The sequence below is a fragment of the Shewanella sp. UCD-KL12 genome, from assembly GCF_001957125.1.
Taxonomy (GTDB): Bacteria; Pseudomonadota; Gammaproteobacteria; order Enterobacterales; family Shewanellaceae; genus Shewanella.
In genome coordinates, this window is sequence record NZ_MPHJ01000004.1 from 230,687 (window position 1) to 346,029 (window position 115,343).

At 41.9% G+C, this 115,343-nt stretch carries 99 protein-coding genes and 11 tRNA genes; 49 read left to right on the forward strand and 61 right to left on the reverse strand.

What is annotated here, in order from left to right; genetic code table 11:
• Positions 1-225: 225 nt before the first annotated feature.
• Both BM736_RS10210 and BM736_RS10215 read left to right on the forward strand, forming a co-directional pair.
• Positions 226-573: a hypothetical protein gene (locus tag BM736_RS10210; RefSeq protein ID WP_076411803.1), complete on the forward strand. Its 348-nt coding sequence runs from the start codon at positions 226-228 to the stop codon at positions 571-573.
• Between the two features lie 104 nt (positions 574-677).
• Positions 678-1,373: an SDR family oxidoreductase gene (locus tag BM736_RS10215; RefSeq protein WP_076411527.1), complete on the forward strand. Its 696-nt coding sequence runs from the start codon at positions 678-680 to the stop codon at positions 1,371-1,373.
• A gap of 115 nt (positions 1,374-1,488) precedes the next feature.
• On the opposite strand, the gene BM736_RS10220 is transcribed toward BM736_RS10215, so the two are convergent.
• Complete coding sequence (locus BM736_RS10220; RefSeq protein ID WP_076411529.1) at positions 1,489-2,547, reverse strand: hypothetical protein; 1,059 nt, start codon at positions 2,545-2,547, stop codon at positions 1,489-1,491.
• A gap of 257 nt (positions 2,548-2,804) precedes the next feature.
• On the opposite strand from BM736_RS10220, the gene BM736_RS10225 reads away from it, so the two are divergent.
• Positions 2,805-3,359, forward strand: coding sequence for a GNAT family N-acetyltransferase (locus BM736_RS10225; protein WP_076411530.1), 555 nt, complete (start codon positions 2,805-2,807; stop codon positions 3,357-3,359).
• A 48-nt stretch (positions 3,360-3,407) separates the two neighbouring features.
• Positions 3,408-4,766, forward strand: a complete 1,359-nt coding sequence (locus BM736_RS10230) for an FAD-binding oxidoreductase (protein ID WP_076411532.1) — start codon at positions 3,408-3,410, stop codon at positions 4,764-4,766.
• A gap of 3 nt (positions 4,767-4,769) precedes the next feature.
• On the opposite strand, the gene BM736_RS10235 is transcribed toward BM736_RS10230, so the two are convergent.
• Positions 4,770-5,060 (reverse strand): hypothetical protein, encoded by a 291-nt coding sequence (locus BM736_RS10235; RefSeq protein ID WP_372828677.1) that lies wholly within the window; start codon positions 5,058-5,060, stop codon positions 4,770-4,772.
• Between the two features lie 218 nt (positions 5,061-5,278).
• On the opposite strand from BM736_RS10235, the gene BM736_RS10240 reads away from it, so the two are divergent.
• The 3 genes from BM736_RS10240 to BM736_RS10250 all read left to right on the forward strand — a co-directional run bounded on the left by BM736_RS10240 (position 5,279) and on the right by BM736_RS10250 (position 6,813).
• Positions 5,279-5,554 (forward strand): hypothetical protein, encoded by a 276-nt coding sequence (locus BM736_RS10240; RefSeq protein WP_076411534.1) that lies wholly within the window; start codon positions 5,279-5,281, stop codon positions 5,552-5,554.
• A 268-nt stretch (positions 5,555-5,822) separates the two neighbouring features.
• Entirely contained in the window at positions 5,823-6,215 is a 393-nt protein-coding gene (locus tag BM736_RS10245; RefSeq protein WP_076411536.1) for a glycine zipper family protein, read from the forward strand.
• Between the two features lie 229 nt (positions 6,216-6,444).
• On the forward strand, positions 6,445-6,813 hold the full coding sequence (locus tag BM736_RS10250) for a hypothetical protein (protein ID WP_076411537.1): 369 nt from the start codon (positions 6,445-6,447) through the stop codon (positions 6,811-6,813).
• Positions 6,814-6,880: 67 nt separating this feature from the next.
• On the opposite strand, the gene bfr (BM736_RS10255) is transcribed toward BM736_RS10250, so the two are convergent.
• From bfr (BM736_RS10255) to BM736_RS10265, 3 genes are all read right to left on the reverse strand, one after another.
• Positions 6,881-7,363 (reverse strand): bacterioferritin, encoded by a 483-nt coding sequence (bfr, locus tag BM736_RS10255; RefSeq protein WP_076411539.1) that lies wholly within the window; start codon positions 7,361-7,363, stop codon positions 6,881-6,883.
• 1 nt (position 7,364) lies between these two features.
• Positions 7,365-7,835: a bacterioferritin gene (gene bfr, locus BM736_RS10260; RefSeq protein WP_076411540.1), complete on the reverse strand. Its 471-nt coding sequence runs from the start codon at positions 7,833-7,835 to the stop codon at positions 7,365-7,367.
• 311 nt (positions 7,836-8,146) lie between these two features.
• Positions 8,147-8,830, reverse strand: a complete 684-nt coding sequence (locus BM736_RS10265; protein WP_076411542.1) for a tRNA/rRNA methyltransferase — start codon at positions 8,828-8,830, stop codon at positions 8,147-8,149.
• 316 nt (positions 8,831-9,146) lie between these two features.
• On the opposite strand from BM736_RS10265, the gene BM736_RS10270 reads away from it, so the two are divergent.
• A complete protein-coding gene (locus BM736_RS10270) occupies positions 9,147-10,589 on the forward strand; it encodes a diguanylate cyclase (RefSeq protein ID WP_083700038.1) in 1,443 nt (480 codons plus the stop codon).
• Positions 10,590-10,702: 113 nt separating this feature from the next.
• Here the strand turns inward: BM736_RS10270 and gap are convergent, their stop codons facing one another.
• Positions 10,703-11,713, reverse strand: coding sequence for a type I glyceraldehyde-3-phosphate dehydrogenase (gap, locus tag BM736_RS10275; RefSeq protein ID WP_076411543.1), 1,011 nt, complete (start codon positions 11,711-11,713; stop codon positions 10,703-10,705).
• 282 nt (positions 11,714-11,995) lie between these two features.
• The gene (locus BM736_RS10280) at positions 11,996-12,841 is read right to left on the reverse strand and encodes a DUF2989 domain-containing protein (protein WP_076411547.1); all 846 of its coding nucleotides are present in this window, start codon (positions 12,839-12,841) and stop codon (positions 11,996-11,998) included.
• 204 nt (positions 12,842-13,045) lie between these two features.
• Here BM736_RS10280 and BM736_RS10285 point away from each other — a divergent pair, with 204 nt between their 5' ends.
• The 5 genes from BM736_RS10285 (at position 13,046) to BM736_RS10305 (ending at position 16,891) form a co-directional block, all read left to right on the forward strand.
• Positions 13,046-14,485, forward strand: coding sequence for a glyceraldehyde-3-phosphate dehydrogenase (locus BM736_RS10285; protein WP_076411549.1), 1,440 nt, complete (start codon positions 13,046-13,048; stop codon positions 14,483-14,485).
• Between the two features lie 352 nt (positions 14,486-14,837).
• A tRNA-Gly gene (locus tag BM736_RS10290) sits at positions 14,838-14,913 on the forward strand.
• A gap of 15 nt (positions 14,914-14,928) precedes the next feature.
• Positions 14,929-15,002, forward strand: a tRNA-Cys gene (locus BM736_RS10295).
• Between the two features lie 79 nt (positions 15,003-15,081).
• A tRNA-Leu gene (locus tag BM736_RS10300) sits at positions 15,082-15,167 on the forward strand.
• Positions 15,168-15,697: 530 nt separating this feature from the next.
• The gene (locus BM736_RS10305) at positions 15,698-16,891 is read left to right on the forward strand and encodes an amino acid aminotransferase (protein ID WP_076411550.1); all 1,194 of its coding nucleotides are present in this window, start codon (positions 15,698-15,700) and stop codon (positions 16,889-16,891) included.
• Positions 16,892-17,020: 129 nt separating this feature from the next.
• On the opposite strand, the gene yvcK is transcribed toward BM736_RS10305, so the two are convergent.
• On the reverse strand, positions 17,021-17,920 hold the full coding sequence (gene yvcK / locus BM736_RS10310; RefSeq protein ID WP_076411552.1) for a uridine diphosphate-N-acetylglucosamine-binding protein YvcK: 900 nt from the start codon (positions 17,918-17,920) through the stop codon (positions 17,021-17,023).
• A gap of 145 nt (positions 17,921-18,065) precedes the next feature.
• Here yvcK and BM736_RS10315 point away from each other — a divergent pair, with 145 nt between their 5' ends.
• Together BM736_RS10315 and BM736_RS10320 are read left to right on the forward strand one after the other, a co-directional pair.
• Positions 18,066-18,893 (forward strand): glucosaminidase domain-containing protein, encoded by an 828-nt coding sequence (locus BM736_RS10315; RefSeq protein WP_076411554.1) that lies wholly within the window; start codon positions 18,066-18,068, stop codon positions 18,891-18,893.
• Positions 18,871-19,497: a DUF2987 domain-containing protein gene (locus tag BM736_RS10320; RefSeq protein ID WP_076411555.1), complete on the forward strand. Its 627-nt coding sequence runs from the start codon at positions 18,871-18,873 to the stop codon at positions 19,495-19,497. The genes BM736_RS10315 and BM736_RS10320 overlap by 23 nt, the downstream gene beginning before the upstream one ends.
• Before the next feature lie 114 nt (positions 19,498-19,611).
• Here BM736_RS10320 and ttcA read toward each other — a convergent pair whose 3' ends face one another.
• The 11 genes from ttcA to ccoN all read right to left on the reverse strand — a co-directional run bounded on the left by ttcA (position 19,612) and on the right by ccoN (position 29,726).
• Positions 19,612-20,562: a tRNA 2-thiocytidine(32) synthetase TtcA gene (ttcA, locus tag BM736_RS10325; protein ID WP_076411557.1), complete on the reverse strand. Its 951-nt coding sequence runs from the start codon at positions 20,560-20,562 to the stop codon at positions 19,612-19,614.
• Between the two features lie 84 nt (positions 20,563-20,646).
• Positions 20,647-21,579, reverse strand: a complete 933-nt coding sequence (uspE, locus tag BM736_RS10330) for a universal stress protein UspE (RefSeq protein ID WP_076411558.1) — start codon at positions 21,577-21,579, stop codon at positions 20,647-20,649.
• Positions 21,580-21,744: 165 nt separating this feature from the next.
• Positions 21,745-22,494 (reverse strand): electron transport transcriptional regulator EtrA, encoded by a 750-nt coding sequence (etrA, locus tag BM736_RS10335; protein ID WP_076411560.1) that lies wholly within the window; start codon positions 22,492-22,494, stop codon positions 21,745-21,747.
• 55 nt (positions 22,495-22,549) lie between these two features.
• The gene (locus tag BM736_RS10340) at positions 22,550-23,242 is read right to left on the reverse strand and encodes a sulfite exporter TauE/SafE family protein (RefSeq protein ID WP_076411562.1); all 693 of its coding nucleotides are present in this window, start codon (positions 23,240-23,242) and stop codon (positions 22,550-22,552) included.
• The gene (gene ccoS / locus BM736_RS10345) at positions 23,239-23,424 is read right to left on the reverse strand and encodes a cbb3-type cytochrome oxidase assembly protein CcoS (protein ID WP_076411564.1); all 186 of its coding nucleotides are present in this window, start codon (positions 23,422-23,424) and stop codon (positions 23,239-23,241) included. Before ccoS ends, BM736_RS10340 begins: the two co-directional genes overlap by 4 nt.
• Entirely contained in the window at positions 23,421-25,799 is a 2,379-nt protein-coding gene (locus BM736_RS10350; protein ID WP_076411566.1) for a heavy metal translocating P-type ATPase metal-binding domain-containing protein, read from the reverse strand. The genes ccoS and BM736_RS10350 overlap by 4 nt, the downstream gene beginning before the upstream one ends.
• A gap of 144 nt (positions 25,800-25,943) precedes the next feature.
• Positions 25,944-26,423 (reverse strand): FixH family protein, encoded by a 480-nt coding sequence (locus tag BM736_RS10355; RefSeq protein WP_076411568.1) that lies wholly within the window; start codon positions 26,421-26,423, stop codon positions 25,944-25,946.
• Positions 26,424-26,532: 109 nt separating this feature from the next.
• Complete coding sequence (gene ccoP, locus BM736_RS10360) at positions 26,533-27,501, reverse strand: cytochrome-c oxidase, cbb3-type subunit III (RefSeq protein WP_076411570.1); 969 nt, start codon at positions 27,499-27,501, stop codon at positions 26,533-26,535.
• Positions 27,501-27,668: a cbb3-type cytochrome c oxidase subunit 3 gene (locus tag BM736_RS10365; protein WP_076411573.1), complete on the reverse strand. Its 168-nt coding sequence runs from the start codon at positions 27,666-27,668 to the stop codon at positions 27,501-27,503. Before BM736_RS10365 ends, ccoP begins: the two co-directional genes overlap by 1 nt.
• A gap of 14 nt (positions 27,669-27,682) precedes the next feature.
• On the reverse strand, positions 27,683-28,288 hold the full coding sequence (ccoO, locus tag BM736_RS10370; protein WP_076411576.1) for a cytochrome-c oxidase, cbb3-type subunit II: 606 nt from the start codon (positions 28,286-28,288) through the stop codon (positions 27,683-27,685).
• Positions 28,289-28,298: 10 nt separating this feature from the next.
• Positions 28,299-29,726 (reverse strand): cytochrome-c oxidase, cbb3-type subunit I, encoded by a 1,428-nt coding sequence (ccoN, locus tag BM736_RS10375; protein ID WP_076411580.1) that lies wholly within the window; start codon positions 29,724-29,726, stop codon positions 28,299-28,301.
• A gap of 259 nt (positions 29,727-29,985) precedes the next feature.
• On the opposite strand from ccoN, the gene BM736_RS10380 reads away from it, so the two are divergent.
• Positions 29,986-30,459: a hypothetical protein gene (locus BM736_RS10380; protein WP_306170160.1), complete on the forward strand. Its 474-nt coding sequence runs from the start codon at positions 29,986-29,988 to the stop codon at positions 30,457-30,459.
• 12 nt (positions 30,460-30,471) lie between these two features.
• Here the strand turns inward: BM736_RS10380 and BM736_RS10385 are convergent, their stop codons facing one another.
• Positions 30,472-32,040, reverse strand: coding sequence for a DUF3369 domain-containing protein (locus tag BM736_RS10385; RefSeq protein ID WP_076411583.1), 1,569 nt, complete (start codon positions 32,038-32,040; stop codon positions 30,472-30,474).
• Between the two features lie 659 nt (positions 32,041-32,699).
• On the opposite strand from BM736_RS10385, the gene BM736_RS10395 reads away from it, so the two are divergent.
• Positions 32,700-33,992, forward strand: coding sequence for a site-specific integrase (locus BM736_RS10395; RefSeq protein WP_076411587.1), 1,293 nt, complete (start codon positions 32,700-32,702; stop codon positions 33,990-33,992).
• A gap of 1,356 nt (positions 33,993-35,348) precedes the next feature.
• Here BM736_RS10395 and BM736_RS25150 read toward each other — a convergent pair.
• A complete protein-coding gene (locus BM736_RS25150; protein WP_179079038.1) occupies positions 35,349-35,492 on the reverse strand; it encodes a hypothetical protein in 144 nt (47 codons plus the stop codon).
• A 200-nt stretch (positions 35,493-35,692) separates the two neighbouring features.
• Between BM736_RS25150 and BM736_RS10400 the strand changes: the two genes are divergently transcribed.
• A complete protein-coding gene (locus tag BM736_RS10400) occupies positions 35,693-37,375 on the forward strand; it encodes a sensor histidine kinase (protein ID WP_143562377.1) in 1,683 nt (560 codons plus the stop codon).
• 17 nt (positions 37,376-37,392) lie between these two features.
• On the opposite strand, the gene BM736_RS10405 is transcribed toward BM736_RS10400, so the two are convergent.
• The 5 genes from BM736_RS10405 to BM736_RS10425 form a co-directional block, all read right to left on the reverse strand.
• Positions 37,393-38,481 carry an NAD(P)/FAD-dependent oxidoreductase gene (locus tag BM736_RS10405; protein WP_076411590.1) on the reverse strand — a complete coding sequence of 363 codons (1,089 nt, stop codon included), beginning with the start codon at positions 38,479-38,481 and terminating at the stop codon, positions 37,393-37,395.
• Positions 38,482-38,760: 279 nt separating this feature from the next.
• Complete coding sequence (locus BM736_RS10410) at positions 38,761-39,372, reverse strand: protein-disulfide isomerase (RefSeq protein WP_076411593.1); 612 nt, start codon at positions 39,370-39,372, stop codon at positions 38,761-38,763.
• Positions 39,373-39,546: 174 nt separating this feature from the next.
• The gene (locus BM736_RS10415; RefSeq protein ID WP_076411596.1) at positions 39,547-40,713 is read right to left on the reverse strand and encodes an FAD-dependent monooxygenase; all 1,167 of its coding nucleotides are present in this window, start codon (positions 40,711-40,713) and stop codon (positions 39,547-39,549) included.
• Between the two features lie 214 nt (positions 40,714-40,927).
• Positions 40,928-42,373 (reverse strand): aspartate ammonia-lyase, encoded by a 1,446-nt coding sequence (aspA, locus tag BM736_RS10420; protein ID WP_076411599.1) that lies wholly within the window; start codon positions 42,371-42,373, stop codon positions 40,928-40,930.
• A 471-nt stretch (positions 42,374-42,844) separates the two neighbouring features.
• Positions 42,845-43,792 (reverse strand): GGDEF domain-containing protein, encoded by a 948-nt coding sequence (locus BM736_RS10425; RefSeq protein ID WP_256717781.1) that lies wholly within the window; start codon positions 43,790-43,792, stop codon positions 42,845-42,847.
• Between the two features lie 327 nt (positions 43,793-44,119).
• Between BM736_RS10425 and BM736_RS10430 the strand changes: the two genes are divergently transcribed.
• The 5 genes from BM736_RS10430 (at position 44,120) to BM736_RS10450 (ending at position 53,311) form a co-directional block, all read left to right on the forward strand.
• Complete coding sequence (locus tag BM736_RS10430; RefSeq protein ID WP_076411602.1) at positions 44,120-44,482, forward strand: hypothetical protein; 363 nt, start codon at positions 44,120-44,122, stop codon at positions 44,480-44,482.
• A gap of 223 nt (positions 44,483-44,705) precedes the next feature.
• Positions 44,706-46,034 (forward strand): TolC family protein, encoded by a 1,329-nt coding sequence (locus BM736_RS10435; protein WP_083700044.1) that lies wholly within the window; start codon positions 44,706-44,708, stop codon positions 46,032-46,034.
• Entirely contained in the window at positions 46,034-47,335 is a 1,302-nt protein-coding gene (locus BM736_RS10440) for an efflux RND transporter periplasmic adaptor subunit (RefSeq protein ID WP_076411607.1), read from the forward strand. Before BM736_RS10435 ends, BM736_RS10440 begins: the two co-directional genes overlap by 1 nt.
• Positions 47,336-47,343: 8 nt before the next feature.
• On the forward strand, positions 47,344-50,481 hold the full coding sequence (locus BM736_RS10445) for an efflux RND transporter permease subunit (protein ID WP_076411610.1): 3,138 nt from the start codon (positions 47,344-47,346) through the stop codon (positions 50,479-50,481).
• A gap of 373 nt (positions 50,482-50,854) precedes the next feature.
• Positions 50,855-53,311, forward strand: a complete 2,457-nt coding sequence (locus BM736_RS10450; protein WP_076411612.1) for a Lon protease family protein — start codon at positions 50,855-50,857, stop codon at positions 53,309-53,311.
• Between the two features lie 90 nt (positions 53,312-53,401).
• Here BM736_RS10450 and BM736_RS10455 read toward each other — a convergent pair whose 3' ends face one another.
• A complete protein-coding gene (locus BM736_RS10455) occupies positions 53,402-54,322 on the reverse strand; it encodes a manganese-dependent inorganic pyrophosphatase (RefSeq protein ID WP_076411615.1) in 921 nt (306 codons plus the stop codon).
• Positions 54,323-54,564: 242 nt separating this feature from the next.
• Positions 54,565-55,368 (reverse strand): ABC transporter substrate-binding protein, encoded by an 804-nt coding sequence (locus BM736_RS10460; RefSeq protein WP_083700050.1) that lies wholly within the window; start codon positions 55,366-55,368, stop codon positions 54,565-54,567.
• A gap of 297 nt (positions 55,369-55,665) precedes the next feature.
• Between BM736_RS10460 and BM736_RS10465 the strand changes: the two genes are divergently transcribed.
• Entirely contained in the window at positions 55,666-56,082 is a 417-nt protein-coding gene (locus BM736_RS10465; protein ID WP_076411816.1) for a LexA family transcriptional regulator, read from the forward strand.
• Positions 56,083-56,131: 49 nt separating this feature from the next.
• A complete protein-coding gene (locus tag BM736_RS10470; protein ID WP_076411617.1) occupies positions 56,132-57,385 on the forward strand; it encodes a Y-family DNA polymerase in 1,254 nt (417 codons plus the stop codon).
• Between the two features lie 20 nt (positions 57,386-57,405).
• Here BM736_RS10470 and BM736_RS10475 read toward each other — a convergent pair whose 3' ends face one another.
• Positions 57,406-57,780 carry a hypothetical protein gene (locus BM736_RS10475; RefSeq protein WP_076411619.1) on the reverse strand — a complete coding sequence of 125 codons (375 nt, stop codon included), beginning with the start codon at positions 57,778-57,780 and terminating at the stop codon, positions 57,406-57,408.
• A gap of 432 nt (positions 57,781-58,212) precedes the next feature.
• Between BM736_RS10475 and BM736_RS10480 the strand changes: the two genes are divergently transcribed.
• Both BM736_RS10480 and BM736_RS10485 read left to right on the forward strand, forming a co-directional pair.
• The gene (locus BM736_RS10480; RefSeq protein WP_076411623.1) at positions 58,213-59,403 is read left to right on the forward strand and encodes an efflux RND transporter periplasmic adaptor subunit; all 1,191 of its coding nucleotides are present in this window, start codon (positions 58,213-58,215) and stop codon (positions 59,401-59,403) included.
• Positions 59,404-59,406: 3 nt separating this feature from the next.
• A complete protein-coding gene (locus BM736_RS10485; protein ID WP_076411625.1) occupies positions 59,407-62,628 on the forward strand; it encodes an efflux RND transporter permease subunit in 3,222 nt (1,073 codons plus the stop codon).
• 79 nt (positions 62,629-62,707) lie between these two features.
• Here the strand turns inward: BM736_RS10485 and BM736_RS10490 are convergent, their stop codons facing one another.
• The 4 genes from BM736_RS10490 to punC all read right to left on the reverse strand — a co-directional run bounded on the left by BM736_RS10490 (position 62,708) and on the right by punC (position 66,212).
• Entirely contained in the window at positions 62,708-63,562 is an 855-nt protein-coding gene (locus tag BM736_RS10490) for an META domain-containing protein (protein ID WP_076411627.1), read from the reverse strand.
• Positions 63,563-64,238: 676 nt separating this feature from the next.
• Positions 64,239-64,329 (reverse strand) — tRNA-Ser (locus BM736_RS10495).
• A gap of 410 nt (positions 64,330-64,739) precedes the next feature.
• A tRNA-Ser gene (locus BM736_RS10500) sits at positions 64,740-64,830 on the reverse strand.
• Positions 64,831-64,940: 110 nt separating this feature from the next.
• Positions 64,941-66,212 carry a purine nucleoside transporter PunC gene (gene punC, locus BM736_RS10505; protein WP_076411629.1) on the reverse strand — a complete coding sequence of 424 codons (1,272 nt, stop codon included), beginning with the start codon at positions 66,210-66,212 and terminating at the stop codon, positions 64,941-64,943.
• Between the two features lie 132 nt (positions 66,213-66,344).
• Between punC and punR the strand changes: the two genes are divergently transcribed.
• From punR to BM736_RS10535, 6 genes are all read left to right on the forward strand, one after another.
• Positions 66,345-67,247: a DNA-binding transcriptional activator PunR gene (punR, locus tag BM736_RS10510; RefSeq protein WP_076411631.1), complete on the forward strand. Its 903-nt coding sequence runs from the start codon at positions 66,345-66,347 to the stop codon at positions 67,245-67,247.
• A gap of 203 nt (positions 67,248-67,450) precedes the next feature.
• Positions 67,451-68,110 carry a Bax inhibitor-1/YccA family protein gene (locus BM736_RS10515; protein WP_076411633.1) on the forward strand — a complete coding sequence of 220 codons (660 nt, stop codon included), beginning with the start codon at positions 67,451-67,453 and terminating at the stop codon, positions 68,108-68,110.
• A gap of 134 nt (positions 68,111-68,244) precedes the next feature.
• Positions 68,245-68,634: a sulfurtransferase complex subunit TusD gene (gene tusD, locus BM736_RS10520; protein ID WP_076411635.1), complete on the forward strand. Its 390-nt coding sequence runs from the start codon at positions 68,245-68,247 to the stop codon at positions 68,632-68,634.
• Positions 68,634-68,990 (forward strand): sulfurtransferase complex subunit TusC, encoded by a 357-nt coding sequence (gene tusC / locus BM736_RS10525; RefSeq protein WP_076411637.1) that lies wholly within the window; start codon positions 68,634-68,636, stop codon positions 68,988-68,990. The genes tusD and tusC overlap by 1 nt, the downstream gene beginning before the upstream one ends.
• Entirely contained in the window at positions 68,990-69,271 is a 282-nt protein-coding gene (gene tusB / locus BM736_RS10530) for a sulfurtransferase complex subunit TusB (protein ID WP_076411639.1), read from the forward strand. The genes tusC and tusB overlap by 1 nt, the downstream gene beginning before the upstream one ends.
• Positions 69,268-69,603 (forward strand): TusE/DsrC/DsvC family sulfur relay protein, encoded by a 336-nt coding sequence (locus tag BM736_RS10535; RefSeq protein WP_076411641.1) that lies wholly within the window; start codon positions 69,268-69,270, stop codon positions 69,601-69,603. Before tusB ends, BM736_RS10535 begins: the two co-directional genes overlap by 4 nt.
• Positions 69,604-69,642: 39 nt before the next feature.
• On the opposite strand, the gene BM736_RS25415 is transcribed toward BM736_RS10535, so the two are convergent.
• From BM736_RS25415 to lrp, 7 genes are all read right to left on the reverse strand, one after another.
• A complete protein-coding gene (locus BM736_RS25415) occupies positions 69,643-69,765 on the reverse strand; it encodes a hypothetical protein (RefSeq protein ID WP_256717782.1) in 123 nt (40 codons plus the stop codon).
• A 107-nt stretch (positions 69,766-69,872) separates the two neighbouring features.
• Positions 69,873-71,159, reverse strand: a complete 1,287-nt coding sequence (serS, locus tag BM736_RS10540; RefSeq protein WP_076411643.1) for a serine--tRNA ligase — start codon at positions 71,157-71,159, stop codon at positions 69,873-69,875.
• Positions 71,160-71,177: 18 nt separating this feature from the next.
• Positions 71,178-71,552, reverse strand: a complete 375-nt coding sequence (gene crcB, locus BM736_RS10545) for a fluoride efflux transporter CrcB (RefSeq protein WP_076411645.1) — start codon at positions 71,550-71,552, stop codon at positions 71,178-71,180.
• Positions 71,545-72,876, reverse strand: coding sequence for a replication-associated recombination protein A (locus BM736_RS10550; protein ID WP_076411647.1), 1,332 nt, complete (start codon positions 72,874-72,876; stop codon positions 71,545-71,547). The genes crcB and BM736_RS10550 overlap by 8 nt, the downstream gene beginning before the upstream one ends.
• 9 nt (positions 72,877-72,885) lie before the next feature.
• Positions 72,886-73,512, reverse strand: a complete 627-nt coding sequence (gene lolA / locus BM736_RS10555; protein WP_076411650.1) for an outer membrane lipoprotein chaperone LolA — start codon at positions 73,510-73,512, stop codon at positions 72,886-72,888.
• Between the two features lie 49 nt (positions 73,513-73,561).
• Positions 73,562-76,111: a DNA translocase FtsK gene (locus tag BM736_RS10560; RefSeq protein WP_076411652.1), complete on the reverse strand. Its 2,550-nt coding sequence runs from the start codon at positions 76,109-76,111 to the stop codon at positions 73,562-73,564.
• Positions 76,112-76,295: 184 nt separating this feature from the next.
• A complete protein-coding gene (lrp, locus tag BM736_RS10565; protein ID WP_076411655.1) occupies positions 76,296-76,802 on the reverse strand; it encodes a leucine-responsive transcriptional regulator Lrp in 507 nt (168 codons plus the stop codon).
• A gap of 180 nt (positions 76,803-76,982) precedes the next feature.
• On the opposite strand from lrp, the gene ald reads away from it, so the two are divergent.
• On the forward strand, positions 76,983-78,098 hold the full coding sequence (ald, locus tag BM736_RS10570) for an alanine dehydrogenase (protein WP_076411658.1): 1,116 nt from the start codon (positions 76,983-76,985) through the stop codon (positions 78,096-78,098).
• Positions 78,099-78,230: 132 nt separating this feature from the next.
• Positions 78,231-79,181 carry a thioredoxin-disulfide reductase gene (trxB, locus tag BM736_RS10575; protein WP_076411661.1) on the forward strand — a complete coding sequence of 317 codons (951 nt, stop codon included), beginning with the start codon at positions 78,231-78,233 and terminating at the stop codon, positions 79,179-79,181.
• Between the two features lie 494 nt (positions 79,182-79,675).
• Here trxB and rplT read toward each other — a convergent pair whose 3' ends face one another.
• From rplT to thrS, 4 genes are all read right to left on the reverse strand, one after another.
• Positions 79,676-80,035, reverse strand: coding sequence for a 50S ribosomal protein L20 (gene rplT, locus BM736_RS10580; RefSeq protein ID WP_076411664.1), 360 nt, complete (start codon positions 80,033-80,035; stop codon positions 79,676-79,678).
• 18 nt (positions 80,036-80,053) lie between these two features.
• Entirely contained in the window at positions 80,054-80,248 is a 195-nt protein-coding gene (gene rpmI, locus BM736_RS10585) for a 50S ribosomal protein L35 (protein ID WP_011865828.1), read from the reverse strand.
• A gap of 83 nt (positions 80,249-80,331) precedes the next feature.
• Positions 80,332-80,874 (reverse strand): translation initiation factor IF-3, encoded by a 543-nt coding sequence (gene infC, locus BM736_RS10590; RefSeq protein WP_076411666.1) that lies wholly within the window; start codon positions 80,872-80,874, stop codon positions 80,332-80,334.
• A gap of 3 nt (positions 80,875-80,877) precedes the next feature.
• A complete protein-coding gene (gene thrS, locus BM736_RS10595) occupies positions 80,878-82,806 on the reverse strand; it encodes a threonine--tRNA ligase (RefSeq protein ID WP_076411668.1) in 1,929 nt (642 codons plus the stop codon).
• A gap of 283 nt (positions 82,807-83,089) precedes the next feature.
• Between thrS and BM736_RS10600 the strand changes: the two genes are divergently transcribed.
• The 3 genes from BM736_RS10600 to BM736_RS10610 all read left to right on the forward strand — a co-directional run bounded on the left by BM736_RS10600 (position 83,090) and on the right by BM736_RS10610 (position 84,560).
• A complete protein-coding gene (locus BM736_RS10600) occupies positions 83,090-83,431 on the forward strand; it encodes a hypothetical protein (protein ID WP_076411670.1) in 342 nt (113 codons plus the stop codon).
• A gap of 128 nt (positions 83,432-83,559) precedes the next feature.
• Entirely contained in the window at positions 83,560-84,291 is a 732-nt protein-coding gene (locus BM736_RS10605; RefSeq protein ID WP_076411672.1) for an SDR family oxidoreductase, read from the forward strand.
• Between the two features lie 68 nt (positions 84,292-84,359).
• A complete protein-coding gene (locus BM736_RS10610) occupies positions 84,360-84,560 on the forward strand; it encodes a CPXCG motif-containing cysteine-rich protein (protein WP_076411674.1) in 201 nt (66 codons plus the stop codon).
• 63 nt (positions 84,561-84,623) lie between these two features.
• Here BM736_RS10610 and BM736_RS10615 read toward each other — a convergent pair whose 3' ends face one another.
• Complete coding sequence (locus BM736_RS10615; protein WP_076411676.1) at positions 84,624-85,247, reverse strand: riboflavin synthase subunit alpha; 624 nt, start codon at positions 85,245-85,247, stop codon at positions 84,624-84,626.
• A 34-nt stretch (positions 85,248-85,281) separates the two neighbouring features.
• Here BM736_RS10615 and BM736_RS10620 point away from each other — a divergent pair, with 34 nt between their 5' ends.
• The 7 genes from BM736_RS10620 (at position 85,282) to BM736_RS10650 (ending at position 87,482) form a co-directional block, all read left to right on the forward strand.
• The gene (locus tag BM736_RS10620; RefSeq protein WP_076411679.1) at positions 85,282-86,664 is read left to right on the forward strand and encodes an MATE family efflux transporter; all 1,383 of its coding nucleotides are present in this window, start codon (positions 85,282-85,284) and stop codon (positions 86,662-86,664) included.
• Between the two features lie 189 nt (positions 86,665-86,853).
• Positions 86,854-86,930, forward strand: a tRNA-Met gene (locus tag BM736_RS10625).
• 17 nt (positions 86,931-86,947) lie between these two features.
• Positions 86,948-87,024, forward strand: a tRNA-Val gene (locus BM736_RS10630).
• A gap of 58 nt (positions 87,025-87,082) precedes the next feature.
• Positions 87,083-87,159: transfer RNA gene (locus tag BM736_RS10635), tRNA-Met, on the forward strand.
• An 18-nt stretch (positions 87,160-87,177) separates the two neighbouring features.
• Positions 87,178-87,254, forward strand: a tRNA-Val gene (locus BM736_RS10640).
• A gap of 56 nt (positions 87,255-87,310) precedes the next feature.
• Positions 87,311-87,387, forward strand: a tRNA-Met gene (locus BM736_RS10645).
• A gap of 18 nt (positions 87,388-87,405) precedes the next feature.
• Positions 87,406-87,482: transfer RNA gene (locus BM736_RS10650), tRNA-Val, on the forward strand.
• 537 nt (positions 87,483-88,019) lie between these two features.
• On the opposite strand, the gene BM736_RS10655 is transcribed toward BM736_RS10650, so the two are convergent.
• The 15 genes from BM736_RS10655 to mocA form a co-directional block, all read right to left on the reverse strand.
• Positions 88,020-88,817 (reverse strand): outer membrane protein OmpK, encoded by a 798-nt coding sequence (locus tag BM736_RS10655; protein WP_076411681.1) that lies wholly within the window; start codon positions 88,815-88,817, stop codon positions 88,020-88,022.
• Positions 88,818-88,958: 141 nt separating this feature from the next.
• A complete protein-coding gene (locus tag BM736_RS10660; protein WP_076411684.1) occupies positions 88,959-90,335 on the reverse strand; it encodes an NCS2 family permease in 1,377 nt (458 codons plus the stop codon).
• A gap of 248 nt (positions 90,336-90,583) precedes the next feature.
• Complete coding sequence (gene guaD, locus BM736_RS10665; protein WP_076411687.1) at positions 90,584-91,900, reverse strand: guanine deaminase; 1,317 nt, start codon at positions 91,898-91,900, stop codon at positions 90,584-90,586.
• A gap of 147 nt (positions 91,901-92,047) precedes the next feature.
• Positions 92,048-93,454, reverse strand: coding sequence for a nucleobase:cation symporter-2 family protein (locus BM736_RS10670; protein ID WP_076411690.1), 1,407 nt, complete (start codon positions 93,452-93,454; stop codon positions 92,048-92,050).
• Positions 93,455-93,636: 182 nt separating this feature from the next.
• Positions 93,637-96,507, reverse strand: coding sequence for a molybdopterin-dependent oxidoreductase Mo/Fe-S-binding subunit (locus BM736_RS10675; RefSeq protein ID WP_076411693.1), 2,871 nt, complete (start codon positions 96,505-96,507; stop codon positions 93,637-93,639).
• A 2-nt stretch (positions 96,508-96,509) separates the two neighbouring features.
• Complete coding sequence (gene ygfM, locus BM736_RS10680; RefSeq protein WP_076411696.1) at positions 96,510-97,304, reverse strand: molybdopterin-dependent oxidoreductase FAD-binding subunit; 795 nt, start codon at positions 97,302-97,304, stop codon at positions 96,510-96,512.
• A gap of 442 nt (positions 97,305-97,746) precedes the next feature.
• Complete coding sequence (gene pyrI, locus BM736_RS10685; protein ID WP_076411699.1) at positions 97,747-98,205, reverse strand: aspartate carbamoyltransferase regulatory subunit; 459 nt, start codon at positions 98,203-98,205, stop codon at positions 97,747-97,749.
• Positions 98,205-99,137 (reverse strand): aspartate carbamoyltransferase, encoded by a 933-nt coding sequence (pyrB, locus tag BM736_RS10690; RefSeq protein WP_076411702.1) that lies wholly within the window; start codon positions 99,135-99,137, stop codon positions 98,205-98,207. Before pyrB ends, pyrI begins: the two co-directional genes overlap by 1 nt.
• Positions 99,138-99,302: 165 nt before the next feature.
• Positions 99,303-100,181, reverse strand: a complete 879-nt coding sequence (locus BM736_RS10695) for a xanthine dehydrogenase family protein subunit M (protein WP_218638758.1) — start codon at positions 100,179-100,181, stop codon at positions 99,303-99,305.
• Positions 100,175-100,654 carry a (2Fe-2S)-binding protein gene (locus tag BM736_RS10700; protein WP_076411706.1) on the reverse strand — a complete coding sequence of 160 codons (480 nt, stop codon included), beginning with the start codon at positions 100,652-100,654 and terminating at the stop codon, positions 100,175-100,177. Before BM736_RS10700 ends, BM736_RS10695 begins: the two co-directional genes overlap by 7 nt.
• Positions 100,644-100,805, reverse strand: a complete 162-nt coding sequence (locus BM736_RS25155; RefSeq protein ID WP_179079039.1) for a hypothetical protein — start codon at positions 100,803-100,805, stop codon at positions 100,644-100,646. The genes BM736_RS10700 and BM736_RS25155 overlap by 11 nt, the downstream gene beginning before the upstream one ends.
• Positions 100,795-102,960, reverse strand: a complete 2,166-nt coding sequence (locus BM736_RS10705) for a xanthine dehydrogenase family protein molybdopterin-binding subunit (RefSeq protein ID WP_076411709.1) — start codon at positions 102,958-102,960, stop codon at positions 100,795-100,797. Before BM736_RS10705 ends, BM736_RS25155 begins: the two co-directional genes overlap by 11 nt.
• Before the next feature lie 14 nt (positions 102,961-102,974).
• Positions 102,975-104,303 (reverse strand): putative aminohydrolase SsnA, encoded by a 1,329-nt coding sequence (gene ssnA, locus BM736_RS10710; protein ID WP_076411712.1) that lies wholly within the window; start codon positions 104,301-104,303, stop codon positions 102,975-102,977.
• Between the two features lie 9 nt (positions 104,304-104,312).
• Positions 104,313-107,429 (reverse strand): putative selenate reductase subunit YgfK, encoded by a 3,117-nt coding sequence (gene ygfK, locus BM736_RS10715; RefSeq protein WP_076411715.1) that lies wholly within the window; start codon positions 107,427-107,429, stop codon positions 104,313-104,315.
• Between the two features lie 578 nt (positions 107,430-108,007).
• The gene (gene mocA / locus BM736_RS10720; protein WP_076411718.1) at positions 108,008-108,622 is read right to left on the reverse strand and encodes a molybdenum cofactor cytidylyltransferase; all 615 of its coding nucleotides are present in this window, start codon (positions 108,620-108,622) and stop codon (positions 108,008-108,010) included.
• A gap of 51 nt (positions 108,623-108,673) precedes the next feature.
• Between mocA and yqeC the strand changes: the two genes are divergently transcribed.
• The gene (gene yqeC, locus BM736_RS10725) at positions 108,674-109,858 is read left to right on the forward strand and encodes a selenium cofactor biosynthesis protein YqeC (RefSeq protein ID WP_076411720.1); all 1,185 of its coding nucleotides are present in this window, start codon (positions 108,674-108,676) and stop codon (positions 109,856-109,858) included.
• Positions 109,859-109,880: 22 nt separating this feature from the next.
• Positions 109,881-111,473: a selenium-dependent molybdenum cofactor biosynthesis protein YqeB gene (yqeB, locus tag BM736_RS10730; protein ID WP_076411723.1), complete on the forward strand. Its 1,593-nt coding sequence runs from the start codon at positions 109,881-109,883 to the stop codon at positions 111,471-111,473.
• A 180-nt stretch (positions 111,474-111,653) separates the two neighbouring features.
• On the opposite strand, the gene BM736_RS10735 is transcribed toward yqeB, so the two are convergent.
• Positions 111,654-112,049 carry a DUF3465 domain-containing protein gene (locus tag BM736_RS10735; protein ID WP_076411725.1) on the reverse strand — a complete coding sequence of 132 codons (396 nt, stop codon included), beginning with the start codon at positions 112,047-112,049 and terminating at the stop codon, positions 111,654-111,656.
• Between the two features lie 1,819 nt (positions 112,050-113,868).
• Between BM736_RS10735 and BM736_RS10740 the strand changes: the two genes are divergently transcribed.
• Positions 113,869-114,705: a DUF4276 family protein gene (locus BM736_RS10740; protein WP_076411727.1), complete on the forward strand. Its 837-nt coding sequence runs from the start codon at positions 113,869-113,871 to the stop codon at positions 114,703-114,705.
• Between the two features lies 1 nt (position 114,706).
• Entirely contained in the window at positions 114,707-115,339 is a 633-nt protein-coding gene (locus BM736_RS10745; RefSeq protein ID WP_076411730.1) for a hypothetical protein, read from the forward strand.
• Positions 115,340-115,343 lie beyond the last annotated feature (4 nt).

Here is a 115,343-nt window from a genome sequence, read left to right on the forward strand (position 1 = left end):
CTATTATTATCTTTTAGGTATATTGTATACACATTATTGTGTTTGATTTCTAGCCTAATGCCTTAAAGAGTTAAACGTAATAGAGATGTATGATGCAAAGCTGGGGTTATATATAACTAAAAGGTTTAGGTTTTATGGAGATGAAAGCTGATATAATGCTTTAACACAACGTTTTAAATGACAAGCGTTATAATTATTAGATGAATTGTGTTTGGTAAAAAAGTTATGCCCAAATCAACCGCGTTACCAAAAGAGAAGAAGCTTACCGTCTTATGCCGAATAGAACCTGGATGTTTAGGGCCTGACGGTTTAGATCATATTGCTGACTTTTGCCGATTTGCTAATCAAGAATTAAAGCAAGTTGATAGTAACTTTATTATCTGGCTCCCTTTACCACGTTATGATAAATCACTTGCTGAAATGCAATATTCAGTCAATCAAAAACAGTTAAGTCATGACAAAGCTGCACAATATCTTGACCATTTTGGTTGTGATTTAGATGACTTTGAAGAACACTTCCATGAAAAACTCTCAGTGATGATCGATGAGTTCTTGGCTAAGATAAATCATTAGTTTTATTCTTAAATTCCTATAAACGCTTTGCCTTTTTACGGCTTTATCGTACATTATTCATTTATTATCATCTCAATTTAACGATTTTTTTTAAGGAAAAACCAATGGCCAAACATCTGTTAATCACTGGTGCAAATCGCGGGCTTGGGCTTACCATGGTTAAGCATTATCTTAATGATGGTTGGAATGTGACTGCTTGTTGTCGTGAGCCAGAACAAGCGCATGAATTAACTCAGATGCTTAATCAGTATGAAACACTTTCAGTTTTCCAATTAGATGTCACTGATCATGGCGCTGTTCAGCAACTTGCTGATAGCCTTAAGAATGATCCTATCGATCTGCTGATTAATAATGCGGGGTATTATGGCCCTAAAGGTGGTTACCTTGGTCAGACAGATGCCGATGAGTGGCGACGTGTATTTGAAATAAACACTATTTCACCATTAAAAGTACTAGAAGCTTTTCGTCATAACCTTAAGCAAACCCCTTCGTCAATTTTTGCTGTTCTTTCATCAAAGATGGGCAGTATGGGTGATAATAGCAGTGGTGGTGCGTATATATACCGTTCCTCTAAAGCCGCAATCAATGCTGTGGTTAAAAGCTTATCAATTGATCTCAAAGGTGAAGATATCACCGCTGTTGCACTTCATCCCGGCTGGGTTCGAACTGAGATGGGCGGGCCTAATGGACTTATAGACACTGAAGAATCAGTCACAGGTCTAAAGCAGGTTCTCGATCAGTTAAATATTGAAAATACGGGTAAGTTTTTTGATTTCAACGGTCGTGAGATCCCGTGGTAGTGGCGCTCTTTGCTAGATATAAAAAAGCTAACAGGCATTTACTGTTAGCTTTTTCTTTATCTAGGATAAAACCTAGGCAATTGCCTGTTCAGTGTTTATGTTTATTGAACTTGTGTTAAGTCCCTAAATCTTCAGCAGGGAAGGCTGGGGAAATACATTTTTTAACTTCAAAAGAAAAACCAAACTCTTCATTTTTATTTTTCGATATTTCTACTATCTCATAATCATTTAGCTCTACCACATTGGAGCCTGCAGATATTTGACAACGCGAACGGCTATCTGACTCTAATCGATAAGCAAATTGGGCGATTAAAGTTCTAACGGTTTTCTCATAGTTTGCGCGTACATCTTTATAAAGTTCCTCTTGAGCATCCTTCATTTCATCAGAGGTTAAAGATAAGCCAATAGTAATATCTTCTGCTTGGTTTCCTTTGAGATCTTTATCTATGGATTCTAGTTCTTTAGCTAGCTCAGCCTTGGCTGCTTTAGACAGCTCTTCATTAACAATGCCATTAGGATCTTTGAGATCTTCAGATAATTCACTATCTAAACTAGCAATTAAGACTAAGTGATACAGCACGACACTGGATAGCGCTAGTCGGATGATCATAGTGGTATAACGAAAATGGTTGTGATTAATCAGTCTTAACCCTTTAACGCCAAATGGTTTAAGTAGCAATAAGCCAACGAGATAAAAGGGGACTGCAACCTGTAACATCAAAATAGCGAGTGCGGTCATGGCGATAATCCATGCCGGTAAGTAAAGCAATATTGCGAAATTATGAGTGTATGAAAAATGGGTCGTTGCAACACCGACAACTTCATTAACAACTGACGCAGCACCAGCAATAGCAAAATTTGCGATAACAGCATAAAAAAGCAGTAATAGGGCTTTTCCTGACAAAGTATGCCATATCCGATCAAACAGTGGCCAAAACTCTAGTACTAATCCAAAAACAGTAATAATGGCAACTAAGCCAAGCGTATCGGACGAGATCAAAAGAGTAAGGGCAATTAGGTATAGCTTTTGAGCCGCAGTGAGCCTACCAAGCAGGCCACCTATTGCGGTTAGCGTTTTACTGAATAGCTCATAAACAACGACCAGTAATTTTTTAGGTTTATCGATAGCTTTTTTAAAGCGAATGCCTGTTTCTTCCTTCGGCAGTTCATTCATGATGGTTCAGATCCCTGTTATTCAACCCTTCAATTCAAATAGTAACCTCTAGTTAACATTTGCTCCATAGCTTTTACGTTGTTTGTGTTATCTCTTGATAATTATGGTTAAAAACTAGCCGTGTTTTTTTAGGGAGATTAAATTCACTGTGATTATTAGCTATGAGTTGCGTGAATAGACTTATCAAAGCTGTCTATCTATATACATATTGGTTAATTTTGGGTAGCTTAATCATCATAATTTCTCTGGAGATAACTATGATACAAACTCTATGCCCGGAACATTTTGATGATGTTATCTCGCTAGGCAATCAAGTTCATGGGGATGGCTACTTAGATAAATGTTCACTTGAAGCGCTTTATTTAAAAGGCTTTAGCCATGACATAAATGCTAACTTCGTTGCATACCAAGATGATCAGCTAGTTGGTTTTCGTTTGACTTATGCACCAGGTACCTGGCAAGTCGATAAGTGGTGTACCCCTGATGCTTGGGGCATAGAACTTGAACATGTGTGCTACTTTAAATGTAATACTGTCGCAGAGTCTTACCGTGGGGCTGGAATAGGCGGTAAACTACTCGCAGCTTCAATTGCTGCAACCAAGAGACAAGGTGCAAAAGCGGGTATCAGCCACCTATGGAAGCAAAGCCCAAATAATTCAGCCGTTAAGTATTTTACGAAAGCGGGTGGAATGCTTATTAAAGAGCATAAAGATCGGTGGAATGATGCGCTCGAGCATCCTGATTATGTTTGTGTTATTTGTGGTGATGATTGTCATTGTACAGCCTGTGAAATGTTACTTATTTTTAAATAACGTTTTGAACATCTTTTTAAGTATCTTTTTCAATAACAAGGCACGTTCATGACTCACAAATGCAGTGATGAGTTACATTTTGACCCTTTAGTTCATAGTTCTGCTGCAGGGTTAGACTGTCCACAATCATATTGGTCATCAACTGTTGAAGTCGCTAAGTCAGCGACTAGCCCGTTATGCAATGATATAAATACTGATGTTGCTATTATTGGGGCAGGGTATACGGGATTACTCACCGCATATTATTTAGCCTCAGAATTTAATATACGAGCAACTGTGGTTGAGGCCAATCGCGTTGGCTTTGGGGCAAGTGGTCGTAATGCTGGTTTTGTGCTCAAAGGTTCTGGCAGGTTAAGTTATAGTCAGATGGCTTCTCAATGGGGCCTTGAGGTAACACAGGGTATCTATAATGAGTTCACACAAGCTGTTGAGCGCGTAGATAATCTGATCGCAAAGCATCAGATAGCATGTGAGCCTCAAGAGAAGGGGTATTTAAAAGTCGCTCATAACCCTAAGGCGCTTGAACAACTCAAAAACGCCAGTAAGTTTATCTCAACTCATCTCGGTGGGCAGGCTGAGTATATTTCACAAGATAGATTTAAAAGCGAATTTATGCTGCATCATCAATCATTTGGAGCCCTACGCTTAAATGATGGTTTTGGGTTAAACCCGCTTAAATTAGTACTTGGTTACAAGAGTGCGGTAGAGTCACTTGGCGTTGAGATCCATGAAGGCTCTTGCATTAATAAGTGGACGACGGAACATGGGCTGCATAAATTAATTACCTCTAGGGCACAAATTACTGCTAAGAAAGTCGTTACAGCTGGAAATGCCTACACCCCGCAACACTTTCATCAAGCCGTAGACAACCGGTTTTTACCCATTTTGAGTAATATCATAGTCACTAGGCCCTTAACTTCTGATCAACTTGAGCAGGCTGGCTTAAATACCCATCAAGTAACAATGGATACAAGAATTTTAAAGTATTACTATCGGTTACTGCCTGACAATAGGCTACTTTTTGGTGGGCGCGGCGCCATTTATGGTAAAGATGCATCAAACCCTATCTACGCGCAGCGACTGAAGTATGCCTTAAACCAATGTTTTCCATGCTTGTCTAATATTCCAATTGATTATAATTGGACGGGATGGATTGCAGCCGCACTTGATGATATGCCTCATGTATATGAGAACGATGGCGTAAGCTATAGTCTTGGGTATTGTGGTTCAGGGGTTTCTTTTAGTGCACAAGCTGCCTATCGAACAGCACAAAGGATCGCGGGAAAGCAGATCCCTAAATTGCCGCTCTATAATAAACCATTACCCAAATTCCCCTTAGCAAAACTTCGTCGCATAGGACAATGGGGCTATTATCATTATGGCTGGCTTAAAGATAGGTATACTTAGCGATTAATCAACTGTGTTTCCAGCTTGTCTGTTAGCTCTGTCAGTCATCCTTTTCATTAACTCATAAGAGCTATCGTCATAGGGGGGAACAAACATATCTTGTTTAAATATCTGTTCTGCTCCTCCTAGCAACTTATTGATTGGTGCGAGTGATGATGCTGGCACCATAGATAGTTCTTTTGACACATGCGTTTGAACTTCTTTACTAATAAAGTAGTTCGCAAAAATTTCAGCAGCTTCTAATTTCTTGCCACTTAAGCCCTTTACAAAGTTAATGGTATCTAACCAAGCCATATGTCCCTCTTTAAAGTCAATGAGTTGCCAGTTTGCGCCTTGTGTATTTTGAGATGTGATTTAGTGACTTATTCATTTAGACGCATTGTTACTAAGTCGGATTTAAAACCACTCAATAAGCATAGTTGAGCATTTTTAAGTTTGAAATTTTGCACAAAATAGTGCGTAAATTATGTTCCCTTGCTATTATTAATGGCTGTAAAAAAGAGGGGGATAAAATGAAGTCAAAGTTAGATAAGATGCTCACAACTCATGAGAAATTAGTCCACTCTGAGGGAGTAAAAATTATTTCTCATACTCAAAGAGATGTTGAGGAGTGGGTACAACATACCGTCATGATTGAAGGTTGTGATGCGCCATTTAAATTCAGGAGACCTAAGAAGTTCAAATGTTTAAAAGGCAATAGGGTGAACATGACCTATTACCCTGAAACAGAGAAGGTTGCAGGATTTGATATCGAAGTAATGAAAGTGGTTCGGATCAAGCGTTACTAGCTAATAAAATTTACAGTTAATCAGTAGTTATCCAGGTTTCGGCCATAAGCTTAAAATTAAGTAAACCAGTCATTCTCACTAGATTAGCCGCTCACGCAATCAAATTTGTGACATACCAATACTTTTTCAGTACATAAGACATATGCGTCTAACATATTAATTGCTCATTAAGTTCCTATTCAGCTTGAAACCACTAAGATCCGCCTATTTACGGCTCATGCCGATCGTAGTAATCTATTAACAAAATAATTACAATCAAGGTGTTTTGATGAAGAGAGTATTATTAGCAACTGGAATTTTTATTTTTCATGCATCAGTAGCGGCGTCAAATGTTGTTATTGATAAAACCGGTGTAGATGAAAAAGACTATATCTTTGATATGCATGAGTGTACTGAACTCTCCCAGCAGGCTCAAAAGCAACAAGCTGAAGGTGGAGTAGTATCTGGTGCGGCTAAAGGCGCGGCTTTAGGTGCTGCTGCTGGTGCAATTTCTGGTGGTTCAGGCACAGATGGTGCTAAAACAGGTGCAGCTATCGGTGTCGTTGGTGGCGCTTTAGGAAGAAACCGCTCTAGCCGTCAAAATGAAGCTAGCCATGAAGCAGAAAAACAAACGATTGTTAAAAACTGTATGGTAAATCGTGGCTATGTGGTCCTAAACTAATCGCGATGAGCGAGTACATTTTCTCTAAAACCCTTAACTTAATTCGCTAACAGATAAGTTAACCGGTTTTACTTAAAGCCTGCTTTTAGCAGGTTTTTTTGTACTTGAATTTCCTTACTAAGCTCTACCTCATTCGAAAGTTTGAATGGTTAATCGATTAAGCTGAGGTTCAGTTAGCGTTAGACATAATGACTTTAACGGGTTGCCATTCCTTATATAGAGGTCACTAATGGGTGTATACAACAAAGCTAATTCAACCATGTACCAAACTAGATATTCTGATTGTGTTCATGCTCGTGCAAGGGCTGCTAATGCGGTCAGACAGGTAGATTGTGAAAGTATTAAACAGGGTATTAATACTATGCTCACCCTGTCTCTGTCTACCATGATGGATTATCATCAGAATGCAAAAGAGGTGTCAGTAAGTGCATTACTTAAACATAAGGCCGAAACGCTCTCGATGTATCGCAAGGTGATATGTTTAAATTTAGCGCCAAAAGAGGAGGCAATACTACTTGGTTATATACAATATAACATTACGGCCTTAGATGATGCCATTAAGACGAGTGTTACTAAAGCAAATATCTATCAAGTTTGAACAAAATAACAGAGATTAATACACACCTTAGCTATTAATCTCTGCTTAGTGAGTCAGCATGACTTTATCAACTATCCTGACTGCCCATCTGTGATTGAATATAGTTTTGAATCCCTATTTTATCTATCAAACCTAAATGTTGCTCTAGCCAATAAATATGATCCATCTCAGTATCATCAAGCAGATCTTCAAGGATTTCACGGCTAATATAATCTTGCTCTTTTTCACAGATACCTATAATTTCTCTAAGACTCGCAGCAACTGTTCGTTCGGCTTCAAGATCATTTTCTAGCATCTGTTTTACATTATCTCCCACATGGATCGCTTGTCTTGAAGCTGTATCAGGCGTCCCTTCAAGAAAAAGAATGCGCTCAGTGATCCTTTTTGCATGATCTAGCTCTTCTAGATGTTCATGCTCAAGTTTTTCATGAAGTTTATTAATCCCCCAGTCTTCATACATTTTTGCATGCGCTAGGTACTGATCCATAGAGGTCAACTCTAGGGTCAGCTGCTTATTTAAGTTGTTGATAACATTCTGAACACCTTTCATGTTAATCCTCCATCATAGATTGTTGATAATTTTCAATACCTGTTGTATCAATCAAGAATTGTTGCGACTCAATCCAGTCTAAATGGTCCTCTTCACCATTGAGGATCTTTTCGAGTAATTCACGACTAATATAATCCTCTTCGACCTCACAGAGAGCAATTGCATCTCTTAAAGCTGCAATCTGTTCTATCTGCAAGTCCATATCACATTGGATCATCTCTGCAGTATGTTCACCAATGCGGAGCTTATTGAGTTGCTGCAAATTAGGTAGTGCTTCTAGAAATAAGATCCGCTCGATCAGATCATCGGCTTGTTTCATATCAAGTATCGATTTTTCGTATTCCTTTTCGTTTAACTCCTCTAATCCCCAGTTTTTATAGATCCTTGCATGTAAAAAATATTGATTTATAGAGGTGAGTTCTAGCAACAACATCTGATTTAGTACACTCGTGACTTTACTCTTACCTTTCATCAGTCGGCTCCCATTGTTAATCACGCCATTTATTATCTATAGGCTTTTTTATCCATGAAGTAGTTGCTCGATATGAATAAAGGACAGCCAGCATAAAAAATTGATCTACATCAAATAAATAATAGGACAACTAGCGTGAAGAATTAGACTAAATAAGTCTATTAGGGAGGATTATATCTACCTGAAACATAAGCAATTTGTAACACGAAAGAGAGCGATTCGTATTCGCTGTGGGATATGGCGTGTACAGTGAAACAAGCTCATTTAACCTAAACTTCACGAACCTACTTTTTGTACCTAGGCGGCATTATTTAATCGAGTTTCTTACTGATATCATTGAGCAGTTGATGAGCCATTTTACAGTCTCTGTCGCCCAGTAAACTCATCCCATCAAGCAGCCATTGAGCTAACTTAGGATCTTCATTACTGTTTATTTGCATGAGCATATTACGTGTTCTACTTTTAAGTGCTTGTAATTGACCATCTTCAGCCTTAGTACTTATGGAGCGCAGCCTATTGTTAACCTGACTTAATGCATAGCTATATACCATGACTGCTTGTGCCAAATTAAGTGACGGGTAATCAGCATGAAGCGGAACATATGAGTAGAGATCACATATGGCTAATTCACTATTGGTGAGTCCACTGGATTCTCTACCGAAAAGAAGGGCAATTCGATTAACTGATCCAGCTTGATTAACTAAAGTTTCTTGTAAAGATTCTGGTGTTAAAAACTGCCTAGGTGTTCCCCGTTCCCGCGCAGTAGTCGCTATGAGTTGATCGAAGTTATCCCGCAAAGCTTCAACAGAACTCACCACTTTAACATTATCGAGGATATCTGTAGCACCATGGGCTAACCAATGCGCTTCTTTTTCAAGATGAAGCGTTGAATTGACCAGTATGAGCTGGTCAAACCCCATGGTTTTTATCGCACGTGCTGCTGCGCCAACATTAGCTGGGCGAGTAGGTTCTACAAGTACAAAAGATAACGGCATATATTCAGCATAGTAACGAGATATTAAGGCGCAACATTTTTACTTGTAAGGCAGAAAAAGTAAATGAATAACTAAAATAATTTTATTGTAAGAGCCTTTGCCAATACGCTATTGAACAGCTTGATAGCGAAATAAAAACGTTTTGATATATCAACCTAGATGGATAATCAAACAAGCAGTTACATTCATGCAATTTAACATAACAAGCGTGAATTGAACTTGCATTACTTACAGTAATAACCTGTACCTGTTATGATTAGTCATTGGCAAAGAATGCCACGTAGACCACTACGATTTTTACAATTGGATGTAACTCATGCAACTTTCTCTTATTGCTTGTTCTTGGATAAGGCGATACACACCACTTACAACTATTTTCATTGGCTGTGTCATTTCAATATTCCTCCCTGCGAATACTTCAATAGCCAGCGATACTAAATACAAGCAAGATCTATTCAGCCAAGATAAAGAACTTGTCATTGCAAACTCAAAAGCGTGGAAACCGTTTTCATATATAGATAAATATGGCGAACCTCAGGGGATGTTGGTCGACTTTTGGAAAGAATACGGCCGCGTTAACGGGGTAAAGGTTTCCTTCCTGCTCACTGATTGGAATGACTCTTTACAGTTAGTACGGCAAGGAAAGGCTGATCTGCATGCTGGGCTACTTTGGTCAGAGTCGCGGGATGAGTATCTAAACTACTTAGATGGCATAGTTGAAATTGAAACCCAACTGTTTTTTTCTTCATCTTTATTGGGCACTGATGTAGACACTTTTCTTGAGTCTGGCAAACTTGGTGTTGTGGCTGGCGGCTATGAGCAAAGTTATGTCTTTCAACATTTTCCTGAAGCAGAAGTTGTTAGCTATAAGAATAATGAAGAGATGATTCAACGTGCTTTTGCAGGTGATATCAAAGCGTTTGTGGCAGACTTTCAAGTAGCTAACTTTTATCTCTATACATCTGATAGCCCAGTACGTTTTTCTCCTGTGAAGCACCTCTATACAGGCTTAGTAAGGCCTGCTGTACGGGAGGACAGCTATCATTTACAAATGGAATTGCGACAAGGGCTGAAAAACTTATCTCAAGTAGATTTAGATAGAATCACAGCAAAGTGGATACATGCAGAAACTGTCTATCCGAAATACCTTCTTCCTTTAACACTTTTCTGTATTGTAATAGCAGTCATTACGTACATAGTACACTTACGACGTGCCGTATATATGCGTACATTAGCCCTGAGTGCGCTAAATGAAGAACTCAATCGATTAGCGCGTACAGATGAACTAACGGGGATTAATAACCGTCGCAACTTTATGGAGCAGTTACATAAGCGTTGTATTTCTGACTCGTCCGTATTATCACTGATACTTTTTGATATTGACCATTTTAAATCGATAAATGATAACTTTGGTCATCCTGCTGGTGATAAAGTCATTCAAGACATTGTTAAAAGGGTAAGTGATGTTTTACCAAAGCAGAGTATTTTTGCCAGAGTCGGTGGTGAAGAGTTCTGTGTACTCATTACTAACCTAGGTGTCAATGAAGCTGAAATGGTCGCAAAATCGGTGCAAAACATCGTTTCATCTCAATCTATTCTAGTTGATAACACAGATCATGATGTGACGATAAGTCTTGGCGCAGTGCATTGTGGAGCAAAGAGGGTAGACGCGCAAAAGTTAATAAATCTTGCCGATAAATTGATGTATAAAGCCAAATCAATAGGAAGAGACAATTATCAATTTCAAGCGTTAAATTAATTGCTCTATGAGTTTAGAGCGAGACATCATAAGTACAAAAAAGCCAACCGAAAGGTTGGCTTTTAAACGCTTAAGCTTATAAAACTAATATTCTATAAGCTTACATGAGCAGTTTACTTTGCAGTCATTAGTGCTACAGCATTATCGAGCATACGGTTACTGAAACCCCACTCGTTATCGTACCAAGCCATAACTTTAACTAAACGGCCGTTTACACGAGTTTGTGTTGCGTCAAAGTTTGACGAGAACGGGTTGTGGTTAAAGTCGATAGAAACCAAAGGCTCTTTGTTCACTGCCAAAACTTCATTCATTGGCGAAAGTGAAGCTGCACTTTCGATAATTGCGTTAACTTCTTCAACAGTAGTGTCACGCGCAGCGATGAATGATAGATCTACAAGAGAAACGTTCACGGTAGGAACTCGAACCGCTAGGCCGTCAAATTTACCGGCTAATTCTGGAACAACAAGACCCACAGCTGCAGCAGCACCTGTCTTAGTTGGGATCATTGACATTGCAGCGGCACGAGCACGTCTAAGGTCTGTGTGATAAACATCTGATAGACGCTGATCGTTCGTGTAAGCGTGAATAGTCGTCATCAAGCCAGACTCAATACCAATCTCGTCATTTAACGGCTTAGCGAATGGCGCTAAACAGTTAGTAGTACAAGAAGCATTTGAAATAACAGTCATGTCAGCAGTGATTTCATCGTTATTTACACCGTAAACAACAGTAGCATCAACATTCTTACCTGGTGCAGAGATAAGTACTTTTTTAGCACCTGCATCTAGGTGAGGCTGAACAGCTTCTTTAGATGTGAATATACCAGTACATTCAAATACCACATCAACATTGAGCTCTGCCCATGGCAGTTTTGATGGGTCACGCTCAGAGAAAGTTAGAATCTTATCTTGGTTCACATAGATAGCTTCATCATCGTTTTCCACTTTTGCATTGAAACGACCGTGAACGGAATCATACTTAGTTAGGTGTGCATTGATTGATGCATCGCCGAGATCATTGAGTGCAACGATTTGGATTGGGTAATCCTTTTCGCTTTCATAAAGTGCACGTAAAACATTTCGTCCGATACGGCCATAACCGTTAATTGCTACGCGGATAGTCATCTGATATCCCTCTAGTGATTGGAAAATTATCTACTGGTAGTAAAATTACCAAACTGACAGCCACCGTCAAGTAATATCCTGTTTTTAGCGGCTGAATGGTTAACATAATCGCTTTTTCTTTTACATTGGTCATGTTTTTTACAAAAAACGACCATCGCTTTGTAAATATGCACCGTTATGGCATACATATTTCTATGAAAGAAAATGGCACAAATAGCCTCAGATATAAAATATAACCCATATTGGACAAAGCGAAATAAACGGGTAACTTTATAGTCAAAATTAAGGGGAGGGGGCACGTTGTAACTTTGCTTTGATTGAACTATTAGCAAAGCCACCGTCTTCAATCACATCGACAAGCTCTTCAGCTTGGTCATCTAAAAACTGCATTAGTGACTTATCTCCCCCAAGGAGGGCTAACATTTTCTGTTCGGAGACACTTTGCTTGGTCATAATGACATTGGCACGTGACAGTAAATAGGTGAGTTCGAGATCATTGAGTTTGCGATAGTTGTTAGATAAGCCCAACAACCAGTCTGGATTGAAGTTATCCTCATGACTTAAATCCAACACTTCTAGGTAAATGTCATTAGATTGTTTCGGATCAAACTTTTGGTAATAGGAAGCAATTTGAGACAAAAGTTGAATGTCCTTTATTTTGCCGTCCTTTTGCGCTTTTAGCACAACCTTTTGAGCGTTTAAATCATTAAAACGAGTCCAGTGATAAAAGGCTAAGTAAAAATCTTCACTGTTTTTTGTAGAGTCTTGCATCTGCGCAAGATTTTGGGCGCTTAATCCAAAAGCGCGAACACGATCGTTTGTTCTTTCAGGATGCAATATATGCTGTACGCCAGCAGCAAGCTCAATACATTTATTATACTTCTCTAAGTTGAGCAAGTGTTGGTATAACTGTTCACCTGTTGGTGATTCGGTAAATTTTAGTTTAAATCTTTTGCGTATTAGATCGCCTTTCTCATATCTACACCAGCTATCAGCATGAATATCGTTACAAAGTTCAGGATTATTTTTACATATAGTTCCTGTATCTGGTTGTTTTTCGCAGCCCAAAAGGCTCGAAAATGCGACAAAGCTAATAAATGATGTAATTATTACAAAATTTCTAGTCAAAATAGGCTCCAAGCCACTTTTTTGCTAATAAAATTACAGCGTTACAAAAAATATCTTGCTAGCCTGAAAGGCTACTTTTCATTACAATAGCGCCGACCTAAAGGGTATTCCACCCCTTATAATAAACTAAGTATTGGTCTTTTCTTTTTGTTACTCAATCATTTCTGTAAAAAAATACAGGAAAGTGAGATAAAGGATTTGTAAATGAGCGCTGATAAACACCTACAAAGCTGGCAAGAACGTTTCGAAATGGCAGAGGCTATGCAGCCTTTGCTTGGTAAGTTGTATCGTAATCAAGGTGTCGAAGTCGTTCTATACGGTAAGCCGCTACTCAATGCCTCTACCATTGAGATCATTAAATCACACCGTCTGGTTCGTCGTTTTGTCGGCTATAAATTAAGACTACGTGAAAGCTTTCCTTTTGTTGAAGCACTCAGCAAGTTAGCTGTTAAGCAATGCAAAGTCGATATCGGTAAACTTGCGATTAAATACTGGCAAGAAAATGACGATGCTAGCGGCATTGAAGCATATATGAGCCGCGAATTAGCGTCTGCAATCGACCACGAAGATACTCAAGAAGCTAAAGACGTTGTGCTTTATGGCTTTGGTCGTATAGGCCGTTTACTTGCTCGTTTGCTAATAGAAAGAACTGGTGTAAGTAATAAGCTACGCCTTCGCGCTATCGTATTGCGTGGTGGCCGTAAAGGTGATTTAGAGAAGCGCGCAAGTCTCTTACGTCGTGACTCTGTTCATGGGCCGTTTAATGGTTCAGTTGAAGTTGACGAAGAAAATAATGCGATTATTGCCAATGGCACATATATTCAAGTTATTTACGCAAACTCACCAGATGAAATTGATTACACTAAATACGGCATTAAAGATGCGTTAGTTGTAGACAACACTGGGATCTGGAAAGACGAAGATGGGCTTGGTTTGCACCTTAAATCTAAAGGTTCAGCTAAAGTACTGCTTACTGCCCCTGCAAAAGGTCAGATTAAAAACATTGTTTACGGTGTGAATGAAGCGGATATTCTGAGTGAAGATAAGATTGTATCAGCAGCAAGCTGTACAACTAACGCTATCACACCCGTTTTAAAGGCGATGAATGATAAGTATGGTATTACCAATGGCCATGTTGAAACAATTCATTCATATACCAATGATCAGAACTTAATCGATAACTATCATAGCGCTGACCGTCGTGGTCGTAGTGCGCCACTCAATATGGTTATTACTGAAACTGGCGCTGCTAAAGCAGTTTCTAAAGCGTTGCCAGTATTAGCCGGTAAGCTGACTGGTAATGCTATTCGTGTGCCGACGCCAAATGTCTCTATGGCTATCATTACGCTAAACCTTGATAATGAAACCACTAGCAAAGACGCGGTAAACCAATACCTACGTGATATGTCTCTACATTCTGAATTACAAAATCAAATAGACTTCACTGAGTCTACTGAGATTGTTTCATCAGATCTTGTTGGTTCTCGATATGCGGGTGTTGTCGATTCACACGCGACTATCGCAGAGGGCAACCGTGCGATTCTTTATGTATGGTATGACAACGAGTTTGGCTACAGCTGCCAGGTAGTCGGTGTTATGCAAAAGATGCTTGAGCTTAACTATCAGTCTCTACCAAATGGCTAAGAGTCAGTAAGCAATTAAAAAGCCTCGTTTATACGAGGCTTTTTTGTTTCTGCTGTTTAATCGCCCTAAAATGTCTTTTAAATGACCTTAGTTTTATAGCGCATCAATTGACGCACTAATTTATTTTCAGATAAATTAGCTTAATTGAACACTGATTAAACGTAAGTTTGTCTATTTTTGACCACTATGATCGTTTTAGCATCAGTCAGTTAAAAAAGCGCATTTTTAGTAGGTATCTTGATTGACTCTGTGGAGTAAATCGGTAGAATGCCATTCCGCAGTCAAGGGAAAGCTTCTTAAGAAAGAACTTGCTGCAAAGCCTTCTTGTAAAGTTGGCTAGATAGATAAGATTGCGACATTAGCTCAGTTGGTAGAGCGATACCTTGCCAAGGTATAGGTCATCGGTTCGAACCCGATATGTCGCTCCAATCTATTAAAATTGTGGCGCGATGGCAGAATGGCTATGCTGCGGATTGCAAATCCGTCGATCTCGGTTCGACTCCGGGTCGCGCCTCCACGATTTAGAGTTTGGTGAGTATCTTTTAAAGATACAGTACTTACTACCAAGAGTACGTTTCATCAAGGTCAACAGTTTTGCCCGAGTGGTGGAATTGGTAGACACAAGGGATTTAAAATCCCTCGCTTAATAGGCGTGCCGGTTCAAGTCCGGCCTCGGGTACCATCATTTAGGCCCTAACGAAAGTTAGGGCTTTTTTGTATCTAGCGCATAAGCAAGATTTCCCCTCCCACGATACTCTTTATAGGACACGCGCCAGTTAAAGTCTGAAGTTAAGAAGTTAAGAAGTTAAGTACCATTAATCGGTTCTTGGTTTATGTCAGTTTTTTTTGTGCCTGTACATAAAAGCCAGTTACAAAATCCCACACTACTCTTTAAAAACCACATGCCGATTCAAGCTTGGGCTTGAGTGAGTCAGGGGCTTAGTTCACCTCTTATATATCTTAGTTTGCTGAACGCTCTCTTCATTGTTGCATTAAGATTCAGAACCAACCGCTTTAGAATTAACAGATATACAATCTTTTAAATATTGACGGTTTAATTCATTTTTCGTTAAAAATTGTTATTTATTTTGCTTGTTATCCCAATAATAAAGTATTTTCTCTACCAGTATGAAAACTCACTACCAGTGTCTTTGTTTGAATGGTATAAAGAGAGCCTAATAACCCCCTACACACTATTTTAGGAAAGATCTTATGATATTTAGCCAGGTTGAACTTGCTCCAGCAGATCCCATTTTAGGCCTTACTGATGCATTTAAAGCCGATACAAGGAAAGGTAAAGTAAACCTTGGGGTTGGGATCTATAAAGATGAGTCAGGTTTAACCCCAATACTAAGATCGGTAAAACTGGCGGAAGAGAAATTGCTCTCATCAGAGAAGAGTAAAAGCTATCTTGGCATCGAAGGTGTTGAAGCATACAACCGTGTTGTTCAAGAGTTACTTTTTGGTGCGACGCACGATGTAGTAACAGCTAAACGTGCGCTAACAGCTCAAGCGCCTGGCGGTACAGGCTCACTACGAGTAGCTGCAGAGTTTTTAGTCCGTAATACAGAATCTAAAACAATTTGGGTCAGCAACCCAACCTGGGCCAATCACCAAAACATTTTTAAATCTGCAGGGCTTGCCATTAAGCAGTACCGTTACTATCAAGCTGAGACCCACGGAAAAGACTTTGAAGCAATGCTTGAAGATCTTAAGACCGCAAAAGCGGGAGACTTGGTCTTATTACATGGTTGCTGTCATAACCCGACAGGGATTGATCTGACTGAACAAGAGTGGCACACCATTGCAGATCTGTGCTTATCACAAGGTTTGGTGCCATTATTTGATTTTGCTTACCAAGGCTTTGGTGCTGGGGTCGATGAAGATGCTCAAGGGCTAAGAATCGTTGCAGCTAAAGTACCTGAACTGCTTATTGCTAACTCTTTCTCTAAAAACTTTGGCCTTTATAACGAACGCATTGGTGCCGTAACCCTTGTTGGTGATACGACAGAAAGTGTTACTAAAGCTTTTAGTCAAGTTAAAAGCACTATTCGTGGTAATTACTCAAACCCGCCTGCTCACGGTGCATTGATCGTGAGTACTATACTCGGCGATGATGAGTTGAAGCAGTTATGGGAATCTGAGCTTAGCGAGATGCGTGAGCGAATTGCTCAAATGCGTAGCTTGTTTGTAGAGTCATTGAAGCATGAAGGCGTGACACAAGATTTCAGCTTTATCTCAAGTCAAAATGGCATGTTTAGCTTCTCCGGATTGTCTAAAGCGCAAGTGACACAACTAAAAGATGAACATGCGGTTTATATTGTTGGCTCTGGACGCATCAGTGTCGCTGGTATGACAAAAGAAAATATGCCAGTGATCTGCAAAGCGATTGCTGCAGTTTTATAAAAGTTTAAAGGTAGAGTCTGCACTCGGTAATACTCAATAAAAAGGACAGCTTAAGCTGTCCTTTTTATTACTCTTTATAACTTAAGCATAGGGCCAAGAAATAGAACCTAGTGATAAAAAATAGGCTTATTATCTAGGCGATGCCGCGACCATGCTTGCGAGTGCATCTGCAAGTGCCGTTCTGTCGTGTAAACCTCTATGATGTTTACTTACCAGTGGGCGGTAGGAGATTATTCCCTCTTGGTAACTCGTGTCAGCGTGGCAAAGTACTTGCTCAATCACTTTCATGCCTAATACTTGGTGACACCAATCAATCCTTTGTCGCAGCGAAAAATCCGCTGAAGGAGAGGGCTCTCGGGTTAAATTATCAATCAGTATTACTTTAGCTTCTGATTCATTCAGTGCCGCGCAAAACTTTGGTAACAGTAGTGGGGGCATAATACTGGTTAGAAAGCTACCTGGGCCCAATATGACTAAGTCTGCATGCCTAACAGCTTCACAAGCCTCACAGGTCGCAGTAACCATAGGCTCTAAAGACAATGCCATTGGATGCTCGACCATGCCATCAACACTGGTTTCACCAAACACCTTGTTACCACAAGCTTCAATAGCGACTAAGTGTGTCGGCTCTTCCGACATAGGTATGACCTTAGTCTCGATTTTTAAAAGCTGCCTTATAAGATTAACAGCCTCTAACGGTCGGACACAAAGTTGATCTAGGGCTAATAAAATTAGATTGCCTAAGTTGTGGCCTGACAGATCATTTTCACCAGTAAAACGGTATTCAAATAAGAGGGAGCCTATCGATGGGTGATTAGCAAGTTGAGATAAACAGTTTCTCATGTCTCCCCACGCAATACAGTCCTGCTGCTGCCTTAGGCGACCCGTAGAGCCACCATTATCCGTTGTCGCTACAACACCTGTGAGTTTTGGGCCAAGGAAAGATAGCGCGGATAACACACGACCCAGGCCATGACCACCACCAACGGCGACGATGTTGTTAAATTTATTTAATTCATTATCTTGCATTCGGGTTGTTCCTTCCTGAATACCCATTTACTATGCGACTCAATAATTGACGATTATACCCTAGGGCTATGGCTTTGTGTTGGGTTTTGTCAATTTTGATATATGTCATATAATCCCAGTCAATTTTTTATAACAAGAGATAAAGATGAAAGCAGGAAGAGTTGCAAGAGTAACCGTTTCATTGAGCTTAGTGATCGTCACTTTCATTCTTTTAAAAGTTTTGTTCATAGATTCTGTGAAAACAGAGCAGGGTACAGTTGGTAAGTTAATTGAAAATGAACAGGCGATGAGTTTGATCCCAGATTTTGAATCCATTTCTTCAGTATCAGAGAAAAAGCAAACATTTTTTAACTATCTTCGCCCATCAATCAGGCATCAAAATGCAATCATTATGGATGAGCGTGCCTTTCTACAAAGAAGCTTGCAGCACCTAATCGATGGATTAGTGTTAACAGATGCGGAGCTCTATCGCATTGAAGAGATAGCCAATAAATATCAATTCTCTTCTCGCTCCTTTAATGAAAAGACATTGCAGGAGCTACTGGTCAGAACCGATATCATTCCTGAGTCTATGGTATTAATTCAAGCTGCGAACGAAACAGGCTGGGGCAGTTCCCGCTTCGCGAAACAAGGGCTTAATTTTTTTGGTCAGTGGTGTTTTAGAAAAGGTTGTGGTTTAGTGCCGCAGTCAAGAACAAGTGGTAAGTCCCATGAAGTTGCCAAGTTTGACTCAGTTGAAGCGTCAGTCGCTTCATATATGAGAAACCTCAACTCAAATGCCGCTTACTCTTTATTACGATCTATTCGAGCTGATTTACGTGCTCAAGGCAAACTTCCTGCAGCAGATCAGTTAGTATATGGTTTAATTAATTATTCCGAACGACAGGAGGCCTATATCGATGAGCTCCTGGAGATGTTACGACAAAATAAGCGGTATTTGGTGGAGAATCATGAAGAAAGGCCTTCTGTTTAGTTGTTTAATTCTGGCTGCCACGTCTGTACAGGCAGCACCAATCTCTCTTGAATATCAAGGATTTTACCAAAGACTCAAACAGGTCAATAAAGGTAATTACCCCTTGATAGAGATTGCATTTTCAGTCCCTAATAAGGACTTATGTCGTGTTAAAAGTGGAACGATCACAACAGAAAAAGAAACGTTCCCGCTGACCATTACAGCACAGCAAAGAATATTTTTACCCTATGACGGTAAGCTTAAGTCCGATAGGGCACTAGTAAACCTTGAGATTGATGGTTCAGCGGATAATTGCAGTATCGCAATGCAAGTAAGAGCTAAAAATACTAAACAGCACTACAGTCAAACAGAAGTCAGTGAGATCCAAGCTGAGATGAATAGAATGCTGTACGACATGCAAGGGTTTCCTATGCGCTATTTCAGTAATGATATCTCAGGTCTTAACTTCGAGTTTTCAGAAAATGATAAAGTACTGGTTACCATCGATGGTAAAGAACAGGTCGTAAAAGGGAAATTGAGACTTTCAGCTGAGCAGATCGAATCACTTGTTAAACTTGAGTTCGATAGGAAACCCTTAGTTGTAAGCCCTTGGACAAACGGTTAACTGTAAAAGCACAACTCATTAAACCAAAAATCCCGGCATAAGCCGGGATTTTTATTTGCGAAGCATTTAAGTTACTAAATATCTAAACATCTAAACATCTAAATATCTAAGTGCTTATGGCGTGTAAGTATTAACAACCTCAATCAAATTCTCTTGTCTAACCTTGTTTGCAGCATCGAGATCAATATGACCGTTATTCGCCGGATCGAGGAAATCGAACGCTGGTAATTGAGATTCTGCAACATCGCCTTTTAATGGCGCATCAGGATCGCGTTTAAGCGCGGTGAAATCAAATTGCTCGCGATCAACACCTTGAGAGGGGGATGTGTTCTGCATTGCTGTAAAAATGCTCTCAATGCGTCCAGGGAAGTCTCTATCCCAACTATTAAGCATATCTTTTACAGCGACTCGCTTTAAGTTTTCTTGTGAACCACATAAGTTGCAAGGAATAATAGGGAATGATTTTAAATCAGCATATTCAGCAATATCTTTCTCCCTTGAGTATGCCAGAGGTCTGATAACAACATTGGCACCATCATCCGACAAAAGTTTTGGTGGCATTGCCTTTTGCTTCCCAGCAAAGAACATATTGAGAAAGAGTGTTTCGATAATGTCATCTCTATGGTGCCCAAGCGCGATTTTAGTTGCCCCTATATTTTGAGCAAAACCATAAAGTGTGCCACGGCGAAGTCGAGAACATAAGGAACACGTTTTTTGCCCCTCAGGGATTTTGTCTCGGACAATAGAGTAAGTGTCTTTTTCAAGAATATGGTAGGGCACGCCTAATGTATCTAGGTATGCAGGCAAAATTTCTTCAGGGAAACCAGGTTGTTTCTGATCTAAATTTACTGCAACAATTTCAAATTTAATTGGTGCGCGTTGCTGTAGATTGATTAATATGTCCAGCATCGCATAACTATCTTTGCCACCAGATAGGCAGCACATTACACGATCACCTTCCTCTATCATTTGATAGTCAGAAATTGCCTTACCCACTTCACTGCGTAGCTTTTTCTGAAGTTTATTCATTCGGGTGATCTGTTGTTTTGATAGATCGTCGGACATAAAAAACGCGCCTAGTTCACTTAAATTCTGGGCGCGTAGTATATAGCAATCTTTAGCATTTTTGAACAAAGAAGCGTGCGAGTATTACTCCTCCGCTAAAGGAGAGATATAACCATCAGGTTTAATCGCAAGCAGATCACAATTTATACTGTCGATAACATGCTCTGCGGTATTACCAATCAATGCTGCTGAAATCCCCGTCCTGCCAACCGTACCTAAGATAACGAGCTCGGCATCAATTTGACGCGCAATCTCAGGAATAACATCTTCAGGTAATCCCTCTTTGACATGACAAAAATCACTCGAGATCCCATAGCTATTTGCTAAATAACACACCCTTTGTTCATGCTGCATTCTGATAGTTTCACCGTAAGTGTGCGCGTCAAAATCAGGCAGTTCAATGGCTAGGTTAACAGGCGTGCCTGGATAACCATTGACTAAATGAACTTGAGCATCGAACTGTTCAGCAAGACATTTAGCATGATCAATGATTTTTCCATTTAGCGCTTGATGATCATCATCCTCAGAACCAACATTGATAGCACATAGGATTTTACCAGCAACGGGCCAGTCATGATCTTTAACGAGCAACATTGGTACTGGCGACTTTCGCATAAGGTGCCAATCTGTTGGAGTAAAGATAACTGATTTCAATTTATCATGAAGGTGAGTACCTTTCACAATGATGTCGTACTGCCCAGCTATTGCATGTTGAATAATGCTTTCAAATGGGCGGTTATGCCAAATAACTTCACTTTCAATCTGTGTTTTGCCGTTTGAGTAACCCGCTATTAACTCTTCTAGCCAAGCTTGTCGTTGAGCAATAACACCTTGGCGCATCGCTTCACGTTCATGGCCAGACAAAATAGAGGTCATCTCATAAGAGAAATCGAAAATAGATAAGAAAACAGTGATGGAGGCATTATTGGGAGAGGCTAATTCAATGGCACGTGCAAGGGCTGGTTGTACATCGCTAGTAGGATCGATGACGACCAAGAGTTTCTGTAATTGCTTCATAGTCACTCCTTTGTTTAGACAGTAAATTAATAATGAGCTAAAGAGTACAAAAAGCAATGATTTTGATCAACATCAGCATATCTTTATGCCAGTAACGAGATCTAGAAGTGAAAAAAGGTATGACGATTGGGCACTTAGATACAAATTGACTAAATGCCCAAATACTTAACGCGCGATGGCGTTGTTTCCAGCTAACTCAGAGAGCTGTTCAAAGTTAACAATGGTAATGTATTTACCCTTTACTTCGATAAGGTCAGCTTTTTGGAAACGGCCGAGCAAACGACTAATGGTTTCTACTGTTAATCCTAAGTAGTTACCAATATCTCCGCGGGTCATCGTTAATCTGAATTCCTTCGGAGAAAACCCTCGACTACCAAAACGATTTGCTAGATTACTGATGAATGCAGCGAGTCTCTCTTCAGCATTCTTTTTACTCAGTAATAATATCATCTCTTGGTCACTTTGAATTTCATGACTCATTAAGCGCATTACTTGCTGTCTTAATTTCGGCATAGTGCCACTGAGATCATCAAGAGTAGTGTAAGGGATCTCGCAGACCATAGAGGTTTCAAGTGCTTGTGCAAAACTTTGGTGAGATTGGGAATGGATACCATCGAAGCCAATAACATCACCAGCAAGATGAAAGCCTGTGATCTGCTCGTCACCTTGTTCTGTGATCGTAAAGCTTTTAACTGTACCAGAACGTATGGCGAAAAGAGATTTTAGTGGGTCACCAGACTTAAAGATTTGCTCACCTTTTTGAATTGGCTTCTTTCTCTCAATTATCTCATCTAACTGATCGAGTTCGTTGCTATTGAGGGTAAATGGAATACATAAGGTTCCCATACTACAGTCATGACAATGAATGGCACATCCAGGCACTGTCGAGCGACGAGTCTTAATCTTGTCTGTCATAGTGTTTCTCAAATTTCGCGATTACATATATGTTAAACTAATTTAATAAACTGAGCTAGCTAAGCTGCGAAAATGCGATATATAAAGTTTGTAAACCAAACGAAACTAAAATTGCACCACTTATCAGCCTTACCGCTCGATTCTTAACCCATTGCCCCAAAGCATTGGCCGCCATACCAACACTCAAGAGAGCTGGTAAAGTTCCCAGTCCAAATGCCGCCATAATCAAGGCGCCTTGTTGCGCAGAGTTAGACGCTACAGCCCATGTTAATGTGCTATATACCAAACCACAAGGTAACCAGCCCCACAATATTCCCCCGAGGAAAGCTTGTGGTGCGGTCTGAATAGGGAGTACGCGATTAGCGATTGGCGCTACAAAACGCCAGACGAATTTACCTAAGCGTTCTACTTGAACAATACCCGACCAGATATTGGCGATATACAGGCCCGTTGCGATCATCATAACACCTGCGATTATTCGAAGTGTTATCAGATAAATATCAAGATCAAACAATAAGCCTAGAACACTTGCAGAACCGCCCACTAATGCGCCAGCAGTCGCATAACTTAATATTCTGCCAAGGTTGTAGGTCAGTAAAAACTGCAGTCGTGAAACAAACTTATTTTTATTGCCACTTGATGGAAGCTGCGATGAAAACGCACCAATTAGACCACCGCACATACCAATGCAATGTCCTGCGCCCATCAGGCCGACTAAAAAAGCGCCTGTAACGTTATAATCAATCAAACGGGTTTTGAGTCGTCAGACTCTTTACTGGTAACAGAGGGCTGTTCATCATCAAATAGAATAGAAACACTTTGTCTGTCGAGGTCATCAAACTGCTCGGATTTAACGGCCCAGAAGAAAATGCCAATAGCAATCAGTACGAACAGCATAGCAATAGGGATCAAAACGTAAATAATACTCATAAACGAACCTTTAGTAATCTGAGGCTATTGCCAACAACGATAAGTGAACTGGCTGACATGCCGAGTGCTGCAACATAAGGTAATACATGGCCCGTAACGGCTAGAGGGATTATAAACAGGTTATATCCAAGCGCCCAGTATAAATTTTGTTTGATAATTTTTTCAGTTAGCTTTGCAACGTTAACCGCGTCGGTATAACGGCTTAATTGATCCCCTAACAGTATAATGTCTGCACTGCTTTTTGTTATCGCAGCGCCACTCCCCATAGCGATAGATAGGTTTGCCCCCGCTAAGACTGGGGCATCGTTTATCCCATCACCAAACATAGCAACATTCGATGTTTGCTGATACTGCCTAATGAGGGTTAGTTTGCCTTCAGGTGACAGTCCTTTATTCACATCAGAAATACCCACTCTTTGGGCAACTTCATCGACATGAGTTGAGGTGTCACCACTTGCAATCGATACTTTACTTCCCGAAAGAGCTAATGCTTTAACGGTTTGAGATGCATCACTGCGAATGGCATCAACCAAAACAAATTGAGCAATGACAGAGCGTGAATCACTTAGATAAACCGTCTGTTGCTCCTGAGAAGATAAGCCAACAAATTTCGCACTGCCTAAACGATACTCGATATTACCAATAGATCCGCTTACTCCTTTGCCGATATGACTCTGGCACTGTAACACTTCCATGTCGTGTCTACGGTAAGGTTCGAATGCTTTAGCAATAGGGTGTAGCGAACTTTCTTCAAGTGCCGCAGCAATTGAAAGCGCCTCTTTTTCGGGGATAGTGCCTGTTATTGTGACAGATTCTAGCTCTAGATTTCCGCAGGTCAGGGTGCCCGTTTTATCGAAAACAACATGATCAATCAATGGTAACTTTTCAAAGACACCTGGCTTTCTGGCTATCACACCAATACGTGTAAATATCCCTGTGGCACAAGTAACTGCAGTGGGGGTTGCGAGTGCGAGTGCACAGGGGCAGGTTGCAACGAGCACAGAGAGCGTGACCCAAAAGGCATCTTCAGGCCAATAAATTTTCCAAACGATATAAGTTAAAGCTGCGACCGTCAGTATGGTCCAAGTAAAATAATTTGAGATATTATCAACATAGAGTGCAACCTTGGGCTTATTGTTTGAGGCTGACTCTTGTAGACGTATTATCTCTGACACTAATTGGTCTTGGCCAATGGCGGTGACTTGTACTCGAACAGGTTGCTCTACGTTAATCGTTCCTGCATATACTTCTGCAGTGGTTGTTTTGTTAACTGGTTTTTGCTCACCGGTCAGCATAGCTTCGTTAAAGCATGAGCTGCCATAAACGATGTGTCCATCAGCTGCGACGACTTCGCCAGGTTTAACTAAAATTATGTCACCCACAACGAGCCCCTTAGCAGGGACCTCTTCGACACCTGAATCCTTATATAAATGTGCCGTTAATGGGACCAGTTTATGCAGGTTACTTGAGCTTACAGATGCTTTTTGACGGGCATTTTGTTCAAAGTAGCGACCCAGTAATAGGAAAAAGGTAAACATACTAACAGACTCAAAATACACCTCTCCGTTGCCATTTATGGTTGCTATACAGCTCGCTATATATGCACCCAATATGGCAATAGACACGGAGACGTCCATATTAAGCCGACCACTAAACATAGAACGAATCGCACTGAAATAGAAAGGTTGTGCTGAGTAGAAAACCACTGGCGCGGCAAAAATTAAACTGACCCAGCGAAAGTAATCTCGATATTCAACTTCTAAATCAGTGAAGTAACCAGCATAGAGGGCGAGGGCAAACATCATAACTTGCATGGTTGCAAAGCCTGCAAGGCCAAGCCTTAATAAAAACTTGCGACTATTCTTTTTACTTAACACTTCCTGTTCATCGACTTGATAGGGGGCCGCTTGATAACCAATCGCACTGATGTTGTTAAGGATGTCACTCAGCTTTAGTTGCTCTGGCAGCCAAGTCACTAAAGCTCTTTCTGTTGTCGTGTTGACCTGAATATTTACAATTCCAGCAAGATTTTTAAGCTTATGTTCGATTAACCATGCACAAGCTGCACAAGTGATCCCATCGATAGAGAGTGATACGCTCGATGTCTCACTATTTTGATAAACAAAGTCTTGTTGAACTTCTGGTAGGTCGAATGCTGAAAACGTTGAAAGCTCTTCAGGCACGATGGCATTTTGCTTACTGCCTGGCTCAGTTCGATATTTATAATAGTTAGTTAAACCTGCATCAATGATTGCAGCCGATACAGCCTGACAACCAGGACAACACATACATTGTTCTTTGTTGTCGATGAGTGTGGTGAATTGAGAACCCGTTAATACAGGCTCGCCACAGTGGAAACAATCAAGAAGTTGCATAGACAGTTTTAAAGAACCTATTTATAAGCACACGGACTAAGCAATGAATAACTTAAGTCAATAAGTGATTATTTAAAATCGATAACCGATGTAAGCCACGGTTAAGTAACTTGCATCGGTATAAGATGAAAGGGGACTATTTGCTTAGTTTAGCCAATATTGACCATCATCTTTAATCTCTAATCGTTTTTGAATGCGCCATTTACGATCGAAACCATCTAATCTTACTTCCCAAGAACCTGTAATTGGCTCCTCAAGTTCAATTCGATAAACTTGATCACCACCAGCCGGAACCATCTTTGTAAAGTCACGGGCTTGAATCGTCGGGTGAAAAAACTCAACGTTAAGTGCTGCAGTATAGGCTTCACCGCCATGCTGAGTGATAGCCAAAGTATTATGGTCAACTAACATCTCAAACTGCAGGCCAAGTTGTTTAGCGTATTTAATCTTCTTAAGATCCATATTTATACGCTTACCGTCTTTATAGTAATCTTCAGAGACTAATGAGTCTTTGTTTACAACAGCTAGATAGACCAAATTCATACTTGCTACAACAGCACAAAGAGGAAGAATAATTAAGAACCAGGGCCAGAACTGCTTATACCAGGGTGGTTGTACGTTCATCTGTCATACCTATTAGAATAATTACGATTATTTTACCGTTAAAACTGTGATTTAGCACCTAAAAAAAGGGCCTCGATTAGATCGAGGCCCTTATGTTACTTAGATGTAACTACTTGTTTGACAAGCTATAAACATAGGCAGTGATTACGTGAACTTTTTCTTCACCTAATACATCTTTCCATGCTGGCATAACACCACTGCGGCCATACTTAATCGACTGCTCAATAGCACCACGACTTCCGCCGTATAACCAGATGTTGTTAACAAGGTTAGGGGCACCCATCATCTTGTTACCAGTAGCATCCATACCATGACAAGCAAAACAGCCTTTCATGAATGAGCCTTGGCCCTGTGCGGCTAACGCTTCATCATGCTCGCGACCAGAAAGTTTGACTACATACTCAGCCAAGCCTTTGATCTCACTATCTTCGATAGGCAAACCACCTTTAGGCGGCATCATACCGTGACGACCGTTCATGATTGAGGCCTTGATTGTTTCAAGCTCTCCGCCATATAACCAATCGCCGTCAGTAAGGTTAGGGAAACCAGTACTACCACGGGCATCACTACCGTGACACTGTGAACAGTTATGTAAGAATAGACGACCACCAACTTTCAGTGCTTCTTCATTCTTAACTAACTCATCAAGTGGTGTTTCAGCATATGCCTTGAAGATAGGGCCATATTTCTCATCGGCACGCATGACTTCTTGGTCATATTGCACCCAACGTCCTTCGCTAGTCGCTAGGGCAGTGGCTGCTTCTGAATCAGCTTTAATACCATTCTCTGTACCAATACTCTGGTTTGAACTACTCCAGCCAAGGAAACCTTTAAAGTTTCCAAGTCCTGGGTAAAGTGCTAAATAAATAACACCAAACACGATAGTTAGGTAGAACATATAACTCCACCACTTTGGTAGTGGGTTATTAAGCTCTTCAATACCATCGAAGGTATGGCCCATAGATTCGCCTTCTTCAACACCAGTGGTGTTTTTAGAAACCAATCTTAAAAGGATGAAACATCCTGCGATTACCACAATTGTGAGTACGGTAATCCATATACTCCAGAAGCTTGTCATCACTTATCTTCTCCTGAGTTCTTGTTTGGTTCATCATCTGAAAAAACAAGATTAGCCGCTTCGTCGAATTGATCCTTACGTCGCGAACTATAAGCCCAAGCAAATATACCGAGGAAAGTCAGCATCACTACAATCGTAATTAGGCCTTGTATAACTCCGTAATCCATATAATTGCCTCCAATTATTTCAGTGCATGTCCAAGAGACTGCAGATAGGCGATAATGGCTTCCATTTCAGTTTTACCTTCAACGGCTTTTTGAGCACCATCAATATCTGCTTGCGTGTAAGGTACACCGAAGTTTTGGAAAATCTTTATCTTATCAGCAGTTAACTTTCCATCAAGCGTGTTCTCAGCTAACCAAGGGAAACCTGGCATATTAGACTGAGGTACCACAGCACGCGGATCAATAAGGTGAACTTCATGCCACTTGTCGCTATAACGACCACCGACACGTGCTAGATCAGGACCTGTACGCTTAGACCCCCACTGGAATGGGTGATCCCAAACTGATTCACCCGCAACAGAGTAATGACCATAACGCTCGGTTTCTGCACGAAGAGGACGGATCATCTGGCTATGACAGTTATAACAACCTTCACGGATATAGATATCACGACCTTCAAGCTCTAGTGCTGTATAAGGACGTAAACCATCTACAGGTTCAGTCGTGTCCTTTTGAAACAGCAGGGGAGTGATCTGAACCAATCCACCAAAACTGATGGCGATTACGGTAAAGATACCTAGAAGACCGATGTTTTTCTCGACTAACTCATGATTAAATTTCATCGTTCTCCCCCTATGCTTCTGCTAACGCAGGTAAAGATTCTTTAGGTGCTTTAACTGTCTTGATTACGTTATATGCCATTAGCAGCATACCAGTAACGAAGAAACAACCACCGATGAATCTGACGAAGTAGAATGGATATGACGCTTCAATACTTTCAACGAAGCTGTATGTCAAAGTGCCGTCAGAGTTAACTGCACGCCACATAAGACCTTGCATCACACCAGAGATCCACATTGAAACGATATATAGAACCGTACCAATTGTTGCTAACCAAAAATGAACGTTAACTAGGTTAGTGCTATACATACGACCATGTCCGTAAAGTACTGGGATAAGGTGATATAGAGAACCAATAGAAACCATAGCAACCCAGCCTAGTGCACCTGAGTGAACGTGACCGACAGTCCAATCTGTATAGTGCGACAATGCGTTAACCGTCTTAATTGCCATCATTGGGCCTTCAAAGGTAGACATACCGTAGAAAGACAATGAAACAACAAGGAATCGCAATACAGGATCAGTTCTTAGCTTATGCCAAGCACCTGATAGGGTCATAATACCGTTAATCATGCCACCCCAAGATGGAGCAAACAGAATAAGCGACATCACCATACCTAACGACTGAGTCCAATCAGGAAGTGCAGTGTAGTGCAAGTGGTGAGGACCAGCCCAGATATATAGTGCAATCAATGCCCAGAAGTGGACAATTGACAGGCGGTATGAATATACAGGTCGTCCAGCTTGCTTAGGAACGAAGTAGTACATCATACCTAAGAAACCAGCTGTAAGTAAGAAACCTACGGCATTGTGACCATACCACCATTGAACCATCGCATCGACAGCACCAGCATAGATAGAATATGACTTCCACATGCTGACTGGCATCGCCATAGAGTTAACTATGTGAAGAACAGCAACGGTTATAATGAAAGCACCAAAGAACCAGTTAGCCACATAAATATGTGAGGTGGTTCGTTTGACAATGGTACCAAAGAAGACTGCGCCATAAGCCACCCAGACTAGGGTAATAGCGATATCTATTGGCCATTCCAATTCAGCATATTCTTTACCACTAGTAATGCCCAAAGGCAAAGTGATTACTGCTGATAGGATAATTGCTTGCCAACCCCAAAAAGTAAATGCAGCCAATTTTGGTGCAAATAATTTGGTTTGACAGGTGCGTTGAACGATATAGTAGGATGTTGCGAAGAGTGCTGAAGTACCAAACGCGAAAATCACGGCATTGGTGTGTAGTGGTCTTAGACGACTATACGTTAACCATGGAGTATCGAAGTTTAGTTGTGGCCAGATTAACTGCGCCGCGATCAATACACCGACTGACATTCCAACTATTCCCCACAATACGGTTGTGAGTGCAAATTGGCGTACAACGGTGTAATTGTAATCAGCGCCTTGAGGCTGGGAATGATTCATCATATTGCTTCCACTGCTTATTACTTATACTTATTATTAAGTAAATGGTGTCTTTACTCTTAAAATGACACAAAAACCGGTTCCCTACGGAACAAGCTGTTATGTGTCAACGTGTATCCCTGCAATAATTGTATTATTAACAAGGTAAAGCAATGATACTTGAGCCATGTCAAAAAAGATAGGAAATGTGAGGCGTGAAATGTTGATCTAGATCAACCTACGCCATAGAATGTAAACACTTTTAATGTAAAGGTTAATTTTTGTGCTACCAGTTAACTTAGCCAGCTGTAAAGCCAGTATTATTGCGCTATTTCTAATGTTTGCCTGCATAGCTTGCACACCTGAAAAAAAGCAGGAAACTACTCCATTAGTTATAGATAACTCCCTATGTAACTTCCACTATGCAGCATGTACAAAGCAAGTCGATAATATACAATTATCTCTATTAATTACCCCTTTATCCACACCCAGCGAAAAACCATTAACTTTAACAATATCAAGCTCTGAACCGATTTCAAATGTTAAAGTTCATGTTGAAGGTAGAGACATGTTTATGGGCATTATTCCGGTAAATATAACCCAAACCAATGAAACCGAATATAACGGTGAATTTATCTTTGGTTCATGTAGCAGTAATTACATGGTATGGCGAACTTTTGTATCTTTCATAAAAAATGGCGAACAACATGTCGCCATTTTCGATTTCCTTGCCGATAATAATAAAATTAACAAATAGGTATTACGGCCCTTAATCGTCTGTCCATTCATCTTTAACTTTTGAAAATACATCAATGTTATCGATAAATAATTTTAGCAATGCAGGGTCAAAGTGTGACCCTGAGCTTTCTTTCATTACTTTCATTACTTCATCTATCGGCCAAGCAGGCTTGTAGCAACGAGCATGTGACAGTGCATCGAACACGTCAGCAATAGCTACGATTCTAGCAAACACATGAATATCGTCACCTTTTAGGCCAGACGGGTAGCCTGAACCATCATATTTTTCATGATGTTGTAGTGCAATCACACTAGCAGCATTGAGAATAGGTCGCTCAGAGTTAGCTAGTATCTGATGTCCCACCGCAGGGTGTTGGCGCATAATTTCCCATTCTTCATCATTAAGCTTACCTGGCTTAAGTAATACAGCATCAGGCGTGGCAATCTTACCTATGTCGTGCATAGGCGACGCATGCTTGATTAGCTCAGCTTCATGCATCTCTAATCCTGAAAGTAATGCTAAATGATAGCAATACTCTGCCATTCTTTTCACATGGTTGGCCGCTTCCTTAGAGCGACTTTCAACAACATCACCTAAACGTAAAATAAGTTCAGATTGCGTATCCTCTAACTCTTTATTAAGGAGGAGGTTTTCAAAAGCGACGCCAACATTAATAGCAAAAATATCGACAAGCTTTTTATCTAAGTCATCAATTTTGCTTATACCGTCCATATAAAGCAGATTTATCCAACCACTTTTAGCCGGGAAGTAACCCACAAAACAATCATCTTCATATAAGCAACGTTTTTGTTTTAAAGCTTCGTCCAGTAGGAGTTTAATATGCTCAGGAACAGGTTTGTCATGGTGACTAGAAAATTGGCCAGTACCAGCTAGAATGTGCATGCCGTCGGTATTTACGTCCTCACTCATTGCATCCATCGCGTTGCATGAAAGTAGTAAGGTTTCGGTATCTAAGTTCAGTAGATTAGCGACTTGGGTTAAGAGACCATCAGCAAAATTATGTAATGTGCGTAATTCAAACAGCCCTGATGTAGCTTGCAACACACGCTCTAAGCCTTTGCGATGTTTTACTTGGTTAGCGCGAGCATTTTCAATTTCAATGATATCTCTATATGAACGTAGGGCGGAGTAGACACTTGTAACTAACTTGCGTGAGTCCAACTCAGCCTTAGCTTTATAATCATTGATATCGTAATTAACGATGACATCTTCTTCTGGGGCTTGACCTGGTTGGCCTGTACGAAGGATTAATCTGATGGCATTATTTTTGGACTCTTCGCGTATCCATTTTACTAACTCAAGACCTGCGTGATCACTTTCCATTACGACATCGACAAAAGCCATCGCAACATTTTTCTCTTTTAATAAAACTTGTTTTGCTTCTTCACCGCTATAAGCGTTAATAAACTCTAAAGAGCGGCCATCAAGCTTAAACCGTGACAAGGCAAGCTTAGTCACGGTATGGACATCTGGTTCATCATCAACAATCAGGATCCGCCAAGCAGGACCGGAACTCTCTGTTGGTGTCTTCTTCTTACCTGAAAAGAGGGGGCTTTTCTTTGCTATATCGATCAGCATTAGACAACCTCAATAGTGTTTAAAAACTTTCATCCCTATACATTGAGTGTAGAACAATGTTCAGGACAGTGGAAAAATGTACAAAAAAACTCTTAAGGGTCGACATCTACCTCTTAATATTTTTGACATATGATATCAAGTGGATACCTTGTCATTGATAATGATTCGCATTTAGTTGTAGAATTGTTCTCTAAACATCTAAGGAGCTCACAATGAGTACTCAAAGAGTAAACCTTTCAATATCTACCCAAAAACTGACCCAACTTATTCAGTCTGGTGTCCTTTGCGCCGCTGACTTTCGTTGCCTTGATCAGGAATCAAAACAGAAAGTCTGGCAAATGTGCCTTTGGTGCTGTAGCAAAAAAATTAATTGTACTAATGATTGTGCATCAAGCTGCGCCGCTGACTGCCAAGGCACTGCAACTTTTAAGTCAAATACAAGTATTGAACAAGTTGAAGAAATAACAAGTCAATCAAAGACAAATATCACAACTAGTTCCATGAGGCTGCTCTAGCAATACTTGAAGCTGTTTAAACTGGTGCTGGTTTAAAAGAGGGTAATTTCTGATAGAAAACATCAAATGACATTGCTAAGATCAATGTCTTACCTGTAAACCTTATGAAATCCGTCTCTAGAAGATGGAATCGAGTACTCATTCATGCAACTGCCGCCTGTTCTGCCTCTTTTTGAATCAGCGAAATATATAGAACTTGGTAATAGTGTCATCAACCAATATATTACCCAAGTTAGCCTTAGCCACGTTGGTGACGCAGGTTTAATCTATGAACACGCATGTGAATTGCTGTTTGAGCAACAACATAATGAAAACAGTTATAAAGCGTATCGCAGCGAGCTCACGACTTTTTTCCATTGGTGCTTTGATGTAGCGCTTCAATCACCTGCAGCATTAACTCGAAGAGAGATGGGCCGTTACATCAGTTACTGTCAAAACCCACCTAAAGATTTGATTGGTTACTTTAACGTTGCTCAATTTAAGTTGAATAAGGAAGAGGGACAGAGACTCCCTAATCTTGCTTGGCGTCCTTTTATTGGTAAAAAAGAATTAGGGGAGGAGTTACCTTATTCATTAAGTGAAAATGCAATCAAGACTAAGGTCGCTATACTTTCATCTTTTTATAGTTATTTAATGAGTGAAGATTATTGCGAGCGTAACCCAGCTCAAGCATGGATGAATCACAGTCGTTTTTCCTCTAAGAAGAAGTACCGCGTCAATACTGAAGATAGTAACATGCTCGCTTTTACTGAGCTTCAATGGTCATATGTAATTGCAGTCGTTGAGAAGCTAGCTAAAGATCAACCTGAAATACACCAACGTAGTTTATTTATGATCAAACTTATCTACTCCTGTTATTTAAGGGTATCAGAAGTTGGGGCTAGGGCAGGTTACTCTCCAGTGATGAGTCAATTTAAACAAGATATGCAGACTGGGATATGGAGCTTTCACATTCCACTAAGTAAAGGTGGAAAGCGGCGTAGCGTTGCTATATCTAAAGCATTACTATCTGGCTTAGTGGAATATAGGCGCTATCTAAAACTTACTGATTATCCAAGTGCAGGGGAGTCGCAACCTTTGTTTATTCGCCGTAAAGCTGCAGGACGGGGAAGGGAAGCTGGTACCCTTAATGCTAATTTAGGTATACGCCAAATCAGAGAGGAAGTTGAAAAGATCATTGAACATGCTGCTATCTGTGCCGAAAATGATGGGTTCAATGATGATGCAAAGCAGATGAGGGCATTGAGCGTTCATAATATTCGCCATACAGGCATTACCCATGATATTAATTTAAACGGCAGACCTTTATCGCATGTTCAAGCCGATGCCGGTCATGAAAGTATCGATACGACATCACAATACCTACATACATCCCAAATAGAGCGGCATCAGAGTGCTCAAAATAAACCACTCGACCATCTACAAGGCATAGACTAAATGGATAGTCCTTCAGGAAGGACACCAATACTTCTTCATGTTGCGACATAATAATTCTAAACAGTCCAGACTTTACATACATAAGTTCGCATAAGTTAATGCCGATAAGTGTCATTATCGGCAATTGAACAAAAAATCTAAATAGGGCTGTATTTTACACAAATATTTAACTCGACAGATAATTATCCACGTATTTGTTAGATGATTATATTAACGATAAAACCCTGTCTTTTAATGACTTACTTGTACATAAAACCTGTGTTACTCACATCGCTGTGATGTTTTAGGTTAGTACTAAGCACTATGATCACTATTCAAGTCTCATATTTAGGTTACTGATTTGGTTCACTTGTCTTGGACTTTTGCCATATACAATGGCTAGTATCAGGACTTATTTGAACAGCAAACTGACTAAAACAAGTATAAACCTTGCTTCCAGTAGCCAGTAGCCAGTAGCTTGAACTTAAGAAATATGAGCAACTGAAACTTACTTTAACTGAGCATTTATATCCTTAATGATTATTTAGGCCACGAGACCATCATAGAGCTATCGATCATAGCTCTATGGCAACAGCAATGAAAAAACTATATTAAAAATATGACTAGAAGCCATTCCTAAAAACTGCTCCTTAAACTTAGGTCTCAAAACTAAAGCCTCAATGCCTGTGTAGTTTCAACTTACACAATCCAGGTTTGATAAGCGTTAAGCTAGAAAAGTACATAAGATTAAGCGCTTGTACGTGCGTAATTTAAACTTTTGTGGGTCATCAGTGCTTAGATTTTACGTAGCGCAGCGTTATTAAGGGGCAAAATTAAAGATCAGTGCTCAGTGAAGCAGTTAGTATTAAACATTAGTAAATAGCTTCGACTAAATCGCGCTTAGTGAATAGCTCTGTGAACATTCAGGAATAATACACAGCAACAATTTCATCTAACCGACTTTTGCTGCCTAGTTTATTTGTTGTTTAGTTCAGAGCTAAGCAATGCTCAGTAATCTTTAGGGGCTGAGTACTGGAATATTTAAATTAGATTCATTTTAAAAATAGGCTAGGACTTTGAACTCAAGCACTAATGAACGCACTCTAATACAAATGCTTTGTTTATAACTGTGTAATGGTTCGAGCCGAGGTATTGTTTCAAGTAATGAGCAATTATGTACTACAGGCTAGGGACTATGGCGGTTTATAATTACTCTAGAATGCTAACTCATTCGCCATTAACTACATATATGCACACAAACCCAATTTAACATAATATACATTGTGCGCACACCTATGTGAGAGCTTAAAGCTTGGCTTGTTCAATGCAATTGCCTTAAGCGATAAACACCATCTTTATACCTAGTCTCATTAATGGCTATAAAATTGGCTGCATAGTTTTCAGGTTTTTCGAATCGGTTACTCGATTAAAATCCCAAAAACCTTTTACGCCTTCAATCCATTCTGGGTATTTAATACCATCGACTTCGATAGTCATGGGCTCTAGCTGTAACTTACTCATAGAGTACGCCTCCCAAGTGAGTAAGGGTTCTATTAAGCAAACTAAATTGTAGAGCAATATCGTTATTTAGCTTAGAAAGCTCATACAAAATAATGGTAAGCGAACTACACTTCGGCTAAGAACATTCTCAGCTAGTGCATGCTATCCATACAAGTTTGATTGGTTCTTTGTCGTATTTATTAACGCAATTGGTCTTTATCTTGGATAAATCTATAACACAACTCATTATCTGGCTAACCATAGGCCTAAGTCTATTTATTCACATAGCTGCACTTATTGTTAGTAACACAGTTCTTAAATCAAATATTTGGTCTATGCCAGAAGCTCATGCATCAATAGAGATGTTTGGCTCTTCGATCGCACTTTTCCTCGCTCTTTTACTCATCGTTTTTGAGAAAAGTAAACGAGGAACCAGCCATAATATTGAAATAGCTTGTGCAATGATTGCTATGGGAACCCTAGATGGGTTTCACGCTATAGTCCCAGTAGGTCAACAATTTGTTTGGCTACACAGCCTAGCGACATTATTTGGTGGTCTGCTTTTCGCATCATTTTTATTTACTAAATCAGGCCTATCGAATAACTTTATCGCGCCATGTATTGTATTTACAGCCTCAATTTTTGTTGGAGTTATCAGTCTAGCCTACCCAACATTCATACCAGTAATGGTGCGTGATGGCGTGTTTACTCAAACAGCAATGTGGCTCAATATCATCGGCGGAATTGGATTCTTTATCGCTGCATTTAAGCTGATTCAAACCAACAAACAAAACGATAATATTAACGATCTTCTTTTTAGCATGAATTGTTTGCTATTTGGCGCAGCTGCTATCATGTTTGAGCAATCAGCATTATGGGATCTTGCTTGGTGGGGCTGGCATCTTTTAAGGTTAATGGCGTATCTGGTAGCCGTGATTTTCTTAGTCTTAGAAGGACTCGTAATTTTAAAGGAAATTAAGCACTATCAAAGTAACTTAGAACAGACAGTGCAAGATAGAACCCAAGCCCTAGAGAGCGCTAATCATAATCTTAATAACGCTTTGTCTGATCTTACAGCAACTCAAGCACAACTTATTCAAAAAGAAAAAATGGCATCCCTAGGTGAACTCGTTGCAGGTGTCGCTCACGAGATCAATACGCCTATAGGTGTTGGTATAACTTCTAGCACTTTTCTTGAACAAAATATCCAAAGGATTAACCGAGCCTATAAAGACAATACCTTGTCACCTGAAGAACTAGCGTACTTCATCGACACAGCCGAGCAAACATGCGCCCTTCTCACCTCAAATTTGCAACGGGCAGCATTACTTGTCAGTAGCTTCAAGTTGGTGGTTGTGGAACCTTCGGGTGTTAGAATAAGAAAATTCAAGGTTAAAGACTGTTTAGAAGGGATCGTTTTTTCAGTTAATGACTCATTTAAACATGCACGCTATAGAGTGATTTTAAATTGTGATAGTGAATTAACCATAATCAGTCAACCTGAGACCTTATCTAAGATTATAAGTAACCTTATTATTAATTCAGTTAATCACGCATTTGATTTTAGTGGTCAAACAGACGTTAATGACAAGCGATTGGAAAGCCAAAATAAAGAGGCACTAATCAAGATCACTCTTAGCTGCGTTGATGAGCAAGTTCACTTGATTTATGAAGACAATGGTAAAGGGCTAACTGATGAGCAAAAAGATAAAATATTTGACCCTTTTTTTACCACAAGCCGAAACCTCGGCTGTGTTGGTCTTGGCGCTCACATCATCTATAACCAGGTGATACAAGGCTTAAAAGGGTCAATTGAGCTCAAGAGTACAATCAACAAAGGGACGAGGTTCGATATCAAATTTAGTGTTCATGATAATCAAACCTCTTCAGATTACTCAATCTAAGCCTGTTAAAACACTTTTTATGAGTTTACAAGGCATTGCGACTGTTCAAACACACCCTGCTCTTCTTTGTTCTGGCGAATATAGTCCATTAAGTATTCAGCATCTTTCCATACTCCGCCGAGTGTTGCTGAACCTCGGGTATATAACCAAGGCAACCCTATAAAGTACAAGCCGTCCATATCATCGCTGACGCCTCTATAATTACTTGGATAGTTCATCTCATCAAAAGTTATATTATCAATCCAGAAAAAATTTGGTTTAAACCCAGTCGCCCAGACAATGTTTTTAATACTGCTAACACTGCCTTTTTGAAACTTTATACTGTCTCGGTCGGCCGATAGCGTTCTGCCCATATGAATAACATTATCTTTAGCTAGCAGTGACTTCACATCAGTACCAATAACTGGTTGAACGCCTTTACTTAGCCATTTGCCTAATTTGCTAAAACGGCTCACGGATAAAAACCCAAGCTTTGTGAACCACCACCATAAGGTTTTACCCAGAAATGACTGTGGAATAGCTTTGATTTTATCTGTGCCAGAGAAGTGCACTTTACGCCCAGTGTCTGCTATTTCAGATAAGATCTGTACGCCAGAATCCCCTGCGCCCACGACCAAGCAATCTCCATCTTGGAGCTGTTCAGGATTTTTGTAGTGTTCACTGTGCAGTTGGACAACACTTTTACAAATATCAGCATGGCATGGTGGCGTGTACGGTGTATGAAATGGACCGGTTGCTATAATTACCTGCTTAGCTTGGTAATGGCCAGTTTCGCTTGTGATCTCAAAAATACCGTTAACTTTTTTAACTGACGTTATTCTTTGGTTAAACTCAATTGGCATGGAAAACTTTTCAACATAACTTTTCAGATAGTCTGCCACTTCGTATTTATTAGGGTAATAGCCTTGTGGAAACGGAAATGGCATGCCAGGTAAGTGATTGTACTCTGTCGGGGTAAAGAGTTTTAAAGAGTCCCAACGTTTTAACCAAGGCGCTCCGATGTGACCATTTGCGTCTAATATCAGGTAATCTTTATTGTTCAGTGCTAAGTTGTATGCCATAGACAGTCCAGACTGCCCTGCGCCAATGATGATAAAATCTTTCATAAACTCCAAATAGCTAATTATTATAATTATGCGCGGCATTCTAACAGAATAAGGCGACATAACCTGACAATGCAGCTAAAAGGTTTAAACATTAACCGTAAAGCTAGGCATACTCTTTATACAGATAGCGAATTGAGCCTGAACCCCATAAAAAAACCACGGTCATCGCCGTGGTTTTAGTCATTAATATGAGTCACTGAGTTTAAGTGATTTGAACTTAGCTATTTAGTTTAAATCACTAATAAAACTAAGCTTGCATAAAGCCCTATACAGCCTCAGTTACTGATTGAGCGCATCAATATCTTTTGCTACAGCAGCAACAACCGCCTGCGGGTCACTTAGGTACTGAGAGTGATCGATAAATATAGCTTGATCATCTAAGGTCATGATTAAAGCAGGAAAAGCTGTAGTACCAATCATCTGCTGTATTTCTGCAATATCTTCAAGTACATACTCAGCATCACTACTCAATTCGTCTTTAAAGACTTTATTAGATGGAGAGAGTTTAAACTTCTCAATAATGTCGGTGAAATCATGCTTGGTATCTAATGGATTACCTTCGATAAAATGGGCTTTCTGAAGCGCATTAAGTGCCGGTAATAGCTTTTGTGGCTGCTTACTTTGCATCCATCCCATCAAGTTCGCAGTTTTAATTGAACTTTTTGGGCTATTTACATAGCGGATATGATCTCTGCCGAACTTAAGTCCACTGAGCCTTGCGACCTCCTCCATCTGCTCTTCACCAGCACTATCAGTGCCGATAAAGTGCGCGCTGTGTAGTAGGTGCACGCTCATATCAGGATGCGCTTCTAACAGCGCATTCACTAAAGGAGTCGTTGCATAGCTCCAAGGGCAGTGAGAATCATAGATAAAATAAAGCTCAGTGGTCATTAAATTAAGTCTTGTGTGTAATTAGATGGGACGATCCTAATTAGTTTGCTCTCAATATTCAATCCAAGTTTGCAGATTTGATACACACTTGCAAGGGCTGGCATAAAAATTGGCTAAATCTGCTAGACAGTCTGAATAAAACTTCTATCCGCGTGCCTTGAAGGATACGTATCTCTAGTTTTTATCCCATAACAGCAATTTGCGCCATCCGTTGACATTTGCAGGACCCGTGACACGCACAATTATATTTCTAATGACGCGCCCTAACCAGAAACGTCCTTTTGATGCTAAACGGATCACGCGAGTTGACTCATCAACAACCCAAGATACCTGTTTAAGACGCTTAGCTTTAAAGCTGTGTAATATGCTTGCAACGTTTGTCTCTTTCTCTAAAAGATCAGCTAAGCAATGTACATCCTCTAACCCCATCCCTACGCCCTGCTGCAATGAAGGTGGGCAGCCATGAAGTGCATCGCCAATTAAGACCACATTGCCTATATAGACTTCTCTTGATGTCACTGACTTTAATCGACCTTGAATAAGTGCTGTATCACAATCTATCGATGAAATAGCTTGCTGTACCTTTTCATCAAAACTGGAAAAACGGCTCGCTAAAAGTGCTTTCTTACCACTTTGAGTATTAGCTAACGTATTACCAAAGCTATTATCAGTCAGCGACTTGCCCTTAATATCATCTAAAATATGCGCATAACAATATACTTGGTTATTGGGCATCGGATAGCGCATAAAGAAATTATCAGACCCTAGATAGTAGGTTGGTTCAAGATCTGAATCATCTTGATCAATTAAAAAGCGCCAGTTGGTCACTCCCATATCATCGAGTTCAGGTGAGCTGAAAAGCTCGTTTCTAATGTCTGAGTTGATTCCATCAGCGGCAACAACAAGATCAAAATGAGCGGTTAGCTCATTGTCAAAGGTGACTAAACACCCCTGCTCTATTTGTTCAATATTTGCAACTTGAGTATTGAATCTAACTTTCTCATCCATGCCTTGACGCAAAATTTCAAGGAGCTTAAATCTAGGCAACGCCAGAAAAGGCTGTTTGCTTAACGGTTCATCTAACAATGAAGCTGATGAGAGAACTTTACCATTAGGTTTAACATAACTTACTTGCTTTACTTGATGGGATTGAGCAACAACCTGGTCTTTTAAGCCTAAACGTTCCAGCCCAGCGACTGCATTTGCAGGTAAGCAGATCCCGGCCCCATCAGATGACCATCCAGTTGATTTTTCGATCATCACATAATCAATGCAAAGCTCATCAAGGCGGCGAGCTAGAGACAAACCAACAATACCAGCACCAACAATCAATAATTTCATAAATAAGACATTCAATAACAGATACTTGGAGTATGTCACAGTTTACACGTCAAATACAATGTGGCTACATATGGTTAACAGCCTTGTGGTTATGGATATCGCTTTTTAAGATTAAAGTCAAAAAACTCAAAGCCCATAGCTAGGCGGGATAGAAGAGACAAAAAAGGCCTATCAACTGCTTGATAGACCTTTTTAGCGACAATGGATATCTCTGTTATTTGTTGTAACGTTCAGCTTTATATTGAGGGTTCATCAAATTCTCAATTGAGAAGATTTCATTAAGCTTCGCCTCAGTAAGTAGCCCTCTTTCTAATACAACCTCACGAACACTTTTACCTGTTTGAGCACAAATTTTACCCACTATGTCTCCCTCATGGTGACCAATAAATGGGTTTAGATAGGTAATGATGCCTATAGAATTTAAGACAAACTCCTGACACGTTTCGCGGTTAGCTGTAATGCCTTTTATACATTTGTCTTTCAATGAATAACAGGCGTTTTCAAGTAGTGTAAGAGATTCAAATAAACTCTGGCCAATCACTGGCTCCATGACGTTCAGTTGTAACTGGCCAGCTTCAGCCGCCATGGTAATAGTAAGATCATTACCACACACCTTGAAGGCAACTTGATTCACCACTTCTGGGATCACTGGATTAACTTTTGCCGGCATGATTGAAGACCCTGCTTGCATTTCAGGTAAGTTAATCTCATTAAGACCTGTACGAGGTCCTGATGATAGAAGGCGTAAATCATTACAGATTTTTGATAACTTAATCGCAAAGCGTTTAAGTGCACCTGAAAGCATCACATATGCACCGCAATCAGATGTCGCTTCAACTAAATCTTCAGCAGGTACAAAGGCACGCCCTGTTATTTGTGCCAGCTTACTTATTGCCAACTCAGAGTAGCCATCAGGTGTATTTAATCCCGTACCAATCGCCGTTGCGCCTAAGTTAATCTCAAGCAGTAACTCCTGGCAGCGTTTAATGCTTTTGATCTCCTCTTTGAGGGTAATGCCAAAAGCGCGAAACTCCTGTCCTAACGTCATAGGCACGGCATCTTGTAGCTGAGTTCGTCCCATTTTAAGTACGTCATTAAACTCTTCAGACTTGAGCATAAATGTTTCAATAAGCTGTGATAAAGCATCAATGACCGTATCTGTACGTTCAAACAAAGCAACACGAAAACCGGTGGGATAAGCATCATTGGTGCTTTGGCTTTTATTGACATGATCGTTGGGATTAATAAATTGATAAGCTCCTTTTGCCTGGCCATTTTGTTCCAATGCAATGTTTGCTATCACTTCATTAGTATTCATATTAACTGAAGTGCCTGCACCGCCCTGAAATGCATCAACAGGAAACTGTGAGTAGTACTTATCACTCTCAAGCAAAGTATCACATGCTTTAATAATGGACTGTGCTATCTCAACAGGAATCGTACCAAGCTCAGAGTTCGCCATCGCAGCGGCTTTTTTAGTTTTTACCATGCCCCGTACAAACTCGACACAATCACCAATCTTTTCATTGCTAATTTTAAAGTTTTCTATCGCTCTTAAGGTATGAATACCAAAATATGCATCATTAGGGATCTCTTTTGAACCTAATAAATCGTTTTCTGAGCGAGTGCCTTCTGCGAAGCTTGAATTCATTACTGTCATTTTGGGGTCTGCTTTTATTTATTGTCGTTTGAAATGAGGTCGTTAACTAATACCAGTTCCATTAAACATGTGATCAATTCAGAGTTTTCTCAGGGATTTCGATCCAAGGCGCATCGCTGAAGAAATGGTTATTCCCTTTTGAGGTGATGCAACGCAGGAGTGGAAGTCCTGAGAAGCTCACGAAGTGCGGGTTTATAATCACTTTATACCGCGTATGTGGCTTTCGGAATAGAATAACTATTAGCTTCAATCCACTTACTTGCCTACAGCGATTTTAACTCCCGCTGAATGGTCAACTTTTTAATCGAATTGGTATACTATCTAATCTTGCTATCTAGAACAGTGCTGGTGAGGGTAACATGGGACTATCTAAAGGGTAAATCAGTGAAGGGAAAATTGGTTAAGCTATTTTAAGCTTCGTTTAAAACCGCCCTGGGGTAAACGGTTTATTCTCTCTAACCTCTTGGTTAACTAGTAACTGCAGACAGTGTTTCGGTTTCTTCTTTTTGCTTCATAAAGTGCCGTATCCGCTTCATGGATCATGGCACTAAAGCTTTGGTTTCTAAAATAAGATATGCCGATACTTACAGTGAGCGCTAGCGATTTTCCGCAATCGAGTGGCATCGTTTTAGTGGCTAAGGTTTCACGGTATGACTCCGCCAATGCTGTGGCATCATCTTCACCACAACCGGACACTAAAATCATAAACTCTTCACCACCATAACGTATCAGCACATCGGTAACGCGGCTGTGTGACAAGAGCGTTTTGGCGATAAACTTAAGTGCCTGATCACCAACAACATGGCCGTATTGATCGTTCACTTTCTTAAAATAGTCGACATCTAACATAAGTACGGCAAACTGACCTTCTCCTCGGCAGGATATCCTGTAATGGATATCTCCCTGCCTTAAACCCTCCCGGCGATTGTATAAACCCGTCAAATCATCAATGGTCGCTTGCTTTGTTAATACTGCTTCCAGTTTTTTCTGCGCGGTAATATCAAAAATAACACCGATGAGCCCGGCAACATTGCCTTCATCATCTAAAAAGCTGGTCTTATGGAACTTAACAAACAGTTCATCTCCTTGAGTTGAGCGGATCTGTTTTTCATAAACTTGAATACCAGGATGATCGAACAATGCTTGATCGGCTTGTTGATATACTTCCGCCAACTCCTTATCAAACAGTTCAAACACACTGCGGCCAATCATCTGTTGACGAGTTAATTTGATAAAATCTTCAAAAGCATGATTACAACCGAGATAAATACCCGAAACATCCTTATAAAAGATCGGCACAGGTAATGTATCTATCATTAACTGCAATACAGGGCTATTACTTGATAAAAAGGAGAGAAGATCAGGGACCTGAATATCTACAGAGTTACTCTTTACATCATGAGTCATCGTTTTATTCATACACCCTACTGCTACATACTCTTGTAGATTATATCCTATCCTCTATTTTTATTCACACCTTGATAACACTGTGCCATTGGATTTTTGTAAAGCAATGTCAATATCAACAGTACAAGTTGATTACAATATGGTGACCATTACAGCTGTGTAAAAACAAACCACTTAAGCGTTCATGGCATTTAGTCGCAACCATTTCTTGTAGCAAGCTCACGTTAATTGCATCTTTAAGATACGATTTACACCTTTTATTCGTTTCATGCTAGACCTTATCCTGTGACTCTGTTTTAATGCGCATCAGCTAACAATTAGGTTATAAAATTTCGCAATATGAGCCATTCAACACAGATGTTCCAATCTAAGTTGACACTAGTATTATTACTGGTGGTGTTTGTGTCGCAGCTATTCCCTACCTGTATTGCATCTGAGATACATCTCAATGAACAAAGCACTCACTTATCAAGTCTTAATTCAGAACAAACTGAGTCTTGTTGCCATTCTCAAGGGCACCAATGCAAACATGCTAGAAGCATATCGGATCAAGAACATGACAGTGATTTTCACACCTCTTGTCATCCCCCTATTGAGCTCAGTTTCTTTCTAGACTTTAATCAAGTCGATGGTGCTAGCCAGTTTATGGTTTCATATCAAAATCGAAACTACGCACCGCCCATACCTCCTCCACACGCTTAACCTCCATTACATTTTTTCTGTCGTAATTTTTAGCTTGTAACAAATCCAATTTGTTACTTGGCAGCGTATGCCTGTTTAACACGTTATCAATCGAGAACATTGGGTGATATCTGTTGAGTTTGCAACCTGCTATTAGTATATCAATTAATGACTTACAGATATTTTTCGATTAAATGATGCTATTTGCCATCTAATCGTTCTACTTTTATTGGAGTTTATTCTCGTGAAGAGATACCAAGAGATCACGCTTGTGGCCTGCAGACGTTCGCTGGTCACAGTGAGTTTATGCATGCTTGCCCTATTAACTGGTCAAGCATTAGCACAGACCTCGAATATCAATGAGCAGCCAAGTATCAGTTTACCTTGGGTGCTTGAACAAACCTTACTGCATAATGCTCAACTCAAAACTTATCCCTATGAGTTAAGAGCGAATGAAGCAGCAACAATACAAGCTGGCATCACCCCCAATCCAAAGTTTTCAATGTCAGTTGAAAATGTGCTCGGAACTGGCAATATGCAGGGCGTTGAAAATGCTGAAGTGACTTTAGCTTTAAGCCAGCTTATTGAACTTGGAGACAAACGTCAGCGTCGCGTTGATTTCGCACAAGCGCAACAACAACAGCAAATGAGACGGTATGAACAACAACGTTTAGCTATCATGTCTGATGCCACTGAACGTTATTATCAAGTGCTGCGTTTGCAAGCGCTGCAGGCATGGGGCGAAAAGCGTTTAGCACTTGAATCTAAAGCCTTAAACACGATAGAGCTCAGGGCTAAAGCTGGCGCTGTCCCCCAAGCCGATGTGAGTAAACTCGCTTTACGCTTACACCAAACAAAAGCCGCACAACAGCAACTTAACGGTGAAGCGCAGGTAGCCAAATATCGTTTAGCCGCTATGTGGTCTAGTGAACCGACATTTAACCATGTTAGCGGTGAGCTCAGCCAACTTCAGCAATTACCAACCTTAGCCAGCGTACTTAATGCAGTAGAGAGCGCGCCTCAATATTTAGCTCTTTTAAGTGTTGAGCGTTTAATGTACGCCAAACGCCGCATGGAAGAATCAAAAGCGCAATACGATATTACCTTAGGGATGGGCGTAAAAGGGGTTGATGGCTTTGATGATGGCGCCTTAATGTTCAATTTCTCAATGCCCATTCCCCTTTCGAACCCTAACCAAGGCAATATTCTTGCGGCTAAGGCAAAAGAGGATATGGCATTAGAACAACAAAGATTAGCCCGTGGTCAAATCAAACTTACGCTTATGGCAATTCATCAAGCAATGCTAAATAACGCAAAACAAGCGCAAAGATTGAAGCAACAGCTAGTGCCTATGGCCCAGCGTTTATTAAATGATAGCCAATTAGCTTATCAAGCCGGTCAAATCAACGTACTTCAGCTTGTCGATGCACAATCTCAGCTTGTCAGTGTCGAGCGTGAACTCATAGAAGCCAATACCTTGGCTTATATGCAGCTACTCGAACTTGAACGTATTACAGGTCAATCTATGACAGCCACACACATCAGCACATCTGTGGCACTGGAGAATCAATAATGTCTGCTAATTTCACACAAAGCTCAGCTCAAATCCGCTCAATCGTTATATTGCTTGTTGGTTTAATCTTGATATCTGTGTTTACGCTTAACTCTGCATTTGCCAGTGGCGACCATGGTCACGGCCATGAAGAGGAAGAGGAACATATTCCAGAGGGGCCTCATGGTGGCAGGCTGGTGCAAGAGGGAGACTTTTCAATCGAGATAACCATGGCTGAATCTGGGATCCCAGCTGAATTTCGAGTTTATGCCTACCAGAAAGATCAGCCAATTGCGCCAAATGAGGTGCAATTGGAACTGCTACTTAACCGTTTAGGCAATAACACAGATAAAATTACCTTTACCCCTGAAGAAGATTACCTTGTCAGTGAAGTCAGTATTGCCGAACCACACTCCTTTGAAGTTGAAGTTCATGCGAGCTTTAATGGCAAAAACTTTGACTGGCACTACGATAACTTTACTGGTCGCACTGAGATTAATGATCGTTTGCTTAAGCTCTCTGGCGTGCAAACCCAAACTGCAGGTAGCCAAACTTTAGTCTTTATTGATACCCTTTTTGGTATCGTTGCCCCAATAACGGATAAGGAATTTAATGTAAATGCCCCTTATGCAGGAGTCATAGAATCATTAAATGTCACCATTGGAGATAGCGTAACTAAAGGCCAGGTCATAGCAACAGTGCGTAACTCTACAACACTGCAGACCTATCAAGTCATTAGCCCTGCTGATGGCCAAGTTACCGAGCAATTTCTAAGCCTAGGTGATAATACCTTTAATCGTTCACTGCTTCGTATTAGCGATCTCTCTAATGTGTGGATAGACCTATCGGCATTTCCAAAAAATATTGAGAAGCTTAACTTAGGCCAAAAAGTGAGCATTGGCGATGATCACGGTGACAATCACAGCAGTTCTCACAGTCAACATCCCCTTTTTGCACAGAGCACAATCAGTTACATAGCACCAACTATGACTGGCGGACATATCGCCCGAGTACGCGCTGTGATTAATAATAAGCAAGGTCACTGGCGACCAGGTATGCACATTCAAGCCAAGATTGAAACAGGGTCTAAGCCTGTACCACTTGCTGTTCGTGTTGATGCGCTACAGACTTTCAACGATAAGCCAGCTGTCTTTATCAAGCACGGCAATACTTTTGAAGTCAGAACACTCACCTTAGGTGACAGCGATGGCGTCTTTGTCGAAGTATTAGCAGGCTTAAATAGTGATGCTGAATATGTCACTGAAAATAGTTACTTATTAAAAGCTGACATCATGAAAGATGCCGCGAAGCACGTGCATTAGGAGCGATAATTATGAATGCAATCATCTCTTTTGCACTGCAAAGGCGCTTACTCGTGCTTGCAATGACATTGCTCATTGCACTGCTCGGGGTATACAACACCTTTAAGTTACCCATTGATGCTGTGCCGGATATTACCAATGTCCAGGTACAGGTCAATACGGCTATTGCTGGTTATTCACCACTAGAGTCTGAGCAACGTCTGACCTATGTGATTGAAAATGCCATGGCTGGGATCCCAAAGCTTGATCATACTCGTTCAATTTCACGCTACGGTTTATCTCAAGTTACTGTTATTTTTGACGAAGGAACTGATATCTACTGGGCACGGCAGCAGATAGCTGAACGCCTGCAAGGTATTCGAAGTGAGCTACCAGCTGAAGCAGAGCCAGCTCTTGGACCTGTCAGTAGTGGTCTTGGCGAAGTATTCACCTATTCTATCCGTGCCCTCGATGGCGCACTGAAAGAAGATGGCACGGCCTATACTGCCGAAGATCTGCGTACCATTCAGGATTGGATCATTCGACCTCAATTAGTCAAAGTGCCTGGAGTCACTGAGATTAACAGTCTTGGTGGTTACGAGCGTGAATACCAAGTGGCCCCAGACCCAGCAAAACTGCTGGCGTTTAAGATCACTGTTGATGACCTCATAACAGCCCTTGAACGTAACAACCGTAATGCAGGTGCAGGCTATATAGAAAGAAATGGCGAGCAATGGTTAGTCCGCTCACCGGGTCAGCTTAAGGATCTTGAGGAGATCCGCCAAGTCGTGATCACTAAGCGTGATGATGCACCAGTTCGTATTGGTGATGTGGCTGATGTGTTTTATGGTAAACAACTTAGAACTGGCGCGGCCACTCAGAACGGGCAAGAAACTGTTCTGGGTACCGCCTTTATGCTACTAGGTGAAAACAGCCGTGTTGTCGCAAAAGAGGTTGGTGACAGGCTAGAACAGGTTAATAACAGTTTACCTGCTGGCATAATTGCAGAAGCAGTTTATGACAGAACAGGACTTGTCGATAAAGCCATTGCAACAGTACAAAAAAACCTGTTTGAAGGCGCTGTACTGGTAATTGTGGTGCTTTTTGCCTTATTGGGTAATTTCCGTGCCGCCTTAATCGCAGCGCTTGTCATCCCTCTCAGTATGCTATTTGCCATCACAGGTATGACTGCCAACCGAGTCTCAGGTAACTTAATGAGCTTAGGCGCAATTGATTTCGGTATCATCGTTGATGGTGCGGTTATCATAGTGGAAAACGCCCTTCGCAGACTTGGTTTAGCCCAACATCAATATGGCCGTTTACTCACATTAGAGGAGCGTCTCAAAGTGGTCTTTGAGGCAACCCGCGAGGTATTCCGTCCAGCCGTATTTGGTGTGCTAATCATCATGTTGGTGTACCTGCCAATTTTTGCCCTCAGTGGCGTTGAAGGCAAGATGTTCCACCCAATGGCCTTTACGGTTGTTGCTGCGCTTATTGGTGCGCTGATTTTGTCAGTTACCTTTGTGCCTGCTGCCATCGCATTGTTTGTTAAAGGTAAAGTTAGCGAGAAAGAGAACATACTGATGGCTAAAGCCCGTAGCCTCTATGAGCCTGTGCTATTTTTCTCTCTAAAAAGACCTGCTGTTATCCTATTTACGGCAATTGGAATAATGCTAGTCACGGCTTTTCAGATGAGCCGTTTAGGATCTGAGTTTTTACCTAAGCTCGATGAAGGTGATATTGCAATGCATGCTATGCGTATCACTGGTACTGGGCTTGAGCAATCTACTCAAATGCAGAAAAAACTTGAGCTCGTCATCAGTGAGCTTGATGAAGTAGAGCGAGTATTTTCTAAAATTGGTACACCCGAGGTGGCAACCGATCCAATGCCGCCAAGTGTTGCCGATACGATTCTTATCATCAAGCCTCGTGACCAATGGGCCGATCCCTCTAAGAGCAAAGCGCAGTTCATGGATGAACTTAGAGAGCATGTGGAGCAAGTTCCTGGTAATAACTATGAGTTTACTCAACCTATTGAGATGCGTTTCAATGAACTGATCGCAGGCGTACGTGCCGATGTTGCGCTACGTGTTTATGGTGACGATCTTGATACACTTAAGGATGCCGGCGACCGAGCAGTATCTCTTTTCAATAAGATTGTTGGTGCAAAAGATGTACGTGTAGAGCAGATGTCCGGTCTACCGACATTATCCATTGAGCCTAATCGCGATCATTTAGCTTTACTGGGCCTGACTATCATAGATGTACAGCAAGCCCTACAAGCTGCTGTGTCTGGGGTTAATGTTGGGCTGATCTATGAAGGCGATCGCCGCTTTAAGCTCGTTGTTCGTATGGCCGACAATATCAGTCAAGACTTACGCGCCCTTGAGAATCTCCCAATAGCTTTACCTTCTGATCTCAATCCAGATCTGAGTTACGTACCACTTGGAGAAGTGGCCGACATCATGTTTAAAGTCGGTCCAAACCAGATAAACCGTTTAAGCGGTAAGCGTCACGTTGTGGTAACGGCGAATGTAGAAGGCAGAGATCTTGGCTCCTTTATCAAAGATACTAAATTGCTAATGGATAGTGAGCTCAAGCTGCCAAGCGGTTATTGGAGCGAATATGGCGGTACTTTTGAGCAACTTGAATCGGCATCTAATCGTTTAATGGTATTAGTGCCACTCACTCTTCTGCTTATTTTCGGTCTGCTATATAGCGCATTCGGCTCAATTAGAGACTCACTCATTATCTTCAGTGGCGTACCACTGGCGTTAACCGGTGGTGTACTTGCGCTTGTACTGAGAGATATGCCGCTGTCTATCTCTGCAGCCGTTGGCTTTATCGCATTATCTGGTATTGCTGTATTAAATGGTGTGGTGATGTTGAGCTTTATCAAAGAGCTAAAACAGCAAGGTCTTGTACTTATCGATGCGATAAAACAGGGGGCAAGTCAGCGACTTCGCCCAGTACTGATGACAGCATTGGTGGCAAGTTTAGGCTTTATTCCTATGGCGCTAAATGTTGGCACTGGCGCCGAAGTCCAACGGCCGCTTGCGACTGTGGTCATTGGTGGAATAGTGTCATCGACTCTGCTGACGCTAGTGATCTTGCCAGTACTTTATTTACTGGTCTATCGACTAAGCAATAAACAAACGACATCTTAACCTTATGAGCGCTATAAAGGCGTTAATGGTATAGCCAAAAAGCGAGGCGTCACTCAGTGTGATGACCTCGCTTTTTATTGAGTAAAACCACATAAATAGACGGCCAATAGTCACTCTTCTGGCTAACTGTTCAATATGAATGATTGTGTAATCCTCATGCATAAGCTTATCTATACTTACCTCTATCATCAATTTGACTGAGTAAATTCACTCGTTCGCGCTGAGTTTTTGCCTGACTAATCGCCATCCAGTTCATAAATTAAGCACTTGAACGTAATATTAGTGAGAATTTTATAACTATCGAAATTAACTACTGAAATTTCAAATCTTCATGCCTACACTGAATTTATCAAGAGTCATATATGAGGTGCCTATGCCAACATCTTCTTTCCCCCCTCTAAGCAGTGACCAGCTATACCGATATTCACAACTTTCAGACCTGGATGTCGATTGCAAGTCAACTAAACACTTAACACCCCTCGATGAAATAGTCGGACAAGAACGTGCCCAGCAAGCTGTCGAGTTTGCTATGTCTATGCCAGATAAGGGTTACAACATATACGCCATAGGACGTAATGGTTTAGGTAAGCGCACTATGGTCATGCGTTATCTTAATCGTCATGAGCCTAATGGTCGCAATAACAGTCTCCATGACTGGTGTTATGTCATTAATTTCGATGATGCCCGCGTACCTAAAGTACTCAAAATGCCCGCTGGAAAAGGTGGTAAGTTTAAGAAAGATATCGAAAAGTTCATTGTTAAGCTCACTAAGGCTTTGCCATTAGCATTCGACAATGAGATGTATTACTCCAGTGCTGAAAAACTCAAAAGCCAGCTATCAAATAGACAAGAAGCAGCACTTGCAGGCCTAACTAAAGAAGCACAAGAGCGTAGTGTGAGCCTAACCATAACGGCACAAGGCAGTTATGAGCTTGTGGCAATGAACGGTGAAGAGCCCCACACCGATGAATCTTTCAGAGAGTTAACTAAAAAGCAGCAAGATGAACTCGAAGATGGGATTGTCGAGCTTGAATCTAAATTAAGAGGCATCGTTAGGCAGTTTACGGTTTGGGAGGAGGAGTACTCAGATAAGCAGCAGAAACAAGATGAACAGGTCGCCCTAGAGGTACTTGATCACCTCATGAGTAAGGTTAAAGAAAGCTACGCAAGCTTTACAGCTGTGAAAACCTACCTCAATGCTATGCACAAAGATATTCTAGATAACTTAGATCTGTTCCTTGAAAATAATGAGGAACAACTCGCCTTATCTTACGCTTCTTTAGATAAAAAAATGCCTCGCCGTTATCAAGTGAATGTCTTAGTGAGTCAAGCCGATGATAAGATGCCTATCGTTGTTGAAGAAGCGCCAAACTATCACTCTATTTTCGGCTATATCGAAAATGCGACCTTTAAAGGCACCATTTTTTCTGACTTCTCATTGATCCGTTCTGGCAGTCTACACAAAGCCAACGGCGGTGTCTTGATGATTGATGCGGCTAAGGTGCTTGAGCAGCCATACGTATGGGATGGGCTCAAACGTGCCCTACGCTCTCGTAAGCTCAGCCTAAGCTCTTTAGAGCGAGAGGTTACGCTATCAGGGACAATTTCACTCGACCCTGAAGCCATTCCTCTGGATGTGAAGATAATTCTTTTCGGGGATTACCAAACTTACCAGCTACTGCAGCATTATGATCCTGAATTTAGTGAGCTATTTAGAGTAACGGCTGACTTTGAAGATGTCATGCCACGCAACGATAAATCTGAGGCGCTCTATGCCAAATTTATCTCCAGTATCGTGCACGGTAATAAGATGCTGCATTGTGATCGCAATGCCATCAAGCGCATCATTGAGTTTAGCTCTCGCCAAGCGGACGATCAGAATAAGCTGTCACTGCACTCAGCGGATATTGCAAACTTACTACGTGAATCCAACTACGTGGCGCGTTCTTTAAATGCCAACATGATCAGAGCAAGTCACGTTGAGCAAGCATTACAAAACCATGAAGTGAGGATCTGCCGTTTAAAAGATAATGTGATGCAGAGTTATGTGAATGGTACGACCTTAATCAGCACTGACAGTCAGGTTGTCGGCCAAGTTAATGCTTTATCTGTCATATCTACCTCAGATCATCAGTTCGGTGCGCCAAACCGTATTACGGCAACAACGGCTTTTGGTGAAGGCAAGGTCTTTGATATTGAAAGAAAAGTAGATTTAGGCGGTAGCTTACACTCTAAAGGCGTCATGATACTTTCCGCCTATCTTTCCTCTATTTTAGGTAAAACAGCCAAAATCCCTCTAACAACGCATATTACCTTCGAGCAATCTTATGGTGGGGTCGATGGTGACAGTGCTTCAATGGCTGAGCTATGTGCCATTGTCTCAGCCTTTTCTGACAAACCCATTAGGCAAGATATTGCTATCACAGGCTCCATGAACCAGTTTGGCGAAGCTCAGCCTATTGGAGGGGTCAATGAGAAGATTGAAGGCTTCTTTGATGTGTGTCAGATCAAGGGGCGTACAAAGCACCAAGGCGTGATTATTCCTCAGTCTAATGTGCAAAACCTGATGCTTAGACACGATATTGTTGATGCTGTTAAAAAAGGGCAATTTAATATCTGGTCTATCACTCATGTTAGCCAAGCCATTGAGCTGCTTACTGGGGTTGAGTCAGGTATTTTACTCAATAATAAAACCAGGGAGAAAGCCGGCATTAATGGCGATAACACCACAAAGTTAAGTGCTGTGGACCACCCTGCCCACTCAGTGCTCGGTATTGCTCAGTCTCGCTTAAATCTATTAAGGCAAGCAAGTCAGCCGCAGTCATCCTAATCAGGTAACAAGGCATAAAAAAGGCCGAAACAGTCATGTTTCGGCCTTTCTTTTAAACCGCTACCTTGATGGTAGTCAGCGGTAGTAATATTAAGCTAGCGCTTCTTGCAGATTTGGTACAACTTGTTTTTTACGGCTTAGTACACCATCTAACCATACACGGCCATTTTCTGTCGCTTTTCCGTATGCACGCTCTGTTAAGCTTGCATCATCACTGACGATCAACAACTCTGATCCCTCTTTCATGATGTCAGTCAACAGCAACAACATACTGTGACGTTCGCCTTCAGCTTTAAGTGCTGCAATATCGGCTTCAAGCTCAGCTTTGATATCATCAAAAACCGCAAGGTCAATCACTTCTAGTTGACCAATACCGACCAAATGGCCGTTCATGTTGAAATCTTTAAAGTCACGCATGACCAATTCACGTACAGGCGTACCGTCGACGGCAGATTTCACTCTGAACATCTCCATACCTAGCTCTTTAAAGTCTTCAATTCCAGCTATTTCAGCTAGCGCTTCAACACACTTGATATCGGCAGTGGTACAGGTTGGCGATTTAAAAATAACCGTATCACTCAAGATAGCGCACATCATAATTCCTGCGATCTCTTTTGAGATTTCAACATTATGAAAGTCGTACATCATCTTAATAATCGTGTTACTACAGCCTACTGGACGGATCCAACACTCTAGTGGAGTAGAGGTTGTTAAGTCACCAAGTTTATGATGATCAACAATACCGACAATTGTCGCTTCGGCAATATCATCTGGCGCTTGAGTAAGTTCAGAGTGATCAACAATATATACCTCTTCACCGGCATAGCTTGTTTTAAATTCTGGGGCTTCGAAACCAAATTTATCTAGAATAAAAGCTGTTTCAGGCGACAACTCACCTAAACGAGCTGGAATTGATGGCTCACCGATCTGGTTTTTAAGGTGTGCAAGTGCGATTGCACCACAAATTGAATCTGAATCTGGGATCTTATGGCCCACTACATACACTGACATTGATAACTCTCCTTTAATTAGCTCTATTCTACCAAACTCATTCCGTTTGAAAAAGATTTACTGCGAATAAGCCCAGTAAGAGAGGATTATATTCAATGGTTATGATTCCTTAGAGGGACACAGAACAAAGAGTGTGCAAGTCAGCTTAGAATATCTCGCGCAGTACTCATGGAAAATCGTGAGTGAAGAAGTCATTAGCGCAGAAAGGGATTAACGGAGGAAGTCATTAGCGCAGAAAGGGATTAACGGAGGAAGTCATTAACAATTTTTTGCATCTCTCCAGTCCGTCGCATATCGTAAATAATCATATCGAGTTGCTTTTTGAAATTTTCTTTAAAGGGATACTTGCCATCATCCATAGCTGTATAACCAACAAAACCTTGCTCTATACTCACTGTGGCTCCCTCCATCAAAATGGCGTGCTTGCCTCCCTCATCGTACTCTCCAGCTAACTTAAGCTGTTTCAGCTCCCACAGGATAGAGATCCTATCATTTAGATAGCAATCTATTCGCTTGAGCCCTAGTTGTAATAGGTTTTCTCGGTTTCCTTTTGCTTCACTGACTGTGATCTTCTCATCCTTTACTGCCTGCCAGAAAGCTTCGCCACCTAAATGGAAACCTGAATTAATCCCGATAATTAACCCATAATAATCTTCAGGCCAATTGAGCCTTAGCGCCCTGAAAAATAACTCTTCTCGGCACATGACAATCACCCTTTCATCCAAGATGGGCATAGAGTAAGGCCAGATATAGGGTCTTTTTTCAACATGAAAATAGGGGGGGTAAATAGCAAACCCCTCTCCATTTTCTATTAAGCGCAAGCCCCTTTTCCAGGGCACAGCGACAAGATTAACCTTATAGCCCTTCATCCTAGATGTAGCGAGTTTAATAATTTGAGAGTAAATGCCTTTCAGCTCTCCCCTCTCGGTGTAGGAATAAGGCGGATAATTAGAATCAGCGTAGAGAGTCACTTCGATATCTTCAGCAAATGTAGCTATCGAGAAACATGCTAAATACAGCCCTATCAGTAACAGCCTGAGCTTCACATTATCTCTCCCTGAACTTGATGCATATCGCTATTACTCCTTTAAGCCCTATCTTGTGGTGCCGAGTCACTCAAACAGATTTAGAAAAATAAATGAAGGGAAACGTATCCAGGCACGCATTACCTATGCAGCTAAATGTAGTTTAAATCGACAAGTTTTGCTCTTTCACTTCATGAATAACTTGTTATATGTCAAAGATGTGAATCGATGCAGCAAAAAAGATTGCCAGCAATAAGATTACTGCTACACTAATAACTGTATAAACATACAGTCATTAGTGTAGAGTGAAGTAACATGATGAAAGTGATCCCGATATCTGCAAGTGCTGGTATTACTGGCTTTGAGTCACCAGCTGCAGACTATAAGCAGCTCCCCCTTAGCTTAGATGAGCTACTCGTTGAGCACCCGAGCGCCACCTTCATCGGTCAGGCTAGTGGCGGCTCTATGCAAAACGTAGGGATTTTTGATGGTGATATCCTTATCGTAGATAGACATGTTTCAATTCAAAATCAAGACGTTATCGTAGCGAATTACAATGGCAGCTTTGTCTGCAAAATTATTGATACTAACAGGCGATTATTGCTCTCGGCCAATGATGAACATCACCCCGTCACGATACATGAGTATGACCAATTTAGTGTAGAAGGCGTTGTAGTACGCTCTATACGTTGCCATCGACCAAGCCCATTACTATCAAAGCCGCAAATAGGATGAGCCTTCTTGAGGTGAAAATATTTAACAGAAGCGACATAAAAGGGGCAATATGTTTGCCTTAGTCGATGCTAACTCCTTTTATTGCAGCGCTGAACAGGTATTTCGTCCTGAATGGCGCGGACGCCCTATTGTGGTGTTATCTAATAACGATGGGTGTATTGTGGCGGCAAATCGTCAAGCATGCGCTTTGGGAATACCTAAATTTGAACCTTACTTTAAAGTAAAGTCCCAATGTGAGCATTTAGGCGTCATTGCACTTAGCAGTAATTATGAACTTTATGGCTCGTTATCAGCCAACATGATGGAGGTGATTGGCAGGTTTGCTCCCGAACAGCATATCTACAGTATCGATGAATCCTTCTTGTCATTTAAACATTGTTATCCCGCTATTCCCTGCCTGATAAAACACGGGGAAGCACTACGAAAAACGGTATGGAAAGAGACACGTCTCGCCGTTTCTGTAGGCATCGGCGAGACATTAACCTTAGCTAAAATTGCCAACCATGCAGCGAAGAAGCTCCCTGACTATAGAGGGGTCTGCTTGATTGATAATTCAGCCCAACGCAAAGCAATTCTGTCACAAATGCTGCCTAATGATGTATGGGGTATAGGTCGGCGCCTATCAAAAAGACTTGATCTGATGGGAATAAAAACGGCTTATGCACTATCCCAGATGGCACCAGGACTTGCGAGGAAACAATTTAGCATTGAGGTCGAGCGCACAGTACGCGAACTTAATGGGGAAATTTGTAAAGGCTGGGATCAAACTCGAGCCGATAAGCAGCAGATTTTTTCAACCCGCAGTATGGGTGAGCGGATCACAGACTCAGTATCACTGCAGCAGGCTTTGAGTAAACATGTCGGCATAGCAACAAGCAAAGCAAGGGAGCAAGGCTCTCTGTGCTCTGTATTACTTATCTTTGCATCAAACTCCCCTTTCGACGAGCAACCTACAGGGTTCAAGATCACCCATCGTTTTGCCTATCCGACAAACAATACCGCAGAGATAACAAAAATAGTGACAGGTATAGCTCAGCGCCAATTCAGGTCAGGTGTACGCTATTATAAGGTTGGCGTGGGACTTATCGATCTAGTCAATGAAGTACATCACCAGCAAGATCTATTCGCACCGCAAAGAAACTCAGCGTTGATGGAGGTGTATGATAGCCTAAACCATCGATATGGCGCAGATTCAGTGTTTATGGCGGCACAGGGGATCACACCAAAGTGGAGCATGAGAAGACAATACTTGACCCCTCAATACACCACCTGCTGGCAAGATATTCCCCAAGTGTCTTGCTAGGTAGCTTGCCTCAATAGTTGCTACCGCTTACGGCTCCCAGGCAAGGCCTTTGGCAAAGCATTATTAACATGGGGGTCATGTTCGGCATTATCTTTCACGTTTTGATCAACAAACTTATAATAGCCCTCTTTGACACGCGTCCACATTCCGTGTGAAAGATCAGCCCCCTGCTCCTGTATAAGTTGTTGAAATAATTCTAAATCGCAGTGTGTAGCATCATAGGCCATTTTTAACGTTGCTGATGCTTCATCATAAGAGACACTTTCAATTCCTATGACATGATCAATGCGAGCAATAATAGTCGCCTTATTATCTTGTGTTACTCCCTCTAACTTGAGATAGCGAACGACCAGGTTTTCTTCCTTTACTCCTGCACGATATGCTAAGTCACCCATAAGATTCTCCTTATTACTACACAATTACTACAAAGCGCTTTAACTAAAAAGTAATCACTTTAGGTTAGTCTATGACTTTTATGAGAAAAACCTAATAAATGATCTCATTACTCAATACACCTTAACACGCAGTTTTTCTAATTTAGTGATATTGATCAATATTATGTTGGCAAATTCACTAAATGTAAAAAACATTAAAAATTGCAACCTTTATAAGCTCAAAAATCTACCGAGAAAAAATCAATAATTATCATTGATATCAATAGATAAGAAATATTTTAATTTTTCTCAAGTGAGCATATCGAACATACATACATATTTACATAATGGCCATGTAACATTGATGCAGATCATTTAACATGTGGGAGTAAAAAAATCTTTCGCCGATAATGATAAAAACAGAAATTCAGGCTTCAACAAGAGGAAGTGTTCGTGGCTACAAAAAAACAGATTATTTTGCCTATTGTCGTTCTTTCAGTAGGAATTGGGAGCTTCTTAGGGATTTCAGCAATGAAGAAACCACCTGAAGAGAAAGAAGCTGTAGACAATACCCCGCTCGTCGCGTTTAAGCAGGTTGAACTCAATCCGATGACTTTTGCGGTGAGCTCTTATGGTGTTGTTAATGCAAAATATGAAACTGAGTTAGTATCACAGGTAAATGGTGAGATAGTTTTCCTATCCGATACATTCGTGCGTGGCGGTTTCGTCAAGAAAGGGGAAGTGCTCGCTAGAATTGATTCGAGTGATTACGACGCCGATCTTATTGATGCCGAAGCAAGCTTAGCATCGGCCAGAGCAACCTTAGTACAAGAGAAAGCTTACGGTAAGGTTGCCGAGGAGGAGTGGAAACGAATTAAAGACGGCGTGCCAACCGAATTAAGTTTGCGTAAACCTCAGCTTGCACAAGAGATTGCTAGACTCAACTCCTCAGAAGCAGGTCTTAAACGAGCACTACGTAATGTAGAGCGCACAACAATCAAGGCCCCCTATGACGCTCTTATTGAAAGCCGAAATATAGGTTTAGGTTCCTATGTGAGTATGGGAACACCATTAGGTAAGGTGTTGAGCACTCACAAGGCTGAGATCCGTTTGCCTTTGGCAGATAAAGAGATCCAATACCTTATCGATAAGGGTAGAAATTCAGACGTGACGCTTGTTGCTGACTTTAGCGGTGCCAAGCAGGAGTGGTCTGGAAAAATTGTCCGCAGTGAAGGTGTAATTGATAGTCGTAGTCGCATGACCTACCTAGTTGCAGAAGTTATCGACCCCTATGGATTGAACTCAGATAAAAATGCGCTGAGATATGGCACATATGTCACCGCGAATATTGCTGGTACACAAGCAGGTGAAGTCGCTGTAATGCCAAGACACTTGGTCGTCAACGGGAAAATTGCCGTACTTGATGAAGATAACAAGCTTAGCTATAAAAATGTCAATGTTATTCGTCAGTTTGGCGCAGAGGTGGTGATATCTGAAGGTCTAGCACAAGGGATGAAAGTGATCACCTCGGCGTTAGATTACCCAGTAGAAGGCATGCAACTTGCGTTACCAGAGGATAAGTTACTGCAGCAAGATGAAGTCAATGAGACCGAGACTCAGCTTGCTATGGAAGAGAAGGAATAATCCATGACAGTAACCAATGATAACGAGCGCCCTTTAGCTAAACATGAGGATACGCAAACAGGGATAATAGCCTGGTTTGCTCGCAATAGTGTCGCAGCAAACCTGTTAATGATCATTATTATCTTAGGTGGACTATTAACGGCGGATACGATTCGCAAACAGTTCTTCCCACAAGTTGAGATCAACTGGGTTGAGTTTAACGCTTTCTACCCTGGCGCAGCCCCTCAGGAAGTTGAAGAGGGGATCACGATTAAAGTTGAAGAGGCCTTAGAAAGTGTTCAAGGCCTTAAACGTGTCATCACCTATTCAAATAGAAACTCAGCAACTGGCTACTTTAGAATTGAAGATTCCTATGATCCTCAAATCGTTCTCGATGAGATAAAGTCAGAAATAGATTCAATCTCAAGTTTCCCTGATGGTATGGAACGCCCAAAAATAGAGCGCATAAAATTACGTCAAGAAGTGATGTATATGAGCCTCTATGGTGATATGACTCCAAGGCAGCTTAAAGAGCTAGGAGAGAAGATCCATGATGAGCTCATGCAGCTCCCGCGGGTTAATATCACTGAGTTTTACGGTGGTCTTGGTTATGAAATCGCTATTGAAGTCAGCAGAGATAGATTAAGAGAGTTTGGTTTAAGCTTTAATGATGTTGCTGATGCTGTACGCGGTTTTTCAAGAAATATGTCAGCCGGCCAGATCCGTGCTGAAAACGGTTACATCAATCTACGAGTACAAAACCAAGCCTATGTAGGCTATGAATTTGAAAACCTCCCACTCATAACCTTAGAAGATGGAACTAACGTACTACTCGGTGATATCGCCACTGTGGTCGATGGTTTTGAGGAGGGAATACAATACTCTAAATTCAATGGTAAAAATTCAGTCACCTTCTTTATTGGTGCCGCTAACGATCAGAGTATGACTGATGTCGCTGACGTCGTTAAAGAGTACGTGGCAGAAAAGCAGTTAGAACTCCCCGAAGGCCTAAAGTTAGAGACTTGGGTCGACATGACCTACTATCTAGAGGGACGGTTAGACCTTATGTTAGATAGTATGAAAACAGGTGCTGTACTGGTCTTTATGATGCTAGCGCTGTTTCTACGTGTCCGCCTTGCTTTCTGGGTCATGATGGGGTTACCAGTGTGTTTCCTCGGCACCCTACTCTTTATGCCTATGGCAATGATTGATGTCACTGTAAATGTGATCAGCCTTTTTGCCTTCATATTAGTACTCGGTATTGTCGTCGATGACGCCATTGTTATGGGGGAAAGCGCCCATGATGAGTGTGAGCGAAACGGGCAAAACCTTGATAACGTGATCCGTGGCGTAAAGCGTGTTGCTATGCCTGCAACCTTTGGTGTGCTAACAACCATAGCAGCTTTCCTACCGATAACCTTAGATGACGGCCCCTCTTCGGCATTCGGTCAAGCCATTGGTTATGTTGTGATCTTATGTCTCATTTTCTCTCTGGTTGAATCTAAGCTTATTTTACCTGCTCACTTAGCGAGAATGAAACAGAAGACAATCGTAAAACCTGGTTCTCGTAACCCTTTAGACTGGCTTAGAAACGGCGTTAACTTTATTCAAGATAAAGTCGACACTGGACTACAGTCCTTCATAAAGAACATTTATCGCCCTAGCCTAACGAAAGCTGTCGAATACCGTTATGCCATCATTATGTTGTTTATCAGCTTTATCTTAGTTTGTGCAGGTCTTTATGCTGGAGGCATGATCCGCTTCATCGGTCAGCCTAAGATCCCACATGACTTCCCACGTATTAACTTTGAGATGAACGTTGATGCTTCAGAAAAAGCGACCCTTTCAGCTGCACTCGCCATAGAAAAAGCCCTTTATGATGTCGATAAAGAGCTAGAAGAAAAATATGGGCAAGGCATGATCTCAGATATGCAGGTCGACTTAAGGGGACGCACCTCGGCTGAAGTGATGACAAAACTGGTCGATCCAGAGATCAGGCCATTAGATACCTTTGCTTTGGCTGAACTTTGGCGACAGGCCATGCCGCTCATTCCGGGAATGAAGTCGTTTGAAGTGCAAGATAACCTCTTTGGAGGAGGTCGGGATGATGGAGACATAAGCTTCCGCCTTGAGAGTAAGCATGAAGAGCAGCTCGTTGCAGCTTCAAAGGAGCTAAAAGCTAAACTGAATACGCTTAAAGGGGTTGGAGATGTTAACGACAGTCGCCAATCAAGCGCAAAAGAGGTGCAGTTTGAACTTAAACCCCAAGCTTATGGCCTCGGGTTAACCTTAGCCAATATCGCTTCTCAAGTTGGCAATAGCTTCTATGGTCTTGAAGCACAACGTATCTTAAGAAATGGTGAGGAGATTAAAGTGATGCTGCGCTACCCAGAGGAGCAGCGTAACTCAATCGCTCAGGTTTCAGAGGTGATGATTGTGACTCCGCAAGGGGTAGAAGTTCCCCTATCAGAAGTTGCCATCATTCATGTGACCCAAGGTGTTAATGGTATACGCCGCGAAAACGGCAACCGTACCATTAATGTTTGGGCATCGGTTGATGCAGATCAAGCTGAACCTTTTAAGCTTGCAGAGGAGATCCGTGATAACTTTATGCCCGAGTTACTGAAAAAGTATCCTCGTGTTAAAAGTGAAGTATCGGGTAATATACAAGAGCAGATGGATAGCGCTAAAACACAGATGAGGGATTTTATTATATCCTTGCTGATCATATACAGCCTGTTGGCTATCCCACTTAAATCGTACTCACAGCCAATTATGATCATGTCAGTGATCCCATTTGGTGTCATTGGCTCAGTAGTAGGTCATATGATCATGGGCATTGATTTAAGTGCGCTATCACTGTTCGGCATCATTGCAGCAGCTGGTGTCGTAGTAAATGATTCCTTGGTGATGGTTGATTACATTAACAAATCAAGAGAAGCTGGTATTGAAATGAAACGAGCGGTGCTAGAAGCTGGCTGCAGACGTTTTAGAGCGATCATGTTGACATCTCTCACCACTTTTATCGGTTTGATGCCAATCATGACTGAAACCAGCATGCAGGCTAAAATGGTGATCCCAATGGCAACCTCCCTCGCCTTCGGTGTCCTATTCGCAACCGTAGTAACCTTAATGCTTATCCCTTGTTTATATCTCGCTATTGAAGATATCAAGAAGCTGGTTGGTAGTAAGTCTCGCGTGAGCAATGAGCGTCCCCATAATATGGAGCCAGAGCTGATTAAGTAACTGTCAGCCTGTTTTTGTGGATTAAGATACAAATGCCGCTCTGTTTATAGAGCGGCATTTTTATATCAGTCGTACATCACTAGTTCATATAACGTGATTCAAAAGTAGCAAGCAACTCACCTTTATTACTCTTCACAGTAAGTGATTCACCATTAATACTGTAACTCGCAAACTCACCGATAGACTTAAGAAATGCTAGCTCCTGTTCCATGCCTTCCATACACATTTTACGTGTGCCAGCTACGGGACCCATGGTTAATTTACCTTGGTTAGCCTCAAAAGAGCCACTGAAATTATTACAACCAGAAAAACCCTTGATAAGATTTTTGTCTGCAACGAACTGAATAAAAACCTCTTTGTCACCAGCACCTAACTTGGCTGGTTTGTCAGCTAAACTCATCAGTTTCCAATAAGTATTGGTAAACTCAGCATTAGCAGTGTTTTCTGATTGAGTACTCTTTGAACGGGATACACGATCCAGTTTTATCTCAATAGGCTGATTCACCCCCTCTACAAATGGGTCAATATTGGTGGTAGATGTAAACACTAAGCTGTCTGCAACTTTAATCGTCGCGCGTAAGCTATATCTGTGTCTATCAAGTATCTTACTAGCATCGTACTCGATACTTACCGCATAAGGGGGCGTACCGATATCAGTTAAAGAGTAAGCCGAGATAACATCAGCAGCTGCATCAGCCCTAGAGATATCTTCGAGTGTGACTTCAAGTACCGCATTAGCAGGCAACATTCTGCGATCTAAATAGATAACATTAACATCAAGTGACTTCATTGCGGCAATCTCAGTAGCGGCGAGTTCGGGACTTGCTGATGTATCTAGATTTGAAGAGGTAGACTCATGATTGCAAGCTTGTAAGGCAAAGGCTGAAATAAGTATTGAAGAGGCTAAAGCAAGCTTATTGATTTGAAACTGCATAAAATAATTCCTTTTATATACTACATCAGGATGCGTGTTTGTCATCCTGACAAAATGGCACAATGAACTAGCTATACGCTAAATACAAGAGAATACAGCTGCAGTAGACAGAATTTTACAATTGAACTCCCTTTAAAAACCTGTAGTTACATAAGCAGCAACAGATATGATAAACCTACTACATACTGGTAAAATTTAAAGGTTCATATAATTGCCGCATGTAACTTGCTATCTAGTCGGTTTAATCATGCTTACATCACTCAAGGAAGCTAAAGGGTTCATACATCCGGAAATCCCAAGTATTTTTCGATAACGGGCTTCATCTGACTTTCTGCTGCAAAGAATGCTGAGGGATAGCTGACTTTAAACATTAGGAACCCTAGGGGTCATATTCCTATTACAATATTTCTTTTCAGATACGAAAAAGCCCCTAGCATTTCTGCTAGAGGCTTCATCTGACTTTAAACAATAGGAACACTAGGGTTCAAATTCCTATTACAATATTTCCTTTCAGATACGAAAAAGCCCGGTATCTTTCGATAACGGGCTTCATCTGAATGTGGCGGAGGGATAGCTGACTTTAAATAATAGGAACCTTTGGGTTCATCTTCCTATCAAACTATTTTTCCTAAACGAAAAAGCCCCTAGCATTTCTGCTAGGGGCTTCATCTGAATGTGGCGGAGAGATAGGGATTTGAACCCTAGATGGGCTACAAACCCATGCCGGTTTTCAAGACCGGTGCATTCGACCACTCTGCCATCTCTCCGAACGCCGCGAATAATATAGCGACAGATAAAAGATGTAAAGCCCCAAATAGGTTTTTTAACGACATACCGTTTAGTTGCTCAAAAACTGACTAAAAAGTTTAGGTTCTCACCAATAGCATAAATTAAAGGGATAAAAATAGAACAAAAAGCCCCTAGCATTTCTGCTAAGGGATTCATCTAAATACGGCTAAGGGATAGCTGACTTTGAACTTTAGGAGCCTTTGGGTTCTTCTCCCTATTAAACTATGTTTCCTAAACGAAAAAGCCCCTAGCATTTCTGCTAGGGGCTTCGTCTGAATCCGGCTGAGGGATAGATGACTTTAAACATTAGGAACCCTAGGGTTTAAATCCTAGCCTTTTAAAAACGAAAAAAGGCTCATCATTTCTGATGAGCCTTTTGTCTTGAATGTGGCGGAGAGATAGGGATTTGAACCCTAGATGGGCTACAAACCCATGCCGGTTTTCAAGACCGGTGCATTCGACCACTCTGCCATCTCTCCGAACGCCGCGAATAATATAGCGACTGGGAAAAGATGTAAAGCCCCAAAGCAAGTTTGTATGGCGCTTTACTCTTAACTGCTTGAAAATAACGCTAACTGATTAAAATATCTTACTTTTGCTGATCAGCCTGAGACAGTTCATCCGCTTTTAGCGCAATACGTGCAGGATCTGGAGTAATAAATCCATTTTTTACTTCATTCCAACTGCTATTTTTACGTAACCTGAAACCAGCAAAAACACCGACTGCACAGAGAAGTATCCCAGAGCCAATAGCAACCTCGCCTAGGTTTGCCCACATAGCCACTAAACTAGACGCACCAAAAGCGATACTTATCTGCAAGAAGTTCTGTAAGCCTGCTGCCTTAGTCGCATTATCAGTAAACTCTTGTAGTGCACTATTAACCACAATCGGGTAGATAGCGCCGTTCGCTGCCGCTAGGATAGAGAAAGCAATCAAAAGTGGTAGCAGACTGGTAAAACTAAAAACTAAGGTACTTGCAACTATCGCAGCAACACAAACTGCAAATAACACTAATAGTACAGACAATGCCGTTTCAACACCGAATTTACGGATCAATGTCTTACTCGCATAACCACCCACAATAAACATAATGGTTTGTGGGATAAAACTTAGGCCAATCTCTTTAGCGGCATAACCGTGCTGCTCCATGACAATTGGCCATACCGTTAGGTAGGCAAAGAATGCACCAGAACAAGCACCGAAAATGATCACATTCCCTAAATACTTTGGATTATTGAGTAACCCCCAGTAAGAGATAGCGCTTTTACTTTGAGCTGTTGTTTTACACACCTTTTCTTTCGGCACAAAAAGTACTGTGAGAACCATCAATACTGCAGCCAGTACAGTTAATATGATAAATATGGTCTGCCAGCCATTAGATTGCAGCACAAAGGCACCCAGTAAAGGAGCTAAAGCAGGCGATAATGCAACGAGAGGCATAATGTTAGAAAACACACTCTGTGCTTTTACTGCATCATATTTCTCAATAACGATCGCTTGCCATATCACCCCTGCACTACATGCACCTAAGGCTTGAAAGAATCGAGAGATATTAAAAGCGGCTACAGTTTCACTTGATGCGATTGAAAAACTTGCCGCAGCAAAAATAGAAAGTCCAACAAGCAGTGAATTTCTTTTGCCAATTCGTTGAACAAGAGGTCCATACATTAACTGGCCAATCGCTAAACCAGCGAGAAAACTGGTTAATGAACCTGCGACTTGAGAAGGTGTTGCCTGCATTGTATCTTCAATCGCTTTAAATGCTGGAAGATACATATCTGTTGCAATGAAACCTAACATACTGAGTAAAGCTAGGTAGGAGAGGAAAAAGAAGTACTTGGTATTGTTTACTGAATTCATGATAATAATTTACTACTGATACTGATTAAGAATATTTTACGGGATGCGCAGCCTAAACACTTGCTTAATGAATGTGAAGCGTTTAATTTTGATGTCAGCCTTCAAAAAAAATCACAGCAAGGATATGCAAGCATGCTTTCTGAACAATCTCTGCAATTGATCGATATGGTCGCACGGGTCGGGAGCTTCACCGCTGCTGCTAATAAATTACACAAAGTCCCCTCTGCAGTCAGTTATGCAGTCAAACAGGTTGAAGACGAATTAGGCGTCGCATTATTTGAACGACACCATCGCAGTGTGAGTTTGACCCCTGCAGGTGAACATTTTGTTGAACAAACCCGTTCCTTGCTGACAAATATGGCATCGATGAAAGATGATACTAAGCGAGTGGCAAATGGCTGGCAGCCAACATTGTCAATAGCTTTTGATAATATCGTCAGAGCCGACAAAATAAGCGTTCTGATTGCTGATTTTTACCGCAACTTCAATAACATTGAGCTAATTATCCGAATAGAAGTCTTTAATGGCGTTTGGGAGTCGATAGCCAATGGGAGAAGTGATATTGCAATAGGGGCAACCACTGCTATACCTGTAGGTGGAGAATACCAATTTAGGGATATGGGTGAAATAGAGTGGGCATTTGTTGTAAGCAAGAAACACCCACTGGCCGAACTTGATAGACCGCTTTGCGACGAAGAGTTACGTCAATATCCCTCTATTTGTCTTGAAGATACTTCACGTGAAATTCCTAAACGCATGACATGGCTGCTAGATAATCAAAGGCGGCTTGTCGTACCAGACTGGATCCGAGCTATAAATTGCTTTAGAGAGGGGCTTGGTATTGGCTATATGCCACTGCATTTCGCTGAGCCATTTATTCAGGCAGGTGTCCTTATACGTAAAGAGTTAGAAACCGTTAAAGGCCCTAGCCCATGTTGTTTAGCCTGGAATGGCGCGAATATGTCCCCGGCTATGTCTTGGGTGCTTGATTACTTGGGAGATAGTGAAAAGTTACATCAAGATTGGTTTAATTAGAAACTTCGCTAATTTAAGCTAAATTTAAGGCAAAAGTCGCAATATTTATATTGTTACTTTAACCACCTATCAACCTAAGGTATGATTTAGTAACTTGCATGTGATCAAGGGATTTATCTAAGAGCATGGAACTCTTTGTTACCATCTCTATCTAATTACAAGCACTAAGTATATTTGATTAAATTGAGTCACTGGAGAGATTTATGACGCAACAGACGCTGTATTCTACAGGAGCTTCCACACTGGAAGTGAATAAGCTTCTTAAAAACACTTACATGCTACTTTCAATGACATTAGCTTTTTCTGCTGTATGTGCAGGTTTGGCAATGGCACTAGCCATCAGTCCTATGATGTCTTTAGGTCTTTCGATTGGTAGCTTAGTACTCCTCTTCGTGACACTGCGCAAAGCAGAAACTGCAGCGGGCCTATTCTGGGTATTTGCCTTTACTGGCATGCAGGGCGCATCACTTGGTTACATACTTAATCATTATGCAGGTATGGCTAATGGTCCACAGTTAATCATGCAAGCACTCGGATTAACGTCAGTCGTATTTATCACCCTCTCGGGATACGCGATTACCACTAAGAAAGATTTCTCATTTATGAGAGGTTTTTTGTTAGCCGGCCTAATCATTGCGATTGTGGCTGGTATAGCTAATATTTTCATTGGTAGCGGTGTTGTGTTTATGGCACTGAATGCGGGTATAGCACTACTCATGACAGGCTTTATCTTGTATGACACAAGTCGTATCGTCAATGGTGGTGAAACCAACTACATACGTGCAACTATCGCCTTATACCTTGACTTTATTAACCTCTTTATTGCTCTGCTTCATCTTATGGGCATTGGTAATGACGACTAAATAAATACAAGAGATGTGTTAAAAAATAACACGTCTACATTTGTATTAATGCGCTATAATGGCCCCTCTCGAGGGGCTATTTTTTTGCCTGTTCTAATACACTATTTTTAAAAACTGCTAATTAAAGTTATTCCATGAGCAAATTCATCATTCAGGTTAATGGCGCATCTTACTCAAGTTCTGCCAGCTATAACGCCTATAAATTTACCCAATCAGCACTCAAGATGGGCCACGTAATAAACAAGGTCTTTTTCTACCAAGATGGCGTGTATAACTCTAATGCATTAAACAGCCCTGCATCCGATGAGTTTGATTTAACCGCAGCTTGGGTTAGCCTTGCCGTAGAAAATAATATTGAGCTGGTAAACTGTGCCTCAGCAGCATTAAGGCGCGGCGTACTTTCTGAAACTGAAGCACAGGAAGCAGAGCTTTCACATTGGAATTTGCAAGCCCCCTTTACTATGGGAGGCCTGGGCGAATTAGTCACCGGCATAGAAAATTCTGACCGATTAGTGAGTTTTTAATGAAGAAATTAACCATCATTTTTCGCCGACCGCCTCACAGCTCTCCACATGGGAGAGAAGCATTAGATCTCGCCCTTTTAAGCGCCAGCTTTGAGCAAGAAGTCAGTTTAATCTTTGTTGACGAGGGAGTGCTTCACCTCGTTTCATCTCAGTCCCCAGAAACTGCAGGTGCAAAAGATTATATTGCAACCTTTGGGGCGTTAGCCCTCTATGACATTGAAACCGTATTGGCATGCTCCACCTCACTGACTCGGTTCGGCTTAATGGATGAAGCGTTGACGATAGAAGTTAGCAAGGTAGTACCACAATCAATCACTGAGCATCTTAAACTTAGCGATGAGGTCCTAGTATTCTAATGATATTACATCATATACAAAGCTCTCCAAATCAAGATAGCGCACTTGAATGTGCATTACGTTACGCCGATAAGCTTGACACTATCTTACTTTCAGGAAGCTGTGTTAACGCACTCTTAGAGCAAAAATGGAAGACAGCGCTGCTTGGTAGGAAAATTATATTGCTCGAAAGTGATGCCGTTGCACGAGGCTTACGCCAATTATTGAATGAGTATCCCTTAATCAATCATAGCGAATTTGTAGAACAATCCTTAACTCATGAAAAGGTGATCACCTGGTGAATCATATCGTATACCAAGATAAACAGATTGAAACTGACAGTCAGGGCTACCTAAAACATGTCGATGATTGGAATGAAGCAATCGCAGAACTGATCGCTTTGAATGAAAACATTACTCTCACTGAAGCTCACTGGGAAGTCGTTCACTTTGTTCGCGATTTTTATATAGAGTTTAAAACCAGCCCAGCTATACGTATATTAGTTAAAGCGATTGGCAAGAAACTCGGTGAAGACAAGGGGAACTCAAAGTACCTTTATAAACTCTTTCCAACCGGGCCTGCCAAACAGGCGACTAAGATTGCCGGCCTTCCCAAACCTGCCAAATGTATATAAAAAAACCTCTGCAGTAATGCAGAGGTTTTTTTGATTGGATCAGATAATATTCTTGAAAATGAGTATTGCAGCTTCGCCAAATGTCGCGAACATAATGCCACCAAATATACAGATGATCACTACATAGGTAAGCCACTGAAAGTAGCGCCAACCATTATCCATTATCTATGCCTGATTGTTATTATTGTTATTTTATACACTTTGATATTGAGCTAAATGCCCCATAAAATACTCATAACAAAACGTTACGAGTATTTTTATCACGTGTTTTAGCCAATCTTTTCCAAGCCATTCATGTACGAGCGAAGTGCCTCAGGTACCGTAATGCTACCATCTTCATTTTGGTAGTTCTCAAGTACAGCAACTAGCGTACGGCCAACAGCTAAACCAGAACCATTTAGCGTGTGAAGTAAAGCAGGCTTCTTGGCCGCTTTTGATTTATAGCGTGCCTGCATACGGCGTGCCTGGAAATCCTGCATGTTACTACAAGACGAAATCTCTCTGAATGTATTCTGAGCTGGTAACCAGACTTCAATATCAAAAGTCTTGCTAGCACCGAAGCCCATATCGCCAGTACAAAGCACTACGGTACGGTATGGAAGACCAAGCTTTTGCAAAACAGTCTCAGCATGAGCTGTTAGTGTTTCTAATGCTTGCATTGAATCTTCAGGTTTAACAAGCTGAACAAGTTCAACTTTATCAAATTGATGCTGACGAATTAGACCACGAGTATCACGTCCATAAGATCCCGCTTCGCTTCTGAAGCAAGGGGTATGTGCCGTTAGCTTAACCGGTAACTCATCTTCATCAATGATAGTGTCACGAGCAATATTGGTTAAAGGTACTTCAGCAGTTGGTATTAGGCTGAGTCCCTGCCCCTCTTCTGTTGCAGGCTTTGTATGGAAAAGGTCTTCACCGAACTTAGGCAGCTGACCTGTGCCTAAAAGGCTGTCTTCGTTTACAAGAAGAGGAACATAAGCCTCTGTGTAACCATGCTCTTCAGTGTGTAGATCTAACATAAACTGCGCAAGTGCGCGGTGCATGCGGGCAATTTGCCCTTTCATAATAATAAAACGCGACCCAGTTAACTTAACGGCGTTCTTAAAATCAAGTCCACCTAAGGTTTCGCCCAGCTCAACATGATCTTTTACATCAAAACTAAACTCTTTTGGCGTGCCCCAACGACGAACTTCAACATTCTCGCTCTCATCAGCACCAAGAGGCGCAGACTCATCAGGTAAGTTAGGTACGCTCATCGCGATAGCGTTAAGCTCAGTTAACAGATCAGCAAGTTCAGCCTTCTTAGCATCGAGTTCAGCACCTAAGTTACCAACCTGTGCCATGATAGGCGCAACGTCTTCACCTTTTGCTTTAGCTTGTCCGATAGACTTGGAGATAGCATTGCGCGATGCTTGTAGCTCTTCAGTCGCTATCTGCAGTGACTTACGCTTTTCCTCTAATTTACTGAGACGCTCAACATCCAGAATAAAACCGCGGGTTGCAAGACGTTCAGCCGTTGCTTCTAATTCGTTACGCAAAAATTTTGGATCTAACATGTTTTATATTCTTAATAGTTAAATGCGAGAAAAAACCAACTGCTGTCCCAAGTAGACCATGAATATACATAGGCAGAGGTTCAGAGCGATATTTAAAAATGCCTTTAGCCAGTCGCCACCTTGTATGAGTAACAAAGTTTCGTTGGAAAAGGTTGAAAAAGTAGTGAGTGCCCCTAAAAGGCCAACACCAACCAAAGCTTTTATTTCAGGACTGACTTCACTGACCTGACCTAAGGCGTATATAACACCCATTAAAAAGGAGCCAAGGATATTTACTAACAGTGTACCAAAAGGAAATGCAGAGCCAAATACCTGAACCATGAATATTGAGATCAGATACCGAAAAACTGCACCAATTGAACCACCAAGTGCGACAAATAGAATATTATTCATACCGTTTCATCTCGCTTTCCTTGTCGAGTTGCGCTAACTGATCTAATTTTGTTTTTATTCGCTTTTCAAATCCATGCTCAGTTGGATGATAAAATCGACTACCTGCTAATCTTTCGGGAAAATAACACTCGCCACTGGCATAGCTGTTCGGCTCATCATGTGCATATCTGTACCCTTCACCATAGCCAAGATCTTGCATTAACTGTGTGGGCGCATTTCTTAAGTGCTCAGGGACAGCATCGTTACCCGTTTCACGAGCTAGCTGCCTTGCAGCTTTAAAAGCGGTGTAAACAGCATTACTCTTAGGCGCACTCGCGAGATAAACAATGGCTTGAGCGATCGCACGCTCACCTTCTGAAGGTCCAACACGATGAAAGCACTCCCATGCGTTGAGTGCTACAGTCATAGCCACTGGATCGGCATTGCCTATATCCTCAGATGCTATCGCCAACAGTCTGCGGGCAATATAAAGCGGATCACAGCCGCCTTCAAGCATGCGACAAAACCAGTAAAGTGCTGCATCGGGTGCTGAACCACGTATGGACTTATGCACGGCTGAGATAAGATCGTAAAACTGATCGCCATTCTTATCAAAACCAGCAAGTTGTTGACCGGCAACCTCAATGATCATCTCTTCGGTAAACTGCTCACCATCAGCAATCATGTCACTCATCAGCTCAATGAGATTAAGCGCTTTACGGGCATCACCTTCACAGATGTTGGCAAGCTTATTGGCAACAATATCTGTGATGGTCAAGTTTCGTTTACCTAGCCCTCGCTCTTCATCGGCGAGCGCTTGGCGAACGATCTGAATAATCTCATCATTAGTGAGCTTCTTGATGAGATAAACGCGCGCCCTTGATAGCAATGCGTTATTGATCTCAAACGAAGGGTTTTCAGTCGTTGCACCAATAAATATTACAGTGCCATCTTCAATAAAAGGCAAAAAGGCATCTTGCTGACTTTTATTAAATCGATGGACTTCATCGACAAACAGTAAAGTTCTTTGCCCGCGAGATTCAGCGACATTTTTAGCATGTTCAATCGCGGTACGGATCTCTTTAACACCTGAAGTAACAGCAGATATTCTCTCAACATGCGCATTAGCATAATGTGCCACTAACTCAGCGAGTGTTGTTTTCCCTGTACCAGGAGGCCCCCAAAACATCATCGAATGGGCACGACCGGCCTCTAGCGCTTTACGCAGGGGTTTCCCCTCCCCTAATAGGTGCGATTGCCCTATATACTGAGATAACTCTTCTGGGCGCATGCGCGCCGCTAGGGGTCTAAAATCCGGTGCAAAATCAAAGCTAAAACTTGACACAAAAAGCTCTTAGTTAATTGAGTTGAGACGTTGATCATCGATATCAACATCTTCAGGAAGGGTAAATTTAAACAGAGCGCGTTCATCTGCTGTTATCGGCGCTTGGCTTGATAATTCAAATGCACTGACATTGCCCTGTTGATCTTTTAACACCATTTTAGTGAGCTTTGTATCATCGAAGCAAACTTGCACCGACTCGACACCAGCATCGCTGCTCTTAGGCATAATATCAAAACACCCATTTGCAGATGTGACTGAATACTTAGACCAAGTTTGCTCATCGCGGTGTACTAAGAGTGCTATTGGAGACGCTGAAATAGCCTGATTAAGATCCATCACAGACACTTGCTCTGCAAATGGGTTATAGATCCAAACATCTGTACCGTCAGCAACAATCAAAGATTCATCAGGCTCGGTAAGGTGCCAATAAAACTGATTTGGGTAGGCTAAGGCAAATACACCGCTACCCTTCTGGATCTCTTTGTTGTTAATATCTGTTACGACTTGGCTAAAGTTCGCTTTAAGCGTATCGACCTCAGTCAATTTGGCTTTCAATTGTGAAGACTCATCCGCATAGACTGAACTTGACGCCACAATGGGTAATGCTAATGCGAGAACGCTAAAAATGTTTTTCATCATTTTCCTTAAACTAATGCAATCGGTACAGGGAGCTGGTCCCTTACTATTAAAAGGTTTTTGGTGGCGGTGGCGCCAACACTTCTCTGTTACCGTTATGGCCTTGTGAACTCACTACACCTTGGGCTTCCATCTGCTCGATAATTCGAGCGGCGCGATTGTAACCTATCTTAAACTTACGCTGTACACTTGAAATTGACCCACGGCGGGTTTCAGTGACAAATGCGACGGCCTCATCATAGAGCGCATCAGTATCATCATCGGATTCTCCAGTTTCACCAGGCAATAATACCTGCTCGCCTTCAGCTGACCCTTGAAGAATATCAGAGATATATTGCGGTTTTCCGCGACTATGCCAATCAGCAACAACAGCATGTACTTCGTGATCGTCAATAAAGGCACCGTGCACACGAATGGGGACACTGGTTCCTGGAGGCAAATAGAGCATATCCCCCATCCCTAAGAGAGTTTCTGCACCTTGCTGATCTAAAATGGTTCTTGAATCTATTCGGCTAGAAACTTGGAAAGCCATTCGAGTCGGTATATTGGCTTTAATTAAACCAGTGATAACATCTACTGAAGGTCTTTGAGTTGCCAATATCAGGTGAATGCCAGCAGCACGTGCTTTTTGAGCAATACGAGCAATTAGCTCCTCAACCTTTTTACCTACAATCATCATCATGTCAGCAAACTCATCGACAATAACAACGATTGAAGGAAGTTTCTCAAGTTCTGGTGCTTCAGGCTCCATACTATCTGAAGATTTCCAGAGTGGATCAAACAACGGCGAACCAGATTCTTTTGCTTCTTTTATCTTAGCGTTATAGCCCTTAAGGTTTCGAACGCCAAGCGCCGACATCAATTTATAACGGCGCTCCATTTCACCTACACACCAACGCAGCGAGTTCGCAGCCTCTTTCATATCAGTGACGACTTCACACAATAGATGAGGGATCCCCTCGTAAACAGAAAGCTCGAGCATCTTAGGATCAATCATGATGAAACGTACATCATCTGGGCCTGACTTATACAGTAAGCTTGTGATCATCACGTTAACGCCTACCGACTTACCTGAGCCTGTTGTACCGGCAACAAGCAAATGTGGCATCTTACCAAGATCAACGACAACAGGATCACCTGCAATGTCCTGCCCTAATACCATGCTCAAGTGTGATGGGTTTTCAGCAAATGATTGGCTGTCTAACACATCCCGCATAAAGACAGTTTCACGGAATTTGTTTGGTAGCTCTAACCCTACATAGGCTTTGCCTGGAATGACTTCAACAACACGAACACTTTCTGCCAGTAAAGAGCGGGCTAGATCTTTAGACAAGTTTGTGATTTTTGATGCCTTAACACCAGGCGCTAACTCTAATTCAAACCTTGTAACCACAGGCCCTGGGAAGATCCCCATCACTTTGGCAACAATGTTGAAGTCAGCAAGCTTGGCCTCAACCAGTGCCCCAACTTGGTCAAGCTCTTCACGACTAATAGGATTCTTCTTCCGGTTAGGGACATCAAGCAATGAAATGCATGGCAATGGAGTGATAGGTTTTTTAGCCTCTTCGACGCTTTGGCCTGGCAATACGACAATACCATCAACAATTTTTGCCGACTCTTGAACTGCTGCTTTTGAATTAACTGAACTCTGCCGTTGCTGCTGGGTTACAGCGCCTGTCGAAGCCTTCGTCTCAAAATCAATGGTATCGAAATCAATTGCTTCATCGCCATTTGTTTCAGCATCAGACTGGATAGCAGACGATTCAACTCCCCCCATCTCTGGTGCTGAATCTGTTGCTGCAAGTGAAATTGCTGGCTCTACACGCTTTTCAATAGCACCACTATCCACTCTGTCACGTTGATAAGTATCATCTTCAACATCATCATATTCGGAATCTTCTTCAAGTTCACGACGATAAGCACGGCGCTCTTTGAACTTATCAAAAACAGACATAAAGCCCTTGGTGTCTTCAGTTTCTGATGTGTTGCGCTTAAATTTTTCAGGCAATGCACGTAATAAATGGTATACCCATATTACTGATGAGCCAGTAAGATCAATCACAGTCAACCAGCTCAGCCCTGTCAGTAAGGTAAAGCCAGCACCAACGAAGCAAAGCAGTAATAGGGTTGTGCCTAATTGATTAAAATAGGGAAGCATTGCGTCACGAATGACATCACCAGACACACCGCCTGCAGAAAACTCGTAAATGTCCGAAGCATTCATACTGCCAAGCGCAGCGAGACTAAATACAATTAGCAAGAAGCCAATGAGCCTTAACCCCACTGAGAAATAATCAATTTCTAACAGTTTATGGGTTCGTTTAAATAGCAGCCAACCAGTTAACGCTATGATAATAGGAATAATATAAGCGGTATAACCAAAGAAATAAAACAGCACATCGGCTAACCATGCGCCTACAGCACCGGTAAGGTTTTGAATTTCACCTTCAAAGTTAGACTGACTCCAACCGGGGTCTGAAGAATCGAAACTACTTAATGAAAGCAAAATGTAAGTAGCAAGCATACAGCAAAGTATTAAGCCACCTTCTAAAAGTCGCTGCACTCCGCTGAGCGTTTTAACACTATTTCCCTTAGCCAAATGAAAACCCATAAAAAAAGATAAAGACAGGTAAAGCTAAGATATCAAATATGCTCTGTGTTTGCAGCGTTTTAGCTACGATATGGCCATTATCTTTATGATAATTAATACTTGTGTGCAATAAATACACAAAATAAAAAAGGAGCCGTTTATGGCTCCTTTTTGGTACGGTACCTTATGCTGTTTAAATAGATTCAGCGGTAACGTTGATTGCAACTTTATTAGTTTGCTTAACTTCTTCCATCACTACATAGGTACGAGTGTCAGAAACAGATGGCAACTTGAGTAAAGTTTCACCTAACAAGCGACGATAAGCAGACATATCTGATACACGTGTCTTCAATAAATAATCGAAGTCGCCAGATACAAGGTGACATTCTTGAATGTCATCCAATAACTGTACAGCACGATTAAACTTATCAAATACATCAGAATTTTCACGATTCAGTGTAATTTCCACAAACACAAGTAAAGATGCACCCAAGAAATGGGGATTCACTAATGCCGTATATCCGTTGATATAACCCTGCTTCTCAAGTCTTTTAACTCTCTCAAGGCAAGGTGTGGGACTTAAACCTACTCGTTTAGACAATTCCACATTTGAAATGCGACCGTCAGTCTGTAACTCGTTAAGTATGTTTCGATCTATCCGATCTAAGTCTTTTATAGGACTCTTTTTATTATTAAGCATATTTTTAACCTTGCTTTATCACTAAAACAACATTTATCACTACGTATGTCGAAAGTTCAGCATCATATTCTGCTGAACTAATACTATACTAGATTTCCCTGAAACAATCACGTTCAGGACTCTACAAAATAACAATTAAACCCATATAACTTGGGTTTTTATGCAATTTGAGGCTCGAAGATGATAATTGGTGTACCTAAAGAAATCAAAAACCACGAGTATCGTGTTGGAATGGTTCCATCTAGTGTTCGTGAATTGACTAATAAAGGTCATGAAGTATTCATTGAAACTAATGCCGGTAACGGAATTGGTTTTACAGATCAAGACTATATAGACGTTGGGGCGTCAATATTAGCGACTGCAGCAGAAGTATTTGCTCAGTCTGAAATGATAGTCAAAGTAAAGGAGCCACAGGCAGTAGAACGTGCAATGTTACGTGAAGATCAACTGCTATTTACCTACCTTCACCTTGCGCCAGATCTTCCACAAACTGAAGACTTAGTCAAAAGTGGATCAGTTTGTATCGCATACGAAACTGTGACCGATGACCGTGGTGCCCTTCCCTTACTCGCACCTATGTCTGAAGTAGCTGGTCGTATGTCGATTCAAGCAGGTGCTATGGCACTTGAAAAATCTATGGGCGGACGAGGTATGCTACTTGGTGGTGTGCCTGGTGTTGAACCAGCCAAAGTTGTGATTATTGGCGGTGGTATGGTTGGTACTAATGCTGCTCAAATGGCTGTAGGCCTTGGCGCTGATGTAGTCATTTTAGATAGAAGTATCGATGCACTACGTCGTCTAAATGCCCAGTTCGATAATAGAGTTAAAGCTATTTACTCTACTGCTGATGCTATTGAAAAGCATGTATTAGAAGCTGATCTTGTTATCGGTGGTGTATTGGTTCCTGGCGCTGCAGCACCAAAACTTGTCACCAAAGAGCACATTGCCAATATGAAGCCTGGCGCTGCTATTGTTGATGTCGCTATCGACCAAGGTGGTTGTATTGAAACTTCTCATGCTACGACTCACCAAGACCCTACTTACATCGTTGATGATGTTGTACATTACTGTGTAGCAAACATGCCTGGCGCAGTTGCACGTACTTCAACATTTGCACTGAACAATGCAACCTTGCCATATATCATCAAGCTAGCCGATCTAGGCTACCGTGATGCCTTGTTGCAAGACAAGCACTTACTTAATGGCTTAAACGTCATGCATGGTAAAATCACTTGTAAAGAAGTGGCAGAAGCATTGGACTTTGAGTTTGTCGATCCAAAGATCCTATTAAACTAATTTTTGCGGTTTGATATCTAAAGGGAGCCTTGGCTCCCTTTTTTCGATTAAGACAATCTGAAAGATTGCCTTTACCCTCAGAGTGAAATTCCATACAATCGCTGCAATTTGCTAAAATGCACGGAGAAAAAAATGAGTCAAGTTAGACACTGTGATCTTTTGATTTTAGGTTCAGGGCCAGCTGGTTACACTGCAGCTGTTTATGCTGCCCGAGCTAACCTTAAACCAGTTTTAGTAACAGGATTACAGCAAGGTGGTCAATTAACCACTACGACTGAAGTTGAAAACTGGCCAGGCGATGCTGATGACCTTACTGGCCCAGCATTGATGGAACGCATGCAGAAGCATGCTGAAAAGTTCGATACAGAGATTCTTTTTGATCATATTAATGAAGTGAACTTAAACGTTCGCCCATTTGAACTTAAAGGTGACAATGGCAGCTTTACCTGTGATGCACTCATTATCTCTACTGGCGCGTCTGCGATGTATTTAGGCCTAGAGTCTGAAGAAGCCTTTAAAGGTAAAGGTGTTTCAGCCTGTGCTACTTGTGATGGTTTCTTCTACCGTAACCAAAAAGTTGCTGTGATTGGTGGTGGTAACACTGCTGTTGAGGAAGCCCTGTATCTAAGCAATATCGCATCAGAAGTTCATCTTATTCACCGCCGTGATACTTTCCGTAGTGAAAAGATTTTAACTAAACGTCTGATGGATAAAGTTGAAAACGGTAACATCATCTTGCACTTAGACAACACACTCGATGAAGTTGTTGGCGATGAGATGGGTGTTACTGGTCTAAAGATGAAGAGTACTAAAGATGGCACAGTAAGCTCCCTTGAAGTCATGGGCGTATTCGTTGCTATTGGTCACAAGCCAAACACTTCAATGTTTGAAGGTCAGCTTGAGATGAACAATGGCTACATTAAAGTACAAAGTGGCCTTGACGGCAATGCAACTCAGGCAAGCATCGAAGGTGTTTTTGCTGCAGGCGATGTAATGGATCAACATTACCGCCAAGCTATCACCTCTGCGGGTACTGGTTGTATGGCCGCCCTAGATGCAGAGCGTTACTTAGACGCTAAGTAATAGCTAACAGCGTTATCACATAAATAGTAGGCAAATGCCTACTATTTTTTTGCCTAAAATTGAGCATAAATCACTCCCTTAACATTAATACTTATACTAATCAGTAGTAGCAAAGTAATGTAGTACAGTGCTTAGTTTACATCCATCATAATGCTCAACGTGTAAAAAGGCGCCTGACTTTCAGTGTTAGCGGCATGGCTAGCCCCTATTTTAAAGGTTGTTCTACTCAGTTCGCACGTAACAGTTCAACTCTGCTTTAATCAAGAGTCCTGATTGATGAACCAGGTACATGACATGATGCTTTTGCTTCATAGGCTCTGATCTAAATTAGGCTTTTTCTCAAAGATATAAGCGCTGAGAAATAACAGATAACGGCTAGGAATAGGAGTGATAGCTCTTCAATAGATGTAGAGCCCTCTAACTCAATTCGTTTCTGTCAGTCAGAAAACAAAAAAGGGACCCGAAGGTCCCTTTTTTAAAGATGTACTAACTAATTACTTAGCTAATGCTTCTTTTGCTTTTTCAACTAAAGTTGTGAAAACAACTTTATCGAAAACAGCAATATCAGCCAAGATCTTACGATCGATTTCAATAGAGGCTTTTTTCAAACCATTAATGAAACGGCTGTAAGACAGACCATTTTGACGAGCGGCCGCATTGATACGTGCAATCCAAAGTTGACGGAATTGACGTTTCTTCTGACGACGATCACGGTAAGCATATTGACCAGCTTTAGTTACAGCCTGAACTGCAACACGGTAAGTACGAGAGCGAGCTCCGTAATAACCTTTGGCTAATTTAAGTACTTTCTTGTGACGAGCACGAGCGGTTACACCACGCTTAACTCTAGGCATTGTTCATTGCTCCTTTAATTAAGCGTATGGTAGTTGACGTGCAATTGCTGGCACATCAGACTTGGCTACTAAACATTTTGCACGTAAGTGACGTTTACGCTTAGTGCTCTTCTTGGTCAAAATGTGACGTAAATGGGCTTGCTTGCGCTTGAAACCATTGGCGGTTTTCTTAAAACGCTTTTGTACACCCTTGTCTGTTTTCATTTTAGGCATTGCTAAAACTCCGCATTGGGACATTAATAAAACGCAAGGCGAGCAGAGACCTTACAGACCCCTGCTACTTTTAAGTTGCCTTACTATTTCTTTTTCGGCGCGAGTACCATCACAGCTTGACGCCCTTCCATTTTCGGGAAAGACTCAACTACTGCTATCTCAGCCAAATCATCTTTAATACGATTCAAAAGATTCATACCAAGACTTTGGTGAGCCATCTCACGACCACGGAAACGCAGCGTAACTTTCGCTTTGTCGCCGTCAGTTAGAAAACGAGTCAGGTTGCGTAGTTTTACCTGGTAATCGTTTTCATCAGTACCGGGACGGAATTTAACTTCCTTCACCTGTATCTGTTTCTGCTTCTTTTTTTGTTCCTTTTGAGCCTTAGCTTTATCAAAAAGGAACTTACCGTAGTCCATTATACGACAAACAGGCGGCTCAGCGTTAGGACTAATTTCAACCAGGTCAACACCAGCTTCATCAGCTAGTTCCTGTGCTTCCCTAATTGTTAGCAATCCAAGAGGCTCACCTTCTAAACCGTTTAATCGTACTTCTGGTACGCCGGTGATGAGTTCGTTTATTCTATTCGGGGCCGCCTGGCGCCCTGCTGTTTTTTTGATCTTTATGACCTATTCCTCCAACAAATTGAGACTACGGGACGAAATCTGTTCGGTGATTTTAGATGCAAATTCTTCGATTCGCATTTTGCCTAAATCAACCCCATCTCGGGTTCGTACCGCAACTTCCTTATTTTCCATCTCTTGATCGCCGACGACCAATAAATAAGGAACACGCCTTAAGGTGTGCTCGCGTATTTTAAAGCCTATCTTCTCATTCCTCAAGTCTTTAGAGGCGCGAATTCCATTTTCTTTGAATAAATTGACTACTTCATCGACATAATCTGATTGTTTATCAGTAATATTCATGACGACGACTTGTTGAGGTGCCAACCAAGTAGGGAATTTACCCGCATATTCCTCAATAAGAATACCGAGGAAACGTTCTAGTGAACCTAAAATTGCACGGTGAATCATAACAGGCGTTTGACGGCTATTATCTTCAGCAACATAAGTCGCACCTAAACGGCCTGGAAGTGCATAATCTAACTGCACAGTGCCACACTGCCATGCACGATCTAAGCAATCATGTAAGGTGAACTCAATCTTAGGGCCGTAGAAAGCACCTTCACCCGGTAAGATCTCATAAGCAATACCATTAGCAGTTAATGCCTGCTTAAGTGCTTCTTCCGATCTGTCCCACATATCATCATCACCGATACGCTTCTCAGGACGGGTAGACAGCTTAACAACGATATCTTTAAAACCAAATGTTTCATAAGTATCGTAAACCATCTTAATACATGCGCTCACCTCTTGCTGAACTTGATCTTCGGTACAGAACACATGAGCATCATCTTGTGTGAAACCACGTACACGCATCAAGCCGTGTAAAGAACCTGATGGCTCATTACGATGACAACAACCAAACTCAGCCATACGTAGTGGTAAATCACGGTAAGACTTAAGGCCTTGGTTAAAAATCTGTACGTGACCTGGACAGTTCATCGGCTTAATAGCATATTCACGGCTTTCAGAGTTAGTCGTAAACATAGCCTCTGAGTACTTATCCCAGTGACCACTACGTTCCCAAAGAACGCGATCCATCATCAACGGACCTTTTACTTCTTGATAAGTGTATTGACCTAGCTTTTGACGAATGAACTTTTCAAGTTCTAAGAACAAGCTCCAGCCATCGTTATGCCAAAATACCATCCCAGGCGCTTCTTCCTGCATATGATAAAGGTCAAGCTGCTTACCAATTTTACGGTGATCACGTTTAGCAGCTTCTTCAAGGCGATTGAGATGCACTTTAAGTGCTTTCTTATCAGCCCAAGCAGTACCGTACACACGTTGTAGCATCTTGTTGTCTGAGTTACCGCGCCAATATGCACCTGCAACACTCATCAACTTAAAGTTTTGACAGAATTTCATGTTTGGTACATGAGGGCCGCGACACATATCAACATATTCTTCATGGTGATAAAGTGCTGGTGAATCATCTTTACTGACGTTTTCATCCAAGATTTCCATCTTGTATGTTTCACCACGTGCTTCAAATGTATCACGTGCTACCTGCCAGCTTCCGACTCGCTTTTCAACTTTATAATTAGTCTTAGCAAGCTGAGTCATGCGCTTTTGAAGCGCATCAATATCTTCCTGGGTGAGCTTGTGGTCAAGATCGATATCATAGTAAAAACCATTATCGATAACTGGACCGATAGCCATCTTAGCTTCTGGCCAAAGTTGCTTGAATGCATGGCCGAGTAGATGTGCGCACGAGTGACGAAGGATCTCAACACCCTCATCATCTTTAGCGGTAATGATAGAAAGCTCTGAATCGGTATCGATAATGTCGCAAGCATCTTTTAGTTCACCGTTAACTCGACCAGCGATACATGCTTTCGCAAGACCGGGGCCAATATCGGCTGCAACATCTAAAGTTGAAACAGGGTTTGCAAACTCACGTTTGCTTCCATCAGGAAGTGTAATAACAGGCATGAAAATTCCTTATCCAGTGGTGACCCCCACGTAGGGCCACTTGCTAATTAAATAGTAAAAGAGAAGCACCTATGGAGTAAGCCATTACAAGAGTCTTAGTAACCATAGGCACAAGACAGCAATTCTACGAGATCATACACATCTAGTGCAAGCCTCAGACATGCTCAATTGGTGGCTTTCATCACTTAATGTCATGAATTTTAAATTTTAATGTCACCTTAGTTTAATCAAGCATCGATATTGTGAGCCCAGTTCATACTAGCCAAACAAGGAAGAAGGCAAAATGCTCACACTATTAATACTGACAGGCGCACTATTACAAGCTGCATCACCAGATATTGCGAAACAGGAACTACTGGGTAAAACAGTAGAGCAAACAGAAAATGATAGTGCGATAGTTGAAATCAATATCGTTGAGGGTGCATATGTCAAGCACGCCCAAGTTAAAGGCACTGATATAAACACTTCAATACAGTCTTCTTTGGCAATGGAAATACAAGCAAGCTTAGATGACCAATTTGAGGCTATGCTGCAAATGCTCGATAATGATTTAAGCAATGACTCAGTCAATCCCCCTCACCCACTCACCTCTCAAACACAGACAAAGTTCAATACTGGCAGGTAACCCCAACAAGCCAGTAATTATACATTCATTTACTTTTATGAATAATCAATGATAATCATCCTCTTAGATGCCTATAATACCAGTTAGTATAATATGGCGTTAACTCTCTCATTTTGGAGCTAAGAGGAATGACAAACTGGGCACTCGTTACAGGCGCAGCGCAGCGCATCGGCCGCGACATCGCGATAATGCTACACAATCAGGGTTACAATGTACTCATACATTATGCTAATTCACATCATGCCGCACAAGCGTTGTGTGATGAGTTAAATAAGAAAAGAGTGAATTCTAGCGTTATCGTTCAAGCAGAGTTATCGACAGAACAAGGGATTGAACAGCTAGCGAGTTTTGCGGCCAATTATCCTGTATCAATACTGATTAACAATGCATCTTCATTCTATCCCACACCATTGGAGAGTTTAAATTTCGTTGATAGTCAGAAACTCCTTACGGTGAATTTATTAGCACCGTATTTTCTTGCCCAAAAACTGTCAGCTTCGCTACGAGCCCATCATGGTTCAATTATCAACTTACTCGATATTCATGGCGTAAAGCCATTAAAAAATCATGGCCTTTATTCTATTTCAAAAGCCGGATTGCAAATGGCGACATTATCATTATCACAAGAGCTTGGCCCAGATGTTCGGGTAAATGGTATCGCGCCAGGGGCTATTCTATGGCCAGAAAATAGTCAAACTAGTGTACAAGACTCTATAATTAGAGAGATCCCTCTTAATAAGCTCGGCTCTACTGCTGATATCACTAATACAGTTCGTTTTCTTATTGATAGTCACTATATAACTGGGCAAGTAATTACAGTCGACGGAGGGAGAACAGCTGTTGGATACCAAGGCGCATAAGCTAAAGTCGACACTTTGATTCTTTACAGCTTAACTTGTTAGTTACTACTGCTAAAGTGGGAGTCGTTATGAAGTACGCCACTCAAACAATTAGCTGTCCTCATTGCGGTCACCATCAACATATTGATGTTGATGGAACTTGCGGCGATCAAGATTATTATGATGATTGTAGGATCTGTTGTAATCCAATACATCTACGCCTTCACCTCGATGAAGCTAGGCATAGCATTGAGCTTTATATCGACTCAGGCGATGAACAGATCTACTGAGCATACACCTGAGACTCATACATCTATATGACTCTTATATGATTATGACGATAAAAGTGATACTTAAACGCTTGCGTTAATCCCTCTTTGGGCAAGAACACGTTCAACAGTATCGACAATTGCCTGGGTTTGACTATCAATCTCGATATTAAGGTATTCACCAACTTGAGCTTCATCCAAGTTAGTCAATTTCAATGTTTCAGGAATAAGATGAAGGGTAAAACCATTAGTATGGGTCTTTCCAACCGTCAAACTGCAACCATTAACGCCAACAAAGCCTTTGTACAAGATGTAGTTCATCCATTTTTGATCCACCTCAAGCTCAATATCATAGTGAGTGTCGGTGTGGCTGACCTGTTTAACTTTAGCTTGACTATGAATATGCCCAGATAGGATATGTCCACCTATCTCTGTGCCAAATGTCAAAGAGCGCTCAATATTTACCTTAGAACCAAGTTTCAATTCTGAGAGGTTTGTCACACTCAAAGTCTCTTCCATTACATCAAAAAAAACCCTATTATCTTCAATTCGTGTAACCGTTAAACAGACTCCGTTATTAGCAACACTTGCGCCTGTTATGAGCCCTTCACGTAACTCGGACTCCATAGCGATCTCTAGCGTATTTAAGCCATCTTTCTTATTTATCGCAACCACTTCGCATGTGGCTTGAACTATACCTGTAAACATATTTTCTCTCGTTAGTATTTAAAGGCAGTATTTAATGAATCAATTCGGCTTTCAAGCCAAACGTCTAGTACAACTTGCACTCCCTGTACTTATCGCACAAGTAACACAAACCATGATGGGATTTATTGATACCGTCATGGCTGGTAGAGTGAGTGCCGTCGATATGGCTGCCGTTGCTATTGGAACAAGCTTATGGTTGCCCGCTCTATTATTTGTTCAAGGGTTACTTTTAGCCTTTACACCCGTTTTTGCTCATCACCATGGTGCTGATAATCAAAAAGCAATTCAACCCCTAGCATTTCAAGCTGCTTATATTGCCATAATTGGTAGTGTAGGTGTGGTTCTGTTTCTCAGTTTTGCAGATAACATCTTCACTATGATGCAATTAGAGCCCGAGCTTGCGCGATTAAGCAATGGTTATCTAGAAGGGTTTGCCTGGGGTGTCCCCGCGTTTGTTCTATATCAAGTATTAAGAGGCTGTAGTGAAGGTATCTCCTACACCTTACCGACAATGGTGATAGGGTTCGTTGGGCTAGCTGTGAATATCCCTGCGAACTATATCTTTATATATGGGCACTTTGGTATTGAGCCGATGGGAGGTGCTGGTTGTGGTATAGCAACTGCCTTGGTTTTTTGGGCTATGTTAATTGCTATGGTTATCTATATGCAGCTGCATAAAAACTTTAAAGAGCTCGCGCCTTTTAAGTCCTTCCATAAACCCCATTGGCATACCATATGGGATATGACTAAACATGGCTTCCCTATTGCCATGGCACTATTTTTTGAAGTCAGTCTTTTTGCTGTTATTGCACTCCTCCTTGCCCCACTTGGTGCAACGGTCGTTGCAGGACATCAAATAGCACTCAACTTTTCATCAATCGTATTCATGCTGCCGCTATCTATCGGTATTGCAGTTTCAATTCGTGTTGGCTACTATCTAGGCCAAGATCGAAAGGATATCTCTGCATTGGTGACAAAAGTTGGTTTAATCATCTCATTTAGCCTTGCGATGCTCACCGCAATTATCACTGTGATATTTAGGACTGAAATCGCTCACTTGTATAACAATAACCCCGAAGTTGTTTCTTTAGCGGGGACCTTAATGTTCTTTGCAGCCCTCTATCAACTGTCTGATTCTGTACAGGTCGTTGCAGCTGGTGCTTTACGTGGTTATAAAGATACCAGAAGTGCATTCTATATTACCTTAGTATCATACTGGGCTATCGGTATGGTGATCGGTTATCTATTAGCAAGAACCGATCTCATCGTGCCAGCAATGGGCGCGCAAGGATTCTGGATTGGACTCATTGCAGGTTTGACAAGTGCGGCAATATTGTTCGCCTTTAGACTTAGATATATTCAAAAGTCAGGGTATAGCAAAGCAGCATTAGAAGATCACGCCAGTCCACAGTCATAAAAAATCAACCGAAACCTACTTGGAGGCTCCCCTCTGAGTAGGTTTTCGTACCAGAAAAGAGCAAGTTGCACACCAAATCACCGCTTAAACAATAAAACCATCTTTTTGCTTGCAACCAAAGCCCTATCCCCCTTACTATAGCGCTCGTTCTAAGGCATAAGCCAAATGAACGATGTCATGAAATACGGACGCGGGATGGAGCAGTTTGGTAGCTCGTCGGGCTCATAACCCGAAGGTCGTTGGTTCAAATCCAGCTCCCGCAACCACTTTCAAGATAACCGATACAACTGTAGCTCAGTTGGTTAGAGCACTACCTTGACATGGTAGGGGTCGGTGGTTCGAATCCACTCAGTTGTACCAATTCTTTAATTGAAGAATTAAAATTCAATTCACTCATCTAGTGTATAGGTCATCCGGACGCGGGATGGAGCAGTTTGGTAGCTCGTCGGGCTCATAACCCGAAGGTCGTTGGTTCAAATCCAGCTCCCGCAACCAATTTTCAAAATAAGCGATACAACCGTAGCTCAGTTGGTTAGAGCACTACCTTGACATGGTAGGGGTCGGTGGTTCGAATCCACTCGGTTGTACCAATTCTTTTTAAGTAGAATTTAAACAACTTAATGCGTTCTCTTGTAGAAAGTACGGACGCGGGATGGAGCAGTTTGGTAGCTCGTCGGGCTCATAACCCGAAGGTCGTTGGTTCAAATCCAGCTCCCGCAACCAATTTTCAAGATAAACGATACAACCGTAGCTCAGTTGGTTAGAGCACTACCTTGACATGGTAGGGGTCGGTGGTTCGAATCCACTCGGTTGTACCAACTCTCAATTAAATGATTTCATTGAGAAGTAACCAGCAAAAGCTGGTTTTTTTATGCCTAAATTTCACAAACTAACCGCGTGATGGATCCGTTTGGTAGCTCGTTTGGCTCAACTTTTTTTAACAGCCGGGTTATAACAGCTAGCGAAGGTCGTTGCCCTGCCCTTATAGAAAGCAATCCAGCTCCCGCAACCAATTTTCGATTGAGATAACTCATTGAGAAGTAACCAGCGAAAGCTGGTTTTTTTATGCCTAAATTTCACAAACTAACCGCGTGATGGATCAGTTTGGTAGCTCTTTTGGCTCAACTCTTTATAAATGCTGGGTTATAACTGACGAGTTATAACTGCTAGGCGAAGGTCGTTGCCCTGCCCTTATAGAAAGCAATCAAGCTCCCGCAACCAATTTTCAATTGAGATAACTCATTGATAAGTAACTAGCGAAAGCTGGTTTTCTATACCTCTCATCTACTGCAAGCGAAATTTAACCAAAAAAAAGCGAGCTAATCAGCTCGCTTTACTCTATTAATGCTTATTGCTTAGAAGTGATACTTAACAATCACAGAGCCAGTGTTTTGGTCCATGCCTTCGATACCATACTTGTTTTTCCAGTAATCATATTCGATACCCACCATGAAGCCTGAGTTAGGGAACTGATACTTAAGCTGAGGGTTAAAGTGCACCATGTTTTCAGCATGAGCTATGCCACCGAAACCGTTCGTTCTATCAGCATCATCAAGTGCGAAAATCCAGTCAATGAAACCATCAAACACAATACCTGTATCGCCAAAATCAACCCGCCACACTGGCGTTAGCTGCCAACCGTTACTCGCGCCTTTCACTGAGCCCTCAGCAGGGTTCGCTGTCACTTCTGAGCGGTGGTAGACATTTAAATTAAAGTAGCTGAAACCTGGAATTGCCCAATCTGTGCCAACACCGTACAAGAAGGTGCTTGCTGCTGCGCTTCCTTGCTCAAACTGAAGTGCCAAAGACACATCAGTCAAAGGGCCAAAACCGACTTTTGAATCAAACATTTTGCTGGCACTAAAGCGTGCACCGTACTCACCATAGTTAGCAAAGTTATCATCACTGCTACCATCGTTATAATAGATGAAATCTTGGAATGCAAACCAATCACCTTTGGCCCAACCGCCAGCGGTTTCAAGGGTTATCGTCGTTTGATTTGCTTGGCCTTCATAGCCACCAAAATGTTCACCTGGCTCTAAGTAATTTTGTCCATATAGGCCAGTCACACTAAAATCTGACCAATGAATTAAGCTATCAGCCATTGCTGTAGGGCTTGCAAGTAGTGCAACTATTAACAACCTGTTTTTCATGTTACTTCCTTAATTATATTTAATTACTTGCTCTATTTTCATACATGGTACTTTGAGTGCTCTTGAGTTGTTCTAAGAGCACATCATTCATACCTACATCTTTTCGTTATAGTTTTTTCGTTATAGTTTTCAGATATCTATTTAGATAGCCCATCCGCCTGCATAAAAGACCACTAAGACGACTGTTATCAATACGGTTCCAATATTGAGTTTCTTCCAATCACCAGAAATAACGCGGCCAATAACAAGGGTGACAAAGCCTAGCATAATACCAGTCACAATATTACTGGTTAGAACGATGAATACAGCACACATCAAACCTGATAATGCATCAACTGAGTCGGCAAGATCGAGCTTACTCACATTTGACATCATTAACAGACCTACGTACATCAATGCAGGTGCTGTTGCATAAGCTGGCACAAGGTAACTAACAGGTGCTAGGAATAACATACAGATGAAAAGGCCACCTACCACAGTTGCTGTTAAACCAGTTTTACCACCTGCAGCAGTCCCCGCTGCTGACTCAATATATACAGCAGCTGGAGCGCCACCAACGGCACCGGCAAAAATACTACTCACAGAATCTGAAGTGAGTGCCTTACCGCCGTTAATGATATGACCATTTTTATCAAGCAAGTTTGCTTGGCCAGCAACCGCACGGATTGTACCTGTTGCATCAAAAATAGCGGTCATCACTAATGCCAGTACTGTAGGGATTAAAATGGGGTTCATTGCGCCCATAATATCCATAGTGCCAATGAGTGAATTTTCACCACCAAAGTTTGGCATTGCAAAAAGCCCATGGTAGGTAACTTTAGGGTCGAAAATCAGACCAAAGATAGATATGCCAACAATCACCAGTAGAATGCCACCCGGAATGCGGCGCTTTTCAAGGCCTAAGATAGCCGCGAGACCGATAACAGACATGATCACAGACAGTGAATTGAAATCACCTAATGCCACAGGCAAACCATCGTGGGGATTTGCAACCACTAATCCAACGCCGTTTGCTGCAATTAGCAGTAAGAACAGACCAATACCTATCCCAGTACCGTGTGCGATACCATAAGGTAAATTGGTTAATATCCATTGGCGCACGCCAGTTACGGTAATAGCGGTAAACACTACACCCATAAGGAATACTGCGCCAAGTGCGACAGGGATACTGATCCCCTGCCCGAGGACTAAACTAAACGCGGTAAATGCAGTCAAAGAGATTGCACAACCAATAGCCATGGGTAGTTTAGCCCATAGACCCATTACCAATGAACCAAAGGCTGCGACTAGACAAGTTGCGATAAATACCGCCCCTTGATCAAAGCCTGCGACCCCTAGCATACTGGGAACCACGATGACTGAGTAAACCATCGCTAAAAACGTGGTGACACCAGCAATCAACTCTTGCTTAACCGAACTCCCCCTTTCTGTGATACTAAAATAGTCATCTAATTGCCCTTTTGACGCTAAGTCATCTTTTGGTAACTTATCATTTTCAATGGTATTACTATCAGACATTTTATTGTTTCCTTTTATAGCCTCAAAGTAGGGACTGACTGTTCACCCTGCAGGTGTCATTTTTTAGACTTCAAGCAGACTAGTTAGGCCAAACCACTGTAGGTATAAACGTAATTTGACCTAACCTAATGTTCAATAGATAAGCTCAGCTATACTGCCGGTCACTTACCGTAAGCCCGTACTTCTCCATATATCTTGACCCTGGAGCCAAGATATTCCCGTTCAAACTTTCATCCTTCCTATACAGATTAATTACGTGCGTAGACTAAACGTCCATCAACATAAGTACGGTAAATACTGCGATCATCCCCTAAGGTGATGAGTACAAACAACTCATCGGCGAGTGATTTTGAGTTATCAAATCTCAGCTGCTGCAAAGGTGTAGCGCAAGGGTCGATAACAACAAAATCCGCTTCTTTACCAATCTCAAAGTTGCCGATAAGGTGATCCAGTGATAACGACTTAGCGCCTCCTAATGTTGCCAGATAGAAAGCCTCGAAAGCCGATAAACGATATTCTTGAAGTTGCATCACCTTATAAGCTTCATTCAGGGTCTGCATGATGTTGAATGTGGTGCCTGCACCGATATCAGTACCTACGCCCACTTTAACTTTGCGCTTCCACGCCTCTTGGAGTTTAAATAGACCGCTGCCCAAATACAGGTTTGAAGTCGGACAGAAAGAGATTGCAGAATCAGTCTCTTTTAAACAATCCCACTCACAATCTTCTAAATGGATACTATGGGCGAAGACACTCTTTGGCCCGGTTAGGCCATGGTGATGATACACATCTAGGTAACTGGCACGCTCAGGAAATAGCTCTTTAACCCATTTAATCTCATTCTTATTTTCACATAAGTGAGTATGCATATAGGTATCAGGAAACTCAGCTTTTAACTTACCCGCCATATCCAGTTGTTCTGGTGAAGAGGTCGGCGCGAACCTTGGGGTAATCGCATACAGTAAACGTCCCCGTTTATGCCACTTCTCGATGAGTTCTTTGCTTTGGTTATAGCTTATCTCCGGCGTATCAAGGAGGTAATCAGGCGCATTTCTGTCCATCATTACCTTACCGGCAATCATGCGCATATTGATATTTTCAGCCACTTCAAACAGCGAGTTAACTGACTCAGGGTGAACGGTACCAAATACTAGTGCGGTAGTAGTACCATTACGTAAGAGTTGCTTAACAAAGAATTCTGACATCTCTTTGGCATAGTCTTTATCTTTATAACGCACCTCTGTTGGGAAAACATAGTTATCTAGCCATTCAAGTAGCTGTTCGCCATAAGCCCCAACCATTTCAGATTGTGGATAGTGAATATGGGTATCAACAAAACCAGGCATCACAATTTTACCTGGATAGCTGCGGACTCTGACCCCTTCAGGGATCTTATCTTTGCCCTCTTCCCATTCACCAACCCACTCGATACGGCCATTGGTGATCAGTAATAGACCGTCTTCTATATAACGTAAATTTTTCTCAATATCTGCAGGATCGTCAACGACGCAAGCGATATCTAACATGGATGCCCGTATTGCTTTTAAAGTATTATTGTATTCCATCATTACCCCTAATTAGTATTACGATCAGTAGGTTGTACTAATATACGTCTGTTTTTGAAGGCGTTGATATTATTGACATCCAAGTATGCCGCGTCTTAACCAGTTCAACCTTTTGTGACCGATATCCGTTCCAATGTTGACTTATAACTATGTTGTCTCAATTTTTGATTTTTCTGTTTCTTCCTTTTGCAATGCATCGCTATTTGCGTCGCATTCCTTAATGATCTCCTGTAGGGCTTCACGCTTCTCTTCTGTACACTGAGCCTCATCAGACTTGCTCACTCTGAGTACAATATTGAGTACCAAGGCAACTAAAGAACCTGCTGTGATCCCTGAGCCGAAGATCACCTTGATAGAATCTGGGAAGTAATTAAGAATTTCAGGTCTCATGGTCACTGCCATGCCTGTAGCGACACCGACAGCAATGATCAGCATGTTACGTTTAGTGAAGTTAATTTTTGAAAGAATGCCGATCCCTGAAGAGATGATCATTGCGAACATCACAATCCCCGCTCCACCGAGTACTGGAGATGGAATGGTTACAACAAGGGCACCAATTTTAGGAAACAGGCCAGCGAACAACATGATAAGTCCTGTGACTGCCACTACGTGACGACTCGCAACCCCAGTAATAGAAACAATACCCACATTTTGGCTGAAAGAGGAGAAAGGTGTTGTACCTAACGTAGACGCTAATGCGCTACCAAGCCCATCACATAAGATACCTTTAGAGAGCTTATCGCCGGTTAATTTAGTATTAGTCGCGTCGCTGAGTGCAAGAAAATCACCAGTAGACTCCATAATTGTCACTAGATAAGCGATAGACATACCGATAATGCCGCTAATGGTAAACGATATGCCAAATGGAAGAAGTGTCGGCAACGCAAACAGTGGCGCAGCGCCTATTGGACTGAAATCAACAACGCCAAGCATAATAGCCACTAAGTAGCCCGCAAGCATGCCAATGACAATCGCCGCTGCGGCGACAATTCCTTTACCAAACTGGGATAAAACAATGACAATTAACAACACCAGGGAGCCTAAAAGAAGATGGCTTAAGTGACCATACTCTTCATCGCCAACATAGGCGCCTGCTAACCAATCGACCGCAACAGGTAAAATCGTTAATCCAATCAATACCACTACTGTGCCTGAAACAACGGGTGGAAATAACTTTCTGATCTGTGGCATAAACCGACTACCAATGATCATCACTAGTGAGCCAACTAAAGCAGCGCCAAATATGGCTGATACACCTGAATCAATTCCGATAGATATCGCGATAGCGACAAACGTAAAGCTAGTGCCCATAACAACAGGCAACCGGATCCCAACGGGACCTGCACCTTTACATTGAATGATGGTCACAATACCTGAGACCATGAGAGCAGCGTTGACTAAGATAACCATCTCTTCAGTCGCAAGACCGATGGCAGAGCCAACAACTAGAGGAACAGCAACAATCGCGCCCATCGCAGCTAACATATGCTGCAGTGCCAATAAAATACTGGCGCCCATAGGCGGTTTGTCTTCAACCTTGTATAACAGTTTCATCTCGAATCCTTATCCCAACTCTTAACGGCGAGTCATGCAAACTAACGATAACAACACCGCCAGCGGTTTTCGGTAAACTACAGATCAAACAAAAACAGATAACTCGCAAAATGAAGGGGTTAGCAGAATATTTTCTGCCTCCCCCATATGTTTTTTGAAGTGTTTCTTGAACTACAAAGGGTTTAGAACTTGTTCAGGCCAGCAAGCACCTTCTCTGGTGTGAAGTGCCAATCACGGATCCAAACACCACATGCATCATGAATTGCAGAGGCAATGGCAGGTGCTGCACCGTTTACACCAATTTCAGAGATAGACTTAGCCCCATAAGGCCCAACCTTGTCATCACTTGGTACGAGTACAGCTTTGAACTCTTTAGGAATATCACCAATCATAGGTGCGCCGTAGCTCTTTAGATCACGAGTTAAGGGCACACCATGCTCGTCATAGATCAACTCTTCGATCAAGCTATGACCAATTGCGCGCATGCTCGCACCATAGATCTGCCCAAGGGCTAGGTCTGGGTTGATTGGGGTACCACAATCAAGCAGGGCATGGAATTTTTCTAGCTTAATCTCACCAGTACGGACATTGACCGCAACCTCAGTGAAATTAGCGCCATAAGGGAAGGCAAACAAAGGCGTAGTGAAGCAGCCATTAGCAAGGAGTTGCCCCCAACCAGTGCCACTTTCAGCACGGTGGGCGATATCAAAAAAGCTCACCTGCCCTTTTTTACCCTTAACGATGCCTGGGGCAACAATCGTGACATCCTCAACTTTCTCTTCGAGCATATCTGCGCCACAAGTTAAGATTTTCTCACGCATATTTTCTGCAGCAATCTTAGCGGCATTCCCAGAGAAACAGGTACCAGATGATGCATAAGCGCCTTTATCAAATGGCGTGTGGTCTGTATCACCTGAGTGAATAGTGATTTCATCAAGCGGACAACGTAAAACTTCAGCCGTAAGCTTAGCGACAACGGTATCAAGCCCAGTACCAATATCAGCACCACCAGAATGAACAATGAAAGTGCCATCAGAGGCCATCTTAATCGAGCAGTTCGCTTGATCAATATCAGGTATCCCCGACTTTTGCTGAATGATTGAAACGCCGCGACCGATGCGCCAGTCACCATCACGCTTCTTCTCACTGTCCCAATTGATCATCTCACGGCCTTTCTTGAGAATAGGCTCAAGTGCACAACTTAACGCTCTTGGCGCAGTTGCCGGCATTTTACCTTCACCAATCGCAGCTAAAATCTTAAGCTCTTGCCCCTCTTTAACGCGGTTTTTCTCAACCATATCTAAATGATCAATACCGAGCATATCTGCCATTTCTGACATCGCCATAGTTAAGGCAAAGTTCCCTTTAGGTGCGCCATATCCCTGATATGCGCCTGTAGGACAGATATTTGAGTAGTAGGTGGTTACGCGAAAATCGACATTATCACAAGGGTATAACGGCAGAGATAACGCAGGGCCATTACAAGGAACCGTTAGCGCGTGGTTACCATAAGGACCGGTATTAGCAAGGAAATCCATATCAATGGCGGTTAAAGTACCGTCATTTCTAGCACCAATTTTGACATGAACTTTTGCCACATGACGTGTTGAGTTAGCAATAAACTCCTCTTCGCGAGTATGGTGGAAATAGACGCCACGGCCCGTTGTCCAAGTCGCCCATGCACAAACATCTTGCAGTAAGATATCTTGCTTAGAGCCAAAGCCGCCACCCACACGCTCTTTGATAATATGCACTTTATTTTGTTTAACGCCGATGATGTTCGCCACTTGACGACGTACATGCCAAGGCACTTGTGTTGAGTCATGCATGATCAAGCGATCATCATCCATATAGCTATAACAGATATGTGTTTCTGTCGGGAGTTGCTGGACTTGCTTAGACTCATAAGTTCGTTCGATGATGCAATCAGCTTCATCAAACCCCTTCTGTAAATCACCAATATGCCCACGAACGCTCGCAGCGATATTCTTACGAGGGAAACAGCCTATCGGGAAGTTAACAATAAACTTACCCTCTTTAGGATCTGCATTGCGATTCTGCTCCTCTAGATCTTCTGGTGCGGCAACCTTGTACTCTATTGGGCCGTTGTGAATAATCGGTGCATCGGCAGACATGGCATCATCGATAGAGATAACAGCTTTGAGTACGTCATATTCAACTGCTATCAGCTTCAGGGCTTGCTCAGCAATTTCAACTGACTCTGCAACAACTGCCGCCACCCTATCACCAACGTGACGAAGTTTTTGACAGAACATGCGCCTATCAAGTGGCGAAGGCTCTGGCGCGCTCTGGCCGCCAGGCGTGTAAGCAAGATCAGGACAGTTCTTATAGGTAATAACCGAAACAACGCCATCAAGTGCTTCAGCTTTAGACACATCAAGATGCGTTATCCATGCATGAGCATGGGGGCTGCGTAGCATTTTAATCACGCAAGCGTCAGCAGGAATTCTATCTTCTACATAACAAGGTTTAGCTTGCACCATTTTCGCAGCATCTGTTTTGGGGGTGTTTTTACCCACGACAGAAAGGTCATCACGAAACTCTGGCGCAAATTGCTTTTGTATTTCAGGGTTTGCGATACGGGCAACGGCGAGCTCAATCACCTCATAATACTGCTGGTAACCCGCATCACGGCTAAATATCCCTGTTAATGCATCATCTATCTCTGCACGATTAGGGTTAGGATTATGCTTAAGCAACTGAGTTAAAATTAGCGCCATAGCTGGGTCGTTATAACCCGATTGCACCACGCCCACATCAACCATGGCCTGCTGCACAAAACTTAATTCATTCCAGCTACCTAGAGACTCCGCGGTTTCAACTTCACAACCATCAAGCTGAGCTGCAATAAGCAAAGATGCGTTCATCAAGGTGCCGTTAACTAAAATAGTATCTGAACCCGCGAATCCAAAGCCATCATCACTATTTCGTACAGAATTGAAACCAAGTCTTTTTAATAATGTTTGGCAGTTCTCGCCAAGATCGCAATCAACACTTTTCTCACGACCATTGATAGTTAATACAATACCCATAATTAACGCTCCCCTTGAAGGCGCTGGCACTCAGTTAGCAGATCTGAAATCACAATACTGGCGATATAACGTTTGTATTCAGCGCTCCCTTTGATATCAGACTCAGGCAAAATCATTGCACGAACAGCCTCCTCTAACGCTTCACCTTCAAGATCTTGTGCTTCTAAATCACGGAAACGTAATGGTGTCGGGATCCCATGTCTAGATGGTGAAACGCCATCGATGACGATAATTTTTTGGCCTTCATTGTTCAGTGAAACAGCGGCGTGCACTATGCTAAGACCAGCTGCTGAACGTGTGATGTTATAAGAGAGACATGTTAAGTCTGGATCGGGGATCACCACCTCCAGAATCAACTCACGTTGCTCAAGCGCAATGTAATCTTCTACCAAAATTTCACCAGACTCGACCAAAACCACCTTGGCGTTCATTGCGATGAGCGTCGGTAATAGGAGAGACTCTGCCTGGTATGCCGCAATTTCACCGCCTAAAGTGGCTTGATTACGCATATGTTTGGAGTAGATAAATTTAGCCGCATGTTGAAGCGCTGAAGGAACCAGTTCATGTTCAACTAAAGTTTGCACTGGGCACATCGCACCGATATGTAAGCCAGTACTACGGCTTTCAACACGTTTATGGGTGAGTGATGCAAGAGAGATAGCAATGGTTCTATCAGTCTTAGTTGGCATTGCATTAAGTTTCGAACCACCAGCAAACCAAGTCGCATTTTTACTGTGTAGACGCATCATTTGCATCGCTTCAGATGTTGAATCTGGCTTTAAGAATTGCTCAATCATATTTTGACCTTTCCTATATGTTGCTAATTTCTTTATTATCAAAAAAATTCAAATGAACTAGCTATTAATGAATAAAGAGCAATATGTACGCCAAGAGAGGTAGGTCTATTTTTTTTGGAGGTAAAGTGTGATCAAGCGCAAGTGCAGAGATAAAAAGGCAGGTTTACAGTAAGTTAAACACCTAACAAGGTAACAGTTAGTACCTTTGGTTATAGATAGGATGTTTAAAAAAGGTTCTCATCAAATTGTTGTGCTCGAAAAACTATCATATTAATAAAAACTATCAATTTGATAGATATCATCCACTGAAGCCGCGTGTCGATATTGATAGTTACTTATGTAGCTTAAAATTATTTAGCGCCATAGGTTTTGAATGGTTTAAAAAAACGGTACAACCCAAAGGGATGTACCGCTCTATTACTGATTGTCCCTAAGCTTAGGTTTATCCAAGCTCAGTAAAGAGTCCTTTATCAAAGGCCTTCTCACAATAATGACACTTTAACTTAGTGCTATTGGGTCTTATTGTCAGGTTAAAGCGGCTATCGATAGGCTCATTATGACTAATACAGTTACTGTTCGGGCATGAGAACACACCTGCAACTTGCTTAGGCAATTCAACTTTAAACTTGTTAACGACTTCAAAATTTTCAATCACGTTGATTGTGGCATCAGGGGCAAATAATGCTAACTGGTTACCCTGCTCTTTATCGAACCTAAGGTTCTCAATCTTGATCAGGTCTTTATTAGCACCATCGTGACTAGGTAAGTTAATCCCTACCGTGATGCGATGCGAATCACTTGAAAGGTCAAAAAACTTTAAGATTTTAATGCCCTGACCTGCAGAGATATGATCAATAACTGTGCCCGACTGAATCGCTTCAACTTGTAGATGCTTTTTCATTATTGCGCTCCAAATTCATTGGTCATCACTAGGGCTAGCAGTGCTTGTCTGGCATAAACGCCATTTTCAGCCTGCTGGAAGTAGTATGCATAAGGGGTCTTATCGACATCTATAGTAATTTCATCAACACGAGGTAGCGGGTGCAGTACCTTAAGGTTAGATTTAACACCTGTTAGCATTTGAGAATTCAGAATAAAGCTAGATTTCATATGCTGATATTCAGTCTCATCAAAACGCTCTTTTTGAACTCGCGTCATATACACGATATCTAACTGATCAATCACAGCTTCGAGATCTTCATGAATGTGGAACACTACGCCCTTCTCTTTCAATTCATCGAGAATGTAATCAGGCATAGATAACGCTTGAGGAGCGACAAAATGAAACTCACAATCAAACAAAGACAGCGCTTGAGTCAAAGAGTGCACAGTACGGCCATATTTAAGATCGCCAACAAACGCCACTTTTAACTTGTCTAAACTGCCCTGAGTTTCATAGATGCTGAACAGATCAAGCAAGGTTTGTGTCGGGTGCTGATTTGAACCGTCACCGCCATTAATAACAGGTACCGAAGAGAACTCACTCGCTAAACGCGCCGCGCCCTCTTGATGATGACGCATAAAGAACGCATCACAATATGAGGAGATAACCTGCACAGTATCGGCAAGGGTTTCACCTTTTTTACCTGAAGAGGTATTACCGCCATCAGGAAAACCAATAATACTGCCACCTAAACGAAATACAGCAGTCTCAAAGGATAAACGAGTACGTGTTGACGCTTCAAAGAAACAACTCGCCACAACTTTGTTTTTAAGTAATTCAGGACGTGGTGATTGTTTTAAGCTTTGGGCTGTTGAAACAATCAGCTCAAGTTCATTTCGGGAAAGATCAGGTATAGAGATGATATTTTTATTATAAAGAGGGTTGGGCATTGTGTAGGTCCTAATCCGATGAGAAATCGGAAAAGAATTATACCCTTTCCGATCTTGCGAGTATAGATAAAGGCTAGGTAAACTCGCGATAAAACCGCGGCCCAGATCAACTAACTCAATGAAATTGCTCAAAGCGTGAGTGACTGGGCTGACACGGCAAGATTTTTACAGGTCTTTTAGCTCATTTAGCCACTTTTCCAATAGTTTAATTGATGTCCTTAATCTGTATGCAGCCGTAGAGCGCTGATCGCTCAATGGACTCAACTTATCTCGATACGCAGCAATAATAGTATTGATATTTGACTCATTGCTAAGCCAACTAACAGGTTTGCCTATGATGAGAGACTCTATCTCACGGTGACGCACCACAGTCGGGCCAACGGCACCGAATGCCACCCGCCAATCAGTAAATACCCCCTCTCTCACATTCGCAGCCCCCACCATAGAGAGCTTAGTTAATGCATTAGCGCATCGCGTGCCTACTTTTGTGTAGCTAGTATGGGTAAATTCCATCTTAGGGATCTTAACTTGCGTCAGCAGATCACAAGGTGTTAGGTGCGTTGTACCTGGGCCCGTAATAAATTGCTCAATAGGAAAAACAATTTCACCGCTAACAGAATTGACCACCACATGAGTATCAAGAAGATAAAGGATGGGTAAGGTATCTGCTGCAGGTGACGCATTACAGATATTACCGCCCATCGTTGCACAGTTTCTCACACCCGGCGCGGCAACCTGTAAAATACTATCGCGTAGTATTTTGGGTACACGTTTGTTAGTCTCAATCTCAGTTAAACTTAAGCCAGCACCGACAAAGAGTGATTCATGGGTTTCTCTAAATTGCTTAAGCTCATTAATCGCATCAATAAACAGCATCGCACTGGGCTCACCGTTAAAGGAGCGACAGCGAGGTTTATCCCCTACCATAATATCTGTGCCACCAGCAAAAATCGCAACATCTCCGCTGGCCAAGTTATCCAATGCTTGTACGATCGTGTCTGGTCTATATGCATGAACCATATTTTTCACCATAGTAGTCACCATAAATCCCCCCCTTGCTCCACCGCGATTTTAACGGCATCAACAATCATGGCGTAGCCTGTACATCGACACAGATTTCCTGAGATCCCAACACGAATATCTTGCTCAGTGATCGTTTTAACATCAGGACTATTGACTAAAACCTGATAAAGCGCGAGCACCATCCCCGGCGTACAAAAGCCGCACTGGACACCCTTTGCCGTCAAAAGAGCATCGATTAAGCAACGTCCTCTTGGTGTCTCCCTCAGCCCCTCAAGTGTTAACACTTCAGCGCCATCAACTTGAGCGATAGGAAACAGACAAGTGTTAACCAGCTTTCCATTAACTATTGCCGAGCAAGCACCGCATTCACCTTCCCCGCAGCCCTCTTTTGTCGCCTTTAAACCAATGACATCTCGCAAGGTTTTAAGTAATGACTGCATAGGATCGATCGTCAGCGATTGCGCTTTACTGTTCAGTGTAAAATTAATCTGCATGATGCCCTCCGAAACAGTCACTATCACCTTCACCAACATCTTCTTGCTTGGTCTTTAAACCAATCGCATCTCTTAATGTTTTAAGTAATGAATGCATAGGTTCAATCTCTAAGGATTGTGCTTGGTAGTTCAGCGTGAAATTAATCTCCATTTTCGCCTCCATTCTCACTGGCATAAAGCATTTCAGTGACCAGTTCCGGGGTGACTGGAATAGACAATATCTTCAAGTTAGTAGCAGATTCAATTGCAGCAACATAGGCTGCAGCGCCACCATTGTGAGTCAACTCCCCGCCGCCTTTAGCCCCTTGAGGCCCAAAGTCATATGGGTTCTCAACAAAGTCACTGACAATACTTGGCACATCCATCGCCGTAGGCACGATATAATCAGCCATGCTCTGCTGCGCAAAACCGCCTTGATCATTAAGTTCAAGCTTCTCGCAACTGCCGTAACCTATGGCCTGTATCAGCCCGCCATCAATCTGGCCTTTAAACACCTTGGCATCGATTGCGTGGCCGATATCATAAACCGCCCAAAGCCCTAGGATTTCACTTTGACCTGTCACTAGATCCAGCTCAAGTTCCACCACATTCACGCCATAGCTGGTCGCTTGGTAGGCATTACCTTGATAGGTTTCTTGATCCCATTGGTGATAATCTGGTTTTTTGTAAACTTGATCGAAGCGCTGAGCCTCTCCCTCAATCCAATTCGCCTTAAGCGCCTTAGCGGCTTTTTCAAGGAGGTAACCCACGATCAAAATCGATCGTGACGCTGAGGTCGGCCCAGAATCTGGGACAGTATCGGTATCAGGCGTGGCCATATGTACACGTTCAAGTGAGAGTTCCAGCGCTTCAGCCACAATCTTACAAAATGTGAGGCTCAACCCCTGACCCATATCGACGTTAGATGCCAATATTTCAACATTACCTTGCTCATCTTTAATGATGGCCGTTTTAGCTTTAAGTAAGGAGTCTTCTAGATCCCCGGCAAAGCCGCATCCATGCTGAAATATTGAAAGGCCGATACCACGTCGTTTACCAAACTTATCATCGCCAATCTCGCCTTGCTTAGCGTAATGCGCCGCCTTCTCATAATAACCACTGAGTTCATTGGCGCGTGAGACTAACTTATCGAGAACGAGCTCGCCATAGATCTCAGCCCCCGTTAAGGTTCTAGACTCTGTCGTGAGAAAATGAGCCTGTTTAAAGGCCACAGGATCTTGCCCTATCTCTTTAGCCACATGGCTCAAGTGGGTTTCGATAGCAAAACAGGTTTGCGGTGCACCAAAACCTCTAAATGCGCCATTTGGTACCGTGTTGGTTGCCCATGCAGTGCCAGATGCTCTCACATTAGGAATGTCATACACATTGGTACAGGTGGTCAATGAACGCTGCAGTACGATACCTGACAAACTAAAGTAAGCCCCTGAGTTGATATTTAACCTCAAGTCCATCGCCACGATTTTGCCATGTTTATCGACACCCGTTCGATAGTTAAACTCAACGGGGTGGCGCTTAGTGGTAAACGCAATATCTTCAGTACGGTTAAAGGTGATACTGATAGGTTTTTGTAATCGCTCCACAGCAACTGCTAACGGCCCAGCTAACACATTAGGAAAATCCTCTTTCCCCCCAAAGCCGCCGCCAGTAGTACATTGAATAACACGTACATCTTCATGGCCTAAAACATTCGCCACACAGCGATGTACATCCCACGGGCATTGCATTGACCCTTCAATGACAATTTTTCCCGCTTTGGGATAACCAATAAGACCCTGAGTTTCTAAGTAGAGGTGTTCTTGATAACTGGTAGAGCAGCGATCTTCAATAATAGTCACCGCCTGTTCAAAGCCTTTATCGATATCGCCCTTGAGCAGTTCGTGCTGGTCAAATATATTGTCGTCACCATGAATTGCGCCATCTTGGGCGAGTTGGGACTGAGAGATGGTGTAAGCAGGTGTAGAAGGTATATAACTAACTTTTATCTGACTGAGTAGGTCCTCTATAACCTCAGTATCTGGGCCTACTAAGAGATAGATAACTTGGCCTACGTAGTTAACCTCTTTCTCTGCAAACGCTGGCCAATCATCTGTAACAACAGGAAGTGAATTCTCCCCTGGAACATCACTTGCACTGAAGAGATGGTATCCAGAGGGGAATGTGGGGAGCTCTATATCATCAATCACACCACGGGAACATGAGGAGCGGAAAAACCGCCCCTCCAACTGTCCTTCGAAATGGCGATCGGCGACATACTCTGCGACTCCACAAGCTTCAGCTTGTTTGAATTGCGTATTTACCGTAACCATAATCTAGTCTCAATTTAGCTAAGTTTATCCATATTCCGCCAAATTCTAGCGGCAACCTTTTGAGCTTCAGCATAGATAGGTGCTACATCAAATGGGAACGCTCTATCTTCATAGACAAAGTGCCCCTCTACCATCACACTGTTTACATTGCCGGCATTCATGCCAAAGGCAACATGCCCAGGTAGATTGTCAGCCACAAACGGGGTTGGACTCATGTAATCAAGAATTGTCAGATCGGCTTTGTTGCCAGCTTCTAAGCGGCCAAATTTAGCACCGAAGTTCCTTGCTAAGATCTCATTACCGTTCCACATACTTTTCAGGAAGCTATCAGGCCATAATGGACCACCCGCATCTCTATGCTTAAAGTATGCAAACTTCAGCTCTTCAAACATGTCAGCACCAATACCATCGGTTCCTAATGCTACGTTCTTGAAACGCGCCAGTTTATGGTTATAACCCACGTTATTATTCATATTCGATCTTGCGTTATGTGCTAAGAAACCATCTTTAGCATTTAAAATCTCTACATCGCGATCGGAGAGGAACAAGCCATGAGCTAGCAAGGTTTTATTATTGATAAGCCCAAAGCTATCGAGGCGCTCAACAATGTCTTGCCCGTACAGGTGATGGCTATGACTGACATCATAAAGATCTTCAGCAACATGAATATGGATACCACGGCCAGTACACTTAACCGCTTCACTCATCATTGCTAAGCCTTCATTGCTAACGGTGAATGGTGCATGGGCACCAATATGCGCTTCAACAAGGTAGGGTTCATCTCCTGCTTTTTTAGCGGTGTCGATAAGGTTAGCGAAGTTAATATTCTCCTCTACCCCTAAACGCATCTCTTCAAGGCCGCCGTTACGGTCTGTGGTTTCATAACAGGTCATGCCGCGCAAACCTGCTTTCATAAAGCCGTTGCGCAGTGTCTTGAGTGAGCCACCAATAAAGTGTGGTGAAGCATGATGATCAATAACCGATGAACAACCCGTTTTAATCGCTTCTAGCGAACAGATCAGGCCGCTGTAATACACCGCTTCCTCATCGAGGGCTTTATCCATCTTCCACCACAGATTTTTTAAGATGGAGATAAAATCAGGGCTTGGCTTAATATCAGCCATGATGCCGCGAGCAAGTCCCGAGTAAAAGTGATTGTGTGAACACACAATGCCCGGCATGACTAACTTACCTTTCATCTCTTTCACTGTAGCATTAGGGTATTTTTGAGATAGATTCTCACCCACCTCTTTAATCACAGTCCCATCGATAACAATATCGACGCTCTCCTTGATAAAGCCAGGCTCAAATTGAACCGCTGTAGCATTTTTAAGTAAAATCATTTGAAACTCCTAAAGTTCAACTTGACCAAGAAGGTAGCTGTGGTGCTTAACGACAAAGTTAATCATCTTCGCTTCTGCTGCTAGCGACTCAGGCAACTCAACTTCGCCCTTATTGCTTAACGTCGCGCTATAGCTCTCACCCGCTTTTCTGATGGCTACATCGTTACCATCAACATAGAAACCTGAGTTTTTACTGTTTTTAAAGTCATCGGCTAAGTTATAGATAGTGAACTTGTCTTGGTAAGGCTTACCCTGCCATGGACAGAACTGAGCACAGTTACCACATTCATTACAGTAAGCATCGATATGCAGTACCTGGAATTTATCTTTGAAACCAGGAATAGGCAGTGAGATATTGGCGCGGTTTGGACAAACATCAACACACTTACTACACACGTATGAGCACTCTAGGCAACGCTTAGCTTCCTGCTCAACAAAACCATCTTTATCATCAGCACTGGCAATAAGTTGAACTTGGATTTCACCTTTGCGGCTATATAGCTCATCAACATCAACATTAGAGGTAACTGTTAGCTGCTCATCGGCAATGGCCATCTTATTAAGAATTGATGATGCAGCTTTTCTACCACCAGATACGGCAGACACAATCGATGATGGGCCAGTGTGAGCATCACCTATGAGGTAAACGTTCTCAATGCCTGTCTCGCCAGTCTCTTTTTCAACAACTGGCCAACCATCTTCACCCATTGGAATGCCGATACGGCTAAGGACTTCGCAGTTACTCTGCTCACCCACGGCAGTGATCAAGGCATCAACATCAAGCTCAACGGTCTTGTCAGTTGCAACTGGGCGGCGACGACCTTTAGCATCAACCTCACCGAGCTCCATAACACGGGCAGTTAACTTGCCATTGCTATCGAACGCTTCAGGATTGGTAAGGAACATAAACTCAACGCCATCTTCTACGGCTTCTTCATACTCCTCTTTATAGGCAGGCATCTCAGCAATCGTACGACGGTAAAGTACGGTCACCTTGTCTACGCCATCAACTTTCAGTGCAGCGCGCGCACTGTCCATTGCAGTATTACCCGCACCAACAACTGCCACATGCTTACCTAGCGGCGCATCTGAGTGCTTGTACTCACCTTTGTTAAACTGAGAAAGGAACTCCAGCGACTTATAGATGTTAGTGTTGTCACCATCAAGTTTGATAGGGTTGCCTTTATCGGCGCCTATCCCAAGGCAGATATACTTAAAGCCACTGGCATTTAGCACATCTATGGTTAGGTTTTCATCACAACCGTACTCGATATTGACCCCATGTGAAGTGACAAACTCAATATCATGCTCAATCGCTTCTGCAGGAATTCTGAAATGTGGAATGATGTTCTTAACCACACCACCCGCATTCGCTTCTTTCTCGAAAATAGTGACGGGATGACCGGCTTTGGCCATAAAGAAAGCTGCAGAAAGGCCTGCAGGGCCTGCACCTAACACAGCAACTGGGTGCTTATTGGTATCAAGCTTAGGTTGATGCCACTTGGCTTTGTAATCATCCCAGCCTTTTTCCAGTGCCACTTTCTTCATCTCACGGATGTTCAGGGCGCCTTCATAATCACGGCGAGTACAGTTGTACTGACACTGATGATCACAGATATGGCCAGTGATTGATGGCAAAGCATTACGTGCATAGATAAGCTCTAGGGCTTCGGTATACTTTTTCTCACCCATTAAGCGGATATATTCAGGGATATCCTGACTAATTGGACAAGCCGTCACACAAGGTGCAACTGAACAATCTGAGATAGGTAGCGCCTTCTCTACTGTGATCTCTTCAGGTCCGCGCCACTCTTTTTGGGTGTAATCTGCAACTAGCGACTTTTCAGCAAGCGCTTCAAGCTTAACTAAGTCAACCTTGTTCATCTCCCAAGCTGGGCTATTTTCAAGGGCTTCGGCACAATCTGCCAATCTAAGGTAACCACCAGGCTTGAGCAGATCGGTTGCCATGGTAATTGGGCGAATACCCGTCTCAAAGATCTCTTGAATGTTGAACTTACTCGCGCCACCTGAATATGAGATAGGTAACTCACCATCAAACTCACGAGATAGCTCTAATGCCACATTGATTGATAATGGGAACAGCGCTCGACCAGACATATACATCTCTTTATCTGGCAAACGACCTTTCTTGTTCAATGTGCCTAATGTATTCGTTAGCTTAACGCCAAAGCCGATACCTTTCTCTGCGCCGAGTGCTCTTAGACGATGCAACATAGCTTTTGCGTCAGGTAACTGCAGATCATGGCTAAATGACTCTTCACTGAGTGCAACATGGGTGAAGCCCGCATTATCTAAAATCTCACGTACTCGCTTAAACCCTAATAGTGTTGGGTTGAGCTTGACGAAGGTATTGATATTTTTGTCTTCAATCATGTACTGACAGATTTTTTCAATCTCTTTTGGTGGACAGCCATGCATGGTTGAGAGTGTCACACCTTGAGTCAGTTGTGGTGAAACTTTTTCACACAAATGCTTCATACGCATCACTGGAATTTCGATGCCAAACTTATTAGTGAACTCAGATTGTGAGATAAATGATTCTAGTTCAGACAGATAGCGTTTAAAATCTTGATGCTTACTGCTGTCTAACATGTCATGAATATATTTCTGCATAGGTTCAGTTTGAATACCGGCTAGGTCATAGCCAACACTCATGTTGAACACAAATGAGCGGTCTCCGCCATTGGTTACTGGCTGGAACACCTCCTCAAGTAGATGCAGAGCAATCCAGGCTTTTAGATACTCATCATAGGCTTTAATGAGGGTAAATTCTGTGGACCACTCAGTATTAAAACACTCATCTTCGGCATCAATACAGGGCTTAGCGATCTCTAACGTATCAAGCTTCTGGACTGTTTTTAGCTCCATAAAGCGACCGCCTGCCAACCAAGAACAGATGATGTTTTGTGCTAGCTGTGTATGTGGGCCTGCAGCAGGTCCCACTGGGGTTTCACAGTTTTCACCCCAAACGTCGAGGTTTTTATTCGCTTGCTTTTTATAAAATTGTTTTGCTGGAATACCGAAGATTGAACCACTCTCTTTGTACTCGCTAAACATGCGAGTTAGTAGCTCTGTAAATGGAACAGGACGCATGATATCACTCATTAAAAAACTCCTTGATGCTCTATTTTTGTTATTAAGAGACCAAACATTTCGTCAAGCAATGTAGACGGCTCTAACTGTTGTAAAGATGGAATCAAACATATTCGTTACCGCTATAAGGGCAACTAATGAGCCAAGCTTTGAAAAGTGACTTACCATTGGAGAAATACGTGATCTAGCTCAAATTAATGGTTCAAACGAGCCAATCTGCCTGTGTGCAAACCGATAAAATGCTGGGAATAGGAATCACTCTCAAATGGTTTTTTAGTGGTTTATCAATATCCTTCTATCAATATAAGAATCTTTATCAAATTGATAAAAAGTGACTATTAGAACGAGAATAAGTGTAAAAACTAAAGCCAGCGCTAAACACTTTGCCCTAAGCATGAGCCCTATATACACGCTCAAAATATTAGTCACTCAAACAAGAGAGGAACTTGGAATAAGAAAATGTGATGGATAAATTGAAGCTATGGATCGATTGAAGGAGTTTTCAGTACTCAGCACGCTAAGCGGCTAACGCACAAATGGTCAGAGCTAGTAGCCAGTAGACAGTAGCCTGCACGGGGGAACGCGCGTGGCTAATTAGAACTTTGTAATAAAAGTTGCTGATACGCCTCTGGTGTATCGACATCTAAAAGCAGGGATTCATCTTCAAGGTGCAAGTACTTAACCTGAGATTGCATTAATATCTTACGTAAGCTGCCTGTTTGTTCACTATTAACAATCGATGGGATCAGTGTTTTTGGCAGTAACACAGGGTGACCTGTCTGTTCTTGGTTGCCAGGAAACAAGCTATAGTCACCACGTTGTTGCCAACAAGCGCGATAAATTTCGGTTTTGATACACGGCATATCACCATGAGCGATAAAAAAATGCTCACTCTTAACTGACGCTAGCCCAACTTTTATCGAGCTAAGCATGCCATCTTCAAAATTTGAGTTAACGACCACTGTGACATTTGGGTGTCCCTGAAAGCCCTTAACAAGCTCATCGGCGCGAAAGCCGGCCACTAAAATCACCCTAGAGCAAAACTTAAGTGCATTTTCAATACTTTGAGCCAATATGGTTTGATTGTTAAATGGTAGCATCATCTTCCACTGCCCCATACGTGAAGACAGACCCGCGGCAGGCATAATGCAATCAATCTCTTTAACTTGAGCTTTATCCTGTATCAACTCAGCAGTTGGCATCATTCTTGTTCCTTTTTTATTTGCCACTTATCATTTTGCGGAGCTTGATACTTTATGCTGCTTGATCTCTTACTGCAACATAAGCCTAAGCAAGACGTTATATCAGACAATAAGCCTGCATATACTGCTACCAGATTTGATAACAGTAAAAAATCAGAGTGCCGATTAATCGCACTTGTAGGAGGCGGGGGTAAAACAAGTTGCGCATTCACCTTAGGCGAACAGGCCAAACAGGCAGGGCTCAGGGTGCTTATCACCACGACAACAAAGATGTACCGCCCTTCATTAAGTCAATGCGATGAGATGTTTGATTTGTCATCTACCACCTACAGCAGCACTGATGTTCAGGCCTCCTGTGTTAGTGCTCGTCTTAATCCAGATCAAGCGGCCAGCAATGCCACTAACAATAACTCTGCCAGTGATACCTATGATAAAAATGATAGCCCTGACTATCATAGTGATACTCATGATAGCGGCGCTGCTTACTATGTCTGTATAGGGACAGAAGCTCCCTTTTTGAGGCAGTATGCGCACGATCACAGTTTAAGAAAAAGCTCGGGAATCGGCTCTGAAAAGGACTCTGAAAAGTACTCTGAAAAAATCACTCCACTCGATTCACCGTTTTACATCCCAACAAAACTCGCACTCACGAGTCCTAAATTAATTTTTGCCTACCATGGCTTAGCCAACAGTCTTGATAACTCAGCACAAACAACAGGTCAAACGCCACCACAAACACCGGTCAAAACTAAGGTGCAGGGACTCTCAATAGCTCAAGTGAATGCCATTAAAGCGTCAGGTCAATTTGATATCATATTCGTTGAAGCTGATGGCGCAAGATCCCGCCCAATTAAAGCCCCTTCTAGGCATGAGCCTTGCATTCCTACAGATGTTGATACCGTCATCGCTGTAACAGGCTGTGAAGTGATAAATAAGCCCATCATTGCCGACAATATTCATCGATGGCGTGAGTTTTCACAGATCACCGCAACTAAAGCAAGCGATCTGTTAGATCAACAGGTGTTAGGGCAGTTAATTGCTCACCCAGAGGGCATGTTTAAACACACACCAACTGGTAGCCGGCGTATTTGGTTGATCAATAAGATCGACCTCGCCACTCATTATTCAGATATTGCAGCCTTAGCCAGTGCGCTTTTAGCTCAGCATGGCTCACTCACAGGGATCTGTTTAGCCAGTATGCATTCAGCAGAGCCCATTTACGATCTGCATTTACGTTAGATAGCTTATACAAGGTTCGAATATGAATATTTTTGCACATGCAGCGCAACTCGAAACACAAAACATTCCATTTGCTATGGCTAATATCCTAGAAACGTCTGGCTCAGCCCCAAGGCACCAAGGCCAGATGATCATTAAAGCTGATGGAAAAATTATCGGGACTGTGGGTGGTGGAATGATAGAGAGGTTTGTTATTGAACAAGCCATTGAAGCGATAAAAAAGAGAGAACCAAGAGTGGTTAAGGGACGCATGGCGCGTACTGGCCCTGATGCAATGGGCATGGACTGCGGCGGCACCATGTCGGTGCATATCGATGTGTTCGGCCTACGCCCTGCCCTTGTCTTAGTGGGAGCAGGCCATGTTAACCGCGCCGTTGCGCAAGCCGGTCATGTGTTAGGGTTTGATATTACTGTAGCTGATGCTTATGAGGACAGTTTAGCCGAAGGCAATTTCCCTCAAGGTACCAAATTAGTGCTTGGTGATACCATGGAAGATGCTATCGATAAACTCACTATCACAGACAAGTCATTTGTCGTCATAGCAACTAACCATCAAGATAAAGATGCTATCTCTAAGATTGTTCAACAAGATGCGCAATATATTGGCCTAATGGCCAGTAAGCGTAAGGTGCAAACCCTGTTCAATCACCTCAGACAGATAGGTATCGAGGATAAAAAGATTGAGAGCGTATACTCGCCAGTCGGTTTCAGTATCGGCGCTGAAACCCCTGAAGAGATTGCGATCAGTGTGATGGGAGAGGTATTAAAGGTAAAAAATGCCGCGGCTGGTGGCTTAATGAAAGATGATAGCCGCATCAATCAGAAAAAACTGGTGATGATCCGCGGAGCTGGTGATATAGCCACAGGCGTTGCTATTCGTCTTCACAATGCTGGGTTTAAAGTCGTGTTAACTGAAAGCCCAAAACCAACCGTTATCCGTCGCACAGTCTCCTTCGCCCAATGCCTGTTTGATGGCAATGTCACCGTTGAAGGCATTACAGCCAGTAAAGCCACATGCTGCAGCACGATTCACAGCATACTCGATCTCGGTATGATCCCAGTTCTTGCTGACGAAGAGTGTTGTAACGTAAATAAACTCCGCCCTCGATTTGTCGTTGATGCTATTTTAGCTAAACGCAACTTAGGCACGACGAAAGACTTAGCGCCTCATACCATAGCCCTTGGCCCTGGCTTTATGGCTGGTGTAGATTGCCATGCCGTAATAGAAACCAATCGAGGCCATGATTTAGGTCGAATCATCTATAAAGGTGAAACGACACCAAACACAGGTATACCAGGTAACATCGGTGGATTTACTCATCAAAGAGTACTTCGAGCGCCAAATCCTGGTGTCATGCATTGTCATGTAAAACTGGGAGACATAGTCAAAGAGGGAGATCTCATCGCCCAGATAGATGACACCCCAGTAAATGCGCCACTTGCAGGTATGGTGCGTGGACTGCTTAATGAAGGCTTAGAGGTGACAGAAGGTTTTAAGATTGGCGATATCGACCCAAGAGGCGATGAAGCGGATTACCTTACCGTCTCAGATAAAGCCCGCGCCATTGGCGGCAGCGTGCTAGAAGCTATGTTGTACTTAGATGCCAATAGTTAACGACTTGCCTGATAGCAAGTTGTAAATCTTTTTTATGTCAGTTCATAAAGCGGAGTTCATAAAGCGGGATAGGTACTTTGTTGGCGTGTTGAATAACAATACTTCAATTTTACCTATCGCCTGCGGCTCGCTGAATGTGTAAATAGTTAGGTTTTTCTTGAAACTACTCGTCGACAAAAACTACTGGTACAGACGGCCGTTGTGTTTTAGCCAGCCATGAGCATGGCGACCATTAGGGTCTTTATGTGTCCAATGAACAAGGCCCCCTTTTTTATTCCACTCATACTCACCATAGAACTGCACGGTATCGCCAATATTAAGGGACGAAATTCTCGGCGCAAGGTCAATGTTATGCGACACTAAGATTGTCTGCTTGCTCTGTAAACGCAGAATAAACTTTTGATGTTTTGAACCTTGAGTATCATCTGGCAATAACCTAATAACCGTACCACTGCCTTTAACTTGAATATCGCTGCGATTTGACTCATAGGCTTGGGTTAAAACACTGTCATTTCCAAATGTCGGAAATACAGATAATGTCATGAGTAAAATAAAAGCCGTTAACATCCTTTTCATCGCTTTCTCCATTTTCCATTTTTATGCTTTTACTATTTGATAAGCCCTACTTTGTAAGCCCTACTTTGTAAGCCCAAGAATTCTAGACACTTTCTGAGTTCTAATCAATTATTCTGATTAACTTAGCTGGTGTCCCACCATACAGTGAATCAGGCGTGACCTTTGCCATGTATTGGCGTAGACAGCATTGATCAGCAGCCAATTCGATAGTGTTTTTGCAAGACGCCGTGATTTAGAAGCTTGCACACCACTGAGCGTACTGGCTACTAGAGAGTGCTTGGAATGGTTCAACTAATTCTGCCACATAGTGAGATAAAGCTGACTTCAACGTTTCGCAGCCAATGCGCTAGTGTCTTTGCAAACCGCCGTAAAATCTTCTGACCTCCAGGGATGGAGGAAATGCCAAATTTTGTATGGAACGAAATTGGCCATGATGGCTCAACTAAATCTCTGACTGCCAAGGATTGGTGGAAATGCCAAGAAATGTACGACTGAAAGGATTCAGGAGGTAGAGTAACGCAGGGAGCAGTTACCGAGGGAACATTTCTGGCCTTGATTTAGAAGCTTGCACGCCACACAGCGCACAGGCTGCTAGCCAGTTCATCGAAGCGTCAAACTCATTAATGCCCCAAAATGCGTTAGTCTTCGAATGAAGGTTGATTACATTTTCTGATTTAGTTTCTGTTTGAAGTATTGTTACCGTCATCCTGAACTTGTTTCAGGATCCAGCTTTATGACATTGGGTAATTTGCTTGAAGGTCATATATTCATGGTTATCTACCGCCTGTCCGGCGAGGAATGTGCACTCTTTTTTTGAGAAAGTTCTGCGAAACGCTGTGGCTATTGATCTCATAAAAAGACCCCCTATACGCTTTGCCGCTTTATCTGACCCACATGGACGTGGCGAATGCCGAAAAATGTATGGAACATTTTTTGCCATTAATCCGAAGTCCGCAGCCGTACCTACACTTGGTTGTTTTTCTCTTCGATTTAATTTTTCTGAATAACTTTAGCCTTAGTTTGAAACTCATTTATGCCCCAAAACGAGTTTACGTCAGCAATTCCTCCAATGCAGCATTAACCTCTTTGCAATATTTTTCTCATCAGTCGGAAAGGTCAGTGTTTGTGTTTTTATACAGTATTTTCGGCTTTGTGCGGATAATCATCAAATTATGCTCAATCTGTTCGCGGTTTGCTATCGAGTGCAAGGAAAAGTAGGCGTAGATTCAGTAAGATAAATTGTGCGGCCATAAAAAGTTGAGATAACAGGCAAGCAAAGTGTGCATGCGCGTTTACACTAAGAGTGTATTGGATACTATTCGACAGCTATTGAGTTATTGAGCTGTTTTTAATAGGCTTTTATCAATGAGTTGAGCGCACGCTTTCCCAAGAGGGCTTGGCAAAACGCGCAAGCCGTATATAAAAATGTTATTTGGCACCACGAAATCTCGTAAATATTTATTTATAAAAGCGGTGTTTTCTAAATTTTTTTAGCTGGTTACGCCTCAGTTTTCGCCGTGAAGTTTTGCGTAAACTACCAACATAGTGTTTGCTCAAAGTTCAAGGTTTGGTCAGTCGTGGTGCTGGGCACTTTTTAGCTCTACGGTTGGGCTGCCATTTTTAGTAAAGTGCTTGTGTCTGTTGGGAGTTAACTGCTGCCATCAAATAACAAGCTAATCAACAGGACAAATAACAGTTGGCTTTTTGCTCCTGCGTCGCTTATTTTAGCCAACATATTATTTGCCCGTTATTCAGGGCGTTAGAACCCAATTCGCCAGGGTAAGCTAGATTTAAAATATAAATTGGAATAATAATTACCATGAAAAAGATACCCTCAGAATTGAAGATGGATCATTTAGCCCGATCACTGGTTGATGCAGTTATGAACAATTCAACTACGATAATTGTGGAAGGGTCAACAGATGTAAAAATTGTTAAAAATATTATTACGTTAGCAGGTTATGATCAAAGTAAAGTAAATATTTTTGTTCTTATGGGGAAACTAAACTTATTGAAAGTTTTGGACTCTGAAGAAATTAGACATAATGATAATGTAATAGTTTTACTAGATTTAGATGTGGGAAGCATTTATGAATCTAAATTTATTGCAAGAACTAAGAGTAAAATAAACAATAGCAAAATCCCTGTCTGCACGGCAACTCCATCAATTGAATCTTGGCTTTTCGCTGATGATATAAATCTGAAAACATTAATCAAAGAAACAGATAAAGCAGAAGCAATTTATGACAGATTGCCAATGCCTGAAGACATAACATACCCCAAGCAAGTCCTTAGAAACTTATTAGGCAGTAAATATAATATTGATATGATTATGAGTGGTATGGATATTAACCTATCCGCTAGTCGTTCTTCGTCATTACGTAATTTTTTGAAAGAGCTTTCAATAAAACTTGGTGAGCCTAAAGTTGAGTGGGAAGAAAGCTATGTTAGAAGTGCAGGAAGAGATGTTTTTTCTAAATTAGTGAATGAAATTATTGACCCGAATAAGGTGATTTATAAGTCACTAGATGGTAACAAAATAACTGCAAGAGAAATGTCTTTACACATAAGAGATGGGAGTGACATTGGGGTTAGGTATTCAGTTGAAGTACTACGAATGGCGAGAGACCTGCTAGCTAGAGAGAATAGCAAATAATATGATTTCATTCATTACAAATTATGACGATAACACTCAAGATAACCTGACGGTTTTTAACAATCTTGGGTTAACAGGCTTCACAGTGAATCTCCATAGTGATGATGCAACAAAAAATAATTTACACACTGAGTTAAGTGCTAGAGATATTAATTGTTTTGCAATGTCACATGGCGATATCGACATATTGAAAGACCAGCATGGTAATAATGCATTCGATCAAAGAGTATTGGGCATTAATAATACATTTAATGTTTTTGCTTATGCTTGTAATACGTCGATTATATTGGGAGAGACTGCTGCAGCTATAAACGTTAATTGGCTAGGTTATATATCCCCAATAAATGCTCCTTGTACAGATATTGAAATGAACGAAATTTATACAGATATATTTTCATATGTTTGTGACTCCTTTCCAAATGTAAATTGTCCAGAAAGAGCTTCTAGTTTTATAGAAGGTTTAAAGTCTATATGTGAACAAAAAAACGAAGAGTTGTATGATATGAGAGAAAATAATTCATATGAAGCTGGAATATCCACACATATGAATATGCGTGAATTATGGCAAAAGTTAAAAATATGGTTGGAATCATCAGGAGAATCAATAGAAAACCCTTCAACCATGAATTGGTAGGGTT

Bases quoted from the DNA above. Each gene is read 5' to 3' on its own strand.
- aspA (WP_076411599.1), bottom strand. From the start codon at position 42,373: ATGACAGTAATGAATTCAAGCTTCGCAGAAGGCACTCGCTCAGAAAAC.
- BM736_RS10705 (WP_076411709.1), bottom strand. From the start codon at position 102,960: ATGGTTACGGTAAATACGCAATTCAAACAAGCTGAAGCTTGTGGAGTC.
- BM736_RS10355 (WP_076411568.1), bottom strand. From the start codon at position 26,423: ATGAACGTACAACCACCCTGGTATAAGCAGTTCTGGCCCTGGTTCTTA.
- uspE (WP_076411558.1), bottom strand. From the start codon at position 21,579: ATGAAGCAATTACAGAAACTCTTGGTCGTCATCGATCCTACTAGCGAT.
- BM736_RS10695 (WP_218638758.1), bottom strand. From the start codon at position 100,181: ATGGTGACTACTATGGTGAAAAATATGGTTCATGCATATAGACCAGAC.
- BM736_RS10210 (WP_076411803.1), top strand. From the start codon at position 226: ATGCCCAAATCAACCGCGTTACCAAAAGAGAAGAAGCTTACCGTCTTA.
- punC (WP_076411629.1), bottom strand. From the start codon at position 66,212: ATGAATTCAGTAAACAATACCAAGTACTTCTTTTTCCTCTCCTACCTA.
- tusD (WP_076411635.1), top strand. From the start codon at position 68,245: ATGAGCAAATTCATCATTCAGGTTAATGGCGCATCTTACTCAAGTTCT.
- BM736_RS10490 (WP_076411627.1), bottom strand. From the start codon at position 63,562: ATGCAGTTTCAAATCAATAAGCTTGCTTTAGCCTCTTCAATACTTATT.
- BM736_RS10470 (WP_076411617.1), top strand. From the start codon at position 56,132: ATGTTTGCCTTAGTCGATGCTAACTCCTTTTATTGCAGCGCTGAACAG.
- bfr (WP_076411539.1), bottom strand. From the start codon at position 7,363: ATGAAAGGTGTTCAGAATGTTATCAACAACTTAAATAAGCAGCTGACC.
- pyrI (WP_076411699.1), bottom strand. From the start codon at position 98,205: ATGAAAAAGCATCTACAAGTTGAAGCGATTCAGTCGGGCACAGTTATT.
- punR (WP_076411631.1), top strand. From the start codon at position 66,345: ATGCTTTCTGAACAATCTCTGCAATTGATCGATATGGTCGCACGGGTC.
- BM736_RS10735 (WP_076411725.1), bottom strand. From the start codon at position 112,049: ATGAAAAGGATGTTAACGGCTTTTATTTTACTCATGACATTATCTGTA.
- BM736_RS10425 (WP_256717781.1), bottom strand. From the start codon at position 43,792: ATGAATAAAACGATGACTCATGATGTAAAGAGTAACTCTGTAGATATT.
- BM736_RS10235 (WP_372828677.1), bottom strand. From the start codon at position 5,060: ATGGCTTGGTTAGATACCATTAACTTTGTAAAGGGCTTAAGTGGCAAG.
- BM736_RS10740 (WP_076411727.1), top strand. From the start codon at position 113,869: ATGAAAAAGATACCCTCAGAATTGAAGATGGATCATTTAGCCCGATCA.
- ald (WP_076411658.1), top strand. From the start codon at position 76,983: ATGATAATTGGTGTACCTAAAGAAATCAAAAACCACGAGTATCGTGTT.
- mocA (WP_076411718.1), bottom strand. From the start codon at position 108,622: ATGATGCCAACTGCTGAGTTGATACAGGATAAAGCTCAAGTTAAAGAG.
- BM736_RS10230 (WP_076411532.1), top strand. From the start codon at position 3,408: ATGACTCACAAATGCAGTGATGAGTTACATTTTGACCCTTTAGTTCAT.
- BM736_RS10600 (WP_076411670.1), top strand. From the start codon at position 83,090: ATGCTCACACTATTAATACTGACAGGCGCACTATTACAAGCTGCATCA.
- BM736_RS10320 (WP_076411555.1), top strand. From the start codon at position 18,871: ATGAAGAAAGGCCTTCTGTTTAGTTGTTTAATTCTGGCTGCCACGTCT.
- BM736_RS10670 (WP_076411690.1), bottom strand. From the start codon at position 93,454: ATGAAACTGTTATACAAGGTTGAAGACAAACCGCCTATGGGCGCCAGT.
- BM736_RS10270 (WP_083700038.1), top strand. From the start codon at position 9,147: ATGCAACTTTCTCTTATTGCTTGTTCTTGGATAAGGCGATACACACCA.
- thrS (WP_076411668.1), bottom strand. From the start codon at position 82,806: ATGCCTGTTATTACACTTCCTGATGGAAGCAAACGTGAGTTTGCAAAC.
- BM736_RS10350 (WP_076411566.1), bottom strand. From the start codon at position 25,799: ATGCAACTTCTTGATTGTTTCCACTGTGGCGAGCCTGTATTAACGGGT.
- yvcK (WP_076411552.1), bottom strand. From the start codon at position 17,920: ATGCAAGATAATGAATTAAATAAATTTAACAACATCGTCGCCGTTGGT.
- BM736_RS10450 (WP_076411612.1), top strand. From the start codon at position 50,855: ATGCCAACATCTTCTTTCCCCCCTCTAAGCAGTGACCAGCTATACCGA.
- BM736_RS10250 (WP_076411537.1), top strand. From the start codon at position 6,445: ATGGGTGTATACAACAAAGCTAATTCAACCATGTACCAAACTAGATAT.
- BM736_RS10485 (WP_076411625.1), top strand. From the start codon at position 59,407: ATGACAGTAACCAATGATAACGAGCGCCCTTTAGCTAAACATGAGGAT.
- BM736_RS10675 (WP_076411693.1), bottom strand. From the start codon at position 96,507: ATGGGTATTGTATTAACTATCAATGGTCGTGAGAAAAGTGTTGATTGC.
- BM736_RS10605 (WP_076411672.1), top strand. From the start codon at position 83,560: ATGACAAACTGGGCACTCGTTACAGGCGCAGCGCAGCGCATCGGCCGC.
- guaD (WP_076411687.1), bottom strand. From the start codon at position 91,900: ATGGAATACAATAATACTTTAAAAGCAATACGGGCATCCATGTTAGAT.
- BM736_RS10700 (WP_076411706.1), bottom strand. From the start codon at position 100,654: ATGCAGATTAATTTTACACTGAACAGTAAAGCGCAATCGCTGACGATC.
- BM736_RS10365 (WP_076411573.1), bottom strand. From the start codon at position 27,668: ATGGATTACGGAGTTATACAAGGCCTAATTACGATTGTAGTGATGCTG.
- BM736_RS10415 (WP_076411596.1), bottom strand. From the start codon at position 40,713: ATGAAATTATTGATTGTTGGTGCTGGTATTGTTGGTTTGTCTCTAGCT.
- BM736_RS10245 (WP_076411536.1), top strand. From the start codon at position 5,823: ATGAAGAGAGTATTATTAGCAACTGGAATTTTTATTTTTCATGCATCA.
- gap (WP_076411543.1), bottom strand. From the start codon at position 11,713: ATGACTATCCGCGTAGCAATTAACGGTTATGGCCGTATCGGACGAAAT.
- lrp (WP_076411655.1), bottom strand. From the start codon at position 76,802: ATGCTTAATAATAAAAAGAGTCCTATAAAAGACTTAGATCGGATAGAT.
- BM736_RS25150 (WP_179079038.1), bottom strand. From the start codon at position 35,492: ATGAGTAAGTTACAGCTAGAGCCCATGACTATCGAAGTCGATGGTATT.
- rpmI (WP_011865828.1), bottom strand. From the start codon at position 80,248: ATGCCTAAAATGAAAACAGACAAGGGTGTACAAAAGCGTTTTAAGAAA.
- BM736_RS10610 (WP_076411674.1), top strand. From the start codon at position 84,360: ATGAAGTACGCCACTCAAACAATTAGCTGTCCTCATTGCGGTCACCAT.
- BM736_RS10410 (WP_076411593.1), bottom strand. From the start codon at position 39,372: ATGACCACTGAGCTTTATTTTATCTATGATTCTCACTGCCCTTGGAGC.
- pyrB (WP_076411702.1), bottom strand. From the start codon at position 99,137: ATGCCCAACCCTCTTTATAATAAAAATATCATCTCTATACCTGATCTT.
- BM736_RS10225 (WP_076411530.1), top strand. From the start codon at position 2,805: ATGATACAAACTCTATGCCCGGAACATTTTGATGATGTTATCTCGCTA.
- BM736_RS10655 (WP_076411681.1), bottom strand. From the start codon at position 88,817: ATGAAAAACAGGTTGTTAATAGTTGCACTACTTGCAAGCCCTACAGCA.
- yqeC (WP_076411720.1), top strand. From the start codon at position 108,674: ATGCTGCTTGATCTCTTACTGCAACATAAGCCTAAGCAAGACGTTATA.
- ssnA (WP_076411712.1), bottom strand. From the start codon at position 104,303: ATGATTTTACTTAAAAATGCTACAGCGGTTCAATTTGAGCCTGGCTTT.
- ygfM (WP_076411696.1), bottom strand. From the start codon at position 97,304: ATGATTGAGCAATTCTTAAAGCCAGATTCAACATCTGAAGCGATGCAA.
- BM736_RS10315 (WP_076411554.1), top strand. From the start codon at position 18,066: ATGAAAGCAGGAAGAGTTGCAAGAGTAACCGTTTCATTGAGCTTAGTG.
- BM736_RS10620 (WP_076411679.1), top strand. From the start codon at position 85,282: ATGAATCAATTCGGCTTTCAAGCCAAACGTCTAGTACAACTTGCACTC.
- BM736_RS10660 (WP_076411684.1), bottom strand. From the start codon at position 90,335: ATGTCTGATAGTAATACCATTGAAAATGATAAGTTACCAAAAGATGAC.
- ccoN (WP_076411580.1), bottom strand. From the start codon at position 29,726: ATGATGAATCATTCCCAGCCTCAAGGCGCTGATTACAATTACACCGTT.
- bfr (WP_076411540.1), bottom strand. From the start codon at position 7,835: ATGAAAGGTAAGAGTAAAGTCACGAGTGTACTAAATCAGATGTTGTTG.
- ccoO (WP_076411576.1), bottom strand. From the start codon at position 28,288: ATGAAATTTAATCATGAGTTAGTCGAGAAAAACATCGGTCTTCTAGGT.
- BM736_RS10385 (WP_076411583.1), bottom strand. From the start codon at position 32,040: ATGCTGATCGATATAGCAAAGAAAAGCCCCCTCTTTTCAGGTAAGAAG.
- BM736_RS10215 (WP_076411527.1), top strand. From the start codon at position 678: ATGGCCAAACATCTGTTAATCACTGGTGCAAATCGCGGGCTTGGGCTT.
- BM736_RS10430 (WP_076411602.1), top strand. From the start codon at position 44,120: ATGAGCCATTCAACACAGATGTTCCAATCTAAGTTGACACTAGTATTA.
- BM736_RS10455 (WP_076411615.1), bottom strand. From the start codon at position 54,322: ATGTCAGTGTATGTAGTGGGCCATAAGATCCCAGATTCAGATTCAATT.
- BM736_RS25415 (WP_256717782.1), bottom strand. From the start codon at position 69,765: ATGGATAATGGTTGGCGCTACTTTCAGTGGCTTACCTATGTAGTGATC.
- BM736_RS25155 (WP_179079039.1), bottom strand. From the start codon at position 100,805: ATGGAGATTAATTTCACGCTGAACTACCAAGCACAATCCTTAGAGATT.
- yqeB (WP_076411723.1), top strand. From the start codon at position 109,881: ATGAATATTTTTGCACATGCAGCGCAACTCGAAACACAAAACATTCCA.
- BM736_RS10475 (WP_076411619.1), bottom strand. From the start codon at position 57,780: ATGGGTGACTTAGCATATCGTGCAGGAGTAAAGGAAGAAAACCTGGTC.
- crcB (WP_076411645.1), bottom strand. From the start codon at position 71,552: ATGAATAATATTCTATTTGTCGCACTTGGTGGTTCAATTGGTGCAGTT.
- BM736_RS10465 (WP_076411816.1), top strand. From the start codon at position 55,666: ATGAAAGTGATCCCGATATCTGCAAGTGCTGGTATTACTGGCTTTGAG.
- serS (WP_076411643.1), bottom strand. From the start codon at position 71,159: ATGTTAGATCCAAAATTTTTGCGTAACGAATTAGAAGCAACGGCTGAA.
- tusB (WP_076411639.1), top strand. From the start codon at position 68,990: ATGATATTACATCATATACAAAGCTCTCCAAATCAAGATAGCGCACTT.
- ttcA (WP_076411557.1), bottom strand. From the start codon at position 20,562: ATGTCCGACGATCTATCAAAACAACAGATCACCCGAATGAATAAACTT.
- BM736_RS10265 (WP_076411542.1), bottom strand. From the start codon at position 8,830: ATGCCGTTATCTTTTGTACTTGTAGAACCTACTCGCCCAGCTAATGTT.
- BM736_RS10240 (WP_076411534.1), top strand. From the start codon at position 5,279: ATGAAGTCAAAGTTAGATAAGATGCTCACAACTCATGAGAAATTAGTC.
- BM736_RS10405 (WP_076411590.1), bottom strand. From the start codon at position 38,481: ATGAAAGATTTTATCATCATTGGCGCAGGGCAGTCTGGACTGTCTATG.
- BM736_RS10440 (WP_076411607.1), top strand. From the start codon at position 46,034: ATGTCTGCTAATTTCACACAAAGCTCAGCTCAAATCCGCTCAATCGTT.
- BM736_RS10515 (WP_076411633.1), top strand. From the start codon at position 67,451: ATGACGCAACAGACGCTGTATTCTACAGGAGCTTCCACACTGGAAGTG.
- ccoP (WP_076411570.1), bottom strand. From the start codon at position 27,501: ATGACAAGCTTCTGGAGTATATGGATTACCGTACTCACAATTGTGGTA.
- lolA (WP_076411650.1), bottom strand. From the start codon at position 73,512: ATGAAAAACATTTTTAGCGTTCTCGCATTAGCATTACCCATTGTGGCG.
- ygfK (WP_076411715.1), bottom strand. From the start codon at position 107,429: ATGAGTGATATCATGCGTCCTGTTCCATTTACAGAGCTACTAACTCGC.
- ccoS (WP_076411564.1), bottom strand. From the start codon at position 23,424: ATGAGTATTATTTACGTTTTGATCCCTATTGCTATGCTGTTCGTACTG.
- tusC (WP_076411637.1), top strand. From the start codon at position 68,634: ATGAAGAAATTAACCATCATTTTTCGCCGACCGCCTCACAGCTCTCCA.
- trxB (WP_076411661.1), top strand. From the start codon at position 78,231: ATGAGTCAAGTTAGACACTGTGATCTTTTGATTTTAGGTTCAGGGCCA.
- BM736_RS10220 (WP_076411529.1), bottom strand. From the start codon at position 2,547: ATGAATGAACTGCCGAAGGAAGAAACAGGCATTCGCTTTAAAAAAGCT.
- BM736_RS10615 (WP_076411676.1), bottom strand. From the start codon at position 85,247: ATGTTTACAGGTATAGTTCAAGCCACATGCGAAGTGGTTGCGATAAAT.
- BM736_RS10285 (WP_076411549.1), top strand. From the start codon at position 13,046: ATGAGCGCTGATAAACACCTACAAAGCTGGCAAGAACGTTTCGAAATG.
- BM736_RS10745 (WP_076411730.1), top strand. From the start codon at position 114,707: ATGATTTCATTCATTACAAATTATGACGATAACACTCAAGATAACCTG.
- BM736_RS10305 (WP_076411550.1), top strand. From the start codon at position 15,698: ATGATATTTAGCCAGGTTGAACTTGCTCCAGCAGATCCCATTTTAGGC.
- rplT (WP_076411664.1), bottom strand. From the start codon at position 80,035: ATGCCTAGAGTTAAGCGTGGTGTAACCGCTCGTGCTCGTCACAAGAAA.
- BM736_RS10395 (WP_076411587.1), top strand. From the start codon at position 32,700: ATGCAACTGCCGCCTGTTCTGCCTCTTTTTGAATCAGCGAAATATATA.
- etrA (WP_076411560.1), bottom strand. From the start codon at position 22,494: ATGACAGACAAGATTAAGACTCGTCGCTCGACAGTGCCTGGATGTGCC.